The sequence below is a fragment of the Saccharothrix longispora genome, from assembly GCF_030852425.1.
Lineage (GTDB): Bacteria > Actinomycetota > Actinomycetes > Mycobacteriales > Pseudonocardiaceae > Actinosynnema > Actinosynnema longispora.
The window spans coordinates 173,014-288,356 of record NZ_NSDM01000002.1; the positions used below are offsets into that span (position 1 = coordinate 173,014).

General features: G+C 75.3%; 58 protein-coding genes (2 of these 58 only partly in view). 23 read left to right on the top strand and 35 right to left on the bottom strand.

Annotated elements, in window-relative coordinates:
- Window positions 1-868, bottom strand: partial view of a proline iminopeptidase-family hydrolase gene (locus CKY47_RS06170; protein WP_306744671.1) — the 5' portion only. 83 nt of this gene lie to the left of the window's left edge; 868 of the gene's 951 nt are visible here — the first part of the coding sequence; its start codon is at window positions 866-868; its stop codon lies off the left edge, out of view.
- A 340-nt stretch (window positions 869-1,208) separates the two neighbouring features.
- Between CKY47_RS06170 and CKY47_RS06175 the strand changes: the two genes are divergently transcribed.
- Genes CKY47_RS06175 through CKY47_RS06185 form a run of 3 tightly spaced genes read left to right on the top strand, consistent with a single transcriptional unit; the run spans window position 1,209 to window position 4,250 of the window.
- On the top strand, window positions 1,209-2,471 hold the full coding sequence (locus CKY47_RS06175) for a nucleotide disphospho-sugar-binding domain-containing protein (RefSeq protein ID WP_306744672.1): 1,263 nt from the start codon (window positions 1,209-1,211) through the stop codon (window positions 2,469-2,471).
- The gene (locus CKY47_RS06180) at window positions 2,471-3,577 is read left to right on the top strand and encodes a sensor histidine kinase (protein WP_306744997.1); all 1,107 of its coding nucleotides are present in this window, start codon (window positions 2,471-2,473) and stop codon (window positions 3,575-3,577) included. The genes CKY47_RS06175 and CKY47_RS06180 overlap by 1 nt, the downstream gene beginning before the upstream one ends.
- 19 nt (window positions 3,578-3,596) lie before the next feature.
- Entirely contained in the window at window positions 3,597-4,250 is a 654-nt protein-coding gene (locus CKY47_RS06185) for a response regulator transcription factor (RefSeq protein WP_306744673.1), read from the top strand.
- A 38-nt stretch (window positions 4,251-4,288) separates the two neighbouring features.
- Here CKY47_RS06185 and CKY47_RS06190 read toward each other — a convergent pair whose 3' ends face one another.
- Both CKY47_RS06190 and CKY47_RS06195 read right to left on the bottom strand, forming a co-directional pair.
- Complete coding sequence (locus CKY47_RS06190) at window positions 4,289-4,471, bottom strand: acyl-CoA carboxylase subunit epsilon (RefSeq protein WP_306744674.1); 183 nt, start codon at window positions 4,469-4,471, stop codon at window positions 4,289-4,291.
- Window positions 4,471-6,045 carry an acyl-CoA carboxylase subunit beta gene (locus tag CKY47_RS06195; RefSeq protein WP_306744675.1) on the bottom strand — a complete coding sequence of 525 codons (1,575 nt, stop codon included), beginning with the start codon at window positions 6,043-6,045 and terminating at the stop codon, window positions 4,471-4,473. The genes CKY47_RS06190 and CKY47_RS06195 overlap by 1 nt, the downstream gene beginning before the upstream one ends.
- 1,037 nt (window positions 6,046-7,082) lie before the next feature.
- Between CKY47_RS06195 and CKY47_RS06200 the strand changes: the two genes are divergently transcribed.
- The 3 genes from CKY47_RS06200 to CKY47_RS06210 are packed head-to-tail and all read left to right on the top strand — an operon-like array spanning window position 7,083 to window position 10,577.
- Window positions 7,083-9,452 carry a glycoside hydrolase domain-containing protein gene (locus tag CKY47_RS06200; protein WP_306744676.1) on the top strand — a complete coding sequence of 790 codons (2,370 nt, stop codon included), beginning with the start codon at window positions 7,083-7,085 and terminating at the stop codon, window positions 9,450-9,452.
- Window positions 9,453-9,459: 7 nt separating this feature from the next.
- The gene (locus CKY47_RS06205; RefSeq protein WP_306744677.1) at window positions 9,460-9,942 is read left to right on the top strand and encodes a hypothetical protein; all 483 of its coding nucleotides are present in this window, start codon (window positions 9,460-9,462) and stop codon (window positions 9,940-9,942) included.
- Window positions 9,939-10,577: a hypothetical protein gene (locus CKY47_RS06210; protein WP_306744678.1), complete on the top strand. Its 639-nt coding sequence runs from the start codon at window positions 9,939-9,941 to the stop codon at window positions 10,575-10,577. The genes CKY47_RS06205 and CKY47_RS06210 overlap by 4 nt, the downstream gene beginning before the upstream one ends.
- Here CKY47_RS06210 and CKY47_RS06215 read toward each other — a convergent pair.
- Genes CKY47_RS06215 through CKY47_RS06230 form a run of 4 tightly spaced genes read right to left on the bottom strand, consistent with a single transcriptional unit; the run spans window position 10,558 to window position 28,427 of the window.
- Window positions 10,558-11,124 carry a GNAT family N-acetyltransferase gene (locus tag CKY47_RS06215; protein ID WP_306744679.1) on the bottom strand — a complete coding sequence of 189 codons (567 nt, stop codon included), beginning with the start codon at window positions 11,122-11,124 and terminating at the stop codon, window positions 10,558-10,560. The two genes, CKY47_RS06210 and CKY47_RS06215, sit on opposite strands and share 20 nt — an antisense overlap.
- Window positions 11,125-11,176: 52 nt before the next feature.
- Complete coding sequence (locus CKY47_RS06220; protein ID WP_306744680.1) at window positions 11,177-12,082, bottom strand: class I SAM-dependent methyltransferase; 906 nt, start codon at window positions 12,080-12,082, stop codon at window positions 11,177-11,179.
- On the bottom strand, window positions 12,079-17,835 hold the full coding sequence (locus CKY47_RS06225) for a non-ribosomal peptide synthetase (protein ID WP_306744681.1): 5,757 nt from the start codon (window positions 17,833-17,835) through the stop codon (window positions 12,079-12,081). Before CKY47_RS06225 ends, CKY47_RS06220 begins: the two co-directional genes overlap by 4 nt.
- Window positions 17,832-28,427 carry a non-ribosomal peptide synthetase gene (locus CKY47_RS06230; RefSeq protein WP_306744682.1) on the bottom strand — a complete coding sequence of 3,532 codons (10,596 nt, stop codon included), beginning with the start codon at window positions 28,425-28,427 and terminating at the stop codon, window positions 17,832-17,834. The genes CKY47_RS06225 and CKY47_RS06230 overlap by 4 nt, the downstream gene beginning before the upstream one ends.
- Window positions 28,428-28,584: 157 nt before the next feature.
- Between CKY47_RS06230 and hppD the strand changes: the two genes are divergently transcribed.
- On the top strand, window positions 28,585-29,589 hold the full coding sequence (gene hppD, locus CKY47_RS06235; RefSeq protein ID WP_306744683.1) for a 4-hydroxyphenylpyruvate dioxygenase: 1,005 nt from the start codon (window positions 28,585-28,587) through the stop codon (window positions 29,587-29,589).
- Between the two features lie 18 nt (window positions 29,590-29,607).
- Window positions 29,608-30,903 (top strand): aminotransferase-like domain-containing protein, encoded by a 1,296-nt coding sequence (locus tag CKY47_RS06240; RefSeq protein WP_306744684.1) that lies wholly within the window; start codon window positions 29,608-29,610, stop codon window positions 30,901-30,903.
- A 4-nt stretch (window positions 30,904-30,907) separates the two neighbouring features.
- Here the strand turns inward: CKY47_RS06240 and CKY47_RS06245 are convergent, their stop codons facing one another.
- Window positions 30,908-32,134, bottom strand: coding sequence for an MFS transporter (locus CKY47_RS06245; protein ID WP_306744685.1), 1,227 nt, complete (start codon window positions 32,132-32,134; stop codon window positions 30,908-30,910).
- 97 nt (window positions 32,135-32,231) lie between these two features.
- On the opposite strand from CKY47_RS06245, the gene CKY47_RS06250 reads away from it, so the two are divergent.
- The 3 genes from CKY47_RS06250 to CKY47_RS06260 are packed head-to-tail and all read left to right on the top strand — an operon-like array spanning window position 32,232 to window position 34,497.
- Window positions 32,232-32,453, top strand: coding sequence for an MbtH family protein (locus tag CKY47_RS06250; RefSeq protein ID WP_306744686.1), 222 nt, complete (start codon window positions 32,232-32,234; stop codon window positions 32,451-32,453).
- Complete coding sequence (locus CKY47_RS06255; RefSeq protein ID WP_306744687.1) at window positions 32,450-33,460, top strand: pyridoxal-phosphate dependent enzyme; 1,011 nt, start codon at window positions 32,450-32,452, stop codon at window positions 33,458-33,460. The genes CKY47_RS06250 and CKY47_RS06255 overlap by 4 nt, the downstream gene beginning before the upstream one ends.
- 2 nt (window positions 33,461-33,462) lie before the next feature.
- On the top strand, window positions 33,463-34,497 hold the full coding sequence (locus tag CKY47_RS06260; protein WP_306744688.1) for a CE1 family esterase: 1,035 nt from the start codon (window positions 33,463-33,465) through the stop codon (window positions 34,495-34,497).
- A gap of 24 nt (window positions 34,498-34,521) precedes the next feature.
- On the opposite strand, the gene CKY47_RS06265 is transcribed toward CKY47_RS06260, so the two are convergent.
- The 8 genes from CKY47_RS06265 to CKY47_RS06300 form a co-directional block, all read right to left on the bottom strand.
- Complete coding sequence (locus tag CKY47_RS06265) at window positions 34,522-35,718, bottom strand: cytochrome P450 (RefSeq protein ID WP_306744689.1); 1,197 nt, start codon at window positions 35,716-35,718, stop codon at window positions 34,522-34,524.
- 32 nt (window positions 35,719-35,750) lie between these two features.
- Complete coding sequence (locus tag CKY47_RS06270; protein ID WP_306744690.1) at window positions 35,751-37,541, bottom strand: AfsR/SARP family transcriptional regulator; 1,791 nt, start codon at window positions 37,539-37,541, stop codon at window positions 35,751-35,753.
- Between the two features lie 50 nt (window positions 37,542-37,591).
- A complete protein-coding gene (locus tag CKY47_RS06275; protein WP_306744691.1) occupies window positions 37,592-38,713 on the bottom strand; it encodes an alpha-hydroxy acid oxidase in 1,122 nt (373 codons plus the stop codon).
- A gap of 602 nt (window positions 38,714-39,315) precedes the next feature.
- The gene (locus CKY47_RS06280) at window positions 39,316-40,653 is read right to left on the bottom strand and encodes a cytochrome P450 (protein ID WP_306744692.1); all 1,338 of its coding nucleotides are present in this window, start codon (window positions 40,651-40,653) and stop codon (window positions 39,316-39,318) included.
- Window positions 40,654-40,715: 62 nt separating this feature from the next.
- Window positions 40,716-41,627 (bottom strand): esterase/lipase family protein, encoded by a 912-nt coding sequence (locus CKY47_RS06285; RefSeq protein ID WP_306744693.1) that lies wholly within the window; start codon window positions 41,625-41,627, stop codon window positions 40,716-40,718.
- 39 nt (window positions 41,628-41,666) lie between these two features.
- Entirely contained in the window at window positions 41,667-42,812 is a 1,146-nt protein-coding gene (locus tag CKY47_RS06290) for an FAD-dependent monooxygenase (RefSeq protein ID WP_306744694.1), read from the bottom strand.
- On the bottom strand, window positions 42,809-45,052 hold the full coding sequence (locus CKY47_RS06295; protein ID WP_306744695.1) for an SDR family NAD(P)-dependent oxidoreductase: 2,244 nt from the start codon (window positions 45,050-45,052) through the stop codon (window positions 42,809-42,811). The genes CKY47_RS06290 and CKY47_RS06295 overlap by 4 nt, the downstream gene beginning before the upstream one ends.
- Window positions 45,049-58,500, bottom strand: a complete 13,452-nt coding sequence (locus tag CKY47_RS06300) for a non-ribosomal peptide synthetase/type I polyketide synthase (RefSeq protein ID WP_306744696.1) — start codon at window positions 58,498-58,500, stop codon at window positions 45,049-45,051. The genes CKY47_RS06295 and CKY47_RS06300 overlap by 4 nt, the downstream gene beginning before the upstream one ends.
- A 535-nt stretch (window positions 58,501-59,035) precedes the next feature.
- On the opposite strand from CKY47_RS06300, the gene CKY47_RS06305 reads away from it, so the two are divergent.
- Together CKY47_RS06305 and CKY47_RS06310 are read left to right on the top strand one after the other, a co-directional pair.
- A complete protein-coding gene (locus CKY47_RS06305) occupies window positions 59,036-60,451 on the top strand; it encodes a cytochrome P450 (RefSeq protein ID WP_306744697.1) in 1,416 nt (471 codons plus the stop codon).
- Between the two features lie 141 nt (window positions 60,452-60,592).
- Window positions 60,593-62,182: a carboxylesterase/lipase family protein gene (locus CKY47_RS06310; protein WP_306744698.1), complete on the top strand. Its 1,590-nt coding sequence runs from the start codon at window positions 60,593-60,595 to the stop codon at window positions 62,180-62,182.
- Window positions 62,183-62,206: 24 nt separating this feature from the next.
- Here the strand turns inward: CKY47_RS06310 and CKY47_RS06315 are convergent, their stop codons facing one another.
- From CKY47_RS06315 to CKY47_RS06325, 3 genes are read right to left on the bottom strand one after another with little or no spacing between them, the layout of a single operon-like run.
- Window positions 62,207-62,386: an MbtH family protein gene (locus CKY47_RS06315; protein WP_306744699.1), complete on the bottom strand. Its 180-nt coding sequence runs from the start codon at window positions 62,384-62,386 to the stop codon at window positions 62,207-62,209.
- Window positions 62,383-63,735 carry a cation:proton antiporter gene (locus CKY47_RS06320; protein ID WP_306744700.1) on the bottom strand — a complete coding sequence of 451 codons (1,353 nt, stop codon included), beginning with the start codon at window positions 63,733-63,735 and terminating at the stop codon, window positions 62,383-62,385. Before CKY47_RS06320 ends, CKY47_RS06315 begins: the two co-directional genes overlap by 4 nt.
- Window positions 63,732-65,216 (bottom strand): NDP-hexose 2,3-dehydratase family protein, encoded by a 1,485-nt coding sequence (locus CKY47_RS06325; RefSeq protein ID WP_306744701.1) that lies wholly within the window; start codon window positions 65,214-65,216, stop codon window positions 63,732-63,734. The genes CKY47_RS06320 and CKY47_RS06325 overlap by 4 nt, the downstream gene beginning before the upstream one ends.
- 194 nt (window positions 65,217-65,410) lie before the next feature.
- Between CKY47_RS06325 and CKY47_RS06330 the strand changes: the two genes are divergently transcribed.
- The 5 genes from CKY47_RS06330 (at window position 65,411) to CKY47_RS06350 (ending at window position 71,036) form a co-directional block, all read left to right on the top strand.
- Entirely contained in the window at window positions 65,411-66,523 is a 1,113-nt protein-coding gene (locus tag CKY47_RS06330; protein WP_306744998.1) for a DegT/DnrJ/EryC1/StrS family aminotransferase, read from the top strand.
- 12 nt (window positions 66,524-66,535) lie between these two features.
- Entirely contained in the window at window positions 66,536-67,138 is a 603-nt protein-coding gene (locus tag CKY47_RS06335) for a dTDP-4-dehydrorhamnose 3,5-epimerase family protein (RefSeq protein ID WP_306744702.1), read from the top strand.
- A complete protein-coding gene (locus tag CKY47_RS06340) occupies window positions 67,135-68,118 on the top strand; it encodes an NAD-dependent epimerase/dehydratase family protein (RefSeq protein ID WP_306744703.1) in 984 nt (327 codons plus the stop codon). Before CKY47_RS06335 ends, CKY47_RS06340 begins: the two co-directional genes overlap by 4 nt.
- 349 nt (window positions 68,119-68,467) lie before the next feature.
- Window positions 68,468-69,835: a zinc metalloprotease gene (locus CKY47_RS06345; RefSeq protein WP_306744704.1), complete on the top strand. Its 1,368-nt coding sequence runs from the start codon at window positions 68,468-68,470 to the stop codon at window positions 69,833-69,835.
- Between the two features lie 67 nt (window positions 69,836-69,902).
- A complete protein-coding gene (locus CKY47_RS06350; RefSeq protein ID WP_306744705.1) occupies window positions 69,903-71,036 on the top strand; it encodes a winged helix DNA-binding domain-containing protein in 1,134 nt (377 codons plus the stop codon).
- Window positions 71,037-71,442: 406 nt separating this feature from the next.
- Here the strand turns inward: CKY47_RS06350 and CKY47_RS06355 are convergent, their stop codons facing one another.
- The 3 genes from CKY47_RS06355 to CKY47_RS06365 are packed head-to-tail and all read right to left on the bottom strand — an operon-like array spanning window position 71,443 to window position 76,369.
- On the bottom strand, window positions 71,443-73,803 hold the full coding sequence (locus CKY47_RS06355) for an ABC transporter ATP-binding protein/permease (protein ID WP_306744707.1): 2,361 nt from the start codon (window positions 73,801-73,803) through the stop codon (window positions 71,443-71,445).
- Window positions 73,800-74,783, bottom strand: coding sequence for an ABC transporter permease (locus CKY47_RS06360; protein WP_306744708.1), 984 nt, complete (start codon window positions 74,781-74,783; stop codon window positions 73,800-73,802). Before CKY47_RS06360 ends, CKY47_RS06355 begins: the two co-directional genes overlap by 4 nt.
- On the bottom strand, window positions 74,780-76,369 hold the full coding sequence (locus CKY47_RS06365; protein ID WP_306744709.1) for an ABC transporter substrate-binding protein: 1,590 nt from the start codon (window positions 76,367-76,369) through the stop codon (window positions 74,780-74,782). Before CKY47_RS06365 ends, CKY47_RS06360 begins: the two co-directional genes overlap by 4 nt.
- 159 nt (window positions 76,370-76,528) lie before the next feature.
- Between CKY47_RS06365 and CKY47_RS06370 the strand changes: the two genes are divergently transcribed.
- The 5 genes from CKY47_RS06370 (at window position 76,529) to CKY47_RS06390 (ending at window position 81,291) form a co-directional block, all read left to right on the top strand.
- The gene (locus CKY47_RS06370) at window positions 76,529-77,242 is read left to right on the top strand and encodes a PIG-L deacetylase family protein (RefSeq protein WP_306744710.1); all 714 of its coding nucleotides are present in this window, start codon (window positions 76,529-76,531) and stop codon (window positions 77,240-77,242) included.
- Between the two features lie 70 nt (window positions 77,243-77,312).
- Window positions 77,313-77,699: a VOC family protein gene (locus CKY47_RS06375; RefSeq protein WP_306744711.1), complete on the top strand. Its 387-nt coding sequence runs from the start codon at window positions 77,313-77,315 to the stop codon at window positions 77,697-77,699.
- A 484-nt stretch (window positions 77,700-78,183) separates the two neighbouring features.
- Complete coding sequence (locus tag CKY47_RS06380; RefSeq protein WP_306744712.1) at window positions 78,184-79,080, top strand: DMT family transporter; 897 nt, start codon at window positions 78,184-78,186, stop codon at window positions 79,078-79,080.
- A 22-nt stretch (window positions 79,081-79,102) separates the two neighbouring features.
- Window positions 79,103-79,645, top strand: a complete 543-nt coding sequence (locus CKY47_RS06385) for a flavin reductase family protein (protein ID WP_306744713.1) — start codon at window positions 79,103-79,105, stop codon at window positions 79,643-79,645.
- Window positions 79,646-79,689: 44 nt separating this feature from the next.
- Window positions 79,690-81,291: a tryptophan halogenase family protein gene (locus CKY47_RS06390; RefSeq protein WP_306744714.1), complete on the top strand. Its 1,602-nt coding sequence runs from the start codon at window positions 79,690-79,692 to the stop codon at window positions 81,289-81,291.
- 85 nt (window positions 81,292-81,376) lie between these two features.
- Here CKY47_RS06390 and CKY47_RS06395 read toward each other — a convergent pair whose 3' ends face one another.
- From CKY47_RS06395 to CKY47_RS06455, 13 genes are all read right to left on the bottom strand, one after another.
- The gene (locus CKY47_RS06395; protein WP_306744715.1) at window positions 81,377-81,613 is read right to left on the bottom strand and encodes a ferredoxin; all 237 of its coding nucleotides are present in this window, start codon (window positions 81,611-81,613) and stop codon (window positions 81,377-81,379) included.
- Window positions 81,613-82,833: a cytochrome P450 gene (locus CKY47_RS06400; RefSeq protein WP_306744716.1), complete on the bottom strand. Its 1,221-nt coding sequence runs from the start codon at window positions 82,831-82,833 to the stop codon at window positions 81,613-81,615. The genes CKY47_RS06395 and CKY47_RS06400 overlap by 1 nt, the downstream gene beginning before the upstream one ends.
- Window positions 82,834-82,867: 34 nt before the next feature.
- Window positions 82,868-84,079, bottom strand: a complete 1,212-nt coding sequence (locus CKY47_RS06405) for a cytochrome P450 (RefSeq protein WP_306744717.1) — start codon at window positions 84,077-84,079, stop codon at window positions 82,868-82,870.
- A gap of 61 nt (window positions 84,080-84,140) precedes the next feature.
- The gene (locus CKY47_RS06410; RefSeq protein WP_306744718.1) at window positions 84,141-84,542 is read right to left on the bottom strand and encodes a DUF3224 domain-containing protein; all 402 of its coding nucleotides are present in this window, start codon (window positions 84,540-84,542) and stop codon (window positions 84,141-84,143) included.
- Window positions 84,543-84,568: 26 nt separating this feature from the next.
- A complete protein-coding gene (locus CKY47_RS06415) occupies window positions 84,569-84,979 on the bottom strand; it encodes a nuclear transport factor 2 family protein (RefSeq protein WP_306744719.1) in 411 nt (136 codons plus the stop codon).
- Between the two features lie 46 nt (window positions 84,980-85,025).
- Complete coding sequence (locus tag CKY47_RS06420) at window positions 85,026-85,814, bottom strand: thioesterase II family protein (RefSeq protein ID WP_306744720.1); 789 nt, start codon at window positions 85,812-85,814, stop codon at window positions 85,026-85,028.
- The gene (locus CKY47_RS06425; protein WP_306744721.1) at window positions 85,811-87,082 is read right to left on the bottom strand and encodes a beta-ketoacyl synthase N-terminal-like domain-containing protein; all 1,272 of its coding nucleotides are present in this window, start codon (window positions 87,080-87,082) and stop codon (window positions 85,811-85,813) included. Before CKY47_RS06425 ends, CKY47_RS06420 begins: the two co-directional genes overlap by 4 nt.
- Window positions 87,079-87,318 carry a phosphopantetheine-binding protein gene (locus CKY47_RS06430; protein ID WP_306744722.1) on the bottom strand — a complete coding sequence of 80 codons (240 nt, stop codon included), beginning with the start codon at window positions 87,316-87,318 and terminating at the stop codon, window positions 87,079-87,081. Before CKY47_RS06430 ends, CKY47_RS06425 begins: the two co-directional genes overlap by 4 nt.
- Window positions 87,319-87,335: 17 nt before the next feature.
- Window positions 87,336-88,571 carry a hydroxymethylglutaryl-CoA synthase family protein gene (locus tag CKY47_RS06435; RefSeq protein ID WP_306744723.1) on the bottom strand — a complete coding sequence of 412 codons (1,236 nt, stop codon included), beginning with the start codon at window positions 88,569-88,571 and terminating at the stop codon, window positions 87,336-87,338.
- A complete protein-coding gene (locus tag CKY47_RS06440) occupies window positions 88,568-88,816 on the bottom strand; it encodes an acyl carrier protein (RefSeq protein WP_306744724.1) in 249 nt (82 codons plus the stop codon). Before CKY47_RS06440 ends, CKY47_RS06435 begins: the two co-directional genes overlap by 4 nt.
- Window positions 88,813-89,739, bottom strand: a complete 927-nt coding sequence (locus CKY47_RS06445) for an LnmK family bifunctional acyltransferase/decarboxylase (RefSeq protein ID WP_306744725.1) — start codon at window positions 89,737-89,739, stop codon at window positions 88,813-88,815. The genes CKY47_RS06440 and CKY47_RS06445 overlap by 4 nt, the downstream gene beginning before the upstream one ends.
- Complete coding sequence (locus tag CKY47_RS06450) at window positions 89,736-110,126, bottom strand: SDR family NAD(P)-dependent oxidoreductase (protein WP_306744726.1); 20,391 nt, start codon at window positions 110,124-110,126, stop codon at window positions 89,736-89,738. Before CKY47_RS06450 ends, CKY47_RS06445 begins: the two co-directional genes overlap by 4 nt.
- Window positions 110,126-115,343, bottom strand: partial view of a non-ribosomal peptide synthetase gene (locus CKY47_RS06455; RefSeq protein ID WP_306744727.1) — the 3' portion only. The gene runs 7,172 nt beyond the window's last position; the window shows 5,218 of its 12,390 coding nt (coding positions 7,173-12,390); the start codon falls outside the window, past its right edge; its stop codon occupies window positions 110,126-110,128. The genes CKY47_RS06450 and CKY47_RS06455 overlap by 1 nt, the downstream gene beginning before the upstream one ends.

Below are 115,343 nucleotides of genomic sequence, written 5' to 3' on the forward strand. Positions count from 1 at the left end.
CCTCGCGGAACCGCTCGGGTTCCTCCAGGTGCGGAACGTGGCTGGAGTGCTCGAAGATCTCCCAGCGCACGTCGTGGATGCGGTCGGCGTACGGCTGGACGGTCACCGGGGTGGCCTCGTCGTGCCGACCGGAGACGAGGAGCGTGGGCACCTCGATGTCGTCGAGGTGGTCGATCACCGAGTAGTCCTTGAGCGTGCCGGTGACGGTGAACTCGCTCGGCCCGTTCATCACGGAGTAGACGGTGCCGTTCTCGGCCATCTCCAGGAACGAGGCCAGGTACTCGTCCGGCCACGGCAGCACGCGGCACACGTGCCGGTCGTAGAACACCCGCATCAGGTCGAAGTACTCCTGCGTGCCGGTGGTGCCGGCGGCCTCGTGCGCCCGCAGCGCGGCGTCCACGCCGGGCGGGAGCTGCGCCCGCAGCACGTCCATCTCCTGCCGCCACAGCGGGTACGACGCCGGCGAGTTCGCGATCACGAGCCCGCGCAGGCCGTCGGGCCGCCCGGCGGCGTGCCTCGCCACGACCAGGCCGCCCCAGGACTGTCCGAAGAGGACGTAATTGTCCTCGATCCCCAGCCGGTGCAGCAGGTTGTCGAGCTCGTCGCCGAACAGCTCCGGGGTCCAGAACCCCGGGTCCGCGTCCGGCAGGTGCGTCGACCCGCCGCCGCCCAGCTGGTCGTAGTGCACCACCGGCCAGCCGTGCTCGGCGAGCGAGCCGAGGTTGCGCAGGTAGTCGTGCGTGCTCCCGGGCCCGCCGTGCACCACGACGACGGCGGGCAACTCACCTCCGACGACGCCGGTGACCCGGTACCAGGTGCGGTGCCCGCCGAACGGGACCCAGCCCTTGTCCGTGGGTTCCACGACCATGCTCATCACCTCGCTCGCTGTCCACGTCCCGCCCGACGCGATCGGGCCGCTTCCATGTCTAACCGCCGCCGGATCTCCTCCACCAGCCCCTAAGGGGGATCTAAAGCGGTCCTTGCGCCGGCGGGGGTGTGGAGCTGTCGTCCGGGCGCGCGATGACCCGCGGGGGCGCGCCCGTCGGTGCTCCCGCCCTACCGCACCCCGTCCCGGAGGGGAAGGCGTCCCCGGCGGAACAGGGGTTCCGCTCCTACCGGGACCTTGTCGGGTCGGCCGGGCGGCGCGCCGGCCGTACCGTTTCCCCGACAGGCCTGGATCTCCCGCCCGTGACCCCGGAGTGTGTGCGATGCGCGTCATGCTGATGGTCTTCCCGACGAGGACGCACGTCTACAGCATGGCACCGGTCGGGTGGGCGCTGGCCGCCGCCGGGCACGAGGTGCGGTTCGTCGGCCAGCGCAACCCGCGCGAGGTCGCCTCGTTCGCCGAGACCGGCCTCGACGCCATGTGGTTCGGCGGGGACCTCGACATCGCCCGGCACCGGCGGCTCCAGGTCGACGGGGACAACGCGATGCAGGGCGGGTTCCGGATCTCGGAGAGCCGGCCGGAGCGCTACACCGAGGAGTACGTGCGCAACGTCTACGAGCACTGGGTGGACGTCTTCCGCTGGACCACCCCGGACCCCCTGCTCGACGAGCTGGTCCGGTTCGCCCGCCACTGGCGGCCGGACCTCGTGGTGTGGGACCCGATGATCTACGCCGCGCCGATCGTCGCGCGGGCCGTCGGTGTTCCGCACCTGCGGATGATGTACGCGGCGGACCAGACCGCGCGGATCGCCGCGCAGTACCGGGACCTGCGCGCGAGCCGGCCGGACGACCGCTCGCCCGACCCGTTCGTGGAGTGGATGACCGCCGCGGTGGGCCGGTTCGGCGCGGACTACGACGAGACCCTCCGCCACGGCGTCAAGACCATCGACTGCCACCCGTCCTACCTGCGGTACGACGGGGTGGACGTCGACTACGTGCCCGCGCGGTTCGTCCCCCAGAACAAGCCGATGGCGATCCCGCGGTGGGTGCTCGACGAGCCGGAGCGCCCCAGGGTGATGCTGACGCTGGGCGTCTCGAACCGCCAGGTGATCGGCATCGAGGAGACGTCCGTGGCCGACCTGCTCAACGGCCTCGCCGGCCTCGACGTCGAGGTCGTCGCGAACCTCGACGCGAACCAGCTGGCGTCGGTCGGGAAGGTACCGGACAACGTGCGCGCGGTGGACTTCGTGCCGATGAACGAGCTGCTGGCCGGCTGCTCGGCCATCGTGCACCAGGGCGGCGGCGCGACCATCGGCAACGCCGTGGTGAACGGCGTGCCGCAGCTCGTGATCCCCGGCACCACGTGGAGCGAGCGGGTGTCCGCGGTGGCCCAGGTCAAGCGCGGCAACGGCCTGCTGGTGGACCTGGAGGACGTCACGCCGGACTCGGTCCGCGCCGGCCTCCAGCGGCTGCTGGAGGAGCCGTCGTTCCGCGACTGCGCCGCCGAGGTGCGCGACGAGATGCTGGCCACCCCCACCCTCGACGACCTCGTCCCGGAGCTGGAACGGATCGCCCGGTGGCGGTGATGCCCCGGCCGGGGCCGGTCCGGACCATCGTCTTCCTCCTCGCGAGCTTCCCAATCCGGCTGGTGGTGTTCCCGCTCGTGGTCGTGACGACCGTGCTCGGCATCGTCACCATCATGCTGTGGGTCGGCATCCCCGTCCTGGTGGCCGCGACCTCCCTGGTCCGCGGTTTCGCCGACCTGGAGCGCGCCTGGGTGCGCGCCATGCTCGGGGTCGACGTGGCGACCCCCGACCGGCTGCCGGGCGGCGGGGGGCTGCTGCACACCTGGCAGGTCCGGCTGGTGGACCCGGTGACCTGGCGCGAGCTGATCTACGTGCTGCTCGCGCTGCCGCTGGGCATCGTCGAGTTCGTGGCCGGGATCGTGTCGGTGGCCGTGCCGCCGTTCGGGATCTTCGTGGCGCCGAAGATCGGGGAGCTGCACGGCGCGCTGGCGCTGTCGCTACTGGGGCCCGACCGCACGGCCCAGCTGGAGGCGCGCACCCGGCGGCTGAAGGACTCCCGGGCCCGCGCCGTCGACGCCGTGGAGGCCGAGCGCCGGCGCATCGAGCGGGACCTGCACGACGGGGCGCAGCAGCGGCTGGTGGCCGTCGCGATGAGCCTGGGCCGGGCCCGGCTGAAGCTCGACTCGGACGACCCGGCCGCGGCGCGCGAGCTGATCGGCTCGGCCCACTCCGACGCGAAGCTCGCCGTGTCCGAGCTGCGCGACCTCGCCCGGGGGATCTACCCACCGGTGCTCCAGGACCGCGGCCTGGACGCGGCGCTGTCGTCGTTGACGGCCCGGATGCTGATCCCGGTGGACGTCCGGGTCGACGTGGAGCCGCGCCCGCCCGCGCCGGTGGAGACCGCGGCGTACTTCATCGTGAGCGAGACGCTGGCCAACATCACGAAGCACGCGGGCGCCGGCCGCGCCTCGGTGCGGGTGACGCGTGACGACGACACCGTGGTCGTCGAGATCACGGACGACGGCCGCGGTGGCGCCTCCCCCCGGCCCGGTGGCGGCCTGGCCGGTCTGGTCGACCGCGCCGCGACGATCGACGGCGTGCTCACCGTGGTCAGCCCGGTCGGCGGGCCGACGGTGGTGCGCGCCGACCTCCCCGTCCGCTGGTGACTTCCCCGAGGAGCGCGAGATGCGTGTCGTGATCGCCGAAGACTCCGTGCTCATGCGCGCCGGCGTGCAGAGCCTGCTCGCCGATGTCGGCATCGAGACGGTCGCGGCCGTGGCCAACGGGGACGACCTGCTCCTGGCCGTCCGCGAGCACCGGCCGGACCTGGTGATCGCCGACGTCCGGATGCCGCCGACGTTCACCAACGAGGGGCTGCGGGCGGCGCTGGCCGCCCGCCAGGAGTTCCCCGGGCTGCCGGTCCTCGTGGTGTCGCAGTACGTGGAGGGCAGCTACGCCGTCGACCTGATCGCCAAGGGCGCCGCCGGGGTGGGCTACCTGCTCAAGGAGCGCGTCGCCGACGTGACCGACTTCCTGGAGGCGGTCCGGCGCGTGGCGGGCGGCGGTTCCGCGATCGACCCCGAGGTGGTCGCCCAGATGCTCTCCCGCAGCCGGGACCCGCTCGACGCCCTCACCGCGCGCGAGAAGGAGGTGCTGGGCCTGATGGCGCAGGGCCTCTCGAACGCGGCCCTCGCGCGGAACCTGAGCGTCACCCAGGGCGCCGTGGAGAACCACATCAGCAACATCTTCGCGAAGCTCAGCCTGGAGGCAAGCCGCGACGAGAACCGGCGCATCCGCGCGGTGCTGACCTACCTGGACAGCACCGTCGTGCGCACGTGACCCGGTCCGGGCGGACCCGCCGCCGAACCCCGAGGGGTTCAGCGACGGGTGCGCCAGCTCGTGGAGGCCGGGTAGGAGGTCGGCCGGCGGGGCCTGGGGACCGGGGGCGCCGGCTCCCCCGCCCGGATGGCACCGGCCACCGCGGAGAGCACCGCGACCAGGGCGGCGAGCTCGTCGTCGTCCGGCGAGCCGCGCAGGACGCGCACGTCGGGCTCGCCCATCAGACCGGCGGGTTCCCGTGCTTGCGCGCCGGGATGTCGGCGTGCTTGGCCCGGAGCATCCGCAGCGCGCGGACCAGCAGCTCGCGCGTGCGGCCCGGTTCGATCACGTCGTCCACCAGCCCGCGCTCGGCGGCGTAGTAGGGGTGCATCAGCTCGGTGCGGTATTCCTTGATCTTCAGGCGGCGCATGCCCTCGGGGTCGTCGGCCGCCTTGATCTCGCGGCGGAAGATGACGTTGGCCGCGCCCTCGGCGCCCATCACGGCGATCTCGTTCGTCGGCCACGCCAGAGAGACGTCGGTGCCGATGGAGCGCGAGTCCATCACGATGTACGCGCCGCCGTATGCCTTGCGCAGGATGACCTGCACCCGCGGCACCGTGGCGTTGCAGTAGGCGTAGAGCAGCTTCGCGCCGTGCCGGATGATGCCGCCGTGCTCCTGGTCCACGCCGGGCAGGAAGCCGGGCACGTCCACGAGCGTCACGAGCGGGATGTTGAAGGCGTCGCACGTCTGCACGAACCGCGCGGCCTTCTCGCTCGCCTCGATGTCGAGCACGCCGGCGAGCACGGTGGGCTGGTTCGCGACGATGCCGACCGCGTGACCGTCCATCCGGGCCAGCGCGCACACGACGTTGGTCGCCCAGCCCGCGTGCACCTGGAAGAACGCGCCGTCGTCCACGATCTCCTCGATGACGGCGCACATGTCGTAGGCGCGGGTCGAGTCGGTCGGCACGAGCTCGACCAGCCGGTCGGTCCGGCGGTCGGGCGGGTCGTCGGTCGGCTCGACCGGTGGTGCCTCGTTGTTGTTGGACGGCAGGAAGGAGATCAGGTACCGCACGTCCTCGATGCAGCTCTGCTCGTCCTCGTAGACGAACGCGGCGACGCCGGAGGTCGTGGCGTGCACGTCCGCCCCGCCGAGGCCGTTCTGCGTGATCTCCTCGCCCGTCACCGCGTGCACCACGTCCGGGCCGGTGATGAACATCTGCGAGGTCTCGCGGACCATGAACACGAAGTCGGTCAGCGCCGGCGAGTACGCCGCGCCGCCCGCGCACGGGCCCAGCATCACCGAGATCTGCGGGATGACCCCGGAGCACCGGGTGTTGCGCTGGAAGATCCCGCCGTACCCGGCGAGCGCCGTGACGCCCTCCTGGATGCGGGCGCCGGCGCCGTCGTTGAGGGACACCAGGGGCGCGCCGGCCGCCGCCGCGAGGTCCATCACCTTGTGGATCTTCTGGGCGTGCGCCTCGCCGAGCGCGCCACCGAAGATCCGGAAGTCGTGCGCGTACACGAACACCGTGCGGCCGTGCACCGTTCCCCAGCCGCAGACGACACCGTCGGAGTACGGCCGCCGGTGCTCCAGGCCGAAGCCGGTGGCCCGGTGCCGGCGCAGGGCCTCGACCTCGGTGAACGACCCCGGGTCGAGGAGCAGTTCGATCCGCTCGTGCGCGGTCAGCTTGCCGCGCTCGTGCTGCCGGGTGGTCGCCGCGTCGTCGGGCCCGCGGCGAGCCGCGTCCTTGATCTGGCGCAGCTCCACGAGCCGGTTCTCGAACGCCGCCTCCACCGCCACTGCCTCAGTCATGGGCGAACCTCCGGTCGGTGAGCCGATCCGCCGGGTGCCGGGACACGGCCCCCTGGCGGTGGGTGTGAGTGGGTGCCCGCCCGCGGGCGCCGCACGGAAGCCGGTTCCCGTCGTGCGGCGGGCACGTCGACCGCGTCCCCGCCCGGGTGTCGCGGGGCCGGTGAACCCGGTCCCGCGCGGTCTGCCCCGAGTGGACGGTCGTGTCATCCCGTCGCCTTCCGCGTCGGACCGGACCTCTGTTCCTCGGGCAAAAGTAGCCGCGCCGATTCGGCTCAACGACCCCTAAAGCCCCCCTAAGGCGTCCCGTGGACGATCTCCGGGCAGCCTCGGAACGCCCCGTGGTCGTGCGGCCCGCCCACCCGTCCGGCGAGGTCGTGCGTCCTCCGCGCTCCTCTTCCGGGGCCGGGGTCCGGCTCGGCGGTGCTCGCGGCGGTGTGGGACGACGAGCCCGGCGCCCCGGTGGCCGCCGTCGGTGATGGTGGTTCGCCGTCGGATCGGACATCGCGAACGGAGGCGCGGGCCGTCCCGTCGTCGAGTTCGCGCGTCGGTGAGCCCCGACCAGCAGCGCCGGGTCGGCCGGCGGACGACTGCGCGGAAGACCCCCGCTCGGCGGACCGGCGCGGCTCGGCCCGGTGAACGGGCGGCCCGTGCCACCGGAACCGGCTGCACGGCGCCCGCTGGACGAACACGTCGTCCAGCTCCCGCCCCGTCGATCGAGTCCCTGGACGACCGACAGCGGTCCACTGTGGTCGGAGCCGTCCTGCGCCTCCCCGCCACCCGCCGCCCCAGCGGAGCGGAGCAGTCGGCCCGGCTGCTCCGCGTCACTCGAACGGGCGCTGACGGAGCGTCGACCGATTCGGTAAAGCTATTACCGAGGGGGTGCAGCGGAGCGGGTTCCGCTTGTCGTCGTCATTGCACGAGTCGTTCCGCGGTGCGACCACGCAGGTCGAACGACCCGATCGAGCGAGACCACCGGCCACGCGTGCGGGGCCGTCCCCGGAAACGGCCGCGGTGAGCAGAGAGGTCTGCGGGTCCTGATGGACGACAAGGTGCTCGAAGCCCAGCGGTGGGTCAACGCCACCTACGGTGGCGTGGCCGGGTACAAGCGGTGCGATGAGGACGGCAACACCGGGTGGGCCACGATGTGGTCCCTGACGATGGGGTTGCAGCACGAGTTGGGCATCTCGCCCCTGGTGGCGAACTTCGGCCCCGGCACGCTGACCGCGCTCCAGGCGTTGGGCGACATCGGTTTCGGCTGGAACCGGAACCAGAACATCGTGCGGATCATCCAGCACGCCCTGTTCTGCAAGGGGTACTGGGGCGCCAACGAGTACGGTGGGTACGGCGCCGTCACCACCGAGGCCGTGAAGGCGATGCGGCGCGACATGGGGCTGCCGGACGGCGGGACGGGCACCGCGGGCGGCCAGACGACGCCGAAGATCTTCAAGGCGCTGCTGACCATGGACGCCTACGTCCTGCTCGGCGGCGGCCGGGAGGTGGTCGTGACCATCCAGCGGTGGCTCAACAGCCGCTACTGGACCAGGGCGAACTACTTCATCGGTCCCTGCGACGGCCACTACTCCCGGGACGTGCAGCAGGCGCTGGTGCGGGCCCTCCAGTACGAGATGGGGATCGCCGAGCCCAACGGCAGCTTCGGGCCCGCCACCAAGGCCGGCCTCCAGCAACGCACCCAGTACGTCGGCACGTCCGGGCCGGTCACGCAGCTGTTCCACGCCGCCTGCATCTTCAACGAGCCCGTGCCCGGCACGTCCGGGGTGGGGTTCCGGGACACCTACACGACCGCGACCGCCGACTTCATCCGGGTGTTCCAGCGGTTCTCCGCACTACCGGAGCACGGCAACGGCGACTACGCGACCTGGGCGCAACTGCTGGTGTCGACCGGGGACCCGGACCGGCCGGCCGACGCGTGCGACACGAGGTTCACCATCACCGCGTCCCGCGCGCAGGCGCTGTACCAGGCCGGTTACCGGGCGGTGGGGCGCTACCTCGACGAGGCCCCCGGCGGCACCCTGGACAAGGAGATCAAGCCGGGCGAGTTGCAGGCGATCTTCGCCGCCGGGCTCCGGTGCTTCCCGATCTGGCAGTACAACGCCCGCCAGCTGGTGGACTTCACCTACTCGGCCGGCTACCAGCACGGGATGCTGGCGCACGAGCGGGGCGTGCACTACGGGTTCAACCGGGGCACGGTGATCTACTTCGCGGTCGACTACGACGCCACCGACCCGGAGATCACCTCCAACATCGTCCCGTACTTCCTGGGCGTCCGGGGTGCGCTCAACCGCCAGGGCGGCCGGTACGTCGTCGGCGTCTACGGTTCGCGGAACGTGGCCGCACGGGTGAGCGCCGAGGCGTACGTGTCGCACTCGTTCGTCTCCGGCATGTCCTGGGGCTTCTCCGGCAACCTCGGGTTCCCGCTGCCGCTGAACTGGTCGTTCAACCAGATCAAGGAGTTCCAGTTCCAGAACGGCTCCGACGTGTTCGACCTGGACCGCGTCGTCCACCGACCGGGTGCCGACTTCGGGGTGGACTCCGTCGGTCACGCCCCGACCGGCGTGGACCAGTTCCTCGCCTACGTGCGGGAGGTGCACGGCCTCGCGGTGCGTCACGATCCGTCCCGCGCGTCGAAGCTGGTGCTGGAGTGGCTGCGCTACCCGAAGTACAACGACTTCGAGTGGCGCAACACCTTCGAAGGCGTGGACGAGGGGTTCATCTCGGCCTGTCGCGGCGCGGGGCTGCGGCCGCCGCCGGAGTACGACTACCAGGACCCGTCGTTCGGCGTGTCGATCTCCGTGGACCACCTGGCCGCCACGGCGAACGCCTACCTGCTCAAGGGGGCCGGAGAGCGCGCCGGTCTCACCCTGGGCGACCTGGGCGGTTGGTGCGGCGACCTGATCACCTTCTACGGTGAGTGGGTGCGCGACGAGTCCGAGAACAAGGACGGCTACGCCTACGCGATGGCGCGGCTGGCCAAGCCGAACGTGCAGACGACGTTCATGCTCAACGACCTCGTCGAGGACATGGACGGTCACCGGATCGGCTTGGCGGTGAAGAACGGCACGAGCGTCGTGACCGCGTTCGAGGACCTGCTGCTCCGGGGCGGCCACCTGTCCCGGGTGAACAACTTCTTCGACAGCCGGTACGGCACGATGACCGACGCCGAGAACGCCGCCGTGGCGTGTCTGACGGGGGCGCCCGCGAACCCGGTCGACGCCCTGAAGTACGCCGCCGCCCGCAAGCTGCTGGTGCAGCAGCAGAGCGGCGGGTGGATCGACCCGATCAGCATCACGCCGTCGGACCTCCGGGCGTTCTGCAAGGGTTACGCCGACACGCTGAACATCCTGCGCGGGGCGGAGAACCGGCGGCGCAGCGCCATGAAGGCCGAGTGACGGGCACGTGGAACGGATCGCCAACGACCTCGCCCTCCTGCTGCTGGCGGTGACCCCGCTGCTGGTCCTGGTCAAGCTCGTGCACGGCCTGACCACGCGGCGGGCGACGTTCGCCCCGCGCGGCTCGCGGCGGGCGCGGGTCGAACCGGTGGCGTGGCTGCTGCTCGCGGCGGTGGACAGCCACACCGCCGCGCTGTGGTCGACCATCGCGCACCAGGCGGAAGACCTGTGCGGGCGCTACCGGCCGGACCTGGGCGACGACGTCCACCTCAGCGGCGGCTACTTCTTCGAGTTCCCGGTGGACGTCCGGTGCGTGTGGCGGAGCGGGGAGACCGCGGCGGTGACGACCTGGCCGCTGGCCGCCCTCACCGGGGTGTTCGTCCTGGCGGCCGTCGCCGTGCCGGTGATCGCCCGCGTCCGCCGCTCCCGGCGCCACGGCGCACGCCCCACCTCGGACCAGTCGCGACCACACGGGGAGAGCACACCATGACACCGATCGACCGGCGCCGTTTCCTCGCGTTCGGCGGCGCGGCCCTCGCGGGCGGCGCCCTGTGGACCGCCGCTCCCCCGGCGTCGGGCGCCGCCCCGGCGGCGACCGCACCCGCCGGCCCGGCGGAGTGGCGGGGCGGCAGGAGCGCCAACGGCTGGCCCGTGCTCACCGCCGGTGGCGCGCCGGAGTTCCGGGTGGAGGGCAGCGGACTGACCGTGCGCCTCGCCCCGGCGGCGGCCCCGGTCCTGCTGCACGTCGTGCGGCGTTTCCTGTACGAGGTGGAGCACCGGGTGGGGCCGGGCGAGCTCACCGGGCACGTCGAGGACCGGCGCGTCGCCGCCCCGTACGAGTCGGCGTACCTGTCGGGCAGCGGCATCGCCCTCCGCCCGCTGTTCTACCCGTCGGGCGCGCGGGACGGGTTCTTCGAGCACGAGAAGGCCGTGGTCCGCGACATCCTCGCCGACTGTGAGGGGGTCGTCGCCTGGGGCGGTGACCTGACGCCGGTCAAGGAGTCGCACTTCCACGTCGTCGAACCCCCGACGAGCGCCCGCTACCTGGCCGTCGCCGCGAAGCTGAGCCGCTGGGAGGACGCGCCGGGCAGGGGTGCGGGGGCGGTCAGCGCCTTCGACGGCTGAGCGCGCCACCGGCCGCCCGCCCCCGGCGGTAGTCGGGGGCGAGCAGGCCGAACAGCAGGTCGTCCACCCACTCGCCCCGCAGCCACGTGTTCTCCCGCCGCAGTCCTTCGCGTCGGAAGCCGACGCGCTCCAGCAGGCGCGCGGACGGGGTGTTGCGGGGGTCGCACTCCGCGGAGACGCGGTGCAGGTCGAGGTCGAGGAACAGGTGCCGGAGCAGGCGTTCGACGGCTTCGGTGGCGTAGCCGCGCCCCTGGAACGGTGTCGCGACGCTGAAGCCGATCTCGGCCTGCTTCCGGTTCTCGTGCAGGTTGACGCCGATGTCGCCGATCACGTGGCCGTCGAGCGCTATGGCGTACGGGAACCACCCGACCCGGTCCGGGTCGGCGGCGGCGTGCCGCGCCACGGCGGCCGTCGCCTCCCGGAGCGACAGCGGGCTGTCCCACGCCTGGTACCGGGCCACCTCGGGGTCGGAGCGGTAGGCGGCGAACGCCTCCTCGTCACCCGGCCGGAATTGCCGCAGGACGAGTCTCCGGCTGGTCAGCAGCATCGAGTGGGGCTTTCTGCTCGGGTACTCGGCGTGCGTGGGCTCCCCGTCCGGGTCAGCCCTTGCGCAGCACGTAGCACTGGAAGAGGGCGTGCCCGGACGGGGTGGCGCCCGAGCGTTGCACCGGGGTCAGCCCGGTCATCTCGCACCACTGGCTGCTGATGAGGATCGGGGTGTGACCGAGCAGCACGACGTGCCCGCCGTCCCGGCACCTGCTCGCCGCGGCGGCGAGCAGGTCGTGGGCCTGGTCGGTACCGACGACGAACGCGTTGAGGTGCCGGCAGACCACCAGGTCTGCGCTGCCCTCGGGGATCGCGGGCCGGATGCTGTCGCCGCAGTGCGCCTCGTCCAGCCTGGTCCGCGCGCGGGCCACCATGTCGGGGCTGAGGTCCTGGCCGATGGTGCGCGTCCCGGGGAACCGGCGACCGACGGCGTGGAGGAACGCGCCGGTCGAGCACGCCGCGTCGTAGGCCACCCCGCCGCGGAACCCCAACTCGGCGAGCCGGTCGGGCACGTAGTCGCGCAGCACCTCCTCGGCGTGGTCCAGTTCACGGGCCGACTCGTCGGTCACCTCCCAGCCGCCCGTGTCGGTCTCGCGGACGCGGTGGCCGAGCTGCGCGTACGGGTAGTACAGGTCCGTCATGGGGTCGGCGGCGGCCGCGGCGAACAGCGCGGTCCTCTCCCCCTCGTCCAGCGGGCGGTGGAACACGGCCACGTGGTCCTCGGCCACCTGCTCGCGCTCCACCACCCCCAGCAGCATGTGCGGCTCGACGAGGGTGCACTTGAGCCGCTCGGCCGGCCGGCCGTCGCGGTCCGGCTCGGGGTAGGCGGCCTCGGTCTTGCGACCGACCAGGCGAACGCCGGCCGTGTCCAGGAAGAACAGGTCGTAGGGCTTGCCCTCGGCGTAGGTCTCCACGACCCGGTCAGGCGAACGCCGGACCACCTGCGACGGTGCGGTCATCGCTCTCCTCCCAGCGCCCGGCGGATCGCAGCCGCCGTGTCGGGCAGTCGGTCCTCGTCGAACAGCCGCTCGTGGGTGCCGGCCACGGGTTCGACGACCAGACCGGGCAGCAGGGTCCGGTCCCAGCCGCGCGAGCGCACGGCGTCGCGGCCGTCGTCGCCGTCGTCGGTGACGAGCAGGCACACGCGGTCCCGGTAGGCCGGGGGCGCGTAGTCCGCGGCGAGGTCGCCGTTGTGCAGCAGCTCCTCCGCGATGTCCGCGCCCTCCGGGGAGTCGGGGTCCACGCCCAGGCCGGTCAGCCGCTGCCGGATGCCCTCGCGCGGGTCACCGGGGCGTGCGACGGCGTTGAGGTTGTGGCTGTCGATGAGCAGCAGGTCGGACACGGCGTCGCCGTGCGCGGTCATCTGCCGGGCCATCTCCAGCGCCACCACGCCGCCGAAGGACCAGCCGCCGAGGCGGTACGGGCCATCGGGTTCGGTGGTGCGCACCCACTCGACGTAGCGGGTGGCCATCTCGGCGAGGGTGGCGAACCGGTTGTCCGACTGCCCGAAGCGCGGGTCGGACAGGACGTGCAGGCGCACGTCGGGCAGCAGCGGCGCCAGCCCGTGGTAGGGCAGCGCCAGTCCCTCGCCGGGGTGCACGAGGACCAGCGCGCCGCCGGTCGCGTCCGGGTTGAGGGTGTGGACGTACGCCGAGCCGGAGCCCGCGACCGGACCGAGCAGCTGCTCGGCGAGCCCGGCGACGGTGGGCGCCTTGAGGATGTGCGGCACGTCGCAGTGCACCCCCTCCGGCAGGTTGTCCCGCAGCACCCGGAGCAGCCGCACCACCAGCAGGGAGTGGCCGCCGAGCGCGAAGAAGTCGTCGTGCGCGCCGATGCCGGTGACCCCCAGCACCTCCTCCCAGCAGCGCGCGACCAGCTTCTCCATCTCGGTGGCGGGCGGGCGCGACGCGGCGGACGCCGCCGGGTGCGGCCCGGAGCCGGCCAGGTCCAGCAACCGGCGCTGGTCCACCTTGCCGTTGCCGGTCACCGGCAGCGCGTCGAGCACCACGAGCCGGCCGACCATCCAGTCCGGCAGCCGTTCGCGCAGCCACCGGCGCAGCTCGTCCGCGTCGAGCAGGGCTCCGCCGCGCAGCGCCGCGAACGTGGTCAGCTGGGCGTCGCGGGCGACGGTGACCGCCTGCCGGACCGCAGGGTGCCGCTCGGCGGTGCGGTCCACCTCGGCGGGCTCCACCCGGTGCCCGCGCACCTTCACCTGCCGGTCGCGGCGGCCCAGGAACTCCAGGTCGCCGTCGGTGCGCCACCGGGCCAGGTCGCCGGTGAGGTAGAGCCGCCCCGCGCCGAAGGGGTTCGCGGGGAACCTCCGCGCGGTCAGCTCCGGGTCGCCGAGGTACCCGGCCCCGACGGCGGTGCCGGCGACGGCCAGTTCACCGACGCAGCCGACGGGCAGCTCGCGCAGGTGCTCGTCCACGACGTGCGCGGTGGTGTTGTCGATCGGCCGGCCGATCGGCACGCGCTCGCGCAGGCCGTCCTCGGGCACGCAGGTGTGGTGGGTGACGCTGATCGACGCCTCGGCCGGGCCGTACGCCTGGTGCAGCCGGGCGTGCAGGCCGGACCCGGCGAAGGCGCGGACCATCGCGGGCGTGACGCTCTCGCCGCCGGAGAGCACGTGCAGCAGCGCCGCGCAGCCGTCGGCCTTGGGGCTGTCGAGGAACGCGGCGAGCAGGCTGGGCAGGAGGTGCGCCACGGTCACCCGCCGCGCGGCGACCAGCTCCGCCAGCGCGTCCGGGTCGAGCACGGTGTCCTGCGGCGCGACCACGACCGCGCCGCCGTGCGCCAGTGGGAAGAACACCTCCCAGAGCGCGATGTCGAAGGCGGTGCCCGCCGTGGCGAGCACGCGCGGCGGCTCGGGCGTGGGGAACGCCCGGCCGGACCACAGGACCCGGTTCACCACCCCGGCCTGGGGCGCGAGCACGCCCTTGGGCAGGCCGGTCGAGCCGGAGGTGTAGACGACGCAGGCGTCGCGGGCCGGGTCGGTGGAGCCGGGCGGGCCGGTGGGCGGGAGCGTCGGCGGGGTCACCGTCCCGTCGGGGTGGACGACCGGCCACGCCTCGAACCCGGTCACGTCCGCCGTCGTCACCACGGCGGCCACGGCGGCGTCGGCCGCCACCACCCGCCGGCGCGCCTCCGGGTGGTCGGGGTCGAGCAGCACCGGCACCGCGCCGCTCCGGTAGGCGGCCAGCAGCGCGGTCGGGTAGGCGGCACCGCGCGGCAGGCAGATCCCCACCAGCCGCCCGGCACCCACCCCGACCTCGGCCAGTCGCCCGGCCAGCGCGGTCGCGCGGGCGTCCAGCTCGGCGTAGCCGATCGCGGTGTCGCCCTCCACCACGGCCGGCGCGTGCGGCGTGGCCTCCCGGTGGCGCAGGAACAGGTCGAGCAGCGACGGCGGGGTGTCGTCGGCGCGGGCCGTGTCGTTCCAGCGCCCGAACAGCTCGCGGTCCCCGGCCGGCAGCAGGTCCAGCTCGCGCAGCCGCGCAGCCGGGCGGCGGCACAGCTGTTCGGTGAGCAGCCGGAAGGTCTCGATGAACCGGTCCACCTCGGCGCGGGTGAAGTGCGTGGTGTCGTAGTTGAAGTGGAACGCCAGTTTCTCCAGCGGCAGCACGATCAGGCCGATGGGGTACTCGGTCTTCTCCTGGGCGTGCAGGTCGATGACCCGGATGCTCAGGTCGTCGCCGGGCAGGTTGTCCTCGGGGTAGTTCTCGAAGGCCACCAGGTTGTCGAAGACCCGGCCGCCGGACAGCCGCTCGCCGGAGGCCCACGACTTGATCTGGGCCAGCGGGACATGGCCGTGCGCGGCCGTGGTGGCGAGGTCGCGGTGGATGGTCTCCAGCAGCTCGGTCACCGTCTTGTCCGGGTCGAGCCGGATGCGCAGCGGGATCGTGTTGATGAAGATGCCCACCATGTGCTCCGAGCCCTCCAGCTCGGGCGGGCGGCCCGCGATGGTCAGGCCGTGCACCACGTCGCGCGCGCCGGACTGGAGCGCGAGCAGCATGCTCCACGCGGCCTGGCTGATCGCGTTGGTCGTGACGCCGTACCCGCGCGCCGCCTCGTTCACCAGGCGCGTGAGCTGCTCGGGGAACTCGTGCACGACGGTGTCGAACTCGCCCTCCTGGTCGGCGGGGGCGGTCGAGAACGGGCTGGGGGTCAGGTCCCGCAGGTACTCGCGCCAGAACCGCTCGGACTCCTCGCTGCGCGCGGCCCTCGCGCGGATCCAGCGCACGTAGTCCCGGTAGGGCCGGACCGGCTCCAGGCGCGGCTCGCGGCCGTGCACCAGCTCCTCGTAGACCCGGAACACGTCGCCCCAGATCAGGGACAGGCACCAGCCGTCGAGCAGGATGTGGTGGTGGCTCCACAGCAGGTAGTGCCGGCCGCCGCCGAGCCGCACGAGGGTCAGCCGGTACAGGGGGCAGTCGGCCAGCGAGAGCCCTGCGGCCCGGTCGTCGCCGAGCAGCCGCTCCAGCAGTTCCGCATGGCGGTCGGGGCCTTCGTCGGACCAGTCGTGCACCGACCACGGCGGTGTCAGGTCGTCGCGCACGTACTGCAGCGGCTCGGCCCGGTCGTGCCAGGCGAAGCCGGTGCGCAGGATCTCGTACCGGTCGGCGACCCGCCGCCACGCCTCGCGCAACACGTCCTCGTCGGTCCCGCCCACGAGTTCCAGGACGTTCTGGTTGAAGTAGGCGTCCGAGTCGGGCCAGAACAGGCCCCGGAACAGCATGCCCTCCTGCATGGGGGCCAGGGGGTAGACGTCGGCGACGCCGGGGCGGGCGCGCACCTCGGCCAGGTGTGCCGGGTCGACGCCCGCCAGCAGCGCTTCGTCGTCGTCGCCGCGCGGTTCGGCGACGACCGGGCGGCCGGCGGCCTCGTCGGCCGCGGCGGCCATGCCCCGGACGGTGCGGTGGGTGAAGATGTGCTGCACGTCGAGCCGGACGCCCTGGCGCTGCGCCCGCGCGGCCAGCCGCATGCTGGACACCGAGTCGCCACCGGTGCGGAAGAAGTCGTCGTCCAGGCCGGGTTCGACGCCGTCGAGCAATTCCGCCCACAGCGCCGCGATCGCCCGCTCGGTGGGCGTGCCGGGCGCGGCGGACGACCGGGAGGTGGTCGTGACCTCGGGCAGCGCCGCGCGGTCCACCTTGCCGGAGGAGGTCAGCGGGAGGGTGTCCAGCCACACCAGCTGCGACGGCACCTGGTAGGCGGGCAGGGTCGCCCCCAGGCGGGCCAGCACGTGCGCCGCCGCCTCCTCGGTGCCGCCGGCGGCACCGGGCCGGCCGGAGACGAAGCCCACCAGCCGCCTGGTGCCGCCCTCGCCGCGCAGGACCACCGCCGCCTGCCGGACCAGGTCCGACTCCAGCAGGGCGGTCTCGATCTCGCCCAGTTCGATGCGGTAGCCGCGCAGCTTGACCTGCCCGTCGCGCCGCCCCAGGTACTCCACCGCCCCATCCGGCCCGAAGCGGGCCCGGTCACCGGTGCGGTACAGGCGGTCACCGGGGCCGCCGAACGGGTCGGGCACGAACTTCTCGGCCGTCAGCGCGGGTCGCCCGAGGTAGCCCAGCGCCACGGCCCGACCGCCGATGCACAGCTCGCCCTCCGCGCCGACCGGCAGGGGCGACAGCTCGTCGTCGAGCACGTGGACCCGGGTGTTGTCGATCGGCGTGCCGATGGGCACGAAGGGCCGCTCGTCGTCGCCGTCCACCGGCCAGTGCGTGACGTCGATGGTGGCCTCGGTCGGCCCGTAGAGGTTGTGCAGCGCGCAGTGCGGCAGGCGTCGGGTGAAGTCCACGGCCACCGGCTTGGGCAGCGCCTCGCCGCTGGAGATGGCGACCCTCAGCGCGCGGGCCTGCTCGACGCCCTCCACGTCGAGGAACGCGGGCAGCAGCGAAGGCACGAAGTGCAGCACCGTCACCGACTCGGCGCGGACGAGGCCGACCAGCGCGGCGGCGTCCCGGCGGGTGCCGCTCGGCGCGACCACGAGGCGCGCGCCGCTGATCAGCGGCAGGAGCTGCTCCCACACGGACACGTCGAAGCCGAAGGACGTCTTGTGCAGGACCACGTCCTCGGGTCCGACCCGGTACTGGTCGCGCATCCACAGCAGGCGGTTGACCAGGCTGCGGTGGTCGACCGCCACGCCCTTGGGGCGGCCGGTGGAGCCGGAGGTGTAGATGACGTAGGCGGCCAGGGCCGGGCCCGGGAACGCGACCGGTCCGGTGGCGCCGCCCGGGGACGGCCGGTCGGACAGCAGGGTCGGCCCGTCGTAGGCACCGACCGCGCTCTCGCGCGTGGCCGCGTCGGTGATCAGCGCCGCTGCCCCCGCGTCGGAGAGCAGGAATTCCAGCCGCTGCGCGGGCAGCTCCGGGTCCAGCGGCAGGTAGGCCGCGCCCGCGTGGAGCACGCCGAGGACGGCGACGATCCGCCGGTCCGACGGGGGCAGCGCGATGGCGACGACGTCGCCGGGCCGCACGCCCGCGCCGGCCAGCCGCGCCGCCAGGTCGGCGGCCGCCGCGTCCAGCTCCGCGTAGGTCAGGGTCGTGCCCTCGAAGGTCACGGCGCCGCGCGCGCCGTGCTCGGCGGCCTGCCGCCGCACGAGTTCGTGCACGCCCACGTCGGTGGGGAAGTCGCGGGCGGTGTCGTTCCACGCGGCCAGCCGCGCGGTGGTCTCGTCGGCGTCGTCGGCGAACAGGTCGCGCACGCGGAAGGTCACGGGTTCCTTCTCCCCTCGGGGTCGCCGCTCCGGGCGATCCGTTCCAGCAGGCGAACCAGGCGGCGGACCAGTTCGTCCGCCTCCGCAGAGGTCAGGGCGTGGCCCTGGTGGGTCAGCTCGAAGGTGAGCCGTTCGTCGGGAAGCACGGTCAGGGACACGGCGAACTCGGTGCTCTCCACCGCGCGGACCACCCGCAACGCGCCGTCGGCGCCGAGCGCCTGGCCCGTGCGGTCACCGGGGTAGTTCTCGAACACCACGATGCTGTCGAACAGCGCGTCCGGCGCGCCCGCCCAGCCGCGGATGCGGCCCAGCGGGTGGGCGGCGTGCCGGTAGCCCTCCACCAGGTCCTCCTGGATGCGGCGGAACAGCTCCGGCAGCTCGCCGTCGGCGTCCAGTCGCACCCGCAGGGGCACCGTGTTCAGGCACAGGCCGACCAGCCGCTCCGAGTCCGGGACCTCGTCGGGGCGCAGGGACACGACCACGCCGAACACCACGTCGTCGCTCGCGCAGCGCCTGGCGAGCACCAGCGACCAGGCGGCCAGCACCACGGAGTGCAGCGTGGCGCGGCTGCGCTCCGCCAGCCGGGTCAGCGCCCGCGTCGCCGCCTCCGGGAGGTCCGCGGTGGCCATCGACGCGGTGCCGGAGGAGCCCGCCCGGCCCAGGCGCGTCGGTGCGACGCCGGCCAGCCGCTCCCGCCAGAACCCCGCGCCCTCCTCCTCGTCCCGCGTGGACAGCCACGACAGGTAGGCGTCGTAGCCGGGGCGGCGCGGCGGCACCCAGGCGGGCCCGGCGGTGTAGGCGGCGGCCACGTCGGCGAGCACCAGCGGCAGGCTCCAGCCGTCGAGCAGGATGTGGTGGTGGCTCCACAGCAGCCACCGGCCTGCCGGACCGCCGTCGATCCAGTGCCAGCGCTGCGGGCCCGGCGCGGAGAGGTCGAACGGCTCGGCGCGATCCGCTTCGAGCACCTCGCCCGGATCGGTCGCCACGTGTCCGCGCCAGTCCACCAGCGGGCTCGCGCCGACGACCTGCACCGGCTGCTCCAGTCCCGAGTGGACGAACGCGGTCCGGAACACGTCCGTGTGGTCCACCACCCGCTGCCAGGCCTCCCGCAGCCGGACCTCGTCCACGTCGCCGTCCGCGGAGAACAGGATCTGCGTGTGGTAAGCGGCCGATCCGGGGCGGGCCAGGTGCCAGGCCAGCATGCCCTGCTGCGCCGGGGACAGCGGCCGCACGTCTCGCGCGCCGGGGCGGGCGGTGAGCACCGTGCGCAACTGCTCCCCCGGCGCGTCCGCCAGCGGGAAGTCGGCGGGCACGGCGGCGGTGCCGAACGGCCCGTCCAGCAGGGCCGCCAGGTCGGCCAGCGCGGTCCGCAGGTCCCCGCCCAGGAAGTCCACGGCGGACCGGGAGAACCGCTCGGGGTCGTAGAGCCACTCCACCCACAGGCCGCGCTCGTCGATGCCGGCGATCACCTCGATGCCGCGCACGGCGGCGTGCTCGGGGGCGGCGTACTCGCCGATCGCCTGCCGCTCGACGCGGGCGAACAGGCCCGAGCCGGGACCACCCGTCGTGGCGCCGAGGTAGTTGACCACCAGGTCCGGCTCCGCCGCGGGATCGGTGTGCAGCAGGCCGTAGCCCACCCCGCCGTCCGGGACGGCGGCCAGGGCCTCGCGGACGGCGTGCAGGGCGGCTGCCGGGTCGTCGGCGGGCACGTCCACGCGCACGGGGTGGACGGCGGTGAGCCAGCCGACGGTGCCGGTCAGGTCGGGCCAGTCGGCCGGGCCCGATCGGCCGTGCGTCTCGCGCAACAGCGCCACCCGGGGGTTCCCGGTCCACCGGGCCACGACGCGGGTCAGGCCGGCCAGCAGCAGTTCGTCCACCCGCAGCCGGTGCCGGGAGGCCGCCGCCACCAGCGCCCGCGTGACCGGCTCGCCCAGCGCGAGCACCACCGGACCGCCCTCGCCGTCGCCGGTCGTCGAGGGGAGCCGGGGCAGGTCCGCGAGCTGGTCGTGCCAGTGGGCGCGCTGCTCCGGAGTGTCCAGCCGGGAGGTGAGCGCGGGCAGCATGCGGGCGAAGTCCGCGAACGGCGTGACCGGCGTGGGCAGGACCACCTCCTCGCCCCGCGCGACCTGCCGATAGGCGGTGTCCAGGTCGGACAGCACGGTCTCCCACGACGCCGTGTCGATCGCCACGTGGTGGGCGACGAGCAGCACCGCCTGCCCGCCGTCGGGCCGCTCGGCGAGCAGCGCGGCCAACAGGGGGCCGTGGTCGACGTCGACGGCGGCGTGGGCGGGTGCGGCGAGCACCACGACCGAGTCCGCGTCGAGCGGCGCGTCGGCCACCAGCACGGTGACCAGGTCGTCCGTCCGGGGGGCGAGGGTGGCGTGGTCCTGCCGGCGCCCGTCGACCCGCACCGGGCGCAGCCGGAACGCGTCGTGGTGGGCGGCCACCGCCTGCAACGCGGCCCGCAACGCCGCCGGCGTGACCCGTTCGGCGGCCTCGGTCAGCACGGCCTGGTTGAAGTGGCCGGGCCGGGAACCGGCGGCGGACAGGAAGCGCCGCTGCGCCGGGGTCAGCCACACCCGGTCGTCCGAGGAGGCGGGCCGCGTCGCGGCGGGCCGCTCGACCGGGCGCGCGGAGGCCGCCAGTTCGGCCAGCGACGCCGCGCGCAGCACCCGGCTCAGCTCCACGCGCAGTCCCGCCGCGCGTGCCCTGGCCACCACCCGGATGGCGCTCACCGAGTCGCCGCCGAGGTCGAAGAAGTTGTCCTCCGGTCCGATCGCCCGTCCGCCGGGGACGGGGAGCACCTGCGCCCAGATGGCGGCGAGGCCGCGTTCCGCGTCGGTGCCGGGCTCGGCGACCGACGGGGTCGGCGGGGGCGCCGGGGCCTCGTCGGGGTCGGGCAGGGCGGAGACGTCCAGCTTGCCGGTCGGGCCGATCGGCAGCGCCGCCAGCACCACCAGGTGCGCCGGCACCATCGCGCGGGGCAGCCGCTCCCGCAGTCCCCGGCGCACCTCGGCGCGCAGCCGGTCCGGGTCGGCCCGGGGGTCGGCCGGCGCGAAGTAGCCCACGAGGCCGACCGCTCCCCCCGCGTCCGCACGGGGCAGCACGGCGCAGGCGGCCACGGCGGGATCGGCGGTCAGCGCGGCCTCCACCTCGTGCGGCTCGACGCGCACGCCGAGGATCTTCACCTGCCGGTCGGCCCGGCCCACGAACTCCAGGCCGCCGTCCGGGCGGTAGCGGGCCAGGTCACCGGTGCGGTAGGCACGTGCGCCCGGCACGTCCGCGAACGGGTCCGGCAGGAACCGCTCCGCCGTCGCCCCGGGCCGGCCGAGGTAGCCCCGGGCCAGCACCTCGCCGCCGAGGACCAGTTCGCCCACCACGCCCACCGGCACCGGCCGCCCGTGGGGGTCGAGCAGGTAGACCCGCGCGTTCGGCAGCGGCCCGCCCAGCGACAGCCGGTCCGGCACCGGGTCGGCGGGAACGCGCCAGTGCGTGACGGTGATCGACGCCTCGGTCGGCCCGTAGGTGTGGTGCAGGGCCGCCGGGGTGCGGGCGGCGAACCGGGCGGGCAGGCCGGGCGGGACCCGTTCACCGCCGCACAGCACGTGCCGCAGCGAGTCGGCGGGCCCCTCTTCCAGGTAGTGCTCCAGCAGCGCCGGCACCAGGTGCAGCACCGCCACCCGCTCGGTCGCCACCAGCTCCGCGATCGCCGCGACGTCCCCGTGCCGCTCCTGGTCCAGCACCGCGAGCCGGCCGCCGCTGGTCAGTGGGTGCATCAGCTCCCACAGCGAGATGTCGAACCCGACGGCCGCGACTTGGGCCGACGCCTCGCCGGGGCGCAGCGGGTACGCCCGCCGCGACCACATCAGCTGGTTGGCCAGGCCGTGGTGCGGGCACTGCACGCCCTTGGGTTCCCCGGTCGAGCCGGAGGTGTAGGCCACGTACGCGAGGCGGCCGGGCTCCGGCGGGCGGACCTCGACGCCGTGCGGGGCCGGTCGGAGGTCGGCGACGGCGAGGACGGGGATCGCGCCGAACACCGGGTCGGGCCTGTCCGCGACCACCGCGTGGGGTCGGCAGTCGGCGAGGACGCGGTGGTGCCGACCGGTCGGTTGCGCGGGGTCCAGCGGCACGTACGCGCCGCCGGCCTTCCAGATGCCCAGCACGACGGCCGGCAGTTCCAGGCACCGCCCCAGCCGCGTGGCCACCAGGCCTTCGAGGGGCAGCCCCCGGTCGCGCAGCCACGCGGCCACCCCGTCGGACAGCGCGTCGAGCTCCCGGTAGGTCAGTCGCCCGGTGGGCGCGGTCACCGCCGTCGCGTCCGGGGTGCGGGCCACCCAGTCGGCGACCAGCGCGAGCACGTCGACGGGCCGCTCCGACCGGTGCCGCGCGTTCGGTGCGACCAGCACCCGGCGGCGTTCCGCCTCGTCGAGCAGGTCGATCGACGACAGCGGGGCGTCCGGCCGCTCGGCCACCCCGGTGAGCAGGCGGGCCAGGGCCGTCGCGAGGTGCCGGATGCCCGCCGGCCCGAACAGGTCCGCCGCGCCGCGCAGCTCGACGGCCAGCCCGTCCGCGGTCGGGCGCGCGGTCACCTCCAGGTCGAACGCGCCCAGCGGCGGGGTCTGCGGCACCGTCCGCGCGGTCACGTCGCCGAACGCGGTGGTCTCGGGCGCGGCGGCCTCGTCCAGGTCGAAGACGACGTGGCTCAGGCCGCGCCGGCTCAGCCCGAGGTGCCGCACGATCTGCTGGGTGGGCACCGAGCGGTGCTCGAACACGGCGAGCACGGCGGCGCGCGTGCGGGCCACCTGCTCGGCGAACGAGCCGGTCGGGTCCACCTCGACGCGCACGGGGAGCACGTTGACCAGCGGCCCGAGCACCCCGGCCGCGTCGCCGTCGTCCCGGTCGGCCACGGGCGTGCCGACCACGACGTCCGCCTGCCGGCAGCAGCGGGCCAGCCACGCCTGCACCCCGGCGAGCAGCGCCATGAACGGCGTCGCCCGCTCGCGCCGGGCCAGTTCGGCCAGCGCGACGGCGGTCCGGGGCGGCAGCGGCACGCGGGCGCGGTGCCGGCCGGGGTCGCCGGGCCCGGTGCGCGGCCGGTCGACGGGCAGGTCCATCCGCTCCGGCGCGCCGCGCAGCGCTTCGGCCCAGAACGCCAGCCCTGCCTCGTCCGGGGGCGCGGCCCGGTCGGCGGCGGCCAGCGCCAGGAAGCTGGGGGCGGGGGGCAGGTCGGGCGCCCGGTGCCCGGTGCGGGCCGCGTACAGCTCGGCCAGTTCGCGCACGAGCGCGCCCGCGGACCAGCCGTCCCCGGCGATGTGGTGCAGCACGACCACGAGGGCGGCGTCGTCCGCGCCGAGCCGCAGCAGGGTCCACCGGACCGGCGGCGCGGCCCGCAGGTCGAACGGTTCGGCGACGAGGTCGCGCACCCTCTCGTCCAGGTCCGTCGCGGGCGCGTCGAGCACCCGCAGCGGGGGCGGCGCGTCGGGGGTCGGCCGCCACTCCGGGCCGTCCGGGCCGTCGACGAGCACGCTGCGCAGCAGGTCGTGCCGTGCGGCCAGGGACGCCGTCGCCCCGGCGAGGGCGTCCTCGGACAGCGGTCCGGACAGCCGCAGCACCACCGGCAGGTGGAAGGTTCCGCTGCCGCTGGTCGCCGCGTGCGCCCAGATCCCCAGTTGCGCCCAGGACAGCGGGGCCGAGCCCACCGCGGGGCCGGGAGCGGCGGCGGCCGGGGTCGCCGCGGCCGGGGCGTCGGCCGCCCACGGCGCGAGCGCCTCGATGGTGGGGTGCTCGAACAGGTCCGGCATCCGCAGGTGCGGGTAGCCCTGCGCGCGCATCCGGCGCACCAGGTCCATCGCCAGCAGCGAGTGCCCGCCCAGCTCGAAGAAGCTGTCGCGCACACCCACCTCCGCCGCGCCGAGCACCTCGGCCCACAGCGCGCACGCGGCCCGCTCCCGGTCGTCGCGCGGAGGCAGGTGGTGGGCGGGCCCGTCCGGCACGGGCGTGAGCGCGGTGCGGTCCACCTTCCCGGTGGACGTGTGCGGCAGCGCCCGGGCCACCACGACCACCGAAGGCACCATGAACGCCGGCAGCCGGCCTGCCAGGTGGGCCCGCACCCCCGCGCCGTCCACGTCGGGCGGAGCGGCCACGTGGGCCTCCAGCCGGCCGTCGCGCACGACCACGGCCGCCTCGGTCACACCGGGCGCGGCGGCGAGCGCGCTCTCCACCTCGTCCAACTCGATCCGGTAGCCGCGCACCTTCACCTGCCGGTCCGCCCGGCCGACGAAGTGCAGCACCCCGTCGCGGCGGACGGCCAGGTCGCCGGTGCGGTACATGCGCCGCCCGCCCCCGGCGAACGGGTCGGGCAGGAACCGCTCGCCGGTCAGGCCCGGACGGCGGACGTACCCCCGGGCGAGGCCCGAGCCGGCCAGGTACAGCTCGGCGGCCACCCCGTCGGGCACCGGCGCGAGGTAGCGGTCCAGCAGGTAGACCCGCGTGTTCGGGATCGGCGCGCCGATCGGGACGCCGCCACCGGGCACGAGGTCGGCGGCGGTGGCGCCGATCGTGACCTCCGTGGGCCCGTAGGCGTTGACCAGTCGCGCCCCGTGCGGCAGGCGGTGCCAGCGGTCCACCGCCCGCCGGTCGACCTGCTGCCCGCCGATCACCACCAGCCGCACCGACGACGGCCACACCAGCCCGTCCTCGTCCAGGGCGGCGACGAGCCGCTCCCAGTAGCCGGTGGGCAGGTTCACCACCGTCACGCCCCGCTCCGCGCACAGCTCTGCCAGGGCCTGCGCCGAGGTGGCCGACTCCTCGTCCCGCAGCACGACGGCCCCGCCGGCTGCCAGGGTGGGGAACACCTCCTCCAGCAGCACGTCGAAGGTGACCGCGCAGAACTGGAGGGCCCGGTCCTGCGGGGACAGCCCGTACTCCCCCACCGCCCAGCGCACGTGGTCCGCCAGCGCGCGGTGCTCGACCAGCACGCCCTTCGGCTCGCCCGTCGAACCGGACGTGAAGATGACGTACGCGGGGTCGTCGGGCGACGGTTCCGGCAGCGGTCCGGCGGGTGCCTCGCCGGACGGCGCGGGCGACACGACCGCGACACCGGGGAACCGGTCGGCGTCCACGGCGACCACCAGGCGGGCCCCGCTGATGTCGAGCTGCCTGCCGATCCGGTCGTCCGGGTCGTCCGGTGACAGCGGCAGGAACGCGCACCCCGCGGCGAGGACGCCGAGCAGCGTCACCACCAGGTCGGTGGAGCGCGGCAGGCACACGCCGACCACGTCTCCCGGTCCGCCGCCCGCGGCACCGATCCGGGCCGCCACGGCGTCCGCGTGCCGCACCAGCTCGGCGTAGCCGGTCACCACCGCGCCGTCCACCACGGCAGGCGCGTCCGGGTGGCGCGCGGCGACGGCCCGGACCAGCCGCACCACCGAGGGCGCGGGCGGCTCCACCGGCCCCGCCAGGACCGGGTCGACCGGCGCGCCGCTCAGCCGGGTCGCGCCGATCCGCACGTCGGGGTCGGCCAGGACGTCGTCGAGCAGCGCGGTGAACCCGTCGGCGACGAGCGCGGCGGACGGGCCGTCCAGCACGTCGTGGTTGAACTCCAGCTCCAGGTCGATCCCGTCCGGCACCGCCCGCGCGATCAGCGTGAGGTCGAACGCGGTGGTGTGGGACGGTGGGCGCATCGGTTCCGCGGCCACCCCGGGCAGTTCCACCGGCACGCCGAGGGAGTCCTCCCACACCAGCATGTGCCGCATCAGCGAGTGGTGCGCCGCGCCGCGCCGCCGGCCCAGCGCACCGGCCAGCCGCTCGACGGGCACCGCCTGGTGCTCCCGGGCCGCGGACACCTCCCGGCGGGTCCGGTCCAGCACCTCCGAGAAGCGGGGGTCGCCGCGCAGGTCCGCGCGCAGCGGCACGGTGTTGACCAGCATGGTGACCACGTCGTACGCACCGGGGGCGTCCCGGCCGTCCACGGGTACCGCGACGACCACGTCGTCGGAGTCGGAGAAGCGGTGCAGCAGCACCTGGAACGCGGCCAGCAGCACCATGAACGGCGTGACGCCGCGTGCCGCGCACAGCGCGCCCAGTGCGGCGGTGCGCTCGGGCGGCAGCAGCCGCAGCACCCGGCCCGCCCGGTGCCCGCGGTCGGCGCGATGGCGCGGTCCGACCGCGAGGTCGCCGTCCAGCGCGGCGCCGTCGAGCCGCCGCAGCCAGTGGTCCAGGTGGCGCTCGACCTCGGCGCCCGTGGCGGCGCGCGCCACCGCCGCCGGGTTCGCGGGCGGGCCGAGCCGGGGCGCGCGGCCGTCGAGGGCGGCGGCGTACAGCTCGCGCAGGTCCTCCGCCAGCAACCGCATCGACCACCGGTCGCACACCAGGTGGTGCAGCACCAGCAGGAACACGTGCTCCTCGTCCGCCACCCGCACGAGTCGCGCCCGCAGCAGCGGTGGCCGGCGCAGGTCGAACGGCTCGGACGCCAGCTCCTCGTCCGCCGCCGCGACCCGCGCCTCCCGCTCGGCCGGGTCGAGCGCGCGCAGGTCCTCCACCACGAGCGGCGCCTCCACCACCTCGTGCACCACGAGCCGCGCGGGGCCGTCGTCGTCGGCCAACGCGCCGCGCAGCACCGGGTGCCGGCGCACCAGGCCGTCCAGTGCCGCGCGCAGCGCCGTCACGTCCACCGGGCCGCGCCACCGGGTCGGCACCGGCACGGTGAACAGGCCGGGGCCGCCGAGGAACTCCTCCTCGAACAGGATGCGCGCCTGCGCGTGCGTCAGCGGCAGCTCGGTGGCCGCCTCGTCCTCCGGGGCGTCCACCGGCTCGGGGGCGACCGCCGCCAGCTCCTCGATCCGCCGGGCGAGCGCCGCCGCGGTGCGGGCGCTGAGCACGTCGGCCGGGGACAGCCGCACCCGGTGCCGCCGCCAGGCCGCCGCCGCGGTCCGGGTGGCGAGGAGGGAGTGGCCGCCCAGGGCCAGGAAGTCGTCCGAGACGCCCACCGCGTCGAGCCCGAGGTCTTCGGCCCACAGCGCGACCAGCTCGCGCTCCAGCGCGGTCGAGGCTTCGCCGTCGGGGGCGCCGGCGCCGCCCCGGGCCGCGGGCAGGGCGGCGTAGTCGATCTTCCCGTTGGGTGTGAGCGGGAAGCGGTCCAGGCGCACCCAGCGGGTGGGGATGACCGCCTGGGGCAGGCGGTCCGCGAGGTGCGCGCGCAGCTCCGCGGGCTCGGCGGCGCCCTGGAGGTAGGCCACCACGTGCGCGCCGTCGGCCAGCCGCACGGCCGCCCGGCCGACCCGCGGGTGCTGGTGCAGCAGGGATTCGATCTCGGCCGGGTCCACCCGGTGGCCGCGCACCTTGAACTCGTCGTCCACCCGGCCCAGGAACTCGATCCGGCCGTCGGGCAGCCGGCGGGCGCGGTCCCCGGTGCGGTAGACGCGGCCACCGCGGCCCGGGGTCAGCCCGAGCCAGTCCGGCACGAAGCGGGCGGCCGTCTCACCGGGTCTGCCGAGGTAGCCGCGAGCCAGCGGGACGCCGCCCACCACGAGTTCGCCCGCCACGCCCACCGGTAGCGGCCGGTCGTCGGCGTCCACGACGGCCACGGCGGCGTTGTGCATCGGCCTGCCCAACGGGATGCCGCCGGCCGGGTCGTCCGCGCGGCACTCGTCGTGCACCACGGTGATCGTGGTCTCCGTCGGCCCGTACGCGTGCACCATCCGCGCGCCGGACAGGGCGAGCAGCCGGTCCCGCTGCGACGGCGGGACCGGCTCGCCGCCGCACGCCACCAGCCGCAGGCCCAGCCGGCCGCCGTCGGCCATCCAGCCCAGCAGCTCCTCCAGCACCGACGGCACGAGGTGCGCAACCGTCACCCCGTGGGCGGCCATCAGCTCCGGCAGGTGGGGCACCACGCCGTGCACCCGGTGCTCGGCGATCACCAGCCGGGCCCGGCCGAGGAAGGCGGCGAGCAGTTCCCACACCGCGATGTCGAAGCCCGGCGACGCGGTCGCCATCAGCACGTCGTCCGGCCGCAGCGGGTACTCGTGCTGCCACCACAGCATCCGGTTCGCCAGGGCACCATGGGTGACCAGCACGCCCTTGGGCAGCCCGGTGGAACCCGAGGTGTACACCAGGTAGGCGGCCCGCCCGGGCTCGGGCTCCGGCCACGGGACGTTTCCCGCGTCCTCGTCCCGCACGTCCTCGACGTCGACGGTCGGCACCGGCCCCTCGAACCCCAGCGCACCGCCGGCCACGACGGCCGCGACCGGCTCCGCGTCGGTCAGCACCGCGGCCCGCCGGCCCGCGGGCCACCGCGGGTCCACCGGCAGGTACACCCCACCCGCGCGGAAGACCGCGAGGCACGCCACGAGCTGGTCCAGGCCGTCCTCGGCCAGCACCGCCACCGACCGCTCCGGCCCGACGCCGACCGCGCGCAGCCGCCGGGCCAGGGCCGCCGTCCGGGCGTCGAGCTCACCGAACGACAGCGAACGTTCCCCGCGCACGGCGGCGGGCCGCGCACCACCCCCGGCCAGCCCGGCGGCGATCGACCGCCACAGCCGGCCGGGCCCGTGGTCGCCCCGCGCCCCGCGCTCCCAGTCCCTGCTGTCCGTCATAGTGCCCTCAGGCTAGGAACATCGTTTATCAATTCCTTATCGCCATCCGTGAATGTGAAAACGAATCGATAAGCAGGCCGTCTATAAATGCCGTCGAAGACGATTCCACAGTTGGAGGGTCGTGATGGCGGCACAGGCAGGCAGTGCGTTCGAAGGCATGACCGTCGACCACACCGTGTTCTACGTCGGCGACGCGGACCGGGCGGCGGGGGAACTCGTCGACAAGTACGGGCTGGCGGCGCTCGGCACGTCGGAGACGTCGTCGGTGCGCTCGGTCGCGGTGGGCGGCGGCACCATCCGCCTGGTGTTCACCCAGGCCGTCACCGACGACACCCCGGCCGCCGCGTACGTGAAGGTGCACGGCGACGGGGTGGCCGACATCGCGCTGGGCGTCGCCGACGCGCGCGCCGCGTTCGCCGAGGCGGTGCGCCGGGGAGCGCGGCCGGTGGCCGGTCCCGCCGTGGTCGACGACGCGGTCGTCGCCACGATCATGGGGTTCGGCGACGTGGTGCACACCTTCGTCGAGCGTCCCGGCGGCACGCCCGGCGGCGGTCCGGCCCCGGCCGGCGGTCTGCGCCTGCTGGACCACTTCGCCGTCTGCCTGGAGGCGGGCCGGCTCGCCCCGACCGTGGAGTTCTACGAGACGGTGCTGGACTTCCGGATGGTCTTCGAGGAGAAGATCGTCGTCGGGGCGCAGTCCATGAACTCCAAGGTCGTGCAGAGCACGTCCGGCGGGGTCACGCTCACCCTCATCGAGCCGGACACCTCGCGCAAGCCCGGGCAGATCGACGACTTCCTCAAGAACCACGGCGGGGCGGGCGTGCAGCACATCGCCTTCGCCACGGACGGCATCGTGGACTCGGTCCGCCGACTGCGCGCACGCGGCGTGGAACTGCTCACCACGCCCGCCGCCTACTACGACCAACTGGTGGACCGCCTGGAGCTGACCCGGTACTCCGCGGCCGAACTGGCCGAACTGGACCTGCTGGTCGACGAGGACCAGGACGGCAAGCTCTACCAGATCTTCGCCCGGTCCACCCACCCCCGGGGCACGTTCTTCTTCGAGATCATCGAACGCGCCGGCGCGCGCACCTTCGGCAGCGGCAACATCAAGGCCCTCTACCAGGCCGTCGAGGCGGAGCACAGCAGGACCGCCCGCTGAGCGCGCGGGAGCACGACGGTGGACCCGCTGCGCCTGGACGACCTGCACGGCTCGCTGACCGACCCGGTGCTGACCTCCATGGAGTTCCTCAACGAAATCGCCAACCGCCACCCGGACGCCGTGTCGTTCGCCCCCGGTCGGCCCTACGAGGGGTTCTTCGACGTCGAGGACCTCCACCGCCACCTGCGCACCTTCCACCGCCACCTGGTGGGGGAACGGGGCATGGACGCCGTGCGGGCGCGCCGGGCGTTGTTCCAATACGGCCGCACGAAGGGCATCGTCCACGAGTTGATCGCCCGCAACCTGGCCGTGGACGAGGGTGTCCACGTGGACCCGGAGTCCATCGTGGTGACCGTGGGCTGCCAGGAGGCGATGCTGCTCGTGCTGCGCGCACTGCGCGCCGACCCCCGGGACGTGCTGCTGGCCGTGTCGCCGGTGTACGTGGGCATCACGGGCGCGGCGCGGCTGGTGGAGATGCCCGTGCTCCCGGTGCGCGACGGGCCGGCGGGCGTGGACCTGGACGACCTGGTGGCGCGGACCCGGCGGGCGCGGGCCGAGGGGCTCCGGCCGCGGGCCCTGTACCTGGTGCCCGACTTCGCCAACCCCTCCGGGGCGACGCTGGACGCCGGGGTGCGGCGCGCCCTGCTGCGCGTGGCCGCCGAGGAGGACCTGCTCCTGCTGGAGGACAACCCCTACCGCCTCTTCGGGGCGACCGACGAGCGGCCTCCCACGTTGAAGGCGCTGGGCGGCGAGCGCGTGGTCTCCCTGGGCTCCTACGCCAAGACCGCGTTCCCCGGCGCGCGCGTCGGCTACGTCGTCGCCGACCAGCCGGTGGACCTCGGCGGTGGTCGGACCGGGCCGCTGGCCGACCAGCTCTCCCGGATCAAGAGCATGGTCACGGTGAACACCCCGCCGATCGGCCAGGCGCTGATCGGCGGCCTGCTGCTGGAGCACGGGTTCGACCTGACCAAGGCCAACCTCCGCGAGATCGGGGTCTACCGCCGCAACCGCGCGCAGGTGCTCGGCGGACTCGCCGCCCGGATGCCCGACGCCGCGGAACGGGGCGTGAGCTGGAACTCGCCGGCCGGCGGCTTCTTCATCGTGCTGACCGTGCCGTTCCCGGTGGACGACCGGCTGCTCGACCACTCCGCCCGCGAGCACGGCGTGCTGTGGACCCCGATGCACCACTTCCACGGCGACGGCCGGCCGCTGCCGCACCTGCGCTTGTCGGTCAGCCTGCTGACCCCGGACGAGGTCGAGCGGGGCCTGGACCGGCTGGTCGGGTTCGTCGACGAGCAACTCGGCCGGAGCTGACCCCTCACGCCCGCGCCGGTCGACGCGCCGCGCCCAGCAGCAGCCACCCCGCGGCGCAGCAGGCGACCAGCGCGGGCCACGGCCACGCCGGGCCGAGCGACAGCAGGCCGGTGAACAGCACCGGGGCCACGACCATGGCCGCGCCCCAGGACAACTGGTGCGTGCCGAGGTAGCGCCCGCGCAGCCCGGGCGGCGCCAGCCGGACCGCGAACGCCGAACTGGTGGGGGCGAACAGCAGTTCGGCGGCGGTGAACACGACCACCCCGAGGAACAGGGCGACCAGCGCGGGGGCGGTGGGCAGGAACGCCGCCGTGCCCAGCAGCACCAGGGAGGTCGCCCACACCGCGGCGGCCAGCCGCAGCACGTCCGCCTCGACCCGTCCCTCCGTCCAGCGCACCACGGGACCCTGGGCCAGGACCACCAGCACCGTGTTCACGGTGAACAGCGCGCCCGGCAGCCAGGCGAGGCCGGGCAGCGTGATCCCCACGTAGGCGGGCACCAGCAGGACGATCGCGTAGACGACGACCACGAAGAACCCGTTGGCGAGGACCAGGCGGGTGAAGGGCCGGTCGCGCAGCACCTCGCGGTAGCCCCCCTCCGGGCGCGGTCGCGCCACCGCCGCGCGCCGACCCGCGAGCGTCCTGGCCTTGGGCCAGGTGCCGATGAGCACGGCTATCAGCAGGAAGCTCGCGGCGTTGGCCACCGCCAGCACCCGGTAGCCGTCGGCGCCGAACCCGACGATCGAGGAGGCGACGACCGCGCCGATCCCCAGGGCCGCGTTGCGGGTGGACCGGATGAGGGCGAACCAGCGGGGTTGCTGGTCCAGCCCGGCCAGGTCCACGACGAGCGCCCCCTGCGCCGGCAGCCAGGCGCCGTCGGCCCAGTAGACGAGCGCGGCGGCGAGCACCAGCTGCCACGGGGTGCTCACCCACAGGTAGGCGAGGAAACCCGCGGCCCTCAGCACGTTGCAGCCGACCACGACCGCCGTGGCGCCGAGCCGGTCCACCAGCGGGCCGGCCATCATCCCGGCCGGCACGCCCGCCAGCGCGGCCACCGAGAGGGCGGTGCCGATCGCGAGCAGGCCGAGGTCGGAGACGACCAGGAAGTACGGGATGGTGAACGGCAGGAACAACCCGCTGCCCAGGCTGTCCACGGCGGCCGAGACCGCCAGCCGGTGGAGCCCGCGCATCCGGGGGAGCCCGAGCCGCTCGGCGCGCCGGGTGACCGTCATTGTCCGGATGTTATCGGCGGGGTGCGCGCGCGGCAATGATAACGAATCGAAAAGACCATTCACTAGAATTGCCGACAAGACTGTGTGGAGGTATTCCGTGCTTGGAGACAACGAGGACTCGGGTGAATTCGAGGTCGTCGTCAACCACGAGGAGCAGTACTCGATCTGGCCGGCCGACCGGCCGGTGCCGGACGGCTGGCGGACCGCCGGGCGGCGCGGGCCGAAGCAGCTGTGCCTGGAGTGGATCGACGAGAACTGGACCGACATGCGCCCCCTGAGCCTGCGCGAGGCGCTGCGCGGGTCCGGGGACCGGGCTTGACGCCCGGGGGCGACGCGCAGCCCGGTGCGCTCCCCCGCGTGCCGCTGATCACCGCGCCCACGCGGCTGCAACCGGTGGACGGCGTGGCCCCGCGCCGGGTGTTCGTCAAGCGGGACGACGAGAACTCCCCGGTCTTCGGCGGCTGCAAGACCAGGGCGCTGGAGTTCGTGCTCGGCGCCGCGCGCGCCGGCGGTGCCACGGCCGTCCTCACCGCGGGCACCGCGGGCTCCAACCACGTCGCGGCCACCGCCCTGCACGCGGAACGCCTCGGGTTCCGGGTCACCGCCCTCGTGCTGCCGCAGGAGCCGGGCCCGCTCGTGGCGCGGAACCTGCGGCTGGCCGCGGGCGCGGGAGCCCGGCTGGAGCCGGTGCCCGCCGGGGTCTCGGTCCACCCGGACCGGGAGCGGCACCGCGCGGCCGTGGCGGAGCTGCTCGGCCGCGGTGAGCGGCCGCACGTGATCCCCTTCGGCGGCGCGGCCCCGGTGGCGGGCGTGGCGCACGCGCTGGCCGGCCGGGAACTGGCCGATCAGGCCCGCGCGCTGCCCGCGCCGCTGCGCGTGTACCTGCCCGCCGCGTCGACCCTCACGGCCGCCGGGATCGCCGCCGGCCTCGCGCTGTCCGGCCTGCCGTTCCAGGTCACGGCCGTGGACGTGGTGGGCAATCCCTCGGCGTTCGGCCCCGGGTTGCTGGGCCGCGCCCGCGACGCGGCCGTCCTGCTCGGCGGTCCCGCCGACGCCGTTCGGCCCGAGCACGTCCGCCACGTCGGGCACGAGGGCGCCCCCTACGGCGTGGTCGACCCGCACGCCGAGCGCTCCGCCGGCCTGCTGCGCGACGCGGCGGGCGTGGAGGTGGACGAGTGCTACGGCGCCAAGGCGTTCCACCGCATGGTGACCGATGTGGACGATGCCGACGGCACGTACCTGTTCTGGCACACCGGCAGTACACGGAAGGCTGAAGGGGAGGTGTTCGCCTCGGTCCACCCGGACCTCGCCTGCTACCTTGGGTGACCATGATCGGACTCCTGAGCCGGTGCTCGTCCGCCCTGGTCATCGTGGTCGCCCCGGTCGCGCTGGCCGCCTGCTCCGGCCCCGAGCCCGCCGCGCCGCCACCCACCACCTCGTCGATCTCCCCGGTGGCCGAGCAGACCCGCCGACCAGTCGAGCGCCGCCCCGTCACCGACGCCGCCACCACTGTCCGCGAGATCAGCGTCGCCGGACGGACCCGCTCCTACCGGCTGCGCGCCTCCCCCGCACCCGTCGACGACCCGGGCCGCCCGCTCGCGCTCGTGCTGCACGGCAAGGGCGGTTCCGCCGAGGAGATGGAACGGCACAGCGGGCTGAACGCCGTCGCCGACGCCGCGGGCGTGGCCCTGGCCTACCTGGAGGGCGTGGACGAGGGCTGGAGCGCCTCGCCGAAGCCCACGGAGCTGCGCCCGGACCCCGCCGCGGACGTGGACTTCGCCCGCGCGGTCGTGGACGAGCTGACCGACGTCGCGCAGGTGGACCCGGACCACGTGTACGCGGTCGGCCTGTCCGAGGGCGGGATCATGGCACTGCGCCTGGCCGCCGAGCACCCCGACTGGTTCGCCGCCGTCGCGTCCGTGGCGGGCCAGCTGCCGGGTCCCCCGGCCGAGGTCCGGCCGACCGGCCCCGTCCCGGTGCTGTCGATCTACGGCGACGCCGACCCGCTGCGCCCGATCGGCGGGCTCGTCGACGTGCCCCCCGGCACGCCCGTGATCGGCAAGGAGCCGCCCAAGCCGACGCTCTCCACCGCCGAGACCGTCGAGGCGTTCTGCCGGGTCGGCGACGCGGACGAGCGGCGGCACGAGGAGCTGCCCGCCACCGCGACGCCGGACGGCACCTCGCTCAGCCGGGACAGCTGCACCAACCCCGACAGCGGCCTGCGCGTCGTGTCGATCACCGTGCACGGGGGCGGGCACACCTGGCCGGGCGGCACGTTCCCGCACCGCCCGAGCACCGTCGGCGTCACCAGCGGGCAACTGTCCGCCGCCGACACCGTCGTGGACTTCCTGCTCGGCGACTGAGCCCCGTCACCGGGCGGACCTCCGTCACCAGGTGACCGGCAGCTCCGCCGGCGAGCGCAGCAACGAGCCCTGCCGCCACGGCACCTCCTGGGGTGGCACGGCCAGGCGCAGCCCGGGGAAGCGGGTCAGCAGCGAGGTGAGCGCGACCTGGAGCTCACCCCTGGCCAGCTGGGCGCCCAGGCACACGTGCACCCCGCCGCCGAAGGCCAGGTGGGGGTTGTGCTCGCGCCGGAGGTCCAGCACGTCCGGGTCGTCGAACACCCGGTCGTCGCGGTTGGCCGAGTTGGTGCTGGCCACCACCGCCTCCCCGGCGCGGACCAGCACGCCGCCCAGCTCGACGTCCTCGGTCGCGATCCGGGCGAACGCGCCGCCTGAGCCGAGGGGGATGAAGCGCAGCAACTCCTCCACGGCCGAGGGCACCAGCTCCGGGTCGTCCCGCAACAACGCCCACCGCTCGGGCTGCTCCAGCAACAGGTACACCGAGCAGGCGAACTGGCTCGCGGTCGACTCGTGCCCCCCGACCAGCAGCGTGATCCCGGTCTGCGTCAGCTCCTTGTCGGTGAGCCGGTCGTCGTCGTGCGCCGCCACCAACGCGCTCATCAGGTCCTCGCCGGGCTCGCGCCGCCGTTCGTCCGCGAGCTCGCCGAGGTATTCCTCCAGCGCCGCCCGCGCCGCCACGATCTCCTCGCGGGTGTTCGCGGTGGTGGACAGCACCGTGGCGGAGAAGTCCCGGAACCGGTAGTGGTCCTCGGGCGGCACGCCGAGCATCTGCGAGATCACCGACACCGGCAGCGGCAGCGCGAGGCCCGCCACCAGGTCGGCCGGTGGTCCGGTCCGCTCCAGCCGGTCGAGCAGGCCGTCCACGATCTCCTGGGTGCGCGGCCTGAACTCGCGGACGCGGCGGGAGGTGAACGCCCGCGCGACCAGCTTGCGCAGCCGGCTGTGCTCCGGCGGGTCCATGCTGAGCATCGACCCGGCGGGTGCGGCCTCGGGCGTCACCCGCGGCGTCTCCTCCCGCCCGGCCGCGCGGGCCCGGCTGAACCTCGGGTCGCCGAGCACGGTCTTGACGTCCTCGTAGCGGGTGATCAGCCAGCAGTCCTCGCCGTAGGGCAGTCGGACGCGGAGCGCGGGTTGCTCGGCGCGCAGCGGCGCGTAGCCGGGGTGCAGGTCCAGGCGCACGGGGTCGCCGAAGGGGTAGGGGCGCGTTTCGGTTGTGGTCACGGGTCGATTCCTCTCCAGTGGACCTCGCCGGGTCACGGGCCGGTCGTGGCCAGTTCCGCCGCGTAGGCGTGGGACAGGCTGGGCAGCCGGTAGCGGGTCTCGCCGTCCGCGCCGGAGCCCGCGGGTTCGAGCAGGTGCGCGTCGACCAGGCGCTCCAGCACGTCGTCGGCCTCGGGGGCGGGGCAGCCCAGCAGCGCCTCCGCCGTCCACGACGTCAGTTCCGGTGTGGGCAGCCCGCCCAGCGCCCGGTACAGGTCGGCGGCCACCGGGTCCAGGCGGCGGGCGCTGGAGGCGAGCCCGTCGCGCAGCCGCTGCCCGCAGCCGCCGAGGCCGGACAGCCTGCGACGCGGGCGGTTCAGCTCGTGGACCATCCTCGGCACCCCCCAGTGCGGCTTGCTGGCCAGGTGCGCGGCGGCGGCCAGCAGGGCCCCCGGCACCCGCCCGCACAGCTCGACCAGCTCGGTCACGGCGTCCGGGGCCCGCGCGGCCCGCGACTCGCCGACGATGCCGCGCACCAGTGCCACCGCGTCGTCGCGCCCGAGGCTGCCCAGCCGCAGCGGCACCGTCCCACTGCGGGCCACCAGCTCCCGAAGGGGGTTGCGCGACGTCACCAGCACCTGGCAGGTGGCGGTGTTCGGCAGCAGGGGCCACACCTGGGCGGCGTCGCGGGCGTCGTCCAGCACCAGCAGCATCCGCCGGGTGGCCATCATGGTGCGGAACAGCGTGGGTCTTTCGGCGGGGACCGGCACCTGCCCGGGTGGCACGCCCAGGGCGTGCAGCAGGTGCGCGAGCACGGTCGCGGGGTCGGCCGGCGGGTGGTGCGGGTCGTGCCCGCGCAGGTCCACGAACAGCTGACCGTCCGGGAACAGGTCGGTGTGGCAGTGCGCCCACCGCACCGCCAGGACGGTCTTGCCCACGCCGACCCCGCCGACCAGCAGACCCAGCGGCGGCGCGCCCACCTGCCCGTCGGCGGCGGCCAGCCGGTCCAGCACCGCCAGCTCCTCGGTCCGCCCGACGAACGCCTGCGTCACGGCGGGCAACTGCGCCGGCGGTCGCCCGACCGCCGGGCGCTCCTCGTCGCGCAGGATGTGCTCGTGCAGCCGGCGCAGCTCCGCACCCGGTTCCAGGCCCAGCTCCTCGACCGAGCGGCGGCGCAACCGCGCGAACGTCTCCAGCGCGGCGGCCCGGTAGCCGGAGCGGTACTGCGCGGTGATCAGCAGGCCGTGCAGCCGGTCCCGCAACGGGTACTGCTCGACCGCCGCCACGAGCCCGGCGACCAGCGAGCGGTGCTCGCCCAGCGCCAGGCGCAGCTCGACCTGCTCCTCGTAGACGGTGAGCAGGTTCTCCTCCAGCTGAGCGGACATGTGCTCCGGCACCGCCCCGGTCACGTTCGCCAGCACCGGTCCGCGGCGCAGCGCGAGCGCCGAGTCGTAGAGCCGGACGGCCTCCTCGCCCCGTCCTCGGCGGGCCGCCGCCCTGGCCAGGTCCACCAGCTCCTCGAAGTCCAGCGTGTCCAGCCGGTGTCCCGCGGGCCGCAGCACGTAGCCGGGCGCGACGGTCTCGATCACCTCGTCCACGACGCCGCACGCGCGGAACGCCTTGCGCAGCGCGGACACGCAGATCGCCACCTGGGTCCGGCTGGTCGACGGGGGCCGGGCGCCCCACATCGTCTCGGCCAGCGCGTCCACCGACACGACGCGGTCGGCGTTGAGCAGCAGCGTCGCCAGCACCGTCCGCTGACGTGGTCCCCCGACCTGGACCTTGCGCCCGCGGGCCGCCACCTCCAGCGGCCCCAGCAGCAGGAACTCCAGCTTCCCGGTCATCTCGTCCCCCGGACCACACGTCCCGGCTCCGGTCACGGTCCTCGTGGCGGTCAGGGCGCACCTCGCCCGGTCGACACCGTCGCAAGTCGGCGGGCCGCGTCGACGTCGGCGCACCCGGCGAGCAGCAGGGCCTGCGCGAACTCGGCGCGCAGCAGTTCCAGGACCCGCGCCACACCGCGTTCGCCGTCGACCGCGAGCCCCCACAGGACGGGCCGGCCGAGCAGCACGCCGGTTGCGCCGAGCGCGAGGGCGCGCAGCACGTCGGTCCCACTGCGGACGCCGCTGTCGAACAGCACGTCGCCCGCGCCCGCCACCGCCTCGACGACGCGCGGCAGGGCCGTGACGCTGGGCACCGCGCCGTCGAGCTGCCGCCCGCCGTGGTTGGACACCACCACGGCCGACGCGCCCAGGCCGACGCACCGGGCGGCGTCGAGCGGGTCGAGCACGCCCTTCACCACCAGCGGGAGCCGCGTGCGCGCCCGCAGCCACTCCAGGTCGCGCCACCCGAGCGTCGGGTCGAAGACCGCGCTCGTGTGCTCGGCGACGCCGGAACCGACGTCGCGACGCTCGTGCGCCTCGGTCGGACCGGCGACGAGGTGGGCGGCCCGGACCTCCGCCGGCAGGGCGAACCCGTTGCGCACATCCCGCCGCCGGTGACCCATCACCGGCACGTCCACGGTGATCACGAGGGCCTGGCACCCGGCCTCCTCGGCCCGCGCCACCAGTTCCCCGACCAGGCCGCGGTCGCGCAGCCAGTAGAGCTGGAACCACAACGGCGCACCGGTCTTCGCGACCTCCTCGACCGTCCGACTGCTCAACGTGCCGACGGTGAAGGGGACCCCGGCGGCACCTGCCGCGGCCGCCGCCGCAACCTCCCCCTCGGGGTGGACGAGGCACTGGTACGCCATCGGCGCCACGGCGACGGGCAGCGCGGCCCGCGTGCCCACGAGCGAGACGCCCGTGTCGGCCGCCTCGACTCCCGCGAACGTCCTGGGCACCACGCCGACACCGTCGAGCGCCGCGCGGTTGGCCGCCAACGTCACCTCGTCGCCGCTGCCACCCGCGATGAAGTCGCGCACGTCCGGGGGCAGTCGCGCGGCGGCGAGCCGTTCCACCTCCGCCAGGTCCGCCGGGACGCCCGTGCGAGTGTCGGGGGGATTGCGGACACGCATGTATCGTGGCCTCCTGCCGGTCGGACACGCCACTTCTCACGCGCACGGAGGCGGTGAAAAGGTCGATTGAAGCCACGCCGGGCGACCCGATGTCGGAGCCCCATTCTCGGCTGGCGAATTCAAGTTATCGCCGACCTATACACCTGTCAAGGCGTTCCAGGTTGCAGCGGCCGGGTGACGCAGTCCGATAAACATGTTCCGACACATTTCCCAAACATTCGACACGAATGCCGGAACGGCGCTACGCGCGGTCATCGCGCATTGCTACGGGACAAACCGCAGGTGAACAGCGCGCGAGAAGATCCACTCGGCTCGTGCAACAACACTTGACACTTATCGGAATACGCGACGTTCCCCAATCCCCGACCCGCCCCCCACCCGGCGGGCCGAGCGGACCGCAGTCGATCCCCGACGCACTCGACACCTCCCACTGGACCACCCGGGTGAATCGAAAATCTTTTTGTCACGGTATGCGTTTGCCGTTCCCCGCCGGTCTCCGCGGGGAACGGCGGCCTTCGGTTCGCCTTTCCGCAACACCAATTCGACGGGTAGCTCGACCTCGCGTAGGATGTGCGCTTTCCGGGTCCGCCGGACCGGGGTGGCTACCGCGGTGAGAGGCGGCAGCGGACGGGGCTGGTCGCGTGCAGCGTCATCCCCTGGTCGAGGGAGACGTCGCTGTCCACGCCCTCCAGTTCGAACTCCTGGAGCACCATGGCGAGGGCCTGCACGGCTTCGAGCATCGAGAAGTGCTCGCCGATGCACGCGCGCGGGCCACGTCCGAACGGGAACCACGCGTACCTCGGGCGCCCCGCCTCCTCCTCGGGGCGGAAGCGCTCGGGGTCGAACCGCTCGGGGTCCGGCCAGTAGGCGGGGTGGCGGTGGGTCACCCACGGGCTGACGAACACGTCGGAGCCGGCGGGGATGCGGTACCCGCCGATCTCGGCCTCGTCCACCGCCCTGCGCACGATGGAGGGTACGGGCGGGTAGAGCCGCATCGCCTCCTTGAGCACCCACGTCGTGTAGGTGAGCCGGTCGAGGTCCGCGGCGCCGGGCGGGCGACCGCCGAGCACCCGGTCCACCTCGTCCCGGGCCCTGGCCTGGACGTCCCGGTGGTGGGCCATCAGGTGCAGCGCGAAGGTCAGCGCCGTCGCGGTCGTCTCGTGGCCGGCGAGCAGGAAGATCAGGACCTGGTCCCGCACCTCCGAGGCTGCCAACCGGTCCCCGGTCTCGTCCCGCACGCGGGCGAGCAGCCCGAGGAGGTCGTCGCCCTCGTCGCGGCCGTCCGCGGCGCGCTCGGCGATGATGCGGTCGCACAGCTCGTGCACGCGCCGGTGGGCGGTCACGTACCCGCGGTCCCACGAGCGCGGCAGGGTGATCGGCGAGACGGTGCGCCGGGCCACGCTCCCGCTGATGATCGGGAAGCTGTGCCGCATGGTGCCGACCGCTTCCTCGACGTCGGCGCCGAACAGGATGCGGGCCACCACGCGCAGCGTGAGCCTGGTCGACTCGTCGCGCAGGTCGACCACCCGGTCGGTCCGGTCTCGCCACCGGCGCAGGACGGTGCTCACCTCCTCGCGCATGGCGTCGGCGTACTGGTCCACCCTGCGCCGGGTGAACAGGGGCTGGATCAGCCGGCGCTGCCGCCGGTAGACGTCGTCCTGGCTGGTGAACAGGCCGTCGCCGAAGGCCGCCCGGACCTCGACGTAGGTCTTGCTGTCCTTGCGGAAGTTCGCCGCGTCGGTCGCGAGCACCCGCTGGGCGCCCTCGGCCGAGAAGACGCCGTGCAGCGTCAGGCGCAGCCCGGGCGGTCCGGCGACGAACCGGACGACGTCCCCGCACTCGCGCATCCCGTTGAGCAGGACGCCCAGGGAGTCGCGGCGCAGTTCGAACAGTGAGCCGAACAGGCGTGAGCCGGTCGGCGAGGGCGCTGGAGTGGCCATGGCTCCTCTGCTGGTACGAGGTGGTCGGGCGTCGGTGTCCGCGGCGTTCCCGGGAATCCCGGTCACTTCCAACCGGGGAAGTACGGGTCGACGCGGAAGGCGGGCACGGGTTCGGCGTTGGCGGGGTCGAGGGCGTTGAGAACGTGCAACCAGGCGCGCTCGTTGTAGACGATGCCCGCGTGCTCGCACAGGTCCTCGGGGCAGCCGTCCTGGAGCAGGATGTTGGTGACGTTGTCGCCCTGGAGGAACGCCTTGTGGTACGGGGTGACGATCTGGTCGTGCTCGGTCATGATCACCGTGTACGTGGGGCCTGGCCGGGTGTCGCCCTTGCCGTAGATGGTCTCGATCATCTCCGAGTCCGGCGCGCCCTGGTCGCACAGCGGGAAGAGCTTGCGCGCCATCAGGTGGTAGTAGCGGGGGAACGCGTTGCGCAGCACGTAGGTCATGGTGCTGAACGACACGCCGTGGTTGGACGGGGCGATGGAGATCGCCTTGTCCACGTTGGTGTGGCCGTCCAGGACGTTGAGGTAGTACTGCATCAGCAGGCCGCCGCCGCCCGAGTGGCCGACCAGGTCGACCTTGTCGACGCCGGTGAGCCGCTTGATCCGCTCGACCTCCTCGGCGAGCTGGACGCCGCTGACGGCCAGGTCGTCCACGCCGTTGCAGGGCACCTCCAGCGGGCCGGCCCACCTCGGCCTGCCCCAGTTCATGGTGAACACGCAGAACCCGTTGTTGCGCAGGAAGGGCGCGCCCGCCTGGAAGTTGAACGACTGGTTGGACATGAAGGCGTGCAGGAGCAGCACCGGGCGAGGCCGTTCCTCGGTGGGCCCGAACAGGGGGTCGTTGGCGCCGGGCGGGGGCCTGCCGGGGGTCCAGTAGGCCCGCACGCCCGCACGCATGTCCCACGGCACCGGCAGCGGGCCGGACGGGCGTGCGCGGACGGGCGCGGGGGTTTCGGTCGACTCGGTGGACACGGGTGTGCCTCCTTCTTCGAACGCGGGGGTCCGGCGGGTTCAGGCCGGGAGGTCGTAGCGCATGGGCGCGATGTTCTGCTCGCGCACGACCGACATCGGGGCGTGCCGGATGACCAGGTCCCGAAGCCGGGTGGCCAGGGGGTTGGTCAGCTGCTCTACCCGGCTCAGCCGCCGGGAGGCGGCCACCAGGTCGCGGGTGCGGCCGCGGCGGTCGGTCTCGTAGCGGCGCAGGGCTTCGGCCGCGTCGTCACGGGCGGCGAGGTGGTGGGCCAGGGCGTGGGCGTCCTCGATGGTCGAGCCCGCGCCCTGGCTGAGGCTGGTGAGCATGGGGTGGGCGGCGTCGCCGACCAGGGTGACCGGGCCGGCGCCCCAGGTGGCGAGGAACGGTCGGTCCTGGGCGGGGACGGCGAGGATGTCGGCCTCCGGGGTGGCGGCGATCGCCTGGCGCACCTCCTCCGCCCAGCCCGCGAACGCGGCCTGGACGGCGGGCTTGCCGGCGGTCCGGCGGTCCACCGGCGACGGGACGTTCCTGGTGCCCCACCAGTAGACGTGGCCGCCGCCGATGTCGATCAGGCCGAAGCGCTGCCCGCTGCCCCAGTAGTGGGCGGCCCCGCCCGCGGGCAGGCGGGGGTGCTCGAAGGCGGTGGTGGCGATCCAGCAGACGTAGCCGTGCTCGCGGACCGGCTGGTCGCCGACGAGCCGGGCGCGCACCGCCGAGCGGATGCCGTCGGCGCCGACGAGGACGTCCGCGGTGCGGGTGCCGCCGTCCGCCAGGGTGACCGTCACGCCGCCGCGGCGGACGCGGTGGTCGGTGACCCCGGCGCCGTAGTGGACGGGGGTGTCGGCCAGCGAGTCGCGCAGCAGGGCGAGCAGGTCGCCGCGGCGGATGTTGACCACCGGGGAACCCAACTCGTCGGAGATGGACCTGATCGGCAGGTCCCGCATCAGCCTGCCGTCGGTGGTGCGCAGGCAGAAGCTGGTGCACACGCGCCCCAGGCCCTGCTCCACCAGGTCGACGCCCAGGGCGGCGAGGACCTTCGTGGCGTTGGCCGCCAGCCCGAGACCGCCGCCCCCGGTGCGCGGGTGCGGCGCGGCCTCCACGACCTCCACGTCGAAGCCGCGGGCGCGCAGCGCGATGGCGGTGGTCAGCCCGCCGACCCCGGCGCCCGCGACCAGGACCCTCACCGCTGCCCCTCCCCCGCGGGGAACTGGCGGCGGATCACCGAGTCCAGCACCCGGTCGGGCAGCACGCGGGCTGCCACCGAGGCGGTCCAGGAGTCGGACCCGACCCGGTAGCGGGTGCGGGGTCGGCGGGCGGTCATGGCGTGGGCGACGGCGGCGGCGACGGCCTCGGGGCGGGTGCGGCTGCTCCGGGCGCGCTCCTCGTTGGCGGCCACGAACGCCTCGAACCGGGCCCGGTACAGCGCGGCGACCTCGGCGGGCGCCTTGTCGAGCACGTCGTGGGCGGTGCCGGCCACCTTGGACCAGATGGGGGTCATGACGGCGCCGGGTTCCAGGACCGACACGCTGACCGACAGCGGGGCCAGTTCGCGGCGCAGCGCGTCGGAGACGCCCTCCTTGGCGAACTGGGACGCGGCGTAGGGGCCCAGGAACGGGGCGGCGACCCGGCCGATGCCGGAGCTGACGTTGACGATGCGCCCGGCCGGCCCCGCGGGCGCGCCCGGGGTCCTGGTGCGCAGCAGCGGCAGGAACTCCTGGGTCACCGCGACCGCGCCGACCAGGTTGACCTCCAGCTCGGCGCGCAGCTCGTCGAGCGGCACGCACTCCAGGGGCGCGGACACGCAGATGCCCGCGTTGTTCACCAGGCCGACCAGCCCGGTCCCGCCGGTCTCCCGGCGGACCCGGACGCCGGCGGTGGCCACCGAGTCCTCGCGGGTCACGTCCAGCACCAGCGGCCGGATCGCCGGGTGGGCCCCGGCGAGCCGGTCCGCCGCCGTGTCGGAGCGCACCCCCGCGTACACGGTGAACCCGGCGCGGGCCAGGCCCAGGGCGGTGGCTTCGCCCAGCCCCGACGAGGCCCCGGTGACCACGATCGCGCCCCTGCCTCCACTCTTCGCCATCGTCGGCCTTTCGTTCCGGCGCCGGGCGGGCCCCGGCGGTGGTTGGAGAGCGGACCGCAGGGCGTGCACCGCGCGGTCGGCGAGCCGCCCGGCCCGCCGGCGGTCGACGGCGTCGGCGACGTGGGTGAAGTTCCAGTGCAGCGCCGAGTGGCTGGTGGTGACCGCGGCGACGAGGTAGCCGCTGACCGAGATGCCCGCGACGAACTGTGCCCCGGACAGCGCGCACACCCCGGTGCGGTCGGGGAAGTCGACGCGGCCGACGTTGGACAGGCACACGTTGCCCGGTCCGGACCGGTCGATCATCGCGACCACCCGGGCGCTGCCGCCGACCGAGCGGGGCGAGATGAACCGCAGCAGGGAGACCAGCGCGAGGTGGTGGTGGTAGCGCCTGCGGCGGCGCAGGTCCCGCTGGGCACCGCGGGCGGTGGCCCAGAGGTCGTCCGGCTCGACCCGCACGTGCGAGGGGACGGTGGCCACGTAGGCGCCCGCGTCCCGGGGGTCGACCGGCGGGACGAGGTCGGCACGGAAGTCCACGGGGGACCCGATGGTGACCGGCCGCGGGGTCCCCGCGCCGTCCTCCCCCGCCACGGCGAGGGCCATGGCGGCGGTGAGCGCGGCGTGCACGGTCACGCCCTCGGCACCGCACCGGTCGACCAACCGGGTCAGGGTCGCGGGGTCGAGTTCGCGGTGCAGCAGCCGGGTACGCCGCCCGTCCGGCGGCACCGGGGTGCTCGGCTCCAGCCGCCGGGGGCGCGCTGTCGCCGCGGCGACCTGGTCGGCCAGGGTGAGCGCGACCAGGTGGGCGACCCGGGGCAGGCCGTTGAGCCGTGCCGGCAGCAGCTCCTCCGGCGGTGGCAGCGGTGCACGTGGCGGGGTGTCCGAGGGGTCGGCGGCCTGCTCCACCAGCTCGCGCAGGAGTGCGAGGGCGGTGGTGCCGTCGGCGATGACGTGGGAGGCGGTCAGCAGCACGTCGTGCCCGTCCGTGCCGTGTCCGATGTGGACCACCCTGATCAGCGGGCCGGTGCGCCAGTCCAGCGGGGTGGCCAGTTCGACCTCGTCGACCTCGTGCTCCCACTGGTCGGGGCGGGTGGCCTCGACGGCGCGGACGGGGACGCGGGGACGCGCAGCCGGGACGAAGCACGGCTCGGGGTCTGCGGCGACGGCCACCCGCAGCAGCGGGTGCCGCCGGACCAGGGTCTCGGCGGCCCGCTCCAGGTCGGCGGTCGTGCAGGGGCCGGTCACCCGGACCCGCGCGACGACGTTGAGCGCGGAGAGCTGGTCGCACACCCAGTACCAGCGCTCCATCGGGCTCAGCGACCTGCGGACCTCGCCGACGGCGTTCACCGGACCACCCCCGCGCCCGCGGAGGCGCGGCGCGGGTCCTCGGCGCGGTCCAGTCCTTCGCCGAGGGCGGCGGCGACGGCGTGGACGTGCGGCGGGGTCATCATCGACAGGTGGTTGCCGGGGACCTCCACCTCCTCCACGGGGTGGTCGGCCCGCTGCCGCCAGCCGTTGCCGGGATCGGCGAACAGGCCGCCGACCGCGCGGTGGGCGATGGCGAGGTTGGCGGGCAGCTCCTCGGCGGCGCGCAGCAGGCGCAGCGGGCGGCGCACGCGCCGGGGTCGGTGGTCGAGCACCGCCCGGTAGTTGGCCCGGAAGACCCCGTAGAGCCTGCGCAGCAGCTGCGGCGAGCCGTCCTCGGGCAGGATGCCCAGCGCCACGCACCGGGCCAGGCCCTCCTCGAAGAGCCGCTCGGGGTCCTCCCCGACCAGGTCCGGCTCGCCGGCCAGGTCGCCCCCGCCGGTCGAGTACCACAGCAGCTCGCGGAAGAAGAACTCGACGAGCTGCCGCTCCGGCACGTGCGGACGGGCACCCTCGCCCAAGGCGACGGTGTCCAGCAGGGTCGCGGTGGGCACCCGCGCCGGGCCGAGCGCCTCGGCGATCCCCAGTGCGACGTAGCCGCCGAAGGACCAGCCCGCGACGTGGACGGGACCGTGCGGGTGGACGCGGCGGATCGCGCGGGTGTAGGCGTCGACCAGCGCGGGCAGCGAGGTCAGCGGCTCGGTGCCGGGGTCGGCGCCTGCGGCCTGGAGGCCGTACACCCGCCGGTCGCCGGGCAGGTGCGCGACCAGCTCGCGGTAGCACAGCACGTTGCCGCCGATCGGGTGCACCAGGAACAACGGCGTCCCGTGCCCGCCCTCGCGCAGGGGCACCACGGGGTCGAAGGCCGGTCGGCGGGCGTCGTGGGTCCGGATGAGCCCGGCCAGCTCCCGCGCGGTGGGCGCGGCGAGGAAGGTCTGCAACGGCAGGTCCACCCCCCACCGCCGGGCGATGGTCATCGCGGCGCGGGTGGCGCCGATGGAGGTGCCACCCGCGTCGAAGAAGCCGGTGTCGACGTCCAGGCGGTCCACGTGGGCGAACTCGGCCAGCAGCCCGGCCACGGCCTCCTCCAGCTCGTCGCCGGGGGCGGCCGGGGCGGGCGCGCGGGTGGCCAGGGCCCGCAGGGCGTCGTCGTCGCGCTTGCCGCTGGGGGTCAGCGGGATCGCCTCGACCCAGTGGTAGCGCGAGGGCACCATGTGCGGCGGCAGGTCCTCGCCCAGCCGCGCCCGCAGCGCCGCGACGTCGGCCCGGTCCGGGTCGCCGACCAGGAACGCCTCCAGCACCGCGTCCCCGGCACCGAGGTCGCGGGCCACCACCGCCGCCTGCTCCAGCCCGGGGTGCTCCCCGGCCAGCCGCAGCACCGCCAGCTCCACCTCGGCGCACTCGACGCGGTAGCCGCGCACCTTGACCTGCCCGTCGGCGCGACCCAGGCACACGATCCCCCCGTCGGGGAGCACGAGCCCGATGTCGCCGGTGCGGTAGCGCAGCCGCCCCGAGGGAGCCGGGACGAACCGCTCGGCGGTCAGGCCCGGTCGGTTCTCGTACCCCCGGGCCAGGCACGGGCCCTCGACGTAGATCTCCCCCGCCACCCCCGGCGGCACCGGGCGCAGCCGGTCGTCGAGCAGGCTGACCCCGACCCCGGGGATCGCGGTGCCCACGGGTGGCAGCGGCGGGTGGTCGCCCCCGGCGGGCAGCTCGTGGGCCAGCACCACGTGGGTCTCGGTCGGACCGTACTGGTTCTCCAGCACCGCGGCCGGGTTGGCCGCGCACAGCGCGCGGATCTCGGGGCTGACGCGCAACTGCTCCCCGGAGGAGATGATGGAGCGCAGCGAGCCCGGGTAGGCGCCGGTGGTGGCGGCGGCCTCGGCCAGCGCCTGGAGGGCCACGTAGGGCAGGTGGACCCGCTCGATCCCGCTGTCGCGGATCAGCCGCAGCACGGCGGGCATGTCCTGCCGCAGGCCGTCGGCGGGCACGCGCAGGGTGCCGCCCCCGCACAGGGTGGAGAAGATCTCCTGGAAGGAGACGTCGAAGCTCAGCGGCGCGAACTGCAACGTGGTCGGCGCCCGACCGCCCGACCCCGTCCAGCCGGTGCCGCGCCGGTTCTGCCACTCGACGAGGTTCGCGAGTGCCCGGTGGGGCATGGCCACGCCCTTGGGCTCGCCGGTGGAGCCGGAGGTGAACAGCACGTAGGCGATGTCCTCGGGGTGCGGTCGCGGCAGCGGCACGGGGTCGCCGGCGGGCGGTGCCAGCAGTTCGGCGGGGTCGAGCACGGCCGCGCCGTCGAGCGCGGCGCGCACGTCCGGGTCCGCGACGACCCGCCACGGCGCGGCGATGTCCGCCATGGCGCGGACGCGCGCCGGCGGGTAGTCGGGGTCCAGCGGCACCACGGCCGCCCCGGCGCGCATGACGCCCAGCACGACCGCCACCAGCTCGACACCGCGGCGCATCCGCACCGCCACGCGGGCCTCGCGGGGCATCCCCAGGTGCAGGAGCCGCCGGGCGACGGCGTCGGCGGCGTCGGTGAGCGTGCGGTAGTCCCAGCGGTCGGTGTCGCCCGCGACGGCGGTGGTGGTCGGGTGCAGGGCGGCGGCGTGGGCGACCGCCTCGGTCACGTCGCGGCGCCGGACGGCGGCCAGGTCGATCCCGGCATCGGGACGCCGGACGACCTCGGCCAGGACGCCGACGAGGAGCCTGCCGAACTCGGCGCACTGCTCGCCGGTGAGCGCGTCGCCGCCGGAGCTCAGCCGCAGGGTCAGCCTGCCGTCGCGCGGGTCCACGACCGCGGTGGTGAGCAGGGCGAAGTCGGTCTCCTCGCGCACGGTCACGTCCACCAGCTCCGCGGCCGGGGACAGCGGGTCGTCCCCGCGCAGCGCCTCGACGAGGGTGTGGTGGTTGACGAAGTTGAACGCGGTCTCGAACACCGGCCCGCCCCGCTCCTCCTGGAGGGTGCTCAGCGGCAGGCGCCGGTGCGGGTAGGACTCGCGCTCCCAGCGCAGCACGTGGTCGACGGCCTCGCGCCAGGTGCCCGGCCCGGCGCCCAGTCGCACCGGGACGGTGTTGAGGAACAGCCCCGCGCACAGCTCGGCCCCCGCGCGCTCGGGCCGGGTGTGGGTGACGCAGCCCGTGGTGACGTCCTCGACGCCGGTCATGGCCCGCAGCGCCAGGCAGTGGGCTGCCAGCAGCAGCGACTTGAGCGGCACACCGCGGCGGCGGGCGAAGTCCTTGGCGCAGGCGTCCAGCCAGGCCGGCAGCGCCAGGGTGCGCTCACCCCGGCCGGGCGAGGCCACGTGCGCCCGCACCGACTCGACGGCCGTGGGCCGGGAGCCCTCCAGCACCCGTGCCCAGTGACGGCGGGCGGCCTGGTCGTGGCGGGCGTCGTGCTCGGCGCGCACCTGCTCGGCGAGCAGCAGCGTCGAGCCGGGGGCCCGTTCGGCGGGGGCGCGGCCCGCCACCAGGGCCAGGTGGTCCTCCAGCAGCTCGCCGACCAGGGCGGCCACGCTCCAGCCGTCGAGGATCGCGTGGTGGAAGGCGAACACCAGGTCCACCTCCCCGGAGCCGTCCCCGCGGACGAACACGCGGAGGCGGTGCAGGGGCGCGGCGCGGGCGGGCTCGTCGTCCGGCAGCGGGTAGTCGGCGTGGTGCAGGGCGGCCATGTGGGCCTCGACCTCCCGCTCCAGCGCGTCGGCGTCGGCGGGACCGCGCACCACCTCCACCGGGTCGTGCGCCTCGGCGAGGACGAGCTGGAGCGGGGTGGAGCGGCCGGTGAGGTCGAACGTCGAGCGCAGCGCGGGGTGGCGGCGCACCAGCTCCCGGGCGGCGTGCCGGAAGGCGACCTCGTCCCAGGGCACGCGCAGCCGGTAGCGGAAGACGTCCTTGTAGAGCGGTGAACCGGCGCGCCGGCGGCTGTGGAACAGCATGCCCAGCTGGAGCCGGGTGGCGGGGAAGGCGTCCTCCACGCCGTGCAGGCCCGCCCGGTCGATCAGCGGCACCAGCTCGAACGGCTCGGTGACCGCGGTCTTCCGCGCGGGGACGGGCGGTCCCGCGTCCAGGTGGGCGGCGAGCGCGGCGACGGTGGGGTGGGCGTGGAACCGGTCGAGGTCGAGGGGCAGGCCGCGCTTCTCGGCCTCGGTGCGCATGCGCAGCACGAGGATGGAGTCGCCGCCGACGGTGAAGAAGTCGTCGTGCACGCCGAAGGCGTCGGTGCCCAGCACCTCGCGCCAGACCTCGGCCAGGGTCTCCTCCAGCGGGGTACCGGGGCGGTCGGAGCCGCGCTCGCGGCGGCCCAGGGCGGCCAGCGCCCGGCGGTCGACCTTGCCGCCCGCGGTCAGCGGCAGCCGGTCCACCCGGACGAACTCGGAGGGCACCATGTACCCCGGCAGCCGCCGGACCAGCGAGTCCCTCACCGTGCGCACCAGGTCCGGCTCGTCGGCGCCGCCGGGGACGAGGTAGGCGACCAGCCGGGTGCCCGAGCCGGTGTCCTCGGGGACGACCGCGGCGGCCGACACCCCGGGGCAGCGGGTCAGGGCGGCCTCGACCTCGCCGGGGGCGACCCGGTTGCCGCGGACCTTGACCTGGTCGTCGAGCCTGCCCAGGTACTCCACGGTGCCGTCCGCCAGCCAGCGGGCCAGGTCCCCGGTGCGGTAGCGGCGGCGTTCGGGGATCGACTCGTCCACCACGAACGCCTCGGCCGTGAGCGCGGGTTTCCCCAGGTAGCCGCGGGCGAGGGCGACCCCGGCGATGTTCAGCTCGCCGGGCGCGCCGATCGGGCAGCGGCGGCCGGCGGCGTCGAGGACCATCAGCGCGGTGTTGTCGACGGGCCGGCCGATGGGCACCCGAGTCAGCGGGCCGGAGCCCGGCACGTCGTAGTAGGACACGTCCACGGTGGCCTCGGTGGGCCCGTACAGGTTGGCCAGCCGCACCTCCCGGTTGCCCGCGGCGGCGAGAACCGCGCCGAACCGCTCCGCCAGGGCCGGGGTCAGCGCCTCGCCGCTGGCGAAGACCTGCCTCAGGGTGCGCACCCCGGCGGCGGCGCGCGGGTCGGCCTCCAGGTGGTCGAGGAAGGGCCCGAGCATGGAGGGCACGAAGTGCACGACTGTGGCGCCGTGGCGCTCGATCGCGGCGGCCAACTCGCGCGGGTCGCGCTCGGCGCCCGCCGGGAGCACCGCCACCGCCGCGCCCGCGTGCGCCCACCACAGCAGCTCCCACACCGAGACGTCGAACGTGGTGGGGGTCTTGTGCAGGACGACGTCGTCGGGCCCCAGCGGGTAGCGGCGCTGCATCCAGGCCAGGCGGTTGACGACCGAGCGGTGCTCGACCATCACGCCCTTGGGGACCCCGGTGGAGCCGGAGGTGTAGATGACGTAGGCCAGGTCGCCGGGTCGGGTGGTGGCCGGGACCGGTGCGGCGGTGCCGTCCCCCGGCTCGTCCCCGGGGTCGTCCCCCAGGTCCACCGCGAGGGACGGAACGCCGAGGTCGCCGAGGTCGGAGTCGGCGATGGCGAGCCGGGCACCGCAGTCGGCCAGGACCGTCCGCACGCGCTCGGCCGGGTGGCCGGGGTCGATCGGCACGTAGGCCCCGCCCGCCGCGTGCACCGCGTGCACCGCGACCAGGAATCGAGGGGACCGCGGCAGCAGCACCGGCACGCACTCCTCGGGGCGCAGGCCCTGCGCGCGCAGCTGCCCGGCCAGCCGGGCCACGTGCCGGTGGAACCGCTCGTAGGTGAGCGCACCGGTGGTCCCGTCCGGGGCCGACCAGGTCACGGCCCGCCGCTCGGGGGTGCGCCCCGCCTGCTCGGCGAACAGCCGGTCCAGGGTGGCGGTCTCGTCGAAGCCCCGTCCCGCGGGGCGCTCGAAGGCGTCGAGGCGGGCGGACTCGTCCGGGCCGAGGACGGGCAGCACGCCCAGGGGCGCGGTCGGGTCGTCCAGTCCCGCCCGGAGCAGGCGGGCGACGTGCCCCATCGCGGCGTCGAGGGACAGGTCGTCGCCGAAGACGTCGTCGGCGTAGAAGACGTCCAGGTGCAGGGAGCCGTCGGACCGGTCCTCGCGGGCGACGATGTTGACCGCGTCGAGGGCGTAGCCGGAGGCGAGCACGGTCAGCTCGACGTCCTCGCCCGGACCGCCCTCGGGAGCGGTGATGTAGGAGTAGGTGACGTCGAACAGGTCCCGGGCCGGGTGGCCCGCCGCGCGCAGGGCGGTGCGCAGGTCGCCGAGCGCGAACCGCTGGTGGGTCAGCAGCTCGCCGACCCCGGCCGCCACCCGGTCCGCCAGTTCCAGCAGCGTGCCCCCCTCGTCGACAGGCACGTGCAGCGGCAGGACGTTGGCGACGTGCGACATGGTGGCCCGCTCGACCGGGGTGCGGCGGTTGAGCAGCGGGACGCCCAGCACGACGTCCCCCTCGCGGTGGAGGCGGCGCAGGTAGGCGGCCACGGCGGCGGTGGTCACCGAGAACACCGAGTGCCCGGTGGCCCGGATGCGGTCGACGAGGGCGGCGTCCACGCGGGTGGAGTGGCGCAGGCGGCGGTGGGTGCCCACGGTCGCGGTGCGGGCGAACAGGGCAGGGGTCAGGGGGGCCATCGCGGCGACCAGGGCGTCCCGGTCGGCGTCGTGGTCGGGCAGGTTCCGGTACCGCGCCTCGGCCGTCACCGCCTCCAGGCAGCTGGGTGCCGGGTGCGCCGCGGTCGGGAGCGCCCCGGCGCGGCAGGAGTCGGCGACCTCCCCGAGCGCCACGTTGATGCCCCAGGCGTCGGCCACGACGTGGTGGAACCGGGTGTAGACGACCAGGGAGGCGTCGTCGTCGACCAGGACCGCCGTGCGCACCAGCGGCCCGTCCAGGGGCATGGGGGTGTCGGTGGCCCGCTCGATCCACCGCAGGCACGCCGCGACGGGGTCGGGCTCGGCTCGGAAGTCGACCACCTCGACCTCGGGGTGGTCGGGCCGCACGCGCTGCCGCCACTCGTCGCCGTGGACCCCCAGCCGGAGCCGCATCGCGTCGTGGCGCAGGGCGGTGCGCCGGATGGCGGTCCGCACCCGCTCGACGTCGGTGGTGCCGCGCAGGCGCAGGTAGCCACTGGGCTGGGACAGGGGCAGGTCGGGGTAGGCGAGGGCGACGCCCACGATGTCGCGCTGGTAGTGGCTCAGCGGGTGCCACTCCCCGGTCGTCCGCGGTGGGTGCTCCCCGGTCGGGTCGGGCGCTATCGGGTCGGGCGCTATCGGGTCGGGGGTGATCGGGTCGGGGGCGTGCCCGATGGTCGCGGTCGGGTCGGGCGGTTCGGGGACCGGTGCCGCCGGGGTCACGAGGGTCAACAGGTGCTCGGTCAGCGCCGCCGGGGTCTTGTGGTCGATCACGACGTTGGTGGGCACCGGCAGGCCGGTGACCTGGCGGAGCCGGTTGCGGAAGTCCACCCCGCCGAGGGAGTCGAACCCCATGTGCTTGAAGCGCGCGTCGGGGTCGATCGCCTCGGCCGAGTCGTGGCCCAGCACGGCGGCGGCGACGGAGCGGACCAGGTCGGTCAGCGCAGCGCGGCGCTCGGCCTCCGGCAGGCTCGCCAGGTCACCGGCGCGGGACCGCTCCCGCGGGGCGGGGGCCGAGGCGGCGCGGCGGGGCGACCGGACCGGGCCGCCGAGAACGGTGGGCCGGCCCTCCGCGGTCCCGGCACGCGGGTCGAGTCGCGCCGGGACCAGCAGTCCCCGGCCGCTGTCGAGGGCGGCGTCGAACAGGGCCAGGCCCTCGGCGGCGGACATGGCGGTGAAGCCGGTGCGGCGCAGTCGGGCGAGGTCGCGGTCGTCGAGGTGGCCCGTCATGCCGGAGCGGTCCGCCCACAGGCCCCAGGCCAGGGAGGTCGCGGGCAGGCCGCGGTGGCGGCGGTGCTCGGCCAGCGCGTCGAGGAAGGTGTTGGCCGCCGCGTAGTTGGCCTGCCCGGGGGTGCCCAGCACGCCGGCCGCCGAGGAGCACAGCACGAAGGCGGCCAGGTCCAGGTGGGCGGTGGCCTCGTGCAGGTGCCAGGCCGCGTCGAGCTTGGGCCGCAGCACGCGGTCCACCCGCTGCGGGGTCAGCGCGGTGAACACCGCGTCGTCCAGCACGCCGGCGGCGTGGACGACGGCGGTGAGCGGGTGCGACGCGGGAACCCGGGCCGACAGGGCGGTCACCGCCCGCGGGTCGGCGGTGTCGCAGGCCACGACCAGGGGCTCCGCGCCGAGAGCGCGCAACTCCTCCGCCAGCGCCCGCGCGGCGGGGGTGTCCGGTCCGCCGCGCGAGGCCAGCAGCAGGTGCCGCACGCCGCGGGTGGTGACCAGGTGGCGGGCGAGCACGCCGCCGAGGACGCCCGTGCCGCCGGTGATCAGCACGGTGCCGTCGGGGTCGAGGGGACGCGGCAGGGTGAGGACCAGCTTGCCGGTGTGCCGGGCTTGGGCGAGGGTCCTGAGCGCGTCGGGGGCCTGCCGCACGTCGCGCACCGACACCGGCAGCGGGCGCAGCGCGCGCCGCTCGAACAGCGCGCCCAGCTCGGCCAGAGCGGCCCCGGTCTCCTCCGGCCCGACCGCGGTCAGGTCGAAGTGCCGGTACCGCACGCCGGGGCGGGTCCGCGCGATCCCCTCGGGATCGCGCGGGTCGGTCTTGCCCAGCTCGACGAAGTGGCCGCCGCGCGGCAGCAGGTCGAGCGAGGCGTCGACGAACTCGTGGGCGAGGGAGTTGAGCACCACGTCCACGCCCGCGCCCCCGGTGGCCGCCAGGAAGCGGTCGCGGAAGTCGAGGGTGCGCGAACTCGCGATGTGGTCCTCGGGCAGGCCGGCGGCCCGCAGCACGGCCTGCTTGGCGGGGCCTGCGGTGGCGAACACCTCGGCACCGAGGTGGCGGGCGAGCTGGATGGCGGCCATGCCGACCCCGCCGGTGCCCGCGTGCACCAGCACGCGGGCACCGGCGGTCAGCCCGGCCAACCGGCGCAGCGCGAAGTGCGCGGTGAGGAACACCGCCGGGGTGGCGGCGGCCTCGGCGAAGGTCCAGGACCCGGGGAAGCGGGCGAAGTAGCCGCGCTCGCGCACCACGACCGGGCCGACGCCGTAGAACATGCCCATGACCCGGTCGCCGGGCGCGAGGTCGCGCACGTCGTCCGCGACCTCCAGCACCACGCCCGCGCCCTCGTTGCCCAGGTCCACCTCCGGGTCGGGGTAGAGCCCGTGGGCGATCATGACGTCGCGGAAGTTCAGGCCCACGGCGCGCACGGCGACCCGCACCTCCCCCGGCGCCGGCGGTCGCCGGGACTCCGGCCAGTCGGCGAACGCGGTGTTGGCCGCCTCCAGGGTGCCCGCGCCCAGGGTGCGCAGCCGCCAGTCGGGCCTCCGCAACCGGTCGAGCCCGGCGGTGACCGTGCCGCCCGCCGGTGCGAGGCGCGGCACGACGGGCCCGCCCCGCCGGAAGGCCACCTCGGTCTCGCCCGCGGCGAGGACCGCGAGGGCTTCGGGGACGCGGTCGCGCCAACCCTCCCAGTCGTCGAGGTCCACCAGCGCGACGCGGTCGGGGTGCTCGGTCCGGGCGCTGCGCAGCAGGCCCCACACGGGAGCGTGGGCCAGGTCCTCGACGTCCTCGCCGGGGCCGGCGGACACGGCGCGCCGGGTGAGCACGACCAGGGTGGCGCCCTCGGCGCGCGGGTCCACCAGCCAGCGCTGCACGAGGCCCAGGACCTCGTCCAGCGCCCGTCGCGCCCGGTGCGGGAGGTCCGGCCCGTCGGGGGCGGTGTCGCGGCGCAGGACGACGGCCCCCGCCGCGGTCCCGCCTGCCCACTCCGCCCACTCCGCCCACCGGGGAACGGTCGCCGCGGCCACCGGCGCGGGGGTCCACTCCAGGGCGTGCAGGGAGTCGCGGGTGCCCGCGCCCGCCGCGCGGAGCCGATCGCGGGTGATCGGTCGCAGGGTCAGCTCCCCGACCGCGCACACCGGCTGCCCGGTCGGGTCCGCCAGCGCCAGCGCGTAGGCGTCGGGGCCGGTCGCGGTGATGCTGACCCGCAGGGCGGAGGCGCCGACGGCGTGCAGCCGGATGTCCGACCAGGTGAAGGGCAGCCGGATCAGGTCGGTCCCGGCATCGGGACCGGTGTGCACGAGGGCGTGCAGGGCCGCGTCGAGCAGGGCCGGGTGCAGGCCGAACTCCCCCGGCTCGACGCCCTCGGGCAGGGCGACCTCGGCGTGGACGTCCGCGCCCCGGCGCCAGACCGCGCGCAGGCCGCGGAAGGCCGGGCCGTACCGGTAGCCGCGCGCGGCCAGCCGGTGGTAGGCGTCGGAGACGTCCACCGGCTCGGCGCCGGGAGGGGGCCAGGCGGCCGGGTCGGGGGCGGTCTCGGCCTGCGCGGACCCCAGGGTGCCTTCGGCGTGCCTGGTCCAGGTGGCCCCGGCGCCCGGCGGGGTGTCGCGGCGGGAGTAGATCCGCACGCCGCGGCCCTCGGGGGCGTCGCCGGTGACGACGACGCGGAGGAGGACGGCGTCCTCCTCCGGGATCACCAGCGGCTCGCGCAGCACCAGCTCGACCACGGTCGGGCTGCCCGCGCGCCGCCCGGCGAAGGCGGCCAGCTCGGCCATGGCCGCGCCCGGCAGCAGGACGACCCCGTTCACGGCGTGGTCGGCCAACCAGGGGTGGACGGCGAGGGAGAGGCTGCCGGTGAACTGGAGGCCGTCGTGCTCGGGGTGGTCGTGGGCGGTGGCCAGCAGCGGGTGCTCCGGGGCCGGTCCGGCCGCGGTGGTCCCGGTCGTGGGGGACAGCCAGAACCGCTTGTGCCGGAAGGCGTACGTGGGCAGCTCGACCGGCGCCCGGTCGCCGAGGCGGGCGGTCAGGTCCACCGGCAGGCCCGCGGCGTGCGCTTCGGCGACCGAGGTCAGCAGGCGGCGGGGCCCTCCGTCGTCGCGACGCAGGCTGCCCACGACCACGACCGGGTCGTCGGCGGGGGCGTCCTGGAGCGACTCCTCCACTCCCGCGGTGAGCACGGGGTGCGGGCTGACCTCGACGAAGAAGCGGTGGCCGCGGGCATAGGCGGCGCGCACGGCCTCGTCGAAGCGCACCGCGCGCCTCAGGTTGCGGTACCAGTACGCCGCGTCCAGCTCCGTGCCCTCGACGGGGCCGCCGGTCACGGCGGAGAGGAACTCCACCCCGCAGCGCGTGGGCGAGATGCCGGCGATCGACTCCTGCACCGCGCCGTCGAGCGCTTCGACGTGCGCGGAGTGGGAGGCGTAGTCCACGGGTACCCGGCGCACCCGGACGTCGTCGGCCTCGGCGGCGGCGGTGAACTCGTCGAGGGCCGCGGCGTCACCGGAGACCACGGTCGAGCGCGGCCCGTTGACCGCGGCCACCTCCAGCCTGCCCGCCCAGCGCTCCAGGCGGCGGACGACGTCGACGGCGGCCAGGGGCACGGAGGCCATGCCCCCCGTGCCCGCGATGGCGGTGATGGCCTTGCCGCGCAGGGTGACGACCGCGGCGGCGTCGGACAGCGAGAGCGCGCCCGCGACGCAGGCGGCGGCGATCTCGCCCTGGGAGTGCCCGATCACCGCGGCGGGGCGCACGCCGAAGGACTGCCAGCAGCGGGCCAGCGAGACCATGACGGCGAACAGGGCGGGCTGCACCACGTCCACCCGGTCGAGACCGGGTGCGCCGGGCACGCCGCGCAGGACGTCGAGCAACGACCAGTCGACGAATTCGGCGATCGCCGCGGCGCACTCCTCGATGGAGGCGGTGAACACCGGGTCGGTGCCGAGCAGGCCGGCCGCCATGCCCACCCACTGCGAGCCCTGCCCGGGGAAGACGAACACCGCGCCGGCGTCCGGCCGGGCGCGGCCGGTGCCGGCGCCCTCGGCGAGGGCGGTCAGCCCGGCGAGCGCTTCGGCGCGGTCGCCGGCCACCAGCACGGCACGGTGGTCGAACCGCGTCCGGCGGGCGGCGAGGGTGTGCGCGGCATCGGCGAGGTCGAGGTCGGGCCGCTGGTCCAGGTGCTCGCGCAGCCGGACTGCCTGGGCGCGCAGCGCTTCGCCGGTGCGTGCCGAGAGCACGAGCGGCACCGCTCCTCCCGCGTGCGCGCGGGTCCGCTCGAGGGGCGGGGCCTGCTCCAGGACGACGTGGGCGTTGGTGCCGCTGATCCCGAAGGAGGACACGGCGGCGCGCCGGGGGCGGTCGGATGCCGAAGCGGGCCAGGGGACCGTCGTGCTCGGGACGCGCGCGGCGCCCGCGGACCAGTCGACCGCCTCCGTGGGGCGCGCCACGTGCAGGGTGCCCGGCACCAGGCCGTGGCGGACGGCCTCCACGGCCTTGATCACGCCCGCGACCCCGGACGCGGCCTGGGTGTGGCCGATGTTGGACTTGATCGAGCCGATCAGCAGCGGGTCGTCGGCGGAGCGGGCCGCGCCGTAGGTGGCCAGGAGCGCGCGGGCTTCGACCGGGTCGCCGACGCGCGTGCCGGTGCCGTGCGCCTCGATCACGTCCACGTCCGCGGGGGTGAGCCCGGCGTCGGCGAGGGCGGCGCGGATCACCCGTCGCTGGCCGTCCTCGCTGGGCGCGGACAGCCCTTCGGAAGCCCCGTCCTGCCCTACGGCGGTGCCGCGCAGCACGGCGAGCACGGGGTGGCCGAGGCGGCGCGCGTCCGACAGCCGCTCCAGCACGAGCACACCCGCGCCCTCGGAGACGCCGAACCCGTCGGCGCCGGCGGAGAACGGTTTGCTGGTGCCGTCGGGGGCGAGCGCGCCGAGGTGGCCGAAGCCGACGAGGATGCTGGGCGCGCACACCACGTTCGCCCCGCCCGCCAGGGCGAGCGAGCACTCGCCCGCGCGCAGGGCCCGCGTCGCGAGGTGCACGGCGGTCAGCGACGAGGAGCAGGCGGTGTCCACGGTGACCGCGGGCCCCTCCAGGCCGAGGGCGTACGCGACGCGGCCCGAGGCCACGCTCGGGGTGGTGCCGGTGGTGAGGTGGCCGGCGTGCTCCAGCTCCCCGGCGAACACGCGGGGACCGTACTCCTGCGCCACCACGCCGAAGTAGACGCCGGCGTCACCGCCCGCCAGGGTCGAGGGATCGATGCCCGCCCGTTCCAGCGCTTCCCAGGACACCTCCAGCAGCAACCGCTGCTGCGGGTCCATGGTAAGCGCTTCCCTCGGGCTCACGCCGAAGAACGCCGCGTCGAAGTCGCCCGCGCGGTCGAGGAAGGAGCCGCCGCGCGCGTAGGTCGATCCGGGTGCGCCGGTGTCCGTCAGCGCCCGCAGGTCCCAGCCTCGGTCGGCGGGGAAATCGGGACGGGCGGCATTCCCCTGGCGCAGCAGGAAATCCCACAGCTGTTGCGGCGAGGACAGCGCTCTCGGGTAGCGGCACCCCATCCCGACCACGACGACGGGGTCCGGCCGGTCCGCTTCCCCGCCCGGGGCACCCCTGTCGGCCGAGCCTTCGCGCAGCAGCATACGCAGCCCTTTCCTCGGCTTGTGCCCGCGCACGACGGATCTCCTGCGATTGCGCGGATTCCCCCGCCGGACCACCCCGAAATCCGTCCTGAATGGATTTCCCTCGGGCTCTCGGCGACTCGGGTACTTCCCGACTATGCACGGAACCGCTGCGCAAGGTCAATGCCAGGTCTATCGTCGGGGCGGGACACGCACGCGGAGGAACGACTCCGCAGAACGGAAAACCCGGCGAAAGCGCAGGTGGAAGACCCCCGGCGACAACGGGGCGCCGTCTTCGCCACCCGTCCGGCGGAACCCCGGGCGGCATGACGGCCGAGCCGACGACATGACCGGTTCGGCGGAACGAATGCGGTCCGCGTCCCGACAAGCACGTGACGAAACCTTCAACCGATTACGCGAATCAGCGACGACATCACTCAACCGGTGGAGTACCGGGTGACGTAACGCGAGGCTGACCACCCAACCCCTTCGGCATGCCGAATCCCTTGCGCGGCGCACCGCGGCACGACCTGCGACGACCAGGAGGTCGACTCACATGACAGCGCACGGCGATCAGACCCGCACCGAGAACCGCGGGCTCGTGGAGATGGGCTCGGGCCACTGGTTGGACGCGCTGCTGGGGCGCACCCCCCGGCGTCCGGCCGCGTTGGCCGCACCGCCCGCGGGCAGCGCCCTCGAGCCGGTCCCCGGCGACCGGGGCCTGCCGTTCATCGGGATGGGGGTGCACACCGTGCGCTACGGTCCTGCGTTCCTGCTGGCGCTGATGCGCCGCCACGGCCCGGTCTCGTGGTGGCGGGCGTTCGGCCGCAAGGTCGTCGCGGTGTCCGGGCCCGAGGCGGTGCAGGTGGTGCTGGCCAACAGGGACAAGGCGTTCGCCAGCGGCTGGCCCGCGGTGATCGGCCCGTGGTTCGACGGCGGTCTGCTGGCGATGAACGCGCCGGGGCACCTCGCCGACCGCCGCCTCGTGCAGGCCGCCTACGGCGAGGAGGCGTTGGACGGGTACCTGCGCACGATGGCCGAGGACGTGGAGGAGCGCCTGGACCGGTGGCCGGTCGGGCGCCGGTTCCGCCTGGTCGACGCGGCGCGGGAGCTGTCCGGCCAGATCACCACGCGGGCGTTCCTGGGCGTGCCCCACGAGGGCGTCGGGCGGAAGGTGGTGGACGCGGCGGAGGAGTGCATCCGCGCCGAGACCGCGCTGGCCCGGGTGCGGGTGCCCGGCACGCTGTGGCACCGGGCGCACCGCGCCCGCACGTGGCTCGTCCGGTACCTGCACCAGGCGCTGCCCGACGCCCGCGCCCGCGCGGGCGAGGACTTCCTCTCGGTGCTGAGCCGCGTCGACGGGTTCACCGACCGCCAGGTCGCGCTCCACGCGCTGTTCACGGTGATCGCCTCTCACGACACGACCACCGCGGCCACGCTCGCCTCGGTCTACTTCCTCGGCAAGCACCCGGCGTGGCAGGAGCGCGCCCGCGCGGAGTCCGCGGGGGTGGCGCCGCGGGACGCCGCGGGCGTGGACCGGCTCACCACCTTGGACCTGGTGGTCAGGGAGAGCATCCGGCTGGTGTCGCCGTCGCCGGTCCTCATGCGGGTGGCGGTGAAGGACACCGACGTGCTGGGCCACCACATCCCGGCGGGGCAGCTGGTATCGGTGTGCACGGGGGTCAACCAGCTGATGCCGGAGCTGTGGTCGCGGCCTGACCGGTTCGACCCCGGGCGCTTCGACGAGGACCGCGCCGAGGACCGCGGCCACCGGCTGGCCTGGGCGCCCTTCGGCTGGGGCGCGCACAAGTGCATCGGGATGAGACTGGGGATGCTGAAGGTCAAGGCGACCGTGGACGCGCTGCTGCGCCGCTACGAGTGGAGCTACCCGGAGTCCTACGAGGCACCATGGCGGTTCACCTCGCTGCCCGCCCCCGCCGACGGTTTGCCCACGGTGCTGCGCAGGATCTGACCGTCCGATAAAGACTCGATAACCGGAGTCCGCGTCGGCGAGTCGATTTTCGTTGCTGCGCGCCACTTTTGGCCCTTGGTCCCGCTGGTGCCCTGTGCCATGGTGGGGTGGGCAACGGAGACCTGCCGATGGGAGAGCGCGATGTGGCGTCGACGGCTGCTGGTCTTGCTCGGCGTGGCGGGACTGGTCTTGGGGACGGGTCAGGCGATCGCGGGCCCGGTCGACCGGGCGGACGTGGTCCGCACCGACGCGGGGCCCGTGCGGGGGGTGGTCGAGCGGGACGCGCGGCTCTTCCAGGGCATCCCGTTCGCCGCGCCCCCGGTCGGCGAGCTGCGGTGGCGCCCGCCGCAGCCGGTGCGGCCGTGGCGCGAGCCGCTGGACGCGGGCACACCGGGCAACGCGTGCGCCCAGCCCTCGGACTTCGGCCTGCCGGAGAGCTTCGTCGAGGACTGCCTGTACCTCAACGTCACCACGCCCCGGCGCGGACGCGGGCTGCCGGTCATGGTGTGGATCCACGGCGGCTCGTTCACGACCGGCGCGGGCGCCGTCTACGACGCCCGCGCCCTCGCCACCCGGGGTGACGTCGTGGTGGTGACCGTCAACTACCGCCTCGGCCCGTTCGGCTTCCTGGCCCTGCCGTCGCTGACCGCCGAGTCCCGCGGGTCGCAGTCGGGCAGCTACGGCATCCAGGACCAGCAGGCCGCGCTGCGCTGGGTGCAGCGCAACGCCGCCGCGTTCGGCGGCGACCCGCGCAACGTGACGATCTTCGGCGGCTCCGCCGGCGGGGCGAGCGTGTGCGTGAACCTGACCTCGCCGACGGCGGCGGGCCTGTTCCACCGGGCCATCGTCCAGAGCTTCAGTTGCGCGAGCGGACTGGCCACCAAGCAGCAGGCCGAGGCCGCGGGCACCGAGCTGGCCACCCGCTTCGGCTGCCCCGACCCGGCCACCGCCGCGGCCTGCATGCGCGGCAAGCCGGTCCGCGAGCTGACCCTGTCCTGGCCGGGCGGCTTCCCGGTGGTCGGGAGTCGCGAACTGCCCCTGCACCTGCCGGAGGCGCTGCGCCGCGACCGCTTCAACCACGTACCGCTGATCATGGGCAACACCCTCGACGAGATGCGCCTCTACATCGGCCTGGAGTTCGAGGCCAGGGGCAACCCGGTCACCCCGCGGATCTTCGAAGAGCGCGTCCGCGAGGTCTTCGGCGCCGCGTCCGACCGGGTGCTCGCCCGGTACCCCCTGTCGGACTTCCCGTCCCCCGCCATCGCCCTGTCCACCGTGGTGACCCACGCGGGCAACACGCTCGCGACCTGCGACCACCTCGCCGGCTACCGGCTGGCCGCGGCCCGACCGCGCCCCGTGCCGGTCTACGCGTACCAGTTCGCCGATCGCACGGCCCCGGTGCCGGTGGACATCCCGGGCTTCGACGAGGGCGCCATGCACGCCACCGAACTCCCCTACCTGTTCACCGGCGTCTTCGGCGCCCCCTTGACCGAGGGCCAACGCGGCCTGTCGAACGCGATGATCGACTACTGGACCGCCTTCGCCCGCACCGGCGACCCCAACCGCGACGGCCTGCCCCGGTGGCCCCGCCACCGCCCCGGGACCGGCGCCGACGTCCTGACCCTGGACGTCCCGGCGGGAGGCGGCATCCGCCCCACCGACGTGGCGGGGCGGAGCGACTGCGCCTTCTGGAACTCGATCGGCTTCGGCAACGGCTCGGACCGGCCGTAGCGGCGCCACGTCCCGGTCGCGCCGTCAGCGGCGCATCGCGGTCCAGTGGTCGTCCACGTAGGTGTCGCAGGCCGTCCTCGGAGCGGGTCCCAGGACGGTCCGCCACCCGGCGGGGACGGGGGTGGCGGCGGGCCACAGGCTGTGCTCGCCGCGCTCGTTGAGCAGGACCAGGAACGGGCCGTCGCCGTCGAAAGGGCTTGTCACACCGGCACCTCGTGGGGTTTCGGGACGCGGCCGCGCACCAGTGGGCCGGTGGCCACCGTGGTCAGCAGGGCCACCAGGACCAGGATGGTGAAGGCCGCCTCGTCGATGAGGCCGTGCTGCAGGCCGACGGACACCACGACCAGTTCCGTGACGCCACGGCAGTTCATCAGGGCGCCCAGGGTGAGGGCGTCCCCCGTGGACCAGCCGGCGGCCAGTGCGCCGCCGGCGGCTCCGACGACCTTGGAGGCGGTGGCGGTCAGGAGCAGCACCAGCAGGGCCCACCACATCCCCACGTCGCCGCCGAAGAGGCCGAAGGCCGTCTTGAGGCCGATGCCGGCGAAGAACAGCGGCAGCAGGACGGAGACCGCGAAGCCCTGGAGCTGCTCCCCCACCGCGGTGATCAGCGCGCTGTCGCGGGGCACGGCGAGGCCGAAGAGGAACGCGCCGATGACCGGGTGCAGGCCGACGACCTCGCTGAGCGCCGACCAGGTGACCGCGCCGACCACCAGCACCGGCAGCATGACGGCTTCGGGCTTCGGGCGGTCGCGCAGGAGCCGGTCCAGGGCCACGAGGGCCGGTCGCGCGCACAGGGCCGTGGCCACGACCAGCGCGACCGCCGTGGCCGCCTTGGCCGGCACGGCGCCCGCCCCGCCGCCGTCGGTGAGCGTCAGCACGACCGCCAGCGCCGACCAGGCCACGGCGTCGCCGATCGCGGCGCAGGCGATGGCCACGGTGCCGATCCCGGTGGTCCGGGTGCCGGAGTCCAGGAGGATCCGCGCCAGCACGGGCAGCGCGGTGATCGACAGGGCGATGCCGAAGAACAGGACGTAGGGCAGGAGCGGTTCGCCGGCGGGCAGGAAGGCGTCCCGCCACAGCCACGCCACCAGCGCCCCGGTGGCGAAGGGCACGGCGATCGAGCCGACCACGACCAGGCCGACGACCCGTTCGCTGCCGGCGACGCGTTCGAGCCTCAGTTCCGCACCGAGCAGGAACATGAACGTCACCACGCCGAGCTGGGCGGCCATCGCGAGGCCGTCGGTGACCTCGGGGGTGAACAGCGCCCGCTGCCCGTCGGGCCACGCGGCGCCCAGGGCGGAGGGGCCGACCAGCAGGCCGCCGGCGATCTCGCCGACGACGGGTGGCTGGCCCAGGCGCGCGAACAGCAGGCCGAGGAGGTGGCTCACGGCGAGGACCAGGCCGACGGCGGCCAGGAAGCGGGCCACGGAGGTGACGCCGTCACCGACCTGCGGGCCGAGCAGGGCCAGGGCGCCCGCCAGGACGGCGGCCCCGACCAGCGGTCCGACCCGGTGTCGCCACCCGGCCGCCCGCGATGGCCGGGAGGGTGTCATCGCGGGCCGCCGGCGGGGACGGGCGGGAACGCGGGGGCCAGGTGCGGGAGGGTCTGCACGCAGGCGATGAGGCTGCGCAGCTCCACGGTCAGGTAGTTGCTGTGGACGAGCAGGGCGCAGAGCTGCCCGAGCGGGAGCCAGCGGTAGGAGCCGGGCAGCGCGGTCGGGAAGTCGTCGCCGACCTCGACGACGACGTACCGGTTGCTGGCGTCGAGGAACCGGCCGCCCTCCTCGGACTGCATCACGTCGTAGCGGATCGCGGCGGGGTCGGCGTCGAGGACGGCGTCCAGGAACGGCGGGGTCCGCTCGGGCGGGAGGCCCCGGTAGTTGTCGGGGGTGCAGTGCACGGAGGCGGCCAGCTCGACCCCGTTGAGGGAGCCGGCGTCCAGCCTGGCCTGCACGAGCACGTCGAGCGAGCCGCGCGTGCGGCGCACCAGCAGCGCCAGCAGGCCGCTGCCCGCGGGGGCGATCAGCGGTTGGCACCAGGAGGTGACCTCGCGCGACCCGGTGCTCACGTCGACGCCCACGACCGTGAAGAACCGGCCGCTGTCGTGCTCGATGCGGTCCGGGCCGCGCCGCCAGCCGTGGTTCGCGCCCCGGTTGAGCGGGATGCGGGCCTGGAGGAACTCGCGGCGGGCGCGCTGGTCGGTCACCCAGCTCAGCACCTCCGCCGCGCCGCGCGGGTCGCGCTCCCGGAAGGACTCCAGCACGGCCGCCCCGAAGTCGTCGGTGTCGAACCCGTCGCCGTCGGGGTCCGCGGCGGCGGCGGCGATCTCCGCGACGGGCAGGCAGGACAGCACGGTGCGGGCGTCCATGTTCACCACGTCGTCGCGGTGCAGCAGCCGCCGGATCTGGCCGAGGGTGAGCCAGCGGAACCGGTCGTCGTGCTCGACCGGCGCGGTCGTCTCCACGACCATGTTGCGGTTGCGCTTGTGCAGGAACCACGCGTTCTGCTCGGACTGGAGCACGTCGACGAGCACGCCCGACGACCGGTCGCGCAGGAAGTGCTCCAGGTGCGGGATGGAGGCGCCGCGGTGCACGCCGGTGTAGTTGCTGCGGGTCGCCTGCACGGTCGGCGAGAGCTGGACGACGGTGACGTTGCCCGGCTCGAACTTGGCCTGCATCAGGAAGTGCAGGACGCCGTCGAACTCCTTGACCAGCAGCCCGAGGACGCCGATCTCGGGCTGCACGATGATCGGCTGCACCCAGGTGTCGGTGTCGGCGGTGACCTTGACGGCCTCGACCGTGAAGAACTTGCCGCTGTCGTGGCCGAGGTTGCCGGTGTCCTCGGCGAAGTGCCAGCCGCGCAGGTCCGCGAAGGGCACGCGGCGGACGACCGCGGCGCACTCGGTCCGCTGTCGCGCCAGCCACGCGTCGACGTCCGCGTTCGGGGTGAGCGGGCTGTCCGCGCGGCGGGCCGAGCGCAACAGCCTCCGGCCGGTGTCCACCCTCGCGGACGGTCCGGTGCCGTGGGCGGTCATGCGCACCTCCGTTCGTGCTCGACCCCGTTCCGCGGAACGGTCCCGGGACGGGTCTCGGGGACGGGCACCGCATTGTGCGGTCAGGGAGGTCGGCCGGCGCTGCTCAGAATTGACCGTCACGGCCGGGTCGTCGCGGTGCACACTCGGCGGGCCCCGGGCGTCCCGGTGGCGCTGCCGGACCGGGAGACGTGACGATGGCAACCCTGGTGTGGGACTACCTGGCGGAGTGGGAAGACGAGCGCGCGGACATCATGGACGCCGTCGAGACGGTGTTCTCGTCGGGCCGGCTGGTGCTCGGCCCGAGCGTGGCCGGGTTCGAGCGCGAGTTCGCCGACTACCACGGCGCGGCCCACTGCGCGGGTGTGGACAACGGGACGAACGCGCTGGTGCTGGCGCTGCGGGCGCTGGGCGTCGGTCCCGGTGACGAGGTGGTGACGGTGTCGAACACGGCCGCGCCCACGGTCGTGGCGATCGACGCGGTCGGCGCGGTGCCGAAGTTCGTCGACGTGCACCCCGACACCTACCTGATGGACGCCGACCAGGTGGCGGGGGTGCTCACCGAGCGCACGCGCTGCCTGCTGCCGGTGCACCTGTACGGCCAGTGCGTCGACCTGGACCCGCTGACCGAGCTGGCGCGCCGGCACGGGCTGGCGCTGCTGGAGGACTGCGCGCAGGCGCACGGCGCGCGGCGGCACGGGAGGATCGCCGGGACGACCGGCGACGCGGCGGCGTTCTCGTTCTACCCGACCAAGGTGCTGGGCGCCTACGGCGACGGCGGCGCGGTGGTCACCTCCGACGACGAGGTGGACGCCCGCCTGCGGCGGCTGCGGTACTACGGCATGGCCGAGAAGTACTACGTGGTGGAGACGCCCGGCCACAACAGCCGCCTGGACGAGGTGCAGGCGGAGATCCTGCGCCGCAAGCTGCGGCGCCTCGACGGGTACCTGGCGGCCCGCCGCGAGGTGGCCCGCCGCTACGCCGAAGGGCTCGCCGACACCGACCTGGTGCTGCCCGCCGTGGCCGACGGCAACGACCACGTCTACTACCTCTACGTGGTCCGCCACCCCCGTCGGGACGAGGTCCTGGAGGCGCTCAAGGCGCACGACGTGCACCTGAACGTCAGCTACCCGTGGCCGGTGCACACCATGAGCGGTTTCCGGCACCTGGGGTGGGCGCCCGGTTCCCTCCCGGTGACCGAGCGGCTCGCCGGGGAGATCTTCTCGCTGCCCATGTACGCCGGGCTGGCGCCGGACGTGCAGGACCGGGTCATCGACGCGGTGCGCTCGGTCCTGGCCGAACTGTCCTGATTGGAGCTTTCCGTGAAAGCACGCGGGCTCGCCGTCGACGGCGCGTTCGAGTTCACCCCGAACACCTTCCCCGACGACCGGGGGCTGTTCACCTCCCCCTTCCAGGAGGCGGCGTTCACCGAGGCCACCGGGCACCGGCTGTTCACCCCGGCGCAGACCAACCACAGCCGGTCGCGGGCCGGCGTCGTGCGCGGCGTGCACTTCACCACCACCCCGCCGGGGTGCGCCAAGTACGTGTACTGCCCGCGCGGCGCCGCCTTGGACTTCGTGGTCGACCTGCGGGTCGGCTCACCCACGTTCGGGCAGTGGGACGTGGTCCGCGTCGACCCGGTGGACTTCCGCGCCGTGTACTTCCCGGTGGGCCTGGGGCACGCGTTCGTGGCACTGGAGGACGACACGGTGATGTCCTACCTGGTGTCGTCGGCGTACGTGGCGGAGCACGAGCTGGCGGTGCACCCGCTGGACCCGGCGCTGGGCCTGGAGCTGCCCGACGGCCTCGAACCGCTGCTGTCGGACCGGGACACCGTCGCGCCGACCCTGGCCGAGGCCGAGGCGGCGGGCCTGCTGCCCCGGTACGAGGAGTGCCTGCGGCTGGACCGGGAGCTGACCGCGTGAGCGCGCGGGCGGTGGTCCTGGGCGGCACGGGGTTCATCGGCTCGGCGGTGCTGCACGCGCTGGCGCGCGACGGCCTGGCCGTGCGCGCGGTCGCCACCCGGCCGACCCCGCCGCCGCCGGGCGCGACGGCGTTCGAGGACGTGGTGCTGGACCTGACGGCGCCGGGCGCGCTGGCCGGGGTGGTGGCCGACGCGGACGTGGTGGTGTACGCGCTGGCCCACCGGTCGGGTTCGGGCTCGTGGCGGGCCGCGGACGGCGACACCGCGGCCGAGCGGGTCAACACCGGGTTGGTGCTCGACCTGGTCGACGTGCTGTCGGCGCGGGGCGGCCCGCCGCCGGTGGTGCTGTACGCGGGGACCAAGAGCCAGCTCGGGAACACCGACCGGGTCCGCATCGACGGTTCGGAGACCGACCGGCCGCGCACCCCGTACGGCAGGCAGAAGCTGGCCGCCGAGCTGGCGCTGACGGCGGCGGACGCGGACGGCGTGCTGCGGGCGGTCTCGCTGCGGCTGCCCACCACCTACGGCCACGTGCCGGGGTCGGGCGCGGTCGACCGGGGCGTGGTGTCGGCGATGGCGCGGCGCGCGCTGGCGGGCGAGCCGATCACCATGTGGCACGACGGGACGGTGCGGCGGGACCTGCTGCACGTCGCGGACGCGGCGGAGGCGTTCCGCCTGGCGCTGCGCCACGTCGACCGCCTGGCGGGCCGGCACTGGGTGATCGGCACCGGCCGCAGCGCACCCCTGGGCGAGGTGTTCCGGGAGGTCGCCGGCCTGGTGGCCGAGCTGACCGGGCGGGAGCCCGTGCCGGTGCGCTCGGTGCCCCCGCCGGGCGAGGTGGACCCCGGCGACCTGGAGAGCGTGGAGTTCGACGCCTCGGCGTTCACGGCCGTCACCGGGTGGCGGCCGCGCGTCCCGGCGGACGAGGGGTTGCGGGACACCGTGGCGCGGCTGGTGGCCGACGGCGTGGCGCACCGGTAGCGGAGTCGCGGGAGGACGGACGGCGCGGCGGGGGAACCCGTCGCGCCGTTCGGCGTGCCCGCGAGAAGTCGTTGCGGGACAACGAAGTCCGCGATCCGCAAGTGCTCAACGTTGCGCAGACCGGGCCCGCTGGCGGGCAGCAGGATTCTCCTCACAGCACAGAGCGAGGGGAGGTGACCACACATGAAGAAGCTCGTCGTCCGCCGCCTGGAGACCGTCAAGACCAGCGCCGCGACCTCCTGCTCGGTCGTCGTCGCCTGACGACACCCGGCAGCAGCCGAATGACGACCGGCGGGTCGGCGCGTGCGCCGGCCCGCCGGTTCCCCACGGAGGAGAAAGGACCGCACCGATGCCCGGTTACCCGCCCGACTCGGTGATCACCGTGCTGCCGTACTCGCATCGGCGCGAGGCCGACTCCGCGGTCATCGGCGACGTCGACCGCCAGGTCTTCCTGAGCATCCCCCCGGAGGCCCTCGACGTGCTGGAGTGGTTCGCCGAGGGCTGCACGCCCGCGGAGGCGAGCCGCCGCTACGAGGCGAAGCACGGCGAGACCGCCGACCTCGACGACTTCATCGACGCGATGGTCGCCGAGGGTTTCATCACCGTGGACGGCACGACCGGGGACGAGGCGGCGAGGACCGTCACGGCCACCGCCGCGGCAGGCACCGCGACCGGCGCCTCCGGCGCCGCCGCACCGGCCGGGGACCCGGCGCCGGGCCTGCGCTGGAAGAGCCACATGGAGTGGATCAGCCAGAAGACCGCGCGGCGGATCTTCTCGACCCCCGTCCTCGTGCTCGCCGGCCTGGTCATCGCCGCCGGTGTGCTGACCGCCGTGCTGAACCCGGGCATCATCCCCGGCGCCACGGTGCTGCTGTTCCCCGAGCACTTCGCCCTGCTCACCTGGGCGACCATGGCGATCATGATCGTGGGCATCTACATCCACGAGGTGGCGCACCTGGTGGCGGCCCGCGCGGCCGGCGTGCCCGCGCGCATCGGGATCGGCAGCAGGCTCTACATCCTGGTCGCCGAGACCGACATGAGCGGCATCTGGCTGGCGTCCAAGAAGGAGCGCTACGTCGCGTTCCTGTCCGGGCCCATCGTGGACGGCGTGTTCGGCTCGATCGCGATCATCCTGCTCAAGCTGATGGAGACCGGGGCGCTGTCGGTGCCCCAGGAGATCCAGTGGCTCACCGCGGCGGCGCTGTGGACCTACTTCGGCCGCCTGCTGTGGCAGTGCTTCTTCTTCATGCACACCGACTTCTACTACGTGATCACGACAGCGATCGGGACCCGGAACCTGATCAAGGACACCGAGAAGTGGATGCTCAACGGCCTGCGCAGGCTGTGGCGCTCCCCCAAGCGCGAGGACCTGTCCGACCTGAGCCCGCGCGAGATGAAGTCGGTGCGCTGGTACTCGGCGGTGTACCTGCTGGGCCGCGGCGTCACGATCGCCTCGCTGTTCGCGATCACCCTGCCCGTGCTGATCGGCTACCTGTCGCAGGCGTTCCTGTTCGCCACCGGCCAGGACAGCCGGATCAACTCGTTCGACTTCGCCACCATCGTGCTGGTGGCGGTGCTGCTCGACGGCGGCGGCCTGTTCGTGTCCACCCGCAACCTGCTCCGCAGGCGGCGCGCCCGCCGCGCGGAGCAGGCGCTGCACGGTGAGCGGCTGGCCGCGGCGCAGACGGCGGCGCGGGCGGGTGCGGTCGGCTCCTGACCACCCCCGCGGTGCGGGACGGGTTACCGTACCCGGGACACGACCCGCACTGTGGAGGCATGGACACGTGACCGCGGCCGGCATCACGACCCGAGAACTCAACCGCGCCCTGCTGGCACGCCAAGGACTCCTGGAACCGATCGACGACTCGGTCCCGGGAGTCCTCGCGCGCGTGGGGGCGGTGCAGGCGCAGAGCTGGCCCGCGGTCCCCGTCGCGGTGTGGACCAGGACCGCCGACCTCGCCCCGGAGGCGTTCCTCGGCGCGGTGGAGCGCGGCGAGCTGCTGCTCGCGACGCTGCTGCGCGGCACGCTGCACGTGGTGGCCGCCGAGCAGTACCCGGCGTACGCGGCGGTCACCGCCCTCACCGGCGCGGCCGACTGGCGACGCAAGACCGAGGGGCCGGCGCCGCTGATGGACCGCCTGCTGGACGAGCTGCGCGAGCACACCGCCGAACGGGCCCGCACCGCCGACGAGGTGTGCGCGTTCATCGAGGCGTTCCTGGAACGGCACCCCGACGCCACCACGGACGAGGAGATCGCGTTCCAGCGGCAGTACAAGTGGCGCCCCTTCCGGGGCGTGCCCGCGTTCGTGCGGGCCCCGGCCGACGGGGAGTGGGGCGCGAAGGCCCCGGAGGCGCTGCGCGCCGCTCCCCCGGCCGCCGAGGACCGGGACGCCGCCCTGGCGGAGGTGATCAGGGCGCACCTGCGCGCGTTCGGCCCCGCGGCGGCGGACGACGTGGCCACGTGGATCGGGCACCGCACCCCGCCCGTGCGCGACGCCCTCGCCGGCATGGACGACCTCGTCACGTTCTCCGAGGACGGCCGCCGCGTGCTGTACGACCTGCCCGACGCGCCCCGGCCGGGCGCGGACGCGCCCGCGCCGGTGAAGCTGCTGCCCGCCTTCGACAGCACGCTGCTGGCGTACCGGAGCACCCACCGGGAGCGCATCCTGCCCGCCGCGCACAAGGACGTCGTGTACGCGAAGTCCAACCTCCAGATCAAGCCGACCTTCCTGGTCGACGGCCTGGTGGCGGGCACGTGGGCGATCGCGGTCAAGCGGCGGGTGGCCACCGTCGCGCTGCGCCCGCTGGAGAAGCTGTCCGCGACGGACCGCGAGGCGCTGGAGGCGGAGGCGGTGCGGCTGGCCCGGTTCGCCCAGCCCGAAGCCAAGGACCACGCGGTCGTCGTGGAGGAGGGCTGACCACGGGCATGATGGGTCGACGGCACCGGCGGCGCGCACGGGGTGGGACGGTCTCGCACTGGTCGCGGGCCCGCTGGGCGCCACGGCGGGGGGCGGCTACCTGTGGCTGATCGGCCGGCAGGGGGGCGACCCCGTGGTCTGGTTCCCCACCACGCCGGTCGTCGGCGTGCTCCCCGCGGTCTGCGGCGCGGCGACGGCCGCCCCGCGCGGACCGCCGCGCTCGCGGTGTCCGGCACGATCCCGGTCGTGCCGGGGCTCGTGGGCATCTTCTCCGTCGGCCTGCCCGTCCTCGCCGCGGGCGTGCTCGTCCTGACCGCCGGCGCCCGGTCGCGCCGCCGGCCGCCCTCCTGGGGAACCGGCCGCGTCCAGGCCACCGGACCGGTCCCCGGGGCCCACCGCGAGGTCCTCAGGCCATCGCGGGCCGGGGCCGGGGCACCGGCCTGCCGTCGACCATCTCGTGCACCTCACCGCCGACCCGGCGCACCACCGCCGGGTCGTGGGTGACCACGAGCAGGGTGAGCCCGCGCTCCTCGCGCAGCTCCGAGAGCAGGTCGACCACGCTCGCCGCGACCGCCCGGTCCAGGGCGCTGGTCACCTCGTCGCACAGCAGCACGTCCGGGTCGGCGGCCAGGGCGCGGGCGATGGCGACCCGCTGGCGCTCGCCACCGGACAGGGCGGCGGGCAGCGAGTCGGCGTGCCGCTCGGTGAGGCCGACCCGGCGCAGCAGCCCGACCACCTCGCCGGTCACCGCCTCGTCGTCGGCGCACAGGCCGAACTGCTCCAGCGGCCGGGCGACGATGCGGCGCACGGTGTGCCGCGGGTTGAGCGAGTCGTAGGGGTTCTGCGGGACGAGCTGCACCCGGCGGAGCTGCTCGGCGTCGCGGCCGGCCACCAGCGGGGCCAGCGGCACGCCGTCGAGCAGGACGCCGCCCTCCGCGGGGGCCATGAGGCCAGCGACGACGCGCAGCAGGGTGGTCTTGCCGCAGCCGGAGGGCCCGACGAGGCAGACGCCGCCGCCGGCCGGGGCCCGCAGCGACGCCCGGTCCAGCACGACCCCGACGCCGCGCCGGCGGACGGTGACCCCGGAGACCACGAGCAGGTCGGGCGCCCCCTCGGGCGGTTCCCGGCGCACCGGGGCGTCCTCGGCGACCACGAGCTGCCTGGTGGCGGGGTGCGTCGGCGCGGTGAGCACCCGCGCGGCCGGCCCGGTCTCCACGACCCGGCCGCCGTCGACCACGGCGAGCCGGTCGGCGGCGGTCGCCAGTGCCGGCAGGTCGTGGGACACCAGCACGGCGGCGGCGCCGGAGACCCGGCACAGCTCGACGAACTCGGCGAGCAGCCGGTCGGCGTTGTCCGCGTCCAGGGCGCTGGTCGGCTCGTCCAGGACGACGACCGCCGGCCGGTGGGTGAGCGCGATGGCCAGCGCCAGGCGCTGGAGCTGACCGCCCGACATCTGGTGCGGACGGCGGTCCAGGAACGCGTCGTCGTCCGGCAGGTTCGCCCGGCGCAGCGCGGCCCTCGACAGGCCGTCGACCTCGCCCCGGGCCACGCCCCGGGCCCGCAGCACCTCGGCCAGCTGGGCGCGCACCCGCAGGTGCGACGGCAGCGCGGTGCGCGGGTCCTGGGCGACGTAGGCCGCGTGCCGGGCGCGCAGCAGGCGCAGCGCCCGGCCGGAGCGCGCCCCCAGGTCGTGCCCGGCGACCCGGGTGACGCCGCCGACGTGGACGAGCCCGGGGCGCAGGTGGCCGAGCAGGGCCAGGGCGATGGTGGTCTTGCCGCTGCCGGACGCGCCGACCAGGCCCAGCACCTCGCCCGGCCGCACGGCCAGGTCCACGCCGTCCACGACGACGCGGCCGGTGGCCGCCGCGGCGACGCGCAGGTCCACCACCTCGGCGGCCGACACCGGTCGGGGGTCGTCGGAGACGGGGCGCGCCACCCGCGCGCGGCGGGGTGGCCGGCGCGGCGAGCGGTCGACGGCCAGGCGGTCGGCCAGGGCGCTGGACAGGCTCAGCAGCACGACCAGCGCGGCCACCGGGGCCAGCACGGCGAGCGGCTGCAACGCCAGGCCGCCCCGGTTCTCGAAGATCATCAGCGCCCAGTCGGCGGTCGGCGGCTGCACCCCGAGGCCGAGGAAGCTCGCCGTGGCCACCGCGTACACCGCGGCGACGAACCGCACGCCGAGGTCGGCGGCCAGCACGGGACCGAGGTTGGGCAGCACCTCGCGCACGAGCACGGACCGGCCGGGCTCGCCGCGCGCCACCGCCACCTCGACGTAGTCGCGGGCCAGCGCGCCGGCGGTCGCGGTGCGCACCACGCGGACGATGTCGGGCAGCAGGACGACGGTGATCGCCACCGCCGCACCGCCCGTGCCGCGGCCGACGCCCGTGACGATCACGGTGAGCAGCACGATCGCGGGCAGGCCCATCAGCACGTCCGCGGTGCGCATGACGGTGTGGTCCACCCAGCCGCCCCGGTGCGCGGCGAGCATCCCGGCCGCCGTGGCGAGGGCGTAGGTGACCACCAGCACGGCCAGCGCCACGAGCACCAGCGTCCGGCCACCGTGCAGCAGCCTGCTCAGCACGTCCGCGCCCAGGTAGTCGGTGCCCAGCGGGTGCCCGGGCGCCGAGGGGGCGAACGGGAACGACACCGACTCGTCGGGCGCGTGCGGAGCCAGCAGCGGACCGAGCACGGCCACCAGCAGCACCAGGCCCAGGGGCACGACGAGGCCCCACGGCACCCGCGTGCCGCGCCGCGTCTGCGACGTCACCGGGTCACCCCCCGTTTCGGGTCGAGCAGGACGGCGAGCACGTCGCCGAGGAGGTTGAGCAGGACGGTCACCGCCGCCGCGACCAGCGCCACCGCCTGCACCACCGGGACGTCGCGCCCGGCCGAGGCGGTGACCAGGGCCGAGGCGAGCCCCGGGTAGCCGAACATCGTCTCGGCGATCAACGCGCCGCCGAGCAGGAACCCCGCGTAGCGGCAGAAGATCGGCAGGGCCGGTGGCAGCGCCGAGGGCAGCACGTAGCGCAGGACGACCCGGTGCTCGGGCACGCCGTTGAGCCGGGCGTTCTCCGCCGCGTCCCCCGCGGACACCTCCCGCACGCCCGCGCGCACCAGCCGCACGTTGTGGGCCAGGCACACCGCGAGCAGCGTGACCACCGGCAGCACCAGGATCTCCGGGGAGTCCAGCGGCTGCTGCCCCGGCGGCACGAACGACACCGCGGGCAGCACGCCCAGTTGCACGGCGAACACCACCACCAGCACGGTGCCGATGACGAACTCGGGCACGGACACCAGTCCCAGCGTCGCGCCCGACACGATCCGGTCGGCGGCGCGGCCGGCGCGCAGCGCGGACCACACGCCGAGGCCGATCGCCAGCGGCACCAGCAGCACCACGGCGAGCCCGCCGAGCAGGGCGGTGTTGCCCGCCCGCTCGGCGATCACGTCGGAGACCGGGCGGTGGCTGACGTAGGACACGCCGAAGTCGCCGCCCACCGCCCCCCACAGCCAGTCGAGGTAGCGCACCACCGCCGGGCGGTCGAGGCCCAGCTCGGTGCGCATCGCGACCACCGAGGCCGGGTCGGAGTCGGGGCCGAGCGCGGCGGTGGCGGCGTCGCCGGGAGCCAGCTCGGTCGCGGTGAACACGATCGCCGACACCGCCAGCAGCACCCCGAGCCCGGCCACCAGCCGGAGGGCGACGAGCCGGGGCAACCCCCCGGCCCGCCGCACCGCCACCTCCGCGGTCATGCCAGGAACGCGTCGCGGAAGCTGGGGAAACCGGGGTAGCCCAACGACTTCACGCCGTTGACCTTCGGGGTGCCCGCCGAGCAGATCGGCGCGCGGGCCCACACCAGGTCGCCGCCCTCTTCGCTGAGCAGCTCCTGGAGGTCGCCCATCGAGGTGCGCCGCTGCTCCTCGGTGACGGCGGTGCGCACCGAGGCGGCGAGCTGGTCGACCTTCTCCCCCGCCAGGCCGGTGAACGGCAGCAGCGCGTCGGAGCCGTAGAAGAACAGCACGTCCAGCGGCAGGGGCCGGGGCTTGCGGTTGGCCGACTGGAACTGCGCGCCGATGAACACCTTGTAGTCGGCGAGGAAGTCGGCGGCGGGCACCTTGTCCAGCTCGATGGTGATGCCGGCGGCCTTGGCGTGCTCGGCGAACGCGACGGCGCCCTCCGTGAGGCCGTACTCGTAGTCGCTGGTGCGGATCTTGAGCTTCAGGTCCGACATGCCGGCGTCCTTGAGCAGCTTCTTGGCGCGCTCCGGGTCGTACTCGCGCTGCGGCAGGTCCTCCGCGTAGTACGGCAGGTGCTTGCCGAACAGGTCGTTGCCCAGCTCGCCGAAGCCGAGGGTGACGTTGTCGACCATCTTCTGCCGGTCGACCGCGTACCGCAGGGCCTGGGTGATCCGCGGATCGGTGAAGGGCTCCTTGGTGCGCTTCATGGACGCGCCGAAGTTGGCCCACTCCCACTTGGGCGGCACGAACAGCTTCACGTCGGTGTTGTCGCGCTCCACGCGCGCCGAGGTCAGCGGGATGCTGGCGGCGTAGTCGAGCTGCCCGGCCTTGAGGGCGTTGAGCCGCGCCTCCGGGTCGGCGATGGACAGCAGCTCCAGCTCGTCGAGGTACGGGCCGCCCTCGGGGCGCCAGTAGTTCGGGTTGCGCTTGAGCAGGCCGCCCTTGCCCGGCTCCAGCCGGTCCACGGTGAACGGGCCGGAGCCGATGGCCTTGTCGAAGTCGGTCGTGTCCTTGGAGAACACGAACACGCCCTGGGTCAGGGCGAGGTCGAGGAAGCCGTGCGGGCGCAGCATCGGCAGCACGAGGGTGCGGTCGTCCTGGCGCTTGGCGTTGGCCAGGTCGATGTCCATCAGCAGCGGCGCGGTGTTGGACTGCTGGTCCACGTAGGTGCGCAGCGTGTGCAGCACGTCCTCGGACGTCATGGTGCGCCCGTCGTGGAACGTGATGCCCTCGCGGAGCCTGATGGTCCACTGGCTGCCGTCGGCGTTGGGGGCGATCTCCTCGGCGAGCACGAGGGTGGGCTTGCCGTCGGCGTCGATGTCGCACAGCACGTCGTAGACCACGCGCGTGCGGACGTAGTCGATCGGCGTGTTGGTGGACTTCAGGATGTTGGCGGTCTCGTTGCTGCCGCCGATGAACGCGGCCCGCATCCGACCGCCGCGCTTGGGCTCGACCGAGGGCGCCGTGCTCTGCGCCAGCGGTCCCGCGCCGGACCCGCCGCACGCCGCGAGGGCGCCCGGCAGCGTCGCGGCGAGCGACACACCGGCGAACCCGCGCAACAAGGCTCGCCGGTTAAAACCACGACCGTCCGACATGGACATCGCACCTCCTGATCCAGAGCAGGGTCGCGCTCGGCGACCGTCGGCGGCACGCTAGTGGCCGGCGCGGGCGGGCGACTGCTCAGAAGTAGGCATCCGGGACGACCTGTGATGCGCAGTTCGGCACAGACAGGCGCGGGCGGCGGCTGCGATCGTGCGGGCATGACCGAGCGATTGAAGGACGTGCCGGAGGACTTCACCCGCGTGCTGTGCGTGGTGGCCCACCCGGACGACATCGAGTTCTCCGGTGCCGGGGCGGTGGCGGCGTGGACCGCGGCGGGCAAGGAGGTGGCCTACGTCCTGGTGACCCGGGGCGAGGCGGGCATCGACGGCCTGGACCCGGCCGAGTCGGCGGAGGTGCGGGAACGGGAGCAGCGCGCCAGTGCCGAACTGGTGGGCGTGAAGGAGGTGGAGTTCCTGGACGGGCACCGCGACGGCGTGGTCGAGGAGGGGGTGGCGCTGCGCCGCGACCTGGCCGCCGCGATCCGCCGCCACCGGCCGGAGCTGGTGGTGGGCTACAACCACCGGGACGAGACGTTCACGAACCGGTGGAACAGCGCCGACCACCGCGCCGTGGGCCGCGCCCTGCTCGACGCGGTGGCCGACGCCGGCAACCGCTGGATCTTCCCCGAGGCGGGCGAGCGCTGGGCGGGCGTGCGCCACGTGGCGATGCTGGCCTCGCCCCGGCCGACGCACGCGGTGGACGTGAGCGGGTCGGTCGACCTGGCCGTCGCGTCCCTGGAGGCGCACCGCGCCTACCTGGACGCGCTGGGCGCCACCGACGTGCGGACCCCGTTGACGGGGCTGTTCGAGGCCAACGGTCAGCGCTACGACGGGCGACCGGCGATCACGCTGGAGTTCGTCAGCGGCGGCTGACCGGGGTGGCCGGTCCCGGGTGTTCAATTCTGGGCATCACCGCACGCCGGCCGGGTGCCACCCTCTGCCCATGCCTGCGATCCCATACCTGAAGTACGAGAACGCCGCCGCCGCGCTGGACTGGCTCAGCACCACGTTCGGCTTCACCGAGGACAAGCGCTACGCGCACGAGGACGGCACCGTCTTCCACGCCGAGATGAGCACGCCGCTCGGCGACCCCGTCTACCTGGCGGGGCCGGGCGGCGAGTACCGCAACCCGCGCAACAGCGGCGCGGTCAACGCCATGGTCTCGGTCGACGTGGCGGACGCCGACGCGTTGCACGAGCGGGTGACCGGCGCGGGCGGCGAGGTCGCGTTCCCGCCCACCAACACCCCGCAGGGCATGCGGGTGTTCAAGGTGGTGGACGTGGAGGGCCACGAGTGGTTCTTCAACCAGCGGCTCGACGGGGCCGCCTGAGGCGGGTCCGGAACGACGTGGGGCCCCCGACCGGTCGGTCGGGGGCCCCACGTCGTTCCGGTGCGGCGGCGGCGCGCATTCCAGACGATATGGGATATTCCCCCGTCCGTCGTCACCCGTTCGGAGCCTTCCATAGCCCATGAATTCGCAATACCTTCGGATGCGGATTGCGATGACGACAACCCGTCGCAAATCCGCACGATACGGGGGCCTGGGGGCTGAAAATACCGATCACCTTCCGCGCGTTCCGACGGAATCGACCTGGCACGACTTCGGGAAAATGGTCGCGAATCCGTCGATGGCACCGCCGTGCACCCGCGACCCGGTCCAGGTCGTTGTTGACGAGCACGCCCGGTGAGGTGGACAGATGTTCGAACTGGTCGTGGGGGGCCGCACCAGATGAACCGGAAGAGCTCGGCACGGTTTTCCGCCCGCATCCCGCAGTGGGGCTGCGCAACGGTCGAGAGAGGTAAGAGCCACCGGTATGCGCAGATCGGATTGGTTCCGGCTGATCACCCTCGGCGCCTTGTGGGGCGCTTCGTTCATCTTCCTGCGGGTGCTCGCGCCCGTGCTCGGCGCGGCGACCACCGCCGGGGTGCGCGTCGGCCTGGGCGGACTGGCTTTCCTGCCCTACTTCGCCGTCGTGCGGTTCCGGCCCCGCTGGCGGGCGCACTGGGTCGTCTACGCGGTCGTGGCGGTGTTCAACGTCGCCGCGCCCATGCTGCTGTTCTCCTACGCCGCCGTGCACATCCCGGCGTTCTACTCGGTCACCATCAACTCCAGCACGCCGCTCTTCGGCACGCTCCTGTCCGCGGCGTTCCTCGCGCAACGCCTCACGGCGCGCGGGATCGCGGGGCTCGTCCTGGGCATGGTCGGGGTCGCGCTGATCACCGGTGGGGGCGCGGCCGTCCAGGGCTCACCGGTGTTCTGGGCCTCCATCGCGGCCTGCCTCGCCGCGTCGGCGCTCTACGCGCTGTCGGGCGTCTACGTGAAGCGGTTCGCGCCGCACGTCGACCCGATCGGCACCGCCGGGTGCTCGCAACTGCTGGCCGGGCTGATCCTGCTGCCCTTCTGGGTGGTGGACGTCCCGCACGTCGAGCCGACCGCCCGGATCGTGCTCAGCATGGCCGCGCTGGCGGTGCTGTGCACGACCGTCGGGTTCCTGCTCTACTTCCGGCTGGTCCGGGACGTCGGCCCGGCGCGGGCGATGATGGTCGCGCTGCTGACGCCGCTGTTCGGCGTGGTCTGGGGCGGGCTGTTCCTCGGCGAGGCGCCGACCGCCTCCGCCGCCGCGGGGTGCCTGCTGGTGATCGTGTCGGCGGGCCTGGTCCTGGTCCGGACCGGGGCACCCGTGCCGGTCGGGGTCCCCGAGCGGCGCTGACGGACTCGCCGGCAGGTCCGCCGTGGGGGTCGCCGAGGCGTTCGCCGAGGGGACCGCGGTGAACGCGCGGCGGGGCGACCTGACCGCGCGGGTCAGCCCCGACGACCACCGGGCGCTGATGGGTTCCTTCCCCACCGGTGTCGCCGTGGTGACGGCGGTGGGCGCGGACGGCGAGCCGCGGGGCATGACGTGCACCTCGCTGGCCAGCGTGACGCTGGACCCGCCCACCCTGCTGGTGTGCCTCGACACCGCGCGCCGCACCACGGCCGCGGTGCGGCGGGGCAGGTTCGGGGTGAACCTGCTGCACGCGGCGGGCCGCCGTGCCGCCGAGGTGTTCTCCTCGCCCGTGCCCGACCGGTTCGGCGCGGTGCTCTGGCGGAGCGCGGCCGGGACCGGGATGCCCTGGCTGTTCGAGGACTCGCTCGCGTTCGCGGGGTGCGTCGTGCGCGAGAGCACGGTCGTCGGCGACCACGTCGTGGTGCTGGGCGAGGTGTCGGAGATCAACTGGAGCGGCGGGACGCCGCTGATGTACGGCAGGCGGGAGTTCTCCACCTGGGCCCCGTGACGGCCGGGCCGAGTGCTCCCACGCGGAACAACGGAGGTCTTTGCGTGTCCGATCGGATCGGGAAAATCCTCATCGTGGGTGGCGGGACCGCGGGCTGGATGGCGGGTTCCTACCTCGGCAAGGCGTTGAGCGGCACCGCCGAGGTCACCGTGCTGCAAGCGCCGGACATCCCGACGCTGGGAGTCGGCGAGGCCACCATCCCCAACCTCCAGACCGCGTTCTTCGACTTCCTCGGCATCCCCGAGGACGAGTGGATGCGGGAGTGCAACGCCAGCTACAAGGCGGCCATCAAGTTCATCAACTGGCGCACCCCCGGACCGAGCAGCCCGCACGCACGCCCGCTGGACGACGGCAGCGGCCGCGGCGACCACTTCTACCACTCCTTCGGCCTGCTCAAGTTCCACGAGCGGATCCCCCTGTCCCACTACTGGTTCCACCGCCGCCGGCACGGCGCGACCGACGAGCCGTTCGACTACGCCTGCTACAAGGAGCCCGCGCTGCTCGACGCGGGCAAGTCGCCGCGCAGGCTCGACGGCACGCCGGTCACCAACTACGCCTGGCACTTCGACGCCCGGCTGGTCGCGGACTACCTGCGACGCTTCGCCACGGAGAAGCTCGGCGTGCGGCACGTCGAGGACCGGGTCGAACGCGTCACGCGCGACGCCAACGGCCTGATCGAGTCGGTCACCACGGCGACCGGGCGCACCTTCACCGCGGACCTGTTCATCGACTGCTCGGGGTTCCGGGGGCTGCTCATCAACAAGGAGCTGGGCGAGCCGTTCCTGGACATGAGCGACCACCTGCTCAACAACAGCGCGGTCGCCTCGGCGGTCCCCCACGACGACGAGGCCGACGGCGTCGAGCCCTACACCTCGTCCATCGCCATGAGCGCCGGGTGGACGTGGAAGATCCCCATGCTCGGCCGCTTCGGCACCGGGTACGTGTACTCCAGCGACTTCATCGACCAGGACGACGCGGTGCGCGAGTTCTGCGCGCTGTGGGGCCTGGACCCGGACACCGCACCGCTCAACAAGATCCGCTTCCGCGTCGGGCGCAACCGGCGCGCGTGGGTCGGCAACTGCGTGAGCATCGGCACGTCCTCGTGCTTCGTGGAACCGCTGGAGTCCACCGGCATCTACTTCACCTACGCCGCACTGTTCCAGCTGGTCAAGCACTTCCCGGACAAGGGCTTCAACCCGGTGCTGATCGACCGGTTCAACCGCGAGATCGAGACCATGTTCGACGACACCAGGGACTTCATCCAGGCGCACTTCTACTTCTCGCCCCGCGACGACACCCCGTTCTGGCGGGCGAACAAGGAGCTGCGGCTGGCCGACAGCATGCGGGAGAAGGTGGAGGCCTACCGCGCGGGCCTGGCGATCAACCCGCCCGCCTCGGACGACGCGCAGCACTACTACGGCAACTTCGAGGAGGAGTTCCGCAACTTCTGGAACAACAGCAACTACTACTGCGTGCTGGCGGGTCTCGGGGTGGTGCCGGACGCGCCGTTACCGCTGCTGGAGCACATGCCCGAGGCGACCCGGACCGTGGAGCCGGTCTTCGACGACATCAGGCGGCAGCGGGAGCGGCTGCTCGACGAGCTGCCGAGCACCTACGAGTTCCTGCTGCGGCAGCACGGCCGCTGATCCGCCACCGCGGACCGCGGGGAACGCGGTGCCCGGGTCGGCCTGGTCGCCGACCCGGGCACCGCGTTCCCGCCGCGTCGCCGGTCTAGTCGGCCGGCGGGTAGACCACGTCACCGGAGCGGGCGTCCACCAGGCCGATCGCCTCGACCGGGCAGGACTCCGCCGCGTCGAGCAGCGCGTCCTCCCGGTCGACCTCCTCGCTCACGACCCGGGCCGGGGTGCCCGCGCGCACCTCGAACCGCCCCGGCGCGAGCGCCTGGCAGATGCCCGAGCTGATGCACGAGTCCTGGTCGAGGGACACCTTCCACCTGGTGGTCGTCATCACCACTCCACCGGCAGGCCCTGGAGGCTGTGGATGACGGCGTTCTTGCGCCACGGCAGCTCCGACTCGTCGACCGCGAGGCGCAGCGTCGGGAACCGGGCGAACAGCGACCCCAGGCCGACCTGCATCTCGATGCGGGCGAGCTGCGCGCCGACGCAGTGGTGCGCGCCGTGGCCGAAGCTGGTGTGCGGGCCGGGCGCCCGGGTGATGTCGAAGCGGTCCGGGTCGGCCCACACCTCGTCGTCGCGGTTGGCGGAGTTGGTGACGGCGATGACGCCGTCACCCGCCCGGATGAGCGTGCCGCCGACCTCCACGTCCTCGGTCGCGACCCGCATCAGGCCGCCCGCCGCGCCGCCGGGGATGAACCTCAGCAGCTCCTCCACGGCGGCGGGGACCCGGCTGGGGTCCTCGCGCAGCAGCGCGAGCTGGTCGGGCCGGCCGAGGAGGATCAGCACGGCGTTGGCGAGCCGGTTCGACGTCGTCTCGTAGCCCGCCACGATCAGGCCGCCCGCGAAGGAGACCAGCTCGCGCTCGGTCAGCGCGTCGTTGTCCTGGTGGGCGATGAGCACGCCGAGCAGGTCGTCGCTGGGGTTCGCACGGCGGGCCTGCACCATCGCCGCGAGGTAGCCGATGAGCGCGTTGCGGGCCGCGACGGCCTCGTCGAGCTTGTCGGCGGTGCTGTGGAACATGGCGTCCGACCAATGCCGGAACCGGTCGCGGTCCTCGCGCGGCACCCCGAGCAGGTCGCAGATGGTGATGATCGGCAGCTGGGAGGTGTAGAGGCCCACGAGGTCCGCGGGCGGGCCGGCCGCCTCCACCTGCGACAGCAGGTCGTCCACGGTGGCCTGCACCCGGCCGCGCATGGCCTCCATGCGGCGGGCGGTGAACGCGGGCGCGACCAGCCGGCGCAGCCGGGCGTGGTCCGCGCCCTCCTTGCTGACGATGGACTCGGGGTCGCCCTCGACGCCGGGCATCAGGCGCGGTGCGCCGGGCAGGGTCGCGGCGGCGCGGCTGAACCTCGGGTCGGCGAACACGGCGCGCACGTCGGCGAACCTGGTCACCAACCAGGCCGCGTCACCGCTGGGCAGGCGCACCCGCATCACCGGCTGCTCCTCGCGCATCCGCCGGTACTCCGGGGACGGGTCGAGCGCGGAGGTGATCGGGAACGGGAAGGGCGGGTCGGTGGGGGCGGCGGTGGTGGTCGCCTCGGCCTGGGTCATGGCGGTGCTCCTCGGTGCTGCCGGGTACGGGGTGCTACCAGGTGACGGGGAGGCTGTGCACCCCGTGGACGAACATGTCGGTTCGGAAGGGGACCTCGTCGAGGTCGACGGCCAGCCGCAGGCCCGGGGCGCGCTCGGCCAGAGTCGTCCAGAGCAGGCCGAGCTGGAGCCGGGCCAGCAGCTGGCCGAGGCACTGGTGCAGCCCGAACCCGAAGGCCAGGTGGCCGCGCACGTCGCGGGTGATGTCGAACCGGTCCGGGTCGGGGTAGACCTCGGCGTCGCGGTTGGCCGAGGACAGGACCACCACGACGCCCTCGCCGGCGCGGATGGTCGTGCCGCCGACGACGACGTCCTCGGTGGCCACGCGGCGCAGGCCGTAGTCGATGACCGTCTGGTGGCGCGCCAGCTCCTCCACCGCGGGGACGACGAGCCCGGGTTCCGCGCGCAGGCGGGCGAACTGGTCGGGGTGGGTCAGCAGCAGCAGCGTGCCGACGCCGATCTGGTTCGCGATGGTCTCGAACCCGGCGATCATCAGCAGGGTGGCGACGCCGACGACCTCGTCGTGGGTCAGGCCGCTGCGGTCCCGGTCGCGCGACATCCTGCCCAGCAGGTCGTCGGTCCCGGCGGCGTGCTTGTCGGTGACCAGCCGGTCCAGGTACTCGCGCAGCTCGTCGCGCACGACCTGCCGGGCGGCGGGCGACGCCTCCTGGTCGCCGATGACCGCGGTGCGGTCCTGGAAGAACCCCCGGTCGTCGTAGGGCACGCCGAGCAGCTCGCAGATCACCAGCGTCGGCAGGGGCAGCGCGAGGGCCTGCACCAGGTCGGCGGGCGACGGGCCGGCCAGCATGGCCGACACCAGGTCGTCGACGATCGTCGTGATGGCCGGGCGCATCTCCTCGACCCGCCGGGGCCGGAACTCCTCCAGCACCGCGCGCCGCAGCCGGGTGTGGTCGGGGGCGTCCATGCGGATGAACGTGCCGGGGCCCGGCGGGCGCACGGTCATCCGGGCGGGGAAGCCGGGGCGGGAGAAGTCGGAGCTGAAGCGGGGGTCGGCCAGCACCGCGCACGCGTCGGCGTGCCGCGTGACCAGCCAGACGTCGCTGCCGTCGAAGTCCAGGCGCGAGCGGCTGATCGGGGCGTGGGCGCGCAGCTCGGCGTACTCCTCCGCCGGGTGCGTCGGGCGGCTGCGCGGGATGGGGTAGCGCTCGGCCACCACCGGCGCGCCGGGTGCGGGAGCCGGGTCCATGGGTGCCTCTCCTCCACGGGGACGGGCGGGCGTGGCGCGCGACCACGCCCGCCGCGCCCGGTCACTCGAAGTCGTAGTCGAACCGGTAGGCGGCGTTGCCGCTGTCGGAGTGCTTCGCCACGAAGCCGCCCTTGCCGGTCAGGCCGGCCAGCCCCCCGGTGCCGGAGCCCGGCACGACCGTGAACTCGACGGTCGCCTGCTCGCCGTCCAGCTCGCCGGTGTGGTGGAGCACGAACGTGCCCTTGCGGTCGCCGATGCGGCCGACCACGTGCTCCAGGCCGACGAACGTCGTGGACTCGTCGCTGCGGTAGGCCATGACGTACTCCTTGAGCCCGCTGCCCTCGACGTCGCCCTCGAAGACGTAGCGGATCGTGGAGCGGGTCAGCTTGATCCCGTCCTCCTCGGAGAACGTGGTCTCGTCCCAGCTGCGCAGCAACAGGTCACCGGTCGCGGTGAAGCCCATGATGTTCCTCCTACTCGAAGTGCCGGTCAGGGAGCGGAGCCCGCCGTCTCGGTGGATTCGGCCGCCTGGGCGGACTCGGCGAACCAGTTCCGCATGCCGCCCTCGATCCCGGCGACCTGCCGCCAGATCAACCCGTCGCGCAGCACGTAGGCGCCGAAGCCGAGTTCGCGCTCGCCGCGCACGCTCATGTGGGCGCGCACGAAGATGGTGTCCTCGGTGTGGGTGTACTCCAGCAGTTCCTCGTACTTCGCGGCGATGTCCATGTACCGGCCGAAGGTCTCGCGGATCTCGTCGATGCCGTTGAGCACGCCCTGGAAGCGGACCACGACCGCCTCGGGGTGGTAGGTCTCGACGAGACCGGCGATGTCCGCGTTCTGCAGGCACTCGATCTGCCGGGCGAACAGCGGGTGGACTCGGGACAGGTCCAGGTCGGCCACGGTGGGTCCTCCTCGCGCGGTGGGCACCCCCCGACTGCGGGGGCGCTCAGGAGGTTGGCACGCGGTTCCGGGCCCCGTCTGCGCACTGTTGAGCGCTTCGGCCCAGCAGGTCCTCCCGCACGGCCCGCATCAGCGCGGGCGGCGCGCCCCGCAGGTAGAAGTGGTCCCCGGCGAACGTGCGGAGGCTGAACGCGCCGCGCGTGACGTCGCGCCACGCGGCCAGCTCGTCCACGTGCGCCTCCGGGTCGGCGTCGCCGGTCATGGCCGACACCGGGCAGGTCAGCGCCGGTCCGGGCAGCGGGACGTAGGTCTCGTTCAGCTCGAAGTCGGCGCGCAGGGCGGGCACGAACAGGCGCGCCAGGCCGGGTTCCGCGAGCAGTTCGGGGGCGGTGCCGCCGAGGCCGGCGAGGGCGGTCAGGAACGCGGCCTCGGGCAGGTCGTGGCGCGGCCCGTGGCGGGCGGGCAGGTGCGGCGCGCGGCGGCCGGACGCGAACAGCCGGACCGGCGGGTCGACGCCCCGCGCCACCAGCGCGCGGGCCGCCTCGTAGGCCACGACCGCGCCGGTGCTGTGCCCGAACAGGGCGTACGGCCGGTCCAGCGCCGGGGCGAGGGCGTCCACCAGTTCGGGCACCAGCGTGGCCATCCGGCGGTGCGCGGGTTCGCGCAGCCGGGACTCGCGGCCCGGCAGCAGCACCGGCCACACCGCGACCTCCGGGCCCAGCGGCTCCCGCCACGGCCGGAACCCGGTCGTGCCGCCGCCCGCGTGGGCGAAGCACAGCAGCAGGACCCGGGCCTCCGCTCCCCCGGCGTCCCGGGGCACCCACGGCGCGGTCACCGCGTCACCTCCGGGTCGGTGATCACCAGGGACGTGGTGACGCCGCCGAACCCGAACCCGTTCGACAGCGCGACCCGCGCCCGCACGTCCTCGGCCCGGTCGCCGGTGTAGCGCAGGCCCGGTTCGACGGGGTCGCGCAGGTTGGGGTTGGGGTGCAGGAAGCCGCCGCGCAGCTGCGCGACCACGGCCACCGCCTCCAGCACCCCGGCGGCGTGCAGGCAGTGCCCCGTCAGCGCCTTGGTGGCGTTGACGCGCGGCCCGTCGCCGAACACGCGCAGCAGGGTCCCGGCCTCGGTGCGGTCGCCCAGCGGGGTGCCGGTGGCGTGGGCGTTGACGTAGTCGACGTCCGCCGGGTCGAGGCCGGCCGCCTTGAGCGCGGCGGTCACCACCTCCACCTGGTCGTCCGCGCTCGGGTGGGCGAGGCTCGTGCCCGCCATGCGCGCCGCGTGCCCGGCCAGGGCGGCCAGCGCGGGCGCGCCCCGGCGCTCGGCGGACCCGGGCCGCTCCAGGACCACGGCCGCGCACGCCTGGCCGGGCACGAACCCGCGGTGCCCGCGGTCGAACGGCCGGCACAGCGCCGCCGGGTCCGCCCCCTCGTCCAGGGCGGCCACCGCGCCGAGGTTGACCAGGGCCTGCCGCTCCAGCCGGGACGGGTCCGCCACGGGTCCCACGACGAGCACCGCGTCGGCCGCGTCGCAGGCGAGCAGCCGGGACGCGGTGATCAGGGCGACGTTCCCGCTGGCGGACGCCCCGCCGGCGGTCAGCCCCTCGCCGCGCAGCGCGAACACCTCGGTGAGCACGCCGAGCAGGTCGGTGTCCATCAGGTGCAGGGCGGCCCGACCGGGGACGAACGCCGGGTCGGCGGCCAGCTTGCGCGCCACGTCGTCGGCGTAGCCACCGGTCAGGTTGTGCCCGGCGACCACGACGGCGACCCGGTCGGCGGGCAGCGGGGCGCGGTCCAGGGCCGCTTCCCGCCACGCCTGCGCGACCGTGGCCACCGCGGTCCGGACACCCGGCGGGGCGCGGTGGGCGGCCCGCCGGGCCCGGTCCCGCACGCCGTCGTCGGCGTGCGCCGCGACCAGCGCGGCGGCCAGGTCGACCGGTGGCAGGGGCGCGCCCGCGCGGGAGCCGTCGAGGTCGTCCACGACCCGCACCACTCCGCGCGCGCCCGCGCGCAGCCGGTCGGCGAAGGTCGGCACGTCGTCGGCGACGGCGCAGCGCACCCCCGTCCCGGTGATCACCGGGACGGGGGTGCCGGGAGGGGTCATACCCGCTCCGCCAGCAGGTCGACCAGCGAGCGGATGTCGGACACGTGCTGGAAGTCCATCACCGGCACGACCACGTTCAGTCGCTCCATGGTCATGGTGACGACCTCGGCCCGGTCGATGCTGTTCGCGCCCAGGTCGGACATCGCCGCGTCGATGGTGACGCGCTCGCGCGGGATGTCCGGCACCACGGTGAGCAGGTTGTCCCGCACCACCGCGAAGATCTCGTCGTGGGTCATGGTGTCCCTCCGGGGGTTCAGCGCCACTCGTACTGGCGGTGGTAGTCCTCGACGTGGCTGAGCACGAGCATCGGCTCGCGGCCGGGGACGCGGTCCAGGTACTCGTCCCACCGGGCCAGGTCGACCTCGCGGTCGCGCACCGGCACCAGGCAGCGCAGCGTCTCCTCGAGCAGCAGGTCGTACTCGGCGAAGGTCAGCGCGACCCGCGCGTCCAGGCGTTCGGCGATGCGGCCCGCGCGCACGGTGGCCGCCGCGCGCGGGTCGGTGACGCCGCTGAAGAACTCGGCCGAGCAGCCGGAGCCGTAGGAGTACAGGCCCAGCCGGACGCCGCCGCCGAGCGCGGCGTTGTCGATGGCGCTGGCCAGGCCGAGGTAGACCGAGCCGGAGCACAGGTTGCCCACGCGGCTCGCGTACGCCGTCGCGGGCCGCAGCCTGCGCTCGAAGTCGGCCTCGATCTCCGCGGGCGCGGCGCGGCGCAGGTCGCGCATCATCTTGCGGTGCGCGGCCTTGACCAGCCCGACGAACGGCGTGTGCATGACGAGGTGGTCGAAGGTGTCGACGAAGTCGGCGTCCTCCACCTTGTCGGCGTAGTCGGCGAAGCTGTTGGCCAGGCAGTCGAGGTAGGCGAACAGGGACCGGTCGACGTCGGCGATGTCGAACTCCGGCGTCGGGCGGGCGGAGTCCAGCGTCTCGTAGCTGTGGTTGCCGAACGCGCCGAGGTCCATCGACAGCACGGCCGGGTCGTCGCCGAGCAGCACGGCCGCCGCGCCGTGGCCGGTGGCGGGTTCGGCGTACTCGGCGCGGGCGTCGACCAGGGCCACGTCCGTGGCGATCACCAGCGCCTTCGCCCCGGGCGACACGCCGGAGGCGAGGTAGCCCACGGCGAGCTGCACGGCGGCCGTCGCGGCGTAGCACGCCTGCTTGACCTCCACCACGCGGCACTTCGGCGAGAGCCCGAGGTGCCGGTGCGCGTACGAGGCCACCGACTTGCTGAGGTCCACACCGGACTCGGTCGAGGTGACCAGCAGCTCGATCCGGTCGCGCTCGGCGGGGTCGAGCGCGTCCACGATCGGCTTGGCGGCGTTGACCGCGTTGGTGACCGGGTCCTCCACCGGCAGGCCGATGGAGCGCTCGGACATCATCAGGTTCGCCAGCCGCGCGGGGTCGAGCCCCCGGCCCCGGAACAGCTCGGGCACCGGGATGCACGCGACCCCGAGGTAGGCGTTGACCGCCTCGATCCCGTAGGCGCTCACACCGGCCTCCGCGCCAGCAGCCGGTCGACCAGGGCGTCGAGGTCGGGCAGGCCGCTGAAGTCCGACATGGGGGCGACGACGCCGAGCCGGTCCATGGCCTCGACCACGATCTCCACGCGGTCCACCGAGTCCGCGCCCAGCTCCTTGAGGGTGGTGGCGGCGGCCACCCGGGCCGGGTCGGCCGCCGGCAGGATCACCGAGATCACCTCGCGCACCACGCGCTCCACCTCCGGCCGGCCGCTCACGCCGCACCCCAGGTCAGCTCCTGGCAGGCCACGGCCACCACCGCGCCGTTCTCCCTGTCACGCAGGACCACGTCCACCACCTCGTCCGTCAGCCCGCCGGGGGAACCGGTCAGCGACGACGACACCTCGGCGGAGAGGACGGTGTCGGCGTCGACGTTGCTCAGGTAGCACAGCCGCCGGGTGCGGGTCCGCCGCGCGAGGAACGCGGCGTCCGGCCGGCCGGCGGAGCGCCACGCCGCCAGCAGCGCCCCGTCCACGATCGAGAAGTAGGCGGCGAAGTACACCAGGCCCACGCCGTTGAGGTCGCGGGTCGGGTCGATGCGGTAGTCGGTGGTGAACCCGGCGAACCCGGGCTCACCGGCGGTCGGCGCGTCCCGCAGGGTCAGGTGCTGCCGGGCCTGGGCGCAGGCCAGCCGCGGCGAGTGCTCGCGGGGCAGCTCCGGCAGGTGCGCGGTGGTGAACCCCGGCGGCGAGGCGCGGACCAGGCCGCGGTTGCTGCCGGGCGCGGAGCGGGAGACCCAGCGGTTGAAGTTCAGCGCGTACAGGCAGTCGGGGCGGCGGTCCTCGAAGAACTCGGCGGGCTCCAGGGTCGGGTCCGCCGCGCCCGCGCTGCCGGCCGGGGCGACGCGGTGCAGCGTCGCGACCGACTCGGCCCCGCAGGCGAACACGGCGGTGCGCACGTCGATCCGGTCGCCGAAGGTGAAGCCGGCCGGGTCCGCGCCCCGCACGTCGAACAGCTGGAACGCCAGGTACGTCGGCTCGCCGTCGGCGTTGCGCGCGGTGAGCGCGTCGACGCCGCACGCGTCGCTGACCGCGTTCCACGTCCAGTCGCCGAGCCGGCCGACGAACAGCGAGTTGGCGCCGCACATGGCCGGGCTGAGCACGAACTCCCGCGTGGTGGTGGTCGTCGTCCCGGTGCTCATCGCACACCCCCGGCGGTGGTCGCCCCGGTGGCGGTCCGCTCGGTGGCCGACCGCTCGGCGAGGAACCCGTCCAGCAGGGCGTTGAACCGGTCGGCCGCCGTCAGGCTCGGGAAGTGCCCCGCGTCGGGGAACTCGTGGAAGCGGACGTCGGGCAGGGTGCCGTGCAGCAGGTGCCCGGTCTTGAGCGGGATGACCGTGTCCAGCGCGCCGTGCACCTGGAGCACCGGCACGTCCAGCTCCGGCAGGTGCGGCAGCAGGCCGGGGTCGGTGGCGAACTCGTCCAGGTAGCGCAGGCCGGTGTGGGTGCTCATGCTCTCGCAGCGCAGCAGCATCCGCTGCAACCCGGCCCGGTCGACGGTCACGCCGTTGCGCTCCAGGCGCCGGAAGTCCTCGTCTGCGACCAGGCTGAGCCGGTTCATCTCCCCGGCGCGGTTGCCCACCCGGTAGGAGCTGCCGATCAGGGTCAGCGACGCCGTGCGCGCCCGGTGGCGCAGCGCGAACGCCATCGCCACGATGCCGCCGAACGACGCGCCCGCCACGTGCACCGGTCCGGCGACGCCCAGCGCGTCGAGCGTGCGCGCGAACAGGTCCGCCAGGCCGTTGACCGAGATGTCGGTGGCCTCGGTCGTCGCGCCCACACCGGAGTGGTGCACGGCCAGCACGCGGTACCGGTCGGCCAGCGCGGCGAACTGGGGGCCGAAGAAGCCCGCCCCGATGTTGAACGGGTGCATCAGCAGCAGCGTCTCGCCGGAGCCGGCGGTGAACGCCTCGACCTCGCCCGAGCCGACCCGGACCAGCACGCGGCGCACGTCCGGCCGGTAGCCGGTGAGCACGGCGAAGTTCTCGTCCAGGGGGCGGTGCCCCTCGTCCATCGCCTCCCGCACGTCGTCGGGCAGCCGGTCGGCCGGGTAGTAGGCCGCGTCCGCCGCGCCGGTCCCGCCCGCGTCCGCCGCGCGCACCAGCGCCGGGGGCGTCGTGCCGGAGCGCGCCAGCGCGGCCAGCCGCGCCCCCGCCTCGGCGGCCTGCGCGGTGGTCGTGCCGACCGGGACGGCCAGCCGGATCAGCGAGTCGCCGTCGAGGTGCGGGGCGGCGCGGACGCCGGTGGCCCGGAAGACCCACGCCAGGGCGGACGCCACCGGGTGCTCCAGCCCGGCGGCGCCGGGGAGCCGGGCCGCGTCGAGCAGCACGGCGTGCCCGCCCGCCGGTCCCACCACCGGCAGGCCGGCGTCGACCACCGCCTGCCACAGGACGCGCACGGCCGACATCCGCTCCAGCACGGCCCGCTCCGCGCCGGCGGTGTCCGCCAGCGCGGCCGTCATCAGCCGCCGGGTGGTCAGGCCGGCCTCGACGCCGCGCAGCGCGACCTGCTCGCGCAGGGTCGCGGCGAGTTCGTCGTCGTCGGTGAGCACGAGCCCGCCCGAGGTGACGCCGTAGTCCTTGGACATCCCGATCGTCACGGCGCGCGCGCCGGCGAGCAGTTCGGTCAGGACGTCCACCAGCGGGCGGTCCGGGTCGCGCAGCTCGTGCTCGCGGACGAACGCCGCGTTCTCCAGGCCGCGCGTGGCGTCGAGGACCAGCGGCACGCCGTGCCGGTCGGCGACCTCCCGCACCCCGCGCAGGTTGGCCAGCGACACCGGGTGCCCGCCGCGGGCGTTGGTGCTCAGCTCCACGCACACGAACGACACGCGGCCGCGCTTGGCGGCGAGGACGCGGTCCAGTTCGACGAGGTCCAGGTCGCCCAGGAACGGCTCGGCCGCCGCCGGGTCGTTGCGGACCTGCACCGGGGTGAAGCCGTGGTCGAGCTGGCTGACCGCCCAGGTGGGGAACAGCGCGTTCTGCACGACGTCGCCCCGGCGGCCGGGCCAGGCGCGGCAGAGCAGGGCCTCGGCCGACCGGCCCGAGCCGGTGGGCACGACGCAGCGGTGCGGCAGCGGCGTGGTGACGCCGAACGCCCCGGACGCGAGGTCGACGGCGGCGGTCACGCCCTGGGCGGCGGTGGCGAGGTGGGCGGAGTGCGCCCGCACGTGCGGGGTGTCCAGTTCGGTCCAGGAGTCCGTGGTGAAGTCGAACTCCACGTCGCCGGCGGGGATGCGCAGCGGGTTGTGGCCCGCCCTGGACAGGGCCTTGTCCCGGCGCGCGACGTCGCCGTCGGACGGGGTGGGGCGCGGTGCGCCGGCCGGGGCCGGGGTGCGGGCCGGGGCCGGGGTGCGGGTCGAGGAAGGGGTGCGGGTGGGTGCCGGGGTGGGCGCCGGTTCCGGGGTCGCGCGGTCCTGCGCGGTGATGGCCGGCGGGTTGGCGATCATCAGGATGATCGAAGCGACGTCGGCGGGCGGCTGGTCCGCCGGCTGGCAGAGGTAGACCGGGTGGTTGGTGGTCTGGAACTTGTTCTTGAAGCGGAAGTTGCCCTCACCGGTGAACACGCCCAGGGAGCGCAGCTCGGCCAGGCCGCGCTCGACGTCCGGGTCGGCGTTGGGCGAGCCGGTGATGCGGACCCCGAAGGTCCCGCCGAAGCTGAACGAGGTGTCCCCCTCGGCGGCCAGCCTGCGGATGATCTCCACGATCGTGTGCTCCAGGCAGCCGCGCGGGGTGCTCTCCCGGTAGAACTCCAGGTCGAGCAGGTGTGCGCGCTCAGAGGGGATGCGCGTGACGATGACCGCGCTCTGGAGCACGCCGTCGAGCCGGGTGAGGAACGCGCGGTGGCGCGGGCCGAGGACGCCCCGGCCGATCTCGTCGCGCACCGTGCGCACGTACGGGTTGACCATGTCCTTCTGGGCGGCCCAGTCGCCGATCAGCTCGGCGACGGCCGCGTCGGTGGCCGGGTCCGAGCCCACCGCGTACTCGACCACCTCGGCCTTGCCGGCCCGCTCGAACCGGTTGACCTGGTTGCGCAGCTTGCGCGCCTTCGGGCCGTCGACGTCGAACTTCGACAGGTCCTCGATGCGCTGCACCGCGCCGAACGGGGTCGCCGACAGCGGGCGGCCACCGGCCTCGGCCATCGGCGACATCGCCAGGAAGGCGGGCTTGACGCCCTGGGCCGCCGCGTGGGCCAGCCACTCCCCCGCCAGCTCCGGCAGGTACTCGGCGCTGCCGACGTAGCTCCACGCGAACAGCACGTCACCGCGCCGGGAGAAGTGGAAGTAGCCCTCGCGCCGGGAGCCGAGGAAGATCAGCGGCGCGATGTCGCGACCCGGCAGGCCGCCCTCCTTCGCGTGGGCGAGGTCGAGCCGCCGGACCAGGTCGGCCAGCTCTGGCCGGTCGTCCAGCTCGCGCTTGCCGACCACCAGCTCACCGCCGGCGACGGCGTCGCTCACCGCGCTCGGCTCGGCCCGCTCGGTGCCCGCGATCAGCTCGGCGACCCCTTCGCCGAACACCTCGTCGAGGTGGGCCGCGAGGCGGGCCGGGGTCGGGTGGTCCAGCAGCAGCGTCTTGCGCAGCGCGCCGAGGCCGCGTTCCAGGGCGGCGACGACCCGCAGCAGGTCGAACGACGTGAAGCCGCTGTCCTCGAAACCGGCGTCCGGCGTGACCCGGTGCCCCACGGTGTCGGCGATGAACTCGACCAGCGCGTCGACGGTGGAGCGGGCGGGCGCGGCCGGTACGAAGGCCGCTGCCGGGGTGGGGGCCGGTGCGGGGGTGGGGCCGGTGGTGACCAGGGGCGCCACGAACGCCGCGAGCGTGTCGACGGTGTCGTGGTCGTACAGCTCGACGGCCTTGAGGTCGAGGGCGAAGGTCGAGTTGATCAGCCGCACCAGGTCCATGCGGTAGATGGAGTCCAGGCCCAGCTCGCCGAACGGCCGGTCGGGCTCGATCTCGGCGGCGGGGGTGCCGAGGATGTTCGACAGCTCGTCGGTGACCAGCCGGGCGACCCGGGTGGCCGCGGCCGGGTCCGGGACGGGCGTCGCGGGCTGTCCGACCGGCGGGGCGGGCGCGGCGGCGGGCCGCACGGGCGGAGCGGTCGGGGCGGGCTGCACGGTCGGGGCGGGCTGCACGGTCGGGGCGGGCTGCACGGTCGGGGCGGTCGCGACCGGTCCGGCCGCCGCGCCCGGCCGCGACAGCTTGATCTTGGGGCGCGGCGGCGCGGGCTTCACGGCTGGACGCACGGTGGCCTCCTCTGTGGTCGGTGGCGCGGCCGTCGGTGGCACGGCTGCGGGTGCCTCGATCTCGGTGTCGAACCAGTGCCGGTCGTCGGCGAACTCCGTGCCGGGCAGCGGGACGCGGCGCGGGGCCGGGCCGGGCCGGCAGGCCGCCCAGTCCACCTCCGCGCCCCGCACCCACGCGCGGCTCAGCTCGTCGGGCGGTGATCCCGGCTCGGCGGGCTCCTGGCCTCGCCGCGCCCTACCCCGGTGCACGCGGTCGTCGTCCAGGTCGCGCAGGAGCGTGACCAGCTCCTCGCGGTCCGCCGCGACGAACGCGGCGCGTTCGGTCAGGGCGTCCCGGCCGGTCTGGAGGACGTGCGCGACGGTGGCCGGGGCGACGCCGGTGCGCTCGACGTGGTCGGCCAGCGCCCGCCCGGTGCGGCGCAGCGCCTCCTCCGTCGTGGCGGACAGCGGGAACACGGCCGGACCGGTCGGGACCGGCAGGTCGGGCGCGGTCGGCGCGGACTCGACGACCACGTGGGCGTTGGCGCCGCCGAAGCCGAACGAGCTGACCCCGGCCCGGCGGACCGGCACGTCCGACCAGTCCACCGGTTCGGTGGCGAGCCGCAGCGGCGTGCCGTCGAGCCGGACGAGCGGGTTGACCTCGGCGACGTGCAGGGTCGCGGGCACCACGCCGCGCGACACCGCGAGCAGCGCCTTCACCAGGCCCGCCGCGCCGGCCGCCGCCTCCAGGTGGCCGATGTTGGACTTCACCGACCCCACGGCGACGTGGGGCGCGTCCGCGGGCGGCAGGCCGTGGTCGGCGTAGAGGGTGTCGAAGGCCCTCTTCAGCCCTTCGACCTCCACCGGGTCGCCGAGGGCGGTGCCGGTGCCGTGCGCCTCCACGTAGCCGACGGTGCGCGGGTCCACGCCGGCGGCGCGGTGGGCGCGCACCACGACCTGGGCCTGCGCCTCCGGGTTGGGCGCGGTGAGCGACGCCGCCCGGCCGCCGTGGTTGACCGCCGAGCCGGTGACGACCCCGTACACGTGGTCGCCGTCCGCGAGGGCCGCGCGCAGCGGTTTGAGCAGCAGCACGCCGCAGCCCTCGCCCCGCACGTAGCCGTCCGCGCCGGCGGCGAACGCCTGGCACGCCCCGCTGGGGCTGAGCATCCCGGACTGGGTGAACGCGCTGAACAGCCCGGGGCTGAGCAGGGCGTTCACCCCGCCCGCGAGGGCCAGGTCGCACTCGCCCGCCCTCAGGGCGGCGACGGCGCGGTGCACGGCGACCAGGGAACCCGAGCACGCGGTGTCGACGGCTTCGCTGGGTCCGCGCAGGTTGAGCAGGTAGGACACGCGGTTGGCCAGCACGGAGTGGGCGATGCCGGTGGCGGTGTGCGCGCGCACCGGGACGTCGTGCCCCCGGAGCAGGTCGTCGTAGTCGGACGTGGACACCGCCGCGAACAGGCCGGTGGCCGTGCCCGCCAGCGAGGACGGGCGGTACCCGGCGTTCTCGACCGCGCGCCACGCGGTCTGGAGGAACAGCCGCTGCTGCGGGTCCATCAGCGCCGCCTCGCGCGGGGCGATGCCGAACAGCCGGGCGTCGAACCGGTCCACGTGGTCGAGGAACCCGCCGCGGACGTCCGCGGTCCGCTCGTCGGCCAGCAGGTCGGCGCGGTCGTCGGGCACCGGTCCCACCAGGTGGCGGCCCGCGAGCAGGTTGCGCCAGAACGACTCCAGGTCGGGGGACCCCGGGAACACGCCGGCCATGCCGACGACGGCGATCCCGTCCGGGTGCGCGGTCGGTCCCGGTTCCGCGTCCGGGCCCGGTTCCGGGTCGGGCCCGGTCCCGGCCGGCGGGCCGGGTTCGGCCGACGGCTCGCGCACGGGCCCGCTGGACGTGGCGGCGGCGATCTCGGCCCGGTGCTCGCGGTCGAGGTGCGCGGCGAGCGCGCCCAGGGTGGGGTGCTCGAACAGCACGGTCGGCAGCAGGTCGAGGCCGTAGCGCTCGTTGAGCCGGTTGACCAGCTCGGTGAGCGTGATCGAGTCGAAGCCCTGCTCCAGCAGCTCCGCGTCCAGCTCGACGTCGTCCGGTTCGACCAGCAGGAAGTCCGCGGCCAGCGCCCGGAGGTCGGCGGTCACGACCGACTCGACCGACGCGACCGGGTCGCCGCCTGCCGGGGCCTCCCGGGGCGCGCGGTCGTGCCCGGCGGTCCCGCCGGTCCCCGTGGTCCCGGTCGACACGGTCACCCTGGTGACCCCGCCGGCCACCGCGCGGTCGAACGCGGCCAGGGCGGCGTCGGTGGGCAGCGGGCGGAGTCCCCAGCGCCGCCGCAGCAGCTCCTCGGTGGCCGCGTCGACGGTCATCCCGCCGTCGGCCCACAGGGACCAGCCGATCGACACGGTGCGGCCCGCGCGGAGCCCCACCGCGCGGCGCTGGTCGCGCTGCTCGGCGAAGGCGTCCAGGAACGCGTTGGCGTAGGCGTAGTCGGCCTGGCCCGGGTTGCCGGTCCCGGCGACCACCGAGGAGAACAGCGCGAAGAAGTCCAGCGGCTGGTCCGCGGTCGCCTCGTCCAGGGCGAGCGTCCCCGCCACCTTGGGCCGCAGCACGGCGGCCAGGTCGGCGGCGGTCTTCACGACCAGCCGGGAGTCGCGCCGCACACCGGCGGCGTGCACGACGCCGCGCAGCGGGCCGACCCGCTCCACCAGCGCGCGCAGCGCGGCCGGGTCGGCGACGTCGACCGCCTCGTGGGTCGCGCCGGGGATGGCCGCCACGAGCGCCCGCCGCCGGTCGTCGAGCGCGGAGCGCCCGACCAGGACGACGGTCCCGCCGCGCCGGGCGAGGTGGCGGGCGACGTGCAGGCCGACCGCGCCCGCGCCGCCCGTCACCAGGTAGGTGCCGCCGGTCGTCGGGGTGGTCGGGGCACCGGGCTCCCACGCGGTGGTCGACCGGACCAGGCGCTGCCCGCCGGCGTGCCGCACCTCGGCCACGCCGGGCTCGCACGAGAGCAGTTCCGCGGCGGCCGTGTCGGCCAGGTCGGCGGCCGGGGCCGCCGCCCGCGCGCCCTCGAAGCCCACCACGGCGGCCCGGAGGCCGGAGTGCTCCAGCGCGGCGGTGCGCAGCGCGCCGGCCGCGGCCTCGTCGTGGGGTCGGGCGTGCGCGGTGGACGCCGAGTAGGTGTAGAGCGCCCGCACCGGCCGGGGACCGCCCTCGGCGAGGACCGCGGCGGTGAGCCAGAGGAACGGGGCGAAGCCGTGGCCGACCTCGTGCGCCACCTCGGCGGCGGAGGCAGGCGCCGCGCCGGGGTCCCAGCACCGCACCACGGCGTCGGGCAGCATCCCCCGGACCGCCAGCTCGCGCACCACCAGCCCGTACTGGGCCTGTTCGCCGGCGACGACCTCGTGGGTGCGGTGGTCGACCCAGCCGTGCAGGACGCCCGGCACGACCACGACGCAGCGGACGCCGTCGCGCTCGAGGCGGTCCGCCACGGCCTCGCCGGTCCCGGCGTCCGAGGCCAGCAGGACGGCGGTCGTGGGCGCGTCGCCGCCGGGGGCGGGCGCGGCCGACCGCCAGACCGGTGTGGTGTACGAGCACTCGTCGGTGGCGCCGGCGGCCCTGATCTCCAGCCCGCGCAACGACACCAGCGGCGCGCCGCCGGCGGTGGTCAGGTCCGCGTCGTACAGCTCGCGCGGACCGGGCTCGCCCACGCGGGTCACGTGGACCTCGCACGGCCCGGCGAGCACGCCGTGGACGGCCAGCTCGGCCAGCGCCACCGGGACGCGGACCGACGACCCGCCGCACGCCGCGGCCACCGCCTGGAGCGCGCCGTCGAGCAGGGACGCGTCCAGGTCGGACCGGGGCGCCACCCTGGGGCCGAGCCGCGCCCAGGCCACGCCGTCGCCGGTGCGCAGCTCGTCCACCACCCGCAGCCCCGGGCCGTGGACCAGGCCGGCTGCGGCCATGCCGGCGTAGAAGGCGGTGACGTCCGCGGTGGTGGTGCAGCGGTCCGCGACCGACACCGGCGGGTGGACCGGTGCCGGGTCGTCGGACAGCAGGCCCGAGGCGAGGACGGTGCCGGCCACGCGCACCGCGAAGCGGGTCCCGCCGTCGGTCGGGGTGAGGTCGACCGGCACCGGCCCCGTCAGGTCGTCCACGAGCACCGGCGCGTTCCACCGCAGGTCGCGCAGGACGGCGGTGGGGTGCCGGTGGCGGGCCGACTCGACGACGGCCGCGGCGGGCAGCCAGCGCGCACCGCCGACCCGGTGGTCCGCCAGGTGCTCGGGCACGTCCAGCGGGGGCCGGTCGGCAGCGGGCCGCACCGGGGCGGCTCCGGGCTCGGCGGTGACCGGTCCCGGTGCCCAGTAGCGGTTGCGGTGGTCGAACGGGTAGGTGGGCAGGGCCACCACGCGGGGCAGCGGGCCGCGCCAGCGGGCGCGCCAGTCCACCTCCGCGCCGGTGACCCAGGCGGCGGCGGTGGTGGCGGGTGACGCGTCCGGCGGCACGACGGCGTCCGTGCGGGCGGCGGTGCCCGACGCGACCGCCGGGTGCTCCGCGCCGTCGGCGAACGCCCGCAGCGCGTCGACCAGGCCGGGCGGGTCCGTCGCCCGCACGGCGACCCGCGCGGACATCTCCCGCCTGCCCAGCTGGGTGGTCCGGGCGACCCGCGCCAGGGCGACGTCGCCGCCGGCGAGGTGGTCGGCGACCCGGCGGGACAGGACGCGGAGCCGGTCGTGGTCGCGCGCGGACAGCACCACGAGGTGCTCGCCGCCGACCCCGCCCCCGGCACCGGGCCCGGGGTCGACGTGCTCGGCCACGTGCTCCTCCAGGACGATGTGGACGTTGGCGCCGCCCGCGCCGAACGAGCTGACCCCGGCGCGGCGGGGGCGGCCGACCGGTTCGGGCCACGGCGCGGCCTCCCGCTGCACGCGCAGCGGCGAGTCCCGGAAGTCGATCTTCGGGTTGAGCCGCGCGAGGTTCGCGGCGGGCACGAGGGTGCGGTGCCGCAGCTGGAGCAGCACCTTGGTCAGGCCCGCGATGCCCGCGGCGCCCTCCAGGTGCCCCAGGTTGGCCTTCACCGAGCCGAGGGCGCACTCGTGCCCCTCGGCGCGGCCGAGCGCCCGGTTGAGCGCGGCGACCTCGATCGGGTCGCCGAGCTGCGTGCCGGTGCCGTGCGCCTCGACGTAGTCCACGGTGGCCGGGTCCACGTCGGCGCGGCGCAGCGCCTCGGCGATCAGCGCTGCCTGGGCGGTCGGGTTGGGGACGGTGTAGCCGCTGGTCTTCCCGCCCGCGTTGGCGAAACCGCCCCGGATGACCGCCCACACGTCGTCGCCGTCGGCCAGCGCGTCCGCCAGCGGCTTGAGCAGCACCGCGCCGACGCCCTCGCCGGGCACGTAACCGTCGGCGTCGGCGTCGAACGCGCGGCAGCCGTCACCGCCGGCGAGCATGGTCATGCCGGACAGGGCCACCAGGTGCGCGGGGTGCAGCACCAGGTTGACACCGCCCGCGACGGCCTGCCGGCACTCGCCCCGGCGCAGGCTCTCGCACGCCAGGTGCACGGCCGTGAGCGAGGACGAGCACGCCGAGTCGACGGCCAGGCTCGGACCGGTCAGGTCGAAGGTGTAGGACACCCGGTTGGCGATGGACCAGTACGCCGAGTGCGCCGCCGGGAACTCGCCCCTGGGCCACCCGTCGGCCGCCGCGAGCTTGCCGTAGGACCCGTACATCACGCCGACGAACACGCCGGTCTCGCGGACCGCGCCGTGCCGGCCGAGGTGGCCGGTGCTCTCCAGCAGGTTCCAGCAGGTCTCCAGGAACAGCCGCTCCTGCGGGTCGAGGGACGCCGCCTCGCGGGGCAGCACCCCGAACAGCGGGGCGTCGAAGGCGGCGATGTCGTCGAGGAACCCGGCCCACCGGCCGCGGCTGCGGTTCGGGACGCCGGGCCGGGGGTCGAAGTGGGCGCGCCAGTCCCACCGGTCGGCGGGCACCTCGGTCACGCAGTTGGTCCCGGCGAGCAGGTTGGTCCAGAGCGCGTCGAGGTCCGGTGACCGCGGGTACCGGCCGCTGACGCCGATGACGGCGATGTCGCCCTCCCGGACCTCCCGGGACCCCACCGCGGCCACCGGGCCGTGCTCGACCACCGGATCGGTCGCGGGAGCGGGCCCGGCAACCGGGTCGGGGGCGTCGGCGAGGGCCGGGGCCTCGGCCTGCTTCGCGGCGAACGCGTCGGCCAGCCGGGCGGCCAGGTCCTCGATCGTGACGTGCTCGAACAGCAGGGTCGCGGGCAGCTCGCCCAGGTCCGCGGAGAACCGGCGCAGGATCTCGGCGCCGTTGAGCGAGTCCACGCCGTAGTTCTCGAACGTCTCGCGGTCGCCGAACGCCGACTCCGGCAGCTTCAGCACGTCCGCGAACACCGAGCGCACGTAGTCCCGCACCGCCCGGTCGGCGGAGGGCAGGGCGAGCCCGTACTCCGCGAACCGGCCGACGTCGGCCTTGAGCACCAGCGCCTGCCGCACGCCGGAGGCCAGCAGTGCCGGCAGGACGGCGAACCCCTCGTCCGGGGAGATCGAGCCGACGCCCAGCGCCGCGAACCGGCGCGCGTGCGCCTCGTCCGCCACCGCGCCGACCCCGCCCCAGTAGCCCCAGTTGACGACGGTCGCGCCGGCCACCGCCGCGACGGCGTCCAGCGCGGTGCTGCCCGCCGCGTAGTTGGCCTGCCCCGGGGGGCGGACGAACGACGCGGCGGAGGAGAACACCACCCGCACGTCCAGGTCCTCGTCGGCGACGGCGTCCAGCAGCGCGGTCGCGCCGGCCAGCTTGGGCGCCAGCACCTCGGCGAACGCCTCGTCCGCCATCGTCGCGAGCGGACCGTCGCGCCACACGCCCGCGGCGTGCACGACGCCGTCCAGGCCGCCGAAGCGCTCCTTCGCCGCGCGGACCGCCCAGCGCGCCGACTCCGGGTCGGTCACGTCGGCGCTCAGGTAGAGCACCTGGCCGCCGGCGGCGGACACCCGCGCGGCGCGTTCGCCGATGGCGGCGTCGGACGGGCGGCGGCCCACCCACACCAGGTTGGCCCGGTGTTCGCGGGCCAGGTGCCCGCTCAGCGCCAGGCCCAGGCCGCCCGCGCCGCCGGTGATCAGGTAGGTGCCGCCGTCGGCGAACACGGGTCGGGCGGGGGTGGGCGGCGCGAGGGGCGCGAACCGGCGCACGAGCCGCTGCCCGTCGCGCCAGGCCACCAGCGGTTCGGCCAGGTCCTCGGCGACGACCAGGGCCGCCGCCCGTGCCGGGTCGGTGACGGTCGGGTGGGCGGGCACGTCGACGCAGCCGATCCGCCAGCCCGCGTGCTCGGCCCCGGCGGCACGTGCCAGGCCGATGAGGGCGGCGATCCCGGGCCGCACCGGGTCGCCGTCGCGCACGGCCACCGCGCCGGCGAGGACGACCCGCACCTCCAGGGTCGGCCTGGTCCGCGCCAGCGCGCGCAGCAGCCGGAACACCGCCGGCGCGACGTCCTGGTCGGTCGTGCCGGCGGCCACCACGTACACCAGGTCGGCGGCGGGGTCGGCGGTGTCGAGCGTGGGCAGGCGGACGTCGTCGCCCGCGTGCTCGGCGGCCAGGGCGGCGGCGAGCGCCTCGCAGCCCCGGGCGGCGTGGACGGCGACGACCCGACGCGGGCCGACGACGCGCACCGGCGCGGGCGCGGGGGTCCACCGCGGCACGTAGACCGGGACCGCGGGGGCCGCTCCCCGGTGCGGGCGCAGCGCGAGGCCGGCGAACGAGACGAGCACCCGCCCGTCCGCGTCGCACAGGCGCACGTCGAACCGGTCCTCGCCGCTCGCGCGGACCGCGTGGGCGTGCGTCGGGGTGCCGTCGGCGTCGTGCACGACCACCTCGTCCACGCTGTGCGGCACCAGCGGCGTCGGGCGCTCCCCCACCAGCGCGGCGACGGTCTGCAACGCGCCGTCCAGCACGCGCGGGTCGGGTCGGTGCCCGTCCGGTTCACGGGGCGCGAGGGCGGCCAGCACCTCGTCGGCGCCGGCCCGCAGGTCGGTGACGACCCGGAACCCGGGGCCGTAGCGCAGGCCGGCGCGGTCGAAGGCCGAGTACAGGTCGGCGGGTGGCACGGAGCGGGCGCACCGGGCGCGGGCGGCGACGAGGTCCACGCGCTCCGGCTCACCGCCGGTGGCGAGCCGGCCCGTCGCGCACGGTTCGCCTCCGTCCGGCGCGAGGTCGAACCCCGTCCCGCCGACGGTCAGGGTCGCGGTGGTGGGCCGGTCGACGGCCAGGGGCCGCAGCCAGGTCACGTCGCGCAGCCGCAGCGGTCCGGTGAGCCCGGCGCGGCGCGCGGCGGTCACGGCCAGGGCGACGGTGGCCGTGCCGGGCAGCACGGGCGTGCCGGACACCACGTGGTCGGCGACGAGCGGCGCGTCGGGCGCCAGGGCCAGGGTCACCGGTCCGGCGGGTTCCGGCGCGGCGGGCGGCACCTCGGCCGGCGCTGCGACCGGCGATGCGGGGACCGGGGCCGCGGGGGCCGCGATCCAGTGCCGGTCGCGGGCGAAGGGGTAGCCCGGCAGGGACACGGGCCGGCCCGGCAGGTCCGCGAACACCGCGGCCAGGTCGCCCTCGCCGCGCTGCCAGTCCCGGGCGACCCGGTCGAGGTCGGTGTCGCCGCGCACCGGTTCCGCGCCGGCGAGGAGCCGGTCGAGCTGGGCGCGCAGGTCGGCCAGGTCCCGGGCGACGAACGCGACGCGGTGCCGGAAGTGCGTCCGGCGCACGGCGAGGGTGTGCGCGACGTCGGTCAGGTCACCGCCGCCGAGCACGCCCGAGTGGATCATGCCGTCCGGGGCCAGCGCGGCCCGCAGGTCGGTGATCCGGGCGCGCAGCGCCTCCGCCGTGCGGGCGGACAGCGCCACCACGGCGCGCTCGGGCCTCGGTCGGGGGTCGGCCGGGGCGGGCGGGGCTTCCTGGAGCACGAGGTGGCAGTTGGTGCCGCTGAAGCCGAAGCTGCTGACCACGCCCGTGCGGACGCCGCTCGGTCCCGGGTACCAGTGCGCCCGGTCGGGCAGGACGCGCAGCGGTCCCCCGGTCAGGTCGGCGTCCGGGTTGGGCTCGGCGAAGTGCGGCGACGGCGGCAGTTCGCCGTTGCGCAGCGCCAGCACGACCTTGACCAGGCTGGTGATGCCGGCGGCCAGGGTGGTGTGGCCGACGTTGGCCTTGACCGAGCCGAGGACGGCCGGCGAGCGCCGCCCGCCCAGCACCTCGGTGAGGGCCTTGACCTCGATGGGGTCGCCCAGGGCGGTGCCGGTGCCGTGGGCCTCGACGTAGTCGACGTCCTCGGCGGAGATGCCCGCGCGGGCGTGGACCGCGCGCAGCAGGGACGCCTGCGACGTCGCGCTCGGGGCGGTGATGCCGTTGGTGCGGCCGTCGCCGTTGACGCCCCCGGCGCGGATGACCGCGTGGACGCGGTCGCCGTCGGCGAGCGCGCGGTCCAGGCGCTTGAGCACCACGGCGGCGCACGCCTCGCCGAGCACGATGCCGTCGGCGGAGGCGTCGAACGGCGCGCTGCGCCCGGTGGGCGACAGCATCCCGGTCTTGCCGGTCCACACGTGCATGCGGGGCGTGTTCATCACGGCCACACCGCCCGCGACGGCCGTGTCGCACTCGCCGGCGCGCAGGCTGTCGCACGCCAGGTGCACGGCGACCAGCGACGACGAGCAGGCCGTGTCCACCGCGATCGTCGGACCGGTCAGGTTCAGGTGGTAGGCGATGCGGGCGGGCAGGATGGACGCGGCGCTGCCCAGGAAGCTCTGGCCGGTGTCGTCCCGGCCCGCCTCCTCGACCAGCCGCAGGTAGTCGCCCGCGCCCGCGCCGACGAACACGCCGCACCGGCCGCCGCCGACCTGCCCGGCGTCCTCCAGCGCCGACCAGGCGGTCATCAGGAACAGCCGCTGCTGCGGGTCGACCAGCTCGGCCTCGGCGGGCGAGAGCTGGAAGAACGCGGCGTCGAACAGGTCCACGTCGGACAACATCGCGGCCCAGCGGCTGTTCGTGGTGCCCGCGCGCAGGCGGTCGGGGTGGTAGACCGCGTCCACGTCCCACCGCTCGCGCGGCACCTCGCGGACGCTGTCGTGCCCGGCGAGCAGGTTGTGCCAGAACGTCGGCACGTCGGGGGCGTCCGGGAAGCGGCCGGACACCCCGATCACCGCGATCGCGTCGTCGGGGTGCGGCCGCGCGCCCGCACGAGCGGGTTCGGACTCGTCGCCCTCACCGCCCAGGGGGCTCCGCTCGGCGCGGACCCGGCGACCGCGCGGCGCGGCCAGGGTGAGCGGCGCGGCGGCGGGTCGCGAGGGCGTGCTCAGCACGACCTGCGGCGGGTGGGACGCGACCCGGTCTCCGCTCACGGGCGCGGGACCCCGGGACCGGTCCTGCTGGACGGGCTCGGCCGGCTGCCGCCCGGGCGCCAGGGCGGCGTCGAGCAGCGCGCGGGAGCGGGCGGCGACCTCCAGGACGTGGTCGGTCAGCCGCGCGACGTCCGGGTGGTCGTAGACGGTCACGGAGTCCAGGTCCAGCCCGAACCTCTCGTTGACGGCCCGGACCAGGGTGACCGCGCCGATGGAGTCCACGCCCAGCTCGTTGAACGTGCGGGTGGGGTCGAGTTCGTGGCGGTCCACGAAGAGCTGCGCGCACAGCGACTCCTCGATCACCCCGACCACCTCGGCGCGGGCCGGCGCGGGCGGACCGGCGGGCACGGGGGCGGGGGCGGCCACCCGCTCGACCGGCGCGGCGACCGGCGCGGTGACCACGGGCGCGGCGGGGATCGGTGCGGCGTACACCGGCGCGGGCGCGGCCTGGACGGGTGCGGCCCGCGTGGGCGCGGACTGCGCGGGGGCGGGCGCGGCGGGGGTGCCGTTCCGGCGGAAGGCGTCCGCCTTGTCCTGGTGCGCGCGCACCCGTTCCAGCGACTCCGCCCCGAGCACCCGCTCGTGCAGCTCCACCTCGCGGCGCACCACTCCGGACAGCTCGGCCAGCACCCGGCCGGCCAGCTCCTCCTTGAGCGCGACGACGGCGGCACGCGGCTGGGCGGCGATCGACCGCGCCAGCTCCAGCGCGGCGGGCAGCACGTCGGCCGCGTCGTGGACGACCACGTGCGCGCCCCGCCGCTCCAGCTCGGCCCCGGACAGCGTCCGCGCGCCGAAGAACATCTCCGCCGCCGTGGACGCGCCGAACCGGCGCTGGAGCGCCTGGGTGGCCCCGACCCCCGGGGTGAACCCGAACTTGAGGAAGTTGGCCGCGTACCCGGCTTCCCGGGCGAGCAGCACCACGTCCGCGTGCAGGCCGAACGCCAGTCCGCCGCCGGCGGCGTGGCCGTCCATCGCGGCGATCACCGGCAGGGGGCAGCGCGGCAGCCCCTCGTAGACGAACGGCGCGTCGGTGAAGCGGCCGTTGCCGTCGGCGAGGTCGGCCAACCCCTCGGGGGTGCCGCCCATGCAGAACACACCGTCCGAGCCGGTGAGCACGACCACCTTCAGGTCGGTGCGCGCCGCGACCTCGGCGAAGGTCTCCTCCAGCGCGGCCAGCAGTTCGGGGGTGAACATGTTGTGCCCGCCGCGCATGGTGACGAGGGCGATGCCCTCGGCGGGGACGCGCAGTTCGACGGGGGACGCGGAGGTCGGCACCGTGTTCTCCTCGTGGTTCGGTGCGGCGGACGGCGACGCGGAGCGCCACCGGCCCACCCAGTGGGCCTGCTCGCGGAACGGGTAGGTGGGCAGCGGGACGCGGCGGGCGCCCGGTTCGGCGCAGCGGTCCCACGGGACGTCGGCCCCGGCCACCCAGGCGGCGGCCAGCGCGGTGAGGTCGCCGGCCCGGTGCAGGTCGAGGCAGGTCCGCGCGTCGGGCGCGGTCTCGGGGTCGGCGGTGCCCCACGCGCACCCGGCGGACGGGGCGGCCCCGTCGAGGTGGCGGCGCAGGCCGGCGCGCAGTTCGTCGGCGTCGGCGGCCACCACGGCGAGCCTGGCGCGCAACGGGGTGCGCCCCGTCGCGAGGGTGTGGGCGATGTCGCGCAGCGCCGGCCGGGTGCCGCCCCGCGGTCCCGACCGCGCCGCGACGAGGGCGGCGAGGTGGGCGGGGGACGCGCCCGGTCCGGCGGTGACCGGCAGCGGCGCGCCGAGGGCGTCGCCGCAGCGGCGGGCCAGTTCGAGCAGCATCGGCAGGTCGAAGCCCAGGTCGGTCAACGGCTCCGCCGGGTCGACCCGGTCGACGGGCACGTCGAGCAGCGCCGCGATCCGGTCCAGCAGCGTGGTGAGCACGTGGTCCGCGGCCGGCCGCGGCCCGCCGTCCAGCGCGTGCAGGAGGTCTTCCGCGCGGCGGCGCAGCGCGTCGTCGTCCCGCGCGGACAGCACGAACAGCCGGGTGGCCGGGGTGTCCGGCGGGGCCGCCGACCGGGGCGGTTCCTCCACGACGAGGTGGCTGTTCGCGCCACCCGCGCCGAACGCGCTGATGCCGGCGCGCAGGACGTCGCCGCCGACCGGCAGCCAGGGGCGTGCGTCCCGCTGCACCGCGAACGGCGAGCCGGCCAGCCTCAGGTGCGGGTTCGGCTCGTCGGCGTGCAGGGAGGGCACGAGGGTGCGGTGCTTCATCTGGAGCAGCACCTTGGTGAGCCCGGCGATCCCCGCCGCCGCCTCCAGGTGGCCGATGTTGGACTTGACCGAGCCGATCGCCACCGAGGCCGCCGGGAGGTCGGTCCCGAACGCGGCGCGCAGCCCGTCCAGCTCGATCGGGTCGCCCAGGGACGTGCCGGTGCCGTGCGCCTCGACGTAGCCGACGGTCGCCGGATCCACCCCCGCGCCGGTCAGGGCGCGGCGGATCAGGGCGGTCTGCGCGGTGGGGCTGGGCACGGTGAACCCACCGGTGCGACCGGTGTGGTTGAGCGCCGTGCCGCGGATGACGCCGTGCACGTGGTCGCCGTCGGCCAGCGCCCGGGACAGGGGCTTGAGCAGGACCACGCCGACGCCCTCGCCCGGCACGTAGCCCGCCGCGCCCGCGCCGAAGCTGCGGCAGCGCCCGTCCGGGGACAGGAACTGCCCCTGCGACAGTTGGAGGTACTTCTGCGGGTGGACGGTGGTGTTGACGCCGCCCGCGAAGGCCAGTTCGCACTCGCCGCGCCGGATCGCCTGCACCGCCAGGTGGAGGGCGGTCAGCGACGACGAGCACGCGGTGTCCACGGACAGGCTGGGGCCGGTCAGGTCCAGCACGTGGGAGACGCGGTTCGCGACCGAGGCGTGCATGGCGACGGGCGCGACGCCGGCGTCCTGGTACAGCTGGTAGTGGCTCCACGTCACCCCGGCGAACACGCCGACGTCGCGGCCGTTCAGCACCTGGCCCGCGTCCTCCATGGCCTGCCAGCAGGTCGTGAGGAAGAGTCGTTCCTGCGGGTCCATCCGCTCGGCGTCGCGCCGCGAGATGCCGAAGAAGGCGTGGTCGAACCGGTCGACGCCGTCCAGGAAACCACCCCAGCGGCTGTAGGTGCGCCCGTCGAGGCCGGGGCGCGGGTCGAAGTGGGCGTCGTGGTCCCAGCGCTCGGCGGGCACCTCGACCACGCTGTCCACGCCGTCGAGCAGGTTGCGCCAGAACGCGTCCAGGTCGGGGGCCTGCGGGTAGCGGCCGGCCAGCCCGATCACCGCGATCGCGCCGTCGTCCACGACCTCCGGCGCCCACTCCACCCGGGCCTTGCCGTCGTGGGCCTGCTCGACGTGGGCCGGCTCGGCGGGCGGCGGGACCAGGTCGTCGATCCGCGCCGGGTCGCCGTGGACGACGACCGCCACGCCGTCGGGACCGCTCAGCAGCCGGTCGAGGACGGCGAGGCCGTCCGCGGTGGGCATCGGCGCGGTGCCCTGCACGTCCCACACGCGGCGCAGGGCGGCCTCGGGCAGGCGCATCCCGCCCTCGGCCCACATGGGCCACCCGATCGCCACGCTCGCCCCGGCCCGGTCGGACCGCTCGGCCCGGCGGCGGGCGAAGTCCTCCAGCGCGCCGTTGGCGTAGGCGTAGTCGCTCTGCCCGGTGTTGCCGATCGCGGCCGTGAGCGACGACGCCACCGCGAAGAAGTCGAGGGGCGCGTCGCCGATCGCCTCGTCCAGGTGGACGGCCCCGAGCAGCTTCGGCTCGGCCACGGCGCGCAGGTCCCCCGGCCCCTTGCGGACGAACAGCCCGTCGCGGGTCACGCCGGCGAGGTGCAGCACCCCGTCGATCCGCCCGAAGCGGGCGCGGGCGGCGGCCACGGCGGACGCGGTGGACGCCGCGTCGGTCAGGTCCGCGCCGAGGGGCAGCACCCGCGCGCCCAGCGCGGCGAGGCGGTGGGCGCGCTCGACCAGTCGCGGGTCGTCGGCGTCGCGGCCGACCAGGACCAGGCAGGCGCCGGGTCGGCGGGCCAGGTGCTCGGCGACCGGGCCGGCGACACCGCCCGCCGCGCCGGTGATCAGGTGGACCCCGCCCGCCGCGGACCGCACCGGCGGTTCCGCCGGCGCGGGCAGGTGACGGCGCGCGGAGCGCACCGGGCCGCGGTGGCGGACCTCGACCTCCGGGGAGCGGTCCCCCGCCTCGGCGAGCACCAGGGCGGCCAGGGCGTCGGCCGGCGCGTCGTCGACCTCGACCGCGCGGCACCGCACGGACGGCGACTCGACCGCGATCGTGCGCGCCGCGCCCGCCACCGCCGAGCCGAGCGAACCGTCGTGCACCACGTGCACCGCACCGGTCGCGCCGGTCCGCGCGAGCGCGCCCGCCGCGTCCCACAGCACGACGCCGGCCTCGACCGGGTCGGGGGCGTCCAGGGCGATCACGAGCACCACGACGGGGCGGGCGCGGCCGGCGAGCAGGTTCCCGACGTCCTGGCCGGTCGCGTCGACCGGCGCGCCGTCGTGCCGGTGGCGGAGCGCGGCGGCCAGCGCCTCGCCCCGCGCGCCGGGGAGGCGCACCACGACCACGTCGCCCACCGGTTCCGGCGCGGGGGCGAGCGGCGTCCACACGGGCCGGTAGACGCGGGTGGCGACCTCGCGGACCGGCGCGGGTCCGGCTGCGGTCGTCGCGGCCGTGGACGGCGGCTCGGTCGCGGTCGGCATGGTCGGGGTGGGCGCGGTCGCGGTCGGGGCGGTCGGGGCGTGGAAGCCGTGCAGGCCGCCCAGGTGCGCGGCCACCCCCGCGACATCGGTGAACTCGAACAGCAGCGTCGGGTACAGCGCCGTCCCCGCCGCGCGCTCCAGCTCGCGGCCCAGGTCGAGCAGCGCCACCGAGTCCAGGCCCAGGTCGTAGAAGCCGGTGTCGGCGGGCACGTCCGCGGGCGGGCGGTCCAGCACGCGGCCGATCAGCTCCCGCAGGTGGGCGCGGTGCGCCCGGACGGCGTCGGGTCCGGGCGGCAGGGCGTGGCCCCCCTCCTCCTCGCCGGGCGCGGCGGCCTCCACGACCGGCGGTTCGGCGCTCGTGCCGCCGTGCAGCAGCCGGGTGATCAGGCCGGGGAACCTGATCCGCTTGCACGTCAGGCCGCGCACCTCCGCGCACAGCCCGCCCTCGTCGTCGTAGAGGCCGTAGCTGTTGGTGATCACGTCACCGGAGTCGGCCAGCACCTCCACGCCGGGCGCGTACAGCCAGGTCCGCCCGCGCAGCGGGCGCGGCGCGCGGAAGCCCTCGACGAACATCGGGATGAACGGTTCCCGGGACACCGCCTCGGTCTGCCCGTAGGCGGCGATCGTGGAGGCGTCCATCTTGGCCGGGTGCAGGTGGAACAGCTCCTCCGTCCCGGCGGCGGCCGGGTCGAGGTCCAGCTCGGCGAGCAGGTAGCCGTCGCCCACGTGCAGCGTTCCCCGGCACGTCATGGCGGGCCCGTGCCGGATGTCCTCGGCGCGGGCCCGCGCGTACAGCTCGGCCAGCTCGTATCGCCGCACCGCGCCGGCGCGCAGCGCGGCCGGGTCGATCCGGTCGTCCGCCTCCCGCTCGTCCAGCAGCAGCCGCGCGGTCAGGTTGGTGTGCCAGGGGTTGTCCGCGCCCTCCCACCGGCTCGACACGGACACCGCACGCACGCCGGCGGCGTCCGGCGCGCCCACCAGCACCCGGATCTCCCGACCCCGGCCGGGTTCGGTGGCGATCGGCTCGGGGAACAGCACGTCGCGCAGGTCGGCGCGGGTGTGCGGCAACCCGGCCCCGGCGAGCACCCGGTGCACGGCGTCGAGCAGCGTCACCCCCGGCATGACGGACACGCCGTGCACCCGGTGGTTGTCCATCACGAAGTCGTCGTGGGCCAACTGGATGCGGCAGTCGATGGCGCCGTCGTGCATCACGGGGTCCTTTCGCCGTGCTCGCTGTGATCACCGGCGCTGTGCCCACCGGCGAAGCGGAGGGTCGCCAGGGACGTCACCAGCGGGGCCGGTGGCGGTGGCGTGCGGTCGATCCAGTGCCTGCGCCGCCGGAACTCCGGTGGCGGCAGCGGGGTCCGCCGGGGGGTGTGCGGTGGCGGGTTGGAGACGATCGCGTGGGCGTTGGTGCCGCCGAGGCCGAAGGCGCTGACCCCGGCCACCCGGCGGTCGGCCTCCCACGGCGCGGTCGTGGCCGCCGGCCGGAACGGTGAGGACGCGAAGTCGAACCTCGGGTTGGGCCGCTCGCAGTGCAGCGTGGCGGGCACGACGGCCCGTTCGACGGCGAGCGCGGCCTTGACCAGGCCCGCGACGCCCGCGGCGCTGAGCAGGTGCCCGATGCCGGACTTGACGCTGCCGACCGCGCAGAACCCGGTCCGGTCGGTGTCGGCGCGGAACGCGTCGGTCAGGGCGCGCAGCTCGATCGGGTCGCCGATGCGGGTGGCCGTGCCGTGCGCCTCCACCAGGCCCACGTCCCGCGCGGACAGGCCGGCGACGTCCAGCGCCCGGCGCACCACCGCCGCCTGGGCGGTCGGGTTGGGCGTGGTGAGGCCCATGGTCCGGCCGTCGTTGTTGACGGCCACCGCGTCGATCACCGCGCGGACGCGGTCGCCGTCGCGCAGGGCCGCGGCCAGCGGCTTGAGCAGCAGCACGCCGCAGCCCTCACCGGGCACGAACCCGTCGGCGCGCTCGTCGAAGGTGCGGCACCGCCCGCTGGGCGACAGCGCACGCGCGGCGGTGAACTCCAGGTACGGCTCCTCGTCGAGCAGCACGTCGACCGCGCCGGCCAGCGCCAGCTCCGACTCCCCCGCCAGCAGGCTGCGCACGGCCAGCTGCACCGCGACGAGCGCCGACGAGCAGGCGCTGTCCACCACGAGGTTCGGGCCGTGCAGGTCGAGGTGGTGCGCCAGGTGCGCGGCGATGAAGTTCTGGTCGCCCGACGGCCCGCCCGCGCCGGGGCGCCTGCGGTAGTTCGACATCCGGGCGCCGACGAAGACGCCGACGTCCCGGCCGCGCACCTCGTCGTCGTGGTAGCCGCCGTCGCGCAGCGCGCCCACGGCGTTCTCCAGCAGCAACCGGATCGCCGGGTCGAGCGCGTCGGCCGCGGCGTCGTCGAGGCCGAAGTAGGCGGCGTCGAACCGGTCGATCCCGTCGATGAACCCGCCCCACCGGCTGATGCTGCTGCCGGGCGCGTGGTCGGTGCGGTGCAGCCCGTCGACGTCCCACCGGTCGGCGGGCACCTCGGTGATCGCGTCCACGCCGTCGACCAGGTTGCGCCAGAACGAGTCCACGTCCGGTGCGCCGGGGAAGCGGCACGCCATGCCGACGACCGCGATCCGGCCGTCGGCGACCGGCTCGGCGACCCGGGCGGGGGCGGGGGTCGGGGCCGCGTGGTGCGCCGGGGACGTCGGCGTGCCGAGGACGGCCGCGAGCCGGTCGGCGGTCGGGTGCTCCAGCACCAGCGAGGGGTCCACCGGCCGGCCCAGCCGCGCCTCCAGCCGCACCACCAGCTCGGCCAGCAGGACCGACTCCAGGCCGAGGTCGGCGAACGGCGTGGCCGGGTCGATCGCGGACGCGTCCGCACCCAGCGTCTCGGCCACGACCCGGACGAGCCAGTCGTGATCGCCCGCCCCGCCCGTCGCGACGCGCGGGGCGGTCCCGGCGCGGTGCCGCAGCGCTGCCACCGGGTCGAACCCGCCGGGAGCCGCCGGGGCGGGCAGGAGCACGGGGCGCGCGGTGGCCACGGCGCGGTCGAGGCAGCGCAGCGCCTCGTCGTCGCCGAGGGCGCGCAGGCCGGCGGCGGCGCAGGCCGCCGTTCCGGACGCGCCCGAGCCGCTGTCCCGCCACACCGGCCACTGGACCGAGGTGAGGCCGCGCACGCGGGCGACGGCGTCCAGGACCGCGTTGGCCGCGGCGTAGCCGGCCACACCGGCGCCGAGCGCGGGCAGCGCGGCCGACACCGACGAGAACAGCACGGTGTACGCGGGGCGGTCCGGCGCGCAGGCGTCCAGCAGTTCGATCAGCCCGTCCACCTTGGCCGCGAAGGCCCGGTCCAGGGCCGCCGGGTCCTGCCGGCCCAGGGGCGCGGGCGGGCCGCCGGCGTCCCCGGCGCAGTGCGCGATCCCGCCGACGGGACCCAGTTCGGCGCGCAGGGCCGGGACCGCCGACGCGACCTCGGCCAGTTCGCCGGACCACAGCCGCACGGTCGCGCCCGCCGCCTCCATCGCGGTGACGGCCTCCGCGATCCGGGCGTCGCGCGCCGACAGGCCCGGCGCGTCCCACAGCTCCCGGGCGGCGACCGGCCGGCGTCCCGTCAGCACGACGCGGCGCGCGCCCCGGCGCACGAGGTGCCGTGCCACCACGAGGCCCAGGCCGCCCGTGCCGCCGACGACGAGGTGGACCCGGTCCGGGTCCGGCGCGGCCGGTCGACCGGGCTCGGCCACCGGGGTCAGCGCGGGCCGGTGCCGGGCGCCGCCGCGCGCGCAGACCTCGCCCGGCGCGTCGGCGACGACCCACTCGGCGGGCACGTCCCGTTCCGGCGCGTCGGTGTCGAGGGTCGTGGCGAGCACCGCCGGGTGTTCGGCGGTGAGCACCCGGACGAACCCGGCGACCTCCGCACCCGCCGTCGTCGGCGACGTGCCGGGCAGGTCGGCGAGCCCCGAGGTCACGTGCAGCACCCGCAGCGCGCCGGTCCGGGACCGCAGCAGCTCCTGGAGCAGGGCGACGCGGGCGTGCCTCGGGACCGGCGCGGGGTCGAGGTCGCAGAGGTCGAGCACACCCGCCACCACGCGGTCGGCGCCGGTGACGCCGGGCCCGGTGACGTCGAGGAGGGTCACGGGGCCGCCGATGGCGGCGGTCACCCGTGCCGCGAGGTGCGCGGTGGCCGGGGTGTGCAGGCACAGCACGTGCCCGGTGACCGGCGCGGTCGCGGCGGTCGCGGCCGGCACCCAGGTCCGCTCGTACAGCGGCACCTCGGCGGTGGCCGGCGCGCCCGCCGGGACCCGCTCGGACGGCGACGGGAGCGCGGGCGGCGCGACGACCGACGCCCGGCGTGCCGGCAGGCGGCACGGGACGCGTTCGAACGCGGTGCCCGGCAGAGCCACCGGCCGGTGGCCGCCGTCGTCCAGCAGGGCGAAGTCGGCGTCCTCGCCGGCGGCCCACCGGGCGGCCAGCTGGTCCGGCGACACGCCGCGCGGGTCCAGTTCCGGGGCGGTGGCGCGTTCGTCGGCCCGGACCACCCGACCGCGGTGCACGGCGGTCGGGTCGCCGGCGAGGAACCGCGTCAGGCGTTCGCCCGCCTCGGCGCGGGTCGAGGCGACGAACGCCAGCCGCTCCACGCCGTGGTCGCGGCCGACCTGGAGGGTGAAGGCGATGTCGGCGAGGTCGTCGCCGCCGGTCAGGCCGAGCAGGTAGGCGCCCGCGTCGCGCGCCGAGGCCAGGCCCGGCGGCAGCTCGCCGCGCGCGATCCGCTCCAGTTCGGCGCGCAGGGCCGCCGGGTCCGCGGCGCTGTCCGCGAGGAGGTGGTCGGCCAGCCGGCGGGCCTGTTCGGTGAGGCCGGTGGCGGTGCGCGCGGACAGCACGACCACGGCGGGCCGGGCGGGACGCGGCGGCTCGGGCGCGGCGACGAACTCCTCCACGACCACGTGCGCGTTCGACCCGCCCGCGCCGAAGGCGCTGATCCCCGCGCGGCGGGGGCCGGACCCGGGGGCGGGCCACGGCGCGGCCTCGCGCTGCACCGCGAGCGGGCTCGCCGCCCAGTCGACCTCGGGGTTGAGGCGGTCGGCGTGCAGCGACGGCACGAGGGTGCGGTGCCTCAGCTGGAGGAGCACCTTGGTCAGCCCGGCGATGCCGGCGGCGGCCTCCAGGTGGCCGATGTTGGACTTCACCGACCCCACCGGGACCGAGCCGGGTGCGAGCCCGTCGCCCAGCGCGCGGGTCAGGCCCGCGACCTCGATCGGGTCGCCCAGGGAGGTGCCGGTGCCGTGGGCCTCCACGTAGCCGACGGTGTCGGGGGCGATGCCCGCCTCGCGGAGGGCCGCCGCCACCACCTCGCCCTGCGCGACCGGGTCGGGCACGGTGTAGCCGGAGGTGTGGCCGCCGTGGTTCACCGCCGTCGCCCGGATCACGCCGTGCACCCGGTCGCCGTCGCGCACGGCGTGCGCGAGCGGCTTGAGCAGCACCGCGCCCACGCCCTCGCCTGGCACGAACCCGTCGCCGTCGGCGGAGAACGCGCGGCACCGCCCGCTGTCGGCGGTCATCCGCATGGCCCGCTGCTGGACGAACTTGTTGGGGTGCAGGGACAGGTTGACGCCGCCCGCGACCGCCACCTCGCACTCGCCCCGGCGGAGGCTCTGCACCGCCAGGTGCAGCGCGGTCAGCGACGCCGAGCACATCGTGTCGACGGTCATGCTCGGCCCGGACAGGTCGAACGCGTAGGACACCCGGTTGGCGATGCCGCCGGGCGTGGACCCGGTGTACGCGGGCTCGCCGTCGGCGGAGCGCTCCACCCCCAGGAACGGGTACTCGTTGTGCATCGCGCCCACGAACACCCCGACCCTGCCGCCGTGCCGGTCGCGCAGCCGGCGCGCGGAGTAGCCCGCGTCGTCCAGGGTGAGCCGGGCGACCTCCAGGAACAGGCGCTCCTGCGGGTCCAGCAACGCGGCCTCGCGGGGCGCGATGCCGAACAGCAGCGGGTCGAAGTGGTCGACGTCGGCCAGGAAGCCGCCGTGCACGGAGCCGGCGGGCCAGTCGGGGCGGGCCCGGTCGGCGGGCAGCGGTGTGACGCGGTCGCGCCCGGCGACCAGGTCGGCCCAGAACGCGTCGAGGTCGTCGGCGCCGGGGTAGCGACCGGCGAGGCCGATGACGGCGATCGGCTGCGCGTCCGCACCGCCCGGCAACGGGGGGGCCGCGGGCTCCGGCTCGGGGCGTCGGGTCGTCCGCGCGGCGGAACCGGTCAGCCCGGCCGCGACCCCGGCGAGGTCGCGGTGCTCGAAGAACAGGGTGGCGGACGCCGGTCCGAAGCGCTCCCGGACGAACACGGTCATCCGCACCGCCGCGGCCGAGGTCAGCCCCAGGTCGGCCAGGGGGGTGCGCGGTCCCACCCGCTCGGGCGGCAGCCCGGTGATCTCGGCGAAGGCGGCG

What these genes read in the sequence shown, in the direction of transcription:
- CKY47_RS06175 (WP_306744672.1), top strand. Translation starts at nt 1,209, where the DNA reads ATGCGCGTCATGCTGATGGTCTTCCCGACGAGGACGCACGTCTACAGC.
- CKY47_RS06180 (WP_306744997.1), top strand. Translation starts at nt 2,471, where the DNA reads ATGCCCCGGCCGGGGCCGGTCCGGACCATCGTCTTCCTCCTCGCGAGC.
- CKY47_RS06185 (WP_306744673.1), top strand. Translation starts at nt 3,597, where the DNA reads ATGCGTGTCGTGATCGCCGAAGACTCCGTGCTCATGCGCGCCGGCGTG.
- CKY47_RS06190 (WP_306744674.1), bottom strand. Translation starts at nt 4,471, where the DNA reads ATGGGCGAGCCCGACGTGCGCGTCCTGCGCGGCTCGCCGGACGACGAC.
- CKY47_RS06195 (WP_306744675.1), bottom strand. Translation starts at nt 6,045, where the DNA reads ATGACTGAGGCAGTGGCGGTGGAGGCGGCGTTCGAGAACCGGCTCGTG.
- CKY47_RS06200 (WP_306744676.1), top strand. Translation starts at nt 7,083, where the DNA reads ATGGACGACAAGGTGCTCGAAGCCCAGCGGTGGGTCAACGCCACCTAC.
- CKY47_RS06210 (WP_306744678.1), top strand. Translation starts at nt 9,939, where the DNA reads ATGACACCGATCGACCGGCGCCGTTTCCTCGCGTTCGGCGGCGCGGCC.
- CKY47_RS06215 (WP_306744679.1), bottom strand. Translation starts at nt 11,124, where the DNA reads ATGCTGCTGACCAGCCGGAGACTCGTCCTGCGGCAATTCCGGCCGGGT.
- CKY47_RS06220 (WP_306744680.1), bottom strand. Translation starts at nt 12,082, where the DNA reads ATGACCGCACCGTCGCAGGTGGTCCGGCGTTCGCCTGACCGGGTCGTG.
- CKY47_RS06230 (WP_306744682.1), bottom strand. Translation starts at nt 28,427, where the DNA reads ATGACGGACAGCAGGGACTGGGAGCGCGGGGCGCGGGGCGACCACGGG.
- hppD (WP_306744683.1), top strand. Translation starts at nt 28,585, where the DNA reads ATGACCGTCGACCACACCGTGTTCTACGTCGGCGACGCGGACCGGGCG.
- CKY47_RS06245 (WP_306744685.1), bottom strand. Translation starts at nt 32,134, where the DNA reads ATGACGGTCACCCGGCGCGCCGAGCGGCTCGGGCTCCCCCGGATGCGC.
- CKY47_RS06260 (WP_306744688.1), top strand. Translation starts at nt 33,463, where the DNA reads ATGATCGGACTCCTGAGCCGGTGCTCGTCCGCCCTGGTCATCGTGGTC.
- CKY47_RS06270 (WP_306744690.1), bottom strand. Translation starts at nt 37,541, where the DNA reads ATGACCGGGAAGCTGGAGTTCCTGCTGCTGGGGCCGCTGGAGGTGGCG.
- CKY47_RS06275 (WP_306744691.1), bottom strand. Translation starts at nt 38,713, where the DNA reads ATGCGTGTCCGCAATCCCCCCGACACTCGCACGGGCGTCCCGGCGGAC.
- CKY47_RS06280 (WP_306744692.1), bottom strand. Translation starts at nt 40,653, where the DNA reads ATGGCCACTCCAGCGCCCTCGCCGACCGGCTCACGCCTGTTCGGCTCA.
- CKY47_RS06300 (WP_306744696.1), bottom strand. Translation starts at nt 58,500, where the DNA reads ATGCTGCTGCGCGAAGGCTCGGCCGACAGGGGTGCCCCGGGCGGGGAA.
- CKY47_RS06305 (WP_306744697.1), top strand. Translation starts at nt 59,036, where the DNA reads ATGACAGCGCACGGCGATCAGACCCGCACCGAGAACCGCGGGCTCGTG.
- CKY47_RS06310 (WP_306744698.1), top strand. Translation starts at nt 60,593, where the DNA reads ATGTGGCGTCGACGGCTGCTGGTCTTGCTCGGCGTGGCGGGACTGGTC.
- CKY47_RS06320 (WP_306744700.1), bottom strand. Translation starts at nt 63,735, where the DNA reads ATGACACCCTCCCGGCCATCGCGGGCGGCCGGGTGGCGACACCGGGTC.
- CKY47_RS06325 (WP_306744701.1), bottom strand. Translation starts at nt 65,216, where the DNA reads ATGACCGCCCACGGCACCGGACCGTCCGCGAGGGTGGACACCGGCCGG.
- CKY47_RS06330 (WP_306744998.1), top strand. Translation starts at nt 65,411, where the DNA reads ATGGCAACCCTGGTGTGGGACTACCTGGCGGAGTGGGAAGACGAGCGC.
- CKY47_RS06345 (WP_306744704.1), top strand. Translation starts at nt 68,468, where the DNA reads ATGCCCGGTTACCCGCCCGACTCGGTGATCACCGTGCTGCCGTACTCG.
- CKY47_RS06360 (WP_306744708.1), bottom strand. Translation starts at nt 74,783, where the DNA reads ATGACCGCGGAGGTGGCGGTGCGGCGGGCCGGGGGGTTGCCCCGGCTC.
- CKY47_RS06365 (WP_306744709.1), bottom strand. Translation starts at nt 76,369, where the DNA reads ATGTCCATGTCGGACGGTCGTGGTTTTAACCGGCGAGCCTTGTTGCGC.
- CKY47_RS06370 (WP_306744710.1), top strand. Translation starts at nt 76,529, where the DNA reads ATGACCGAGCGATTGAAGGACGTGCCGGAGGACTTCACCCGCGTGCTG.
- CKY47_RS06375 (WP_306744711.1), top strand. Translation starts at nt 77,313, where the DNA reads ATGCCTGCGATCCCATACCTGAAGTACGAGAACGCCGCCGCCGCGCTG.
- CKY47_RS06380 (WP_306744712.1), top strand. Translation starts at nt 78,184, where the DNA reads ATGCGCAGATCGGATTGGTTCCGGCTGATCACCCTCGGCGCCTTGTGG.
- CKY47_RS06395 (WP_306744715.1), bottom strand. Translation starts at nt 81,613, where the DNA reads ATGACGACCACCAGGTGGAAGGTGTCCCTCGACCAGGACTCGTGCATC.
- CKY47_RS06400 (WP_306744716.1), bottom strand. Translation starts at nt 82,833, where the DNA reads ATGACCCAGGCCGAGGCGACCACCACCGCCGCCCCCACCGACCCGCCC.
- CKY47_RS06405 (WP_306744717.1), bottom strand. Translation starts at nt 84,079, where the DNA reads ATGGACCCGGCTCCCGCACCCGGCGCGCCGGTGGTGGCCGAGCGCTAC.
- CKY47_RS06410 (WP_306744718.1), bottom strand. Translation starts at nt 84,542, where the DNA reads ATGGGCTTCACCGCGACCGGTGACCTGTTGCTGCGCAGCTGGGACGAG.
- CKY47_RS06425 (WP_306744721.1), bottom strand. Translation starts at nt 87,082, where the DNA reads ATGACCCCTCCCGGCACCCCCGTCCCGGTGATCACCGGGACGGGGGTG.
- CKY47_RS06430 (WP_306744722.1), bottom strand. Translation starts at nt 87,318, where the DNA reads ATGACCCACGACGAGATCTTCGCGGTGGTGCGGGACAACCTGCTCACC.
- CKY47_RS06445 (WP_306744725.1), bottom strand. Translation starts at nt 89,739, where the DNA reads ATGAGCACCGGGACGACGACCACCACCACGCGGGAGTTCGTGCTCAGC.
- CKY47_RS06450 (WP_306744726.1), bottom strand. Translation starts at nt 110,126, where the DNA reads ATGCACGACGGCGCCATCGACTGCCGCATCCAGTTGGCCCACGACGAC.